The sequence below is a fragment of the Halomonas sp. V046 genome (assembly GCF_052645355.1).
In genome coordinates this window covers 230,687-327,282 of sequence record NZ_JBQXYF010000007.1, presented here as the reverse complement: position 1 = coordinate 327,282, position 96,596 = coordinate 230,687, and the positions used below count along the sequence as shown (strand labels likewise).

Annotated in this window: 86 protein-coding genes, 2 pseudogenes and 1 riboswitch (1 of these 89 cut by a window edge); of the genes and pseudogenes, 41 read left to right on the top strand and 47 right to left on the bottom strand. The window is 65.5% G+C overall.

What is annotated here, in order from left to right:
• From ACUN9Y_RS11980 to ACUN9Y_RS11970, 3 genes and pseudogenes are all read right to left on the bottom strand, one after another.
• Positions 1 to 222, bottom strand: a pseudogene (locus ACUN9Y_RS11980) (TRAP transporter small permease subunit); the annotation flags it as partial.
• Positions 223 to 350: 128 nt separating this feature from the next.
• On the bottom strand, positions 351 to 1,370 hold the full coding sequence (locus tag ACUN9Y_RS11975; RefSeq protein ID WP_445460946.1) for a TRAP transporter substrate-binding protein: 1,020 nt from the start codon (positions 1,368 to 1,370) through the stop codon (positions 351 to 353).
• A gap of 7 nt (positions 1,371 to 1,377) precedes the next feature.
• Complete coding sequence (locus ACUN9Y_RS11970) at positions 1,378 to 2,184, bottom strand: FadR/GntR family transcriptional regulator (RefSeq protein ID WP_445460953.1); 807 nt, start codon at positions 2,182 to 2,184, stop codon at positions 1,378 to 1,380.
• A 384-nt stretch (positions 2,185 to 2,568) separates the two neighbouring features.
• On the opposite strand from ACUN9Y_RS11970, the gene ACUN9Y_RS11965 reads away from it, so the two are divergent.
• Positions 2,569 to 3,573, top strand: a complete 1,005-nt coding sequence (locus ACUN9Y_RS11965; RefSeq protein ID WP_445460945.1) for an NADP-dependent oxidoreductase — start codon at positions 2,569 to 2,571, stop codon at positions 3,571 to 3,573.
• Positions 3,574 to 3,749: 176 nt separating this feature from the next.
• On the opposite strand, the gene ACUN9Y_RS11960 is transcribed toward ACUN9Y_RS11965, so the two are convergent.
• Positions 3,750 to 4,718: a DMT family transporter gene (locus tag ACUN9Y_RS11960; protein WP_445460944.1), complete on the bottom strand. Its 969-nt coding sequence runs from the start codon at positions 4,716 to 4,718 to the stop codon at positions 3,750 to 3,752.
• A gap of 193 nt (positions 4,719 to 4,911) precedes the next feature.
• Here ACUN9Y_RS11960 and ACUN9Y_RS11955 point away from each other — a divergent pair, with 193 nt between their 5' ends.
• The 3 genes from ACUN9Y_RS11955 to ACUN9Y_RS11945 all read left to right on the top strand — a co-directional run bounded on the left by ACUN9Y_RS11955 (position 4,912) and on the right by ACUN9Y_RS11945 (position 7,177).
• A complete protein-coding gene (locus ACUN9Y_RS11955) occupies positions 4,912 to 5,397 on the top strand; it encodes an Lrp/AsnC family transcriptional regulator (RefSeq protein ID WP_445460943.1) in 486 nt (161 codons plus the stop codon).
• 127 nt (positions 5,398 to 5,524) lie between these two features.
• A complete protein-coding gene (locus ACUN9Y_RS11950; RefSeq protein ID WP_445460942.1) occupies positions 5,525 to 6,265 on the top strand; it encodes a DsbA family oxidoreductase in 741 nt (246 codons plus the stop codon).
• A gap of 6 nt (positions 6,266 to 6,271) precedes the next feature.
• Entirely contained in the window at positions 6,272 to 7,177 is a 906-nt protein-coding gene (locus tag ACUN9Y_RS11945; protein WP_445460941.1) for a complex I NDUFA9 subunit family protein, read from the top strand.
• A 31-nt stretch (positions 7,178 to 7,208) separates the two neighbouring features.
• Here ACUN9Y_RS11945 and gloA read toward each other — a convergent pair whose 3' ends face one another.
• The 3 genes from gloA to ACUN9Y_RS11930 all read right to left on the bottom strand — a co-directional run bounded on the left by gloA (position 7,209) and on the right by ACUN9Y_RS11930 (position 10,162).
• Positions 7,209 to 7,751 carry a lactoylglutathione lyase gene (gene gloA / locus ACUN9Y_RS11940; RefSeq protein ID WP_445460940.1) on the bottom strand — a complete coding sequence of 181 codons (543 nt, stop codon included), beginning with the start codon at positions 7,749 to 7,751 and terminating at the stop codon, positions 7,209 to 7,211.
• 88 nt (positions 7,752 to 7,839) lie between these two features.
• Positions 7,840 to 9,423, bottom strand: coding sequence for a GMC family oxidoreductase (locus ACUN9Y_RS11935; protein ID WP_445460939.1), 1,584 nt, complete (start codon positions 9,421 to 9,423; stop codon positions 7,840 to 7,842).
• Between the two features lie 172 nt (positions 9,424 to 9,595).
• Positions 9,596 to 10,162, bottom strand: a complete 567-nt coding sequence (locus ACUN9Y_RS11930) for a twin-arginine translocation signal domain-containing protein (protein WP_445460938.1) — start codon at positions 10,160 to 10,162, stop codon at positions 9,596 to 9,598.
• A gap of 313 nt (positions 10,163 to 10,475) precedes the next feature.
• Here ACUN9Y_RS11930 and ACUN9Y_RS11925 point away from each other — a divergent pair, with 313 nt between their 5' ends.
• Both ACUN9Y_RS11925 and ACUN9Y_RS11920 read left to right on the top strand, forming a co-directional pair.
• Complete coding sequence (locus ACUN9Y_RS11925; RefSeq protein WP_445460937.1) at positions 10,476 to 10,775, top strand: ribbon-helix-helix domain-containing protein; 300 nt, start codon at positions 10,476 to 10,478, stop codon at positions 10,773 to 10,775.
• A gap of 340 nt (positions 10,776 to 11,115) precedes the next feature.
• Entirely contained in the window at positions 11,116 to 12,627 is a 1,512-nt protein-coding gene (locus ACUN9Y_RS11920; RefSeq protein ID WP_445460936.1) for an alanine/glycine:cation symporter family protein, read from the top strand.
• 134 nt (positions 12,628 to 12,761) lie between these two features.
• Here the strand turns inward: ACUN9Y_RS11920 and ACUN9Y_RS11915 are convergent, their stop codons facing one another.
• The gene (locus ACUN9Y_RS11915; RefSeq protein WP_445460935.1) at positions 12,762 to 13,709 is read right to left on the bottom strand and encodes a LysR substrate-binding domain-containing protein; all 948 of its coding nucleotides are present in this window, start codon (positions 13,707 to 13,709) and stop codon (positions 12,762 to 12,764) included.
• Between the two features lie 225 nt (positions 13,710 to 13,934).
• On the opposite strand from ACUN9Y_RS11915, the gene ACUN9Y_RS11910 reads away from it, so the two are divergent.
• The 3 genes from ACUN9Y_RS11910 to ACUN9Y_RS11900 all read left to right on the top strand — a co-directional run bounded on the left by ACUN9Y_RS11910 (position 13,935) and on the right by ACUN9Y_RS11900 (position 16,639).
• Positions 13,935 to 14,810, top strand: coding sequence for a pirin family protein (locus ACUN9Y_RS11910; RefSeq protein WP_445460934.1), 876 nt, complete (start codon positions 13,935 to 13,937; stop codon positions 14,808 to 14,810).
• A 90-nt stretch (positions 14,811 to 14,900) separates the two neighbouring features.
• Positions 14,901 to 15,842: a pirin family protein gene (locus ACUN9Y_RS11905; RefSeq protein ID WP_445460933.1), complete on the top strand. Its 942-nt coding sequence runs from the start codon at positions 14,901 to 14,903 to the stop codon at positions 15,840 to 15,842.
• Positions 15,843 to 16,039: 197 nt separating this feature from the next.
• Positions 16,040 to 16,639, top strand: a complete 600-nt coding sequence (locus tag ACUN9Y_RS11900) for an NADPH-dependent FMN reductase (RefSeq protein WP_445460932.1) — start codon at positions 16,040 to 16,042, stop codon at positions 16,637 to 16,639.
• A 120-nt stretch (positions 16,640 to 16,759) separates the two neighbouring features.
• Here the strand turns inward: ACUN9Y_RS11900 and ACUN9Y_RS11895 are convergent, their stop codons facing one another.
• Positions 16,760 to 17,149 carry an MAPEG family protein gene (locus ACUN9Y_RS11895; protein WP_445460931.1) on the bottom strand — a complete coding sequence of 130 codons (390 nt, stop codon included), beginning with the start codon at positions 17,147 to 17,149 and terminating at the stop codon, positions 16,760 to 16,762.
• Between the two features lie 243 nt (positions 17,150 to 17,392).
• On the opposite strand from ACUN9Y_RS11895, the gene ACUN9Y_RS11890 reads away from it, so the two are divergent.
• Positions 17,393 to 17,995, top strand: a complete 603-nt coding sequence (locus tag ACUN9Y_RS11890; protein WP_445460930.1) for a cytochrome b/b6 domain-containing protein — start codon at positions 17,393 to 17,395, stop codon at positions 17,993 to 17,995.
• Between the two features lie 452 nt (positions 17,996 to 18,447).
• Here the strand turns inward: ACUN9Y_RS11890 and ACUN9Y_RS11885 are convergent, their stop codons facing one another.
• From ACUN9Y_RS11885 to ACUN9Y_RS11870, 4 genes are all read right to left on the bottom strand, one after another.
• Positions 18,448 to 19,938, bottom strand: coding sequence for a sodium:solute symporter family protein (locus ACUN9Y_RS11885; protein WP_445460929.1), 1,491 nt, complete (start codon positions 19,936 to 19,938; stop codon positions 18,448 to 18,450).
• 223 nt (positions 19,939 to 20,161) lie between these two features.
• The gene (locus tag ACUN9Y_RS11880) at positions 20,162 to 20,554 is read right to left on the bottom strand and encodes a RidA family protein (RefSeq protein WP_445460928.1); all 393 of its coding nucleotides are present in this window, start codon (positions 20,552 to 20,554) and stop codon (positions 20,162 to 20,164) included.
• Entirely contained in the window at positions 20,551 to 22,047 is a 1,497-nt protein-coding gene (locus ACUN9Y_RS11875) for an N-acyl-D-amino-acid deacylase family protein (protein ID WP_445460927.1), read from the bottom strand. Before ACUN9Y_RS11875 ends, ACUN9Y_RS11880 begins: the two co-directional genes overlap by 4 nt.
• A gap of 1 nt (position 22,048) precedes the next feature.
• Positions 22,049 to 22,912, bottom strand: a complete 864-nt coding sequence (locus ACUN9Y_RS11870; protein ID WP_445460926.1) for a MurR/RpiR family transcriptional regulator — start codon at positions 22,910 to 22,912, stop codon at positions 22,049 to 22,051.
• 324 nt (positions 22,913 to 23,236) lie between these two features.
• On the opposite strand from ACUN9Y_RS11870, the gene ACUN9Y_RS11865 reads away from it, so the two are divergent.
• Positions 23,237 to 24,466 (top strand): amino acid deaminase, encoded by a 1,230-nt coding sequence (locus ACUN9Y_RS11865; RefSeq protein WP_445460925.1) that lies wholly within the window; start codon positions 23,237 to 23,239, stop codon positions 24,464 to 24,466.
• Between the two features lie 155 nt (positions 24,467 to 24,621).
• Here the strand turns inward: ACUN9Y_RS11865 and ACUN9Y_RS11860 are convergent, their stop codons facing one another.
• Positions 24,622 to 25,686: an aromatic ring-hydroxylating dioxygenase subunit alpha gene (locus ACUN9Y_RS11860; protein WP_445460924.1), complete on the bottom strand. Its 1,065-nt coding sequence runs from the start codon at positions 25,684 to 25,686 to the stop codon at positions 24,622 to 24,624.
• Between the two features lie 67 nt (positions 25,687 to 25,753).
• Positions 25,754 to 26,722, bottom strand: coding sequence for a PDR/VanB family oxidoreductase (locus ACUN9Y_RS11855; protein ID WP_445460923.1), 969 nt, complete (start codon positions 26,720 to 26,722; stop codon positions 25,754 to 25,756).
• A 169-nt stretch (positions 26,723 to 26,891) separates the two neighbouring features.
• Here ACUN9Y_RS11855 and ACUN9Y_RS11850 point away from each other — a divergent pair, with 169 nt between their 5' ends.
• Together ACUN9Y_RS11850 and ACUN9Y_RS11845 are read left to right on the top strand one after the other, a co-directional pair.
• A complete protein-coding gene (locus ACUN9Y_RS11850) occupies positions 26,892 to 27,803 on the top strand; it encodes a LysR family transcriptional regulator (protein WP_445460922.1) in 912 nt (303 codons plus the stop codon).
• A gap of 317 nt (positions 27,804 to 28,120) precedes the next feature.
• Positions 28,121 to 29,152, top strand: coding sequence for a DUF2235 domain-containing protein (locus ACUN9Y_RS11845; RefSeq protein ID WP_445460921.1), 1,032 nt, complete (start codon positions 28,121 to 28,123; stop codon positions 29,150 to 29,152).
• A gap of 81 nt (positions 29,153 to 29,233) precedes the next feature.
• Here ACUN9Y_RS11845 and ACUN9Y_RS11840 read toward each other — a convergent pair whose 3' ends face one another.
• From ACUN9Y_RS11840 to ACUN9Y_RS11830, 3 genes are all read right to left on the bottom strand, one after another.
• Positions 29,234 to 30,724 carry a CoA-acylating methylmalonate-semialdehyde dehydrogenase gene (locus ACUN9Y_RS11840; protein WP_445460920.1) on the bottom strand — a complete coding sequence of 497 codons (1,491 nt, stop codon included), beginning with the start codon at positions 30,722 to 30,724 and terminating at the stop codon, positions 29,234 to 29,236.
• A 79-nt stretch (positions 30,725 to 30,803) separates the two neighbouring features.
• Positions 30,804 to 32,078: a M24 family metallopeptidase gene (locus ACUN9Y_RS11835; RefSeq protein WP_445460919.1), complete on the bottom strand. Its 1,275-nt coding sequence runs from the start codon at positions 32,076 to 32,078 to the stop codon at positions 30,804 to 30,806.
• Between the two features lie 127 nt (positions 32,079 to 32,205).
• Positions 32,206 to 33,084 carry a HalD/BesD family halogenase gene (locus ACUN9Y_RS11830; RefSeq protein WP_445460918.1) on the bottom strand — a complete coding sequence of 293 codons (879 nt, stop codon included), beginning with the start codon at positions 33,082 to 33,084 and terminating at the stop codon, positions 32,206 to 32,208.
• Positions 33,085 to 33,190: 106 nt separating this feature from the next.
• On the opposite strand from ACUN9Y_RS11830, the gene ACUN9Y_RS11825 reads away from it, so the two are divergent.
• On the top strand, positions 33,191 to 34,060 hold the full coding sequence (locus tag ACUN9Y_RS11825; protein ID WP_445460917.1) for a LysR family transcriptional regulator: 870 nt from the start codon (positions 33,191 to 33,193) through the stop codon (positions 34,058 to 34,060).
• Positions 34,061 to 34,349: 289 nt separating this feature from the next.
• On the top strand, positions 34,350 to 34,589 hold the full coding sequence (locus tag ACUN9Y_RS11820) for a hypothetical protein (protein WP_445460916.1): 240 nt from the start codon (positions 34,350 to 34,352) through the stop codon (positions 34,587 to 34,589).
• A gap of 7 nt (positions 34,590 to 34,596) precedes the next feature.
• Here the strand turns inward: ACUN9Y_RS11820 and ACUN9Y_RS11815 are convergent, their stop codons facing one another.
• Entirely contained in the window at positions 34,597 to 35,490 is an 894-nt protein-coding gene (locus tag ACUN9Y_RS11815) for a LysR family transcriptional regulator (RefSeq protein WP_445460915.1), read from the bottom strand.
• Between the two features lie 158 nt (positions 35,491 to 35,648).
• Here ACUN9Y_RS11815 and ampC point away from each other — a divergent pair, with 158 nt between their 5' ends.
• The 3 genes from ampC (at position 35,649) to mntP (ending at position 38,962) form a co-directional block, all read left to right on the top strand.
• Positions 35,649 to 36,893: a class C beta-lactamase gene (gene ampC, locus ACUN9Y_RS11810; RefSeq protein WP_445460914.1), complete on the top strand. Its 1,245-nt coding sequence runs from the start codon at positions 35,649 to 35,651 to the stop codon at positions 36,891 to 36,893.
• Positions 36,894 to 37,047: 154 nt separating this feature from the next.
• A complete protein-coding gene (locus ACUN9Y_RS11805) occupies positions 37,048 to 37,746 on the top strand; it encodes a glutathione S-transferase N-terminal domain-containing protein (protein ID WP_445460913.1) in 699 nt (232 codons plus the stop codon).
• A gap of 517 nt (positions 37,747 to 38,263) precedes the next feature.
• Positions 38,264 to 38,962, top strand: a complete 699-nt coding sequence (gene mntP / locus ACUN9Y_RS11800; protein WP_445460912.1) for a manganese efflux pump MntP — start codon at positions 38,264 to 38,266, stop codon at positions 38,960 to 38,962.
• Positions 38,963 to 39,183: 221 nt separating this feature from the next.
• On the opposite strand, the gene ACUN9Y_RS11795 is transcribed toward mntP, so the two are convergent.
• The 4 genes from ACUN9Y_RS11795 to ACUN9Y_RS11780 all read right to left on the bottom strand — a co-directional run bounded on the left by ACUN9Y_RS11795 (position 39,184) and on the right by ACUN9Y_RS11780 (position 42,016).
• Positions 39,184 to 39,942, bottom strand: coding sequence for an alpha/beta hydrolase family protein (locus ACUN9Y_RS11795; RefSeq protein WP_445460911.1), 759 nt, complete (start codon positions 39,940 to 39,942; stop codon positions 39,184 to 39,186).
• A 119-nt stretch (positions 39,943 to 40,061) separates the two neighbouring features.
• The gene (locus ACUN9Y_RS11790) at positions 40,062 to 40,697 is read right to left on the bottom strand and encodes a hypothetical protein (RefSeq protein ID WP_445460910.1); all 636 of its coding nucleotides are present in this window, start codon (positions 40,695 to 40,697) and stop codon (positions 40,062 to 40,064) included.
• A gap of 517 nt (positions 40,698 to 41,214) precedes the next feature.
• Complete coding sequence (locus ACUN9Y_RS11785) at positions 41,215 to 41,433, bottom strand: hypothetical protein (protein ID WP_445460909.1); 219 nt, start codon at positions 41,431 to 41,433, stop codon at positions 41,215 to 41,217.
• Between the two features lie 142 nt (positions 41,434 to 41,575).
• Positions 41,576 to 42,016, bottom strand: a complete 441-nt coding sequence (locus tag ACUN9Y_RS11780) for a hypothetical protein (RefSeq protein WP_445460908.1) — start codon at positions 42,014 to 42,016, stop codon at positions 41,576 to 41,578.
• 137 nt (positions 42,017 to 42,153) lie between these two features.
• Between ACUN9Y_RS11780 and dusA the strand changes: the two genes are divergently transcribed.
• The gene (gene dusA, locus ACUN9Y_RS11775) at positions 42,154 to 43,182 is read left to right on the top strand and encodes a tRNA dihydrouridine(20/20a) synthase DusA (protein ID WP_445460907.1); all 1,029 of its coding nucleotides are present in this window, start codon (positions 42,154 to 42,156) and stop codon (positions 43,180 to 43,182) included.
• Positions 43,183 to 43,367: 185 nt separating this feature from the next.
• Here dusA and ACUN9Y_RS11770 read toward each other — a convergent pair whose 3' ends face one another.
• Positions 43,368 to 44,402, bottom strand: a complete 1,035-nt coding sequence (locus ACUN9Y_RS11770) for a succinylglutamate desuccinylase/aspartoacylase family protein (RefSeq protein ID WP_445460906.1) — start codon at positions 44,400 to 44,402, stop codon at positions 43,368 to 43,370.
• A 181-nt stretch (positions 44,403 to 44,583) separates the two neighbouring features.
• Here ACUN9Y_RS11770 and ACUN9Y_RS11765 point away from each other — a divergent pair, with 181 nt between their 5' ends.
• Positions 44,584 to 45,198: a TetR family transcriptional regulator gene (locus ACUN9Y_RS11765; RefSeq protein ID WP_445460905.1), complete on the top strand. Its 615-nt coding sequence runs from the start codon at positions 44,584 to 44,586 to the stop codon at positions 45,196 to 45,198.
• A 199-nt stretch (positions 45,199 to 45,397) separates the two neighbouring features.
• Here the strand turns inward: ACUN9Y_RS11765 and ACUN9Y_RS11760 are convergent, their stop codons facing one another.
• The 4 genes from ACUN9Y_RS11760 to ACUN9Y_RS11745 form a co-directional block, all read right to left on the bottom strand.
• Positions 45,398 to 46,135: a hypothetical protein gene (locus ACUN9Y_RS11760; RefSeq protein WP_445460904.1), complete on the bottom strand. Its 738-nt coding sequence runs from the start codon at positions 46,133 to 46,135 to the stop codon at positions 45,398 to 45,400.
• Positions 46,136 to 46,352: 217 nt separating this feature from the next.
• Positions 46,353 to 49,565, bottom strand: a complete 3,213-nt coding sequence (locus ACUN9Y_RS11755; RefSeq protein ID WP_445460903.1) for an efflux RND transporter permease subunit — start codon at positions 49,563 to 49,565, stop codon at positions 46,353 to 46,355.
• Positions 49,562 to 50,977 carry an efflux RND transporter periplasmic adaptor subunit gene (locus ACUN9Y_RS11750; protein WP_445460902.1) on the bottom strand — a complete coding sequence of 472 codons (1,416 nt, stop codon included), beginning with the start codon at positions 50,975 to 50,977 and terminating at the stop codon, positions 49,562 to 49,564. The genes ACUN9Y_RS11755 and ACUN9Y_RS11750 overlap by 4 nt, the downstream gene beginning before the upstream one ends.
• Positions 50,978 to 51,073: 96 nt before the next feature.
• Positions 51,074 to 52,528, bottom strand: coding sequence for a TolC family outer membrane protein (locus ACUN9Y_RS11745; protein ID WP_445460901.1), 1,455 nt, complete (start codon positions 52,526 to 52,528; stop codon positions 51,074 to 51,076).
• Between the two features lie 209 nt (positions 52,529 to 52,737).
• Between ACUN9Y_RS11745 and ACUN9Y_RS11740 the strand changes: the two genes are divergently transcribed.
• Positions 52,738 to 53,649 carry an alpha/beta fold hydrolase gene (locus ACUN9Y_RS11740; RefSeq protein ID WP_445460952.1) on the top strand — a complete coding sequence of 304 codons (912 nt, stop codon included), beginning with the start codon at positions 52,738 to 52,740 and terminating at the stop codon, positions 53,647 to 53,649.
• A 302-nt stretch (positions 53,650 to 53,951) separates the two neighbouring features.
• On the opposite strand, the gene ACUN9Y_RS11735 is transcribed toward ACUN9Y_RS11740, so the two are convergent.
• Entirely contained in the window at positions 53,952 to 54,779 is an 828-nt protein-coding gene (locus tag ACUN9Y_RS11735; RefSeq protein WP_445460900.1) for a fructosamine kinase family protein, read from the bottom strand.
• Between the two features lie 101 nt (positions 54,780 to 54,880).
• Here ACUN9Y_RS11735 and ACUN9Y_RS11730 point away from each other — a divergent pair, with 101 nt between their 5' ends.
• Complete coding sequence (locus tag ACUN9Y_RS11730; RefSeq protein ID WP_445460899.1) at positions 54,881 to 55,192, top strand: NGG1p interacting factor NIF3; 312 nt, start codon at positions 54,881 to 54,883, stop codon at positions 55,190 to 55,192.
• Between the two features lie 96 nt (positions 55,193 to 55,288).
• On the opposite strand, the gene ACUN9Y_RS11725 is transcribed toward ACUN9Y_RS11730, so the two are convergent.
• The gene (locus ACUN9Y_RS11725; RefSeq protein ID WP_445460898.1) at positions 55,289 to 55,846 is read right to left on the bottom strand and encodes an NUDIX hydrolase; all 558 of its coding nucleotides are present in this window, start codon (positions 55,844 to 55,846) and stop codon (positions 55,289 to 55,291) included.
• An 85-nt stretch (positions 55,847 to 55,931) separates the two neighbouring features.
• On the opposite strand from ACUN9Y_RS11725, the gene ACUN9Y_RS11720 reads away from it, so the two are divergent.
• Genes ACUN9Y_RS11720 through ACUN9Y_RS11705 form a run of 4 tightly spaced genes read left to right on the top strand, consistent with a single transcriptional unit; the run spans position 55,932 to position 59,839 of the window.
• Entirely contained in the window at positions 55,932 to 56,567 is a 636-nt protein-coding gene (locus tag ACUN9Y_RS11720; RefSeq protein ID WP_445460897.1) for a CoA pyrophosphatase, read from the top strand.
• On the top strand, positions 56,564 to 57,223 hold the full coding sequence (locus tag ACUN9Y_RS11715; protein ID WP_445460896.1) for a 2OG-Fe(II) oxygenase: 660 nt from the start codon (positions 56,564 to 56,566) through the stop codon (positions 57,221 to 57,223). Before ACUN9Y_RS11720 ends, ACUN9Y_RS11715 begins: the two co-directional genes overlap by 4 nt.
• Positions 57,224 to 57,246: 23 nt before the next feature.
• Entirely contained in the window at positions 57,247 to 59,034 is a 1,788-nt protein-coding gene (locus tag ACUN9Y_RS11710; protein WP_445460895.1) for a PAS domain-containing sensor histidine kinase, read from the top strand.
• The gene (locus ACUN9Y_RS11705; protein ID WP_445460894.1) at positions 59,027 to 59,839 is read left to right on the top strand and encodes a response regulator transcription factor; all 813 of its coding nucleotides are present in this window, start codon (positions 59,027 to 59,029) and stop codon (positions 59,837 to 59,839) included. The genes ACUN9Y_RS11710 and ACUN9Y_RS11705 overlap by 8 nt, the downstream gene beginning before the upstream one ends.
• Here the strand turns inward: ACUN9Y_RS11705 and ACUN9Y_RS11700 are convergent.
• Positions 59,819 to 60,358 (bottom strand): DUF6624 domain-containing protein, encoded by a 540-nt coding sequence (locus ACUN9Y_RS11700; RefSeq protein WP_445460951.1) that lies wholly within the window; start codon positions 60,356 to 60,358, stop codon positions 59,819 to 59,821. The two genes, ACUN9Y_RS11705 and ACUN9Y_RS11700, sit on opposite strands and share 21 nt — an antisense overlap.
• A gap of 287 nt (positions 60,359 to 60,645) precedes the next feature.
• Here ACUN9Y_RS11700 and ACUN9Y_RS11695 point away from each other — a divergent pair, with 287 nt between their 5' ends.
• Positions 60,646 to 61,122: a nucleoside deaminase gene (locus ACUN9Y_RS11695; protein WP_445460893.1), complete on the top strand. Its 477-nt coding sequence runs from the start codon at positions 60,646 to 60,648 to the stop codon at positions 61,120 to 61,122.
• Positions 61,123 to 61,164: 42 nt separating this feature from the next.
• Here the strand turns inward: ACUN9Y_RS11695 and ACUN9Y_RS11690 are convergent, their stop codons facing one another.
• On the bottom strand, positions 61,165 to 62,031 hold the full coding sequence (locus ACUN9Y_RS11690) for an MOSC domain-containing protein (RefSeq protein WP_445460892.1): 867 nt from the start codon (positions 62,029 to 62,031) through the stop codon (positions 61,165 to 61,167).
• 243 nt (positions 62,032 to 62,274) lie between these two features.
• On the bottom strand, positions 62,275 to 62,964 hold the full coding sequence (locus tag ACUN9Y_RS11685; protein WP_445460891.1) for an aspartate/glutamate racemase family protein: 690 nt from the start codon (positions 62,962 to 62,964) through the stop codon (positions 62,275 to 62,277).
• Between the two features lie 174 nt (positions 62,965 to 63,138).
• Between ACUN9Y_RS11685 and ACUN9Y_RS11680 the strand changes: the two genes are divergently transcribed.
• Positions 63,139 to 64,053 (top strand): DMT family transporter, encoded by a 915-nt coding sequence (locus ACUN9Y_RS11680; RefSeq protein ID WP_445460890.1) that lies wholly within the window; start codon positions 63,139 to 63,141, stop codon positions 64,051 to 64,053.
• Positions 64,054 to 64,089: 36 nt separating this feature from the next.
• Here the strand turns inward: ACUN9Y_RS11680 and ACUN9Y_RS11675 are convergent, their stop codons facing one another.
• The 7 genes from ACUN9Y_RS11675 to ACUN9Y_RS11645 all read right to left on the bottom strand — a co-directional run bounded on the left by ACUN9Y_RS11675 (position 64,090) and on the right by ACUN9Y_RS11645 (position 72,942).
• A complete protein-coding gene (locus ACUN9Y_RS11675) occupies positions 64,090 to 64,527 on the bottom strand; it encodes a GNAT family N-acetyltransferase (protein ID WP_445460889.1) in 438 nt (145 codons plus the stop codon).
• 85 nt (positions 64,528 to 64,612) lie between these two features.
• Positions 64,613 to 65,386, bottom strand: a complete 774-nt coding sequence (locus ACUN9Y_RS11670; RefSeq protein ID WP_445460888.1) for an enoyl-CoA hydratase-related protein — start codon at positions 65,384 to 65,386, stop codon at positions 64,613 to 64,615.
• Positions 65,387 to 65,685: 299 nt separating this feature from the next.
• Positions 65,686 to 66,534: a 3-hydroxybutyryl-CoA dehydrogenase gene (locus tag ACUN9Y_RS11665; protein ID WP_445460887.1), complete on the bottom strand. Its 849-nt coding sequence runs from the start codon at positions 66,532 to 66,534 to the stop codon at positions 65,686 to 65,688.
• Positions 66,535 to 66,589: 55 nt separating this feature from the next.
• Entirely contained in the window at positions 66,590 to 68,224 is a 1,635-nt protein-coding gene (locus ACUN9Y_RS11660) for an acyl-CoA synthetase (protein ID WP_445460886.1), read from the bottom strand.
• Positions 68,225 to 68,432: 208 nt separating this feature from the next.
• Positions 68,433 to 70,238, bottom strand: a complete 1,806-nt coding sequence (locus ACUN9Y_RS11655) for an acyl-CoA dehydrogenase (protein ID WP_445460885.1) — start codon at positions 70,236 to 70,238, stop codon at positions 68,433 to 68,435.
• Positions 70,239 to 70,450: 212 nt separating this feature from the next.
• The gene (locus ACUN9Y_RS11650; protein ID WP_445460884.1) at positions 70,451 to 71,986 is read right to left on the bottom strand and encodes an MFS transporter; all 1,536 of its coding nucleotides are present in this window, start codon (positions 71,984 to 71,986) and stop codon (positions 70,451 to 70,453) included.
• Between the two features lie 314 nt (positions 71,987 to 72,300).
• The gene (locus ACUN9Y_RS11645; protein ID WP_445460883.1) at positions 72,301 to 72,942 is read right to left on the bottom strand and encodes a class I SAM-dependent methyltransferase; all 642 of its coding nucleotides are present in this window, start codon (positions 72,940 to 72,942) and stop codon (positions 72,301 to 72,303) included.
• A 43-nt stretch (positions 72,943 to 72,985) separates the two neighbouring features.
• Between ACUN9Y_RS11645 and ACUN9Y_RS11640 the strand changes: the two genes are divergently transcribed.
• The 6 genes from ACUN9Y_RS11640 to mdoH all read left to right on the top strand — a co-directional run bounded on the left by ACUN9Y_RS11640 (position 72,986) and on the right by mdoH (position 79,263).
• On the top strand, positions 72,986 to 73,372 hold the full coding sequence (locus ACUN9Y_RS11640; RefSeq protein ID WP_445460882.1) for a VOC family protein: 387 nt from the start codon (positions 72,986 to 72,988) through the stop codon (positions 73,370 to 73,372).
• 186 nt (positions 73,373 to 73,558) lie between these two features.
• On the top strand, positions 73,559 to 73,951 hold the full coding sequence (locus tag ACUN9Y_RS11635; protein WP_445460881.1) for a DUF4870 family protein: 393 nt from the start codon (positions 73,559 to 73,561) through the stop codon (positions 73,949 to 73,951).
• A gap of 2 nt (positions 73,952 to 73,953) precedes the next feature.
• Positions 73,954 to 74,895: a lysophospholipid acyltransferase family protein gene (locus ACUN9Y_RS11630; RefSeq protein ID WP_445460880.1), complete on the top strand. Its 942-nt coding sequence runs from the start codon at positions 73,954 to 73,956 to the stop codon at positions 74,893 to 74,895.
• Positions 74,892 to 75,245 carry a DUF4870 family protein gene (locus ACUN9Y_RS11625; RefSeq protein WP_445460879.1) on the top strand — a complete coding sequence of 118 codons (354 nt, stop codon included), beginning with the start codon at positions 74,892 to 74,894 and terminating at the stop codon, positions 75,243 to 75,245. Before ACUN9Y_RS11630 ends, ACUN9Y_RS11625 begins: the two co-directional genes overlap by 4 nt.
• 573 nt (positions 75,246 to 75,818) lie before the next feature.
• A complete protein-coding gene (locus tag ACUN9Y_RS11620; protein ID WP_445460878.1) occupies positions 75,819 to 77,354 on the top strand; it encodes a glucan biosynthesis protein in 1,536 nt (511 codons plus the stop codon).
• Positions 77,344 to 79,263, top strand: coding sequence for a glucans biosynthesis glucosyltransferase MdoH (gene mdoH, locus ACUN9Y_RS11615; protein WP_445460877.1), 1,920 nt, complete (start codon positions 77,344 to 77,346; stop codon positions 79,261 to 79,263). The genes ACUN9Y_RS11620 and mdoH overlap by 11 nt, the downstream gene beginning before the upstream one ends.
• A 106-nt stretch (positions 79,264 to 79,369) precedes the next feature.
• Here mdoH and ACUN9Y_RS11610 read toward each other — a convergent pair whose 3' ends face one another.
• Together ACUN9Y_RS11610 and ACUN9Y_RS11605 are read right to left on the bottom strand one after the other, a co-directional pair.
• Positions 79,370 to 80,806: a mannose-1-phosphate guanylyltransferase/mannose-6-phosphate isomerase gene (locus ACUN9Y_RS11610; protein WP_445460876.1), complete on the bottom strand. Its 1,437-nt coding sequence runs from the start codon at positions 80,804 to 80,806 to the stop codon at positions 79,370 to 79,372.
• 36 nt (positions 80,807 to 80,842) lie between these two features.
• The gene (locus ACUN9Y_RS11605) at positions 80,843 to 82,621 is read right to left on the bottom strand and encodes an alkaline phosphatase (RefSeq protein ID WP_445460875.1); all 1,779 of its coding nucleotides are present in this window, start codon (positions 82,619 to 82,621) and stop codon (positions 80,843 to 80,845) included.
• A gap of 194 nt (positions 82,622 to 82,815) precedes the next feature.
• On the opposite strand from ACUN9Y_RS11605, the gene ACUN9Y_RS11600 reads away from it, so the two are divergent.
• On the top strand, positions 82,816 to 83,616 hold the full coding sequence (locus ACUN9Y_RS11600) for a creatininase family protein (RefSeq protein WP_445460874.1): 801 nt from the start codon (positions 82,816 to 82,818) through the stop codon (positions 83,614 to 83,616).
• Here ACUN9Y_RS11600 and ACUN9Y_RS11595 read toward each other — a convergent pair.
• Complete coding sequence (locus ACUN9Y_RS11595) at positions 83,598 to 84,716, bottom strand: GTP cyclohydrolase II (RefSeq protein WP_445460873.1); 1,119 nt, start codon at positions 84,714 to 84,716, stop codon at positions 83,598 to 83,600. The two genes, ACUN9Y_RS11600 and ACUN9Y_RS11595, sit on opposite strands and share 19 nt — an antisense overlap.
• On the opposite strand from ACUN9Y_RS11595, the gene ACUN9Y_RS11590 reads away from it, so the two are divergent.
• The gene (locus ACUN9Y_RS11590; protein WP_445460950.1) at positions 84,715 to 85,653 is read left to right on the top strand and encodes a RibD family protein; all 939 of its coding nucleotides are present in this window, start codon (positions 84,715 to 84,717) and stop codon (positions 85,651 to 85,653) included. The genes ACUN9Y_RS11595 and ACUN9Y_RS11590 overlap by 2 nt on opposite strands.
• A 105-nt stretch (positions 85,654 to 85,758) precedes the next feature.
• Here the strand turns inward: ACUN9Y_RS11590 and ACUN9Y_RS11585 are convergent.
• The 4 genes and pseudogenes from ACUN9Y_RS11585 to ACUN9Y_RS11570 form a co-directional block, all read right to left on the bottom strand.
• Positions 85,759 to 86,721, bottom strand: a pseudogene (locus ACUN9Y_RS11585) (lysylphosphatidylglycerol synthase transmembrane domain-containing protein); the annotation flags it as partial.
• Entirely contained in the window at positions 86,721 to 89,015 is a 2,295-nt protein-coding gene (locus ACUN9Y_RS11580; RefSeq protein WP_445460872.1) for a glycosyltransferase, read from the bottom strand. The pseudogene ACUN9Y_RS11585 and the gene ACUN9Y_RS11580, both read right to left, overlap by 1 nt.
• On the bottom strand, positions 89,015 to 89,428 hold the full coding sequence (locus ACUN9Y_RS11575; protein WP_445460871.1) for a 6-pyruvoyl trahydropterin synthase family protein: 414 nt from the start codon (positions 89,426 to 89,428) through the stop codon (positions 89,015 to 89,017). The genes ACUN9Y_RS11580 and ACUN9Y_RS11575 overlap by 1 nt, the downstream gene beginning before the upstream one ends.
• Positions 89,429 to 89,482: 54 nt before the next feature.
• Complete coding sequence (locus ACUN9Y_RS11570; RefSeq protein WP_445460870.1) at positions 89,483 to 90,523, bottom strand: zinc-dependent alcohol dehydrogenase; 1,041 nt, start codon at positions 90,521 to 90,523, stop codon at positions 89,483 to 89,485.
• Positions 90,524 to 90,938: 415 nt separating this feature from the next.
• On the opposite strand from ACUN9Y_RS11570, the gene ACUN9Y_RS11565 reads away from it, so the two are divergent.
• The 5 genes from ACUN9Y_RS11565 to ACUN9Y_RS11545 all read left to right on the top strand — a co-directional run.
• Entirely contained in the window at positions 90,939 to 91,697 is a 759-nt protein-coding gene (locus ACUN9Y_RS11565) for a CDP-alcohol phosphatidyltransferase family protein (RefSeq protein WP_445460869.1), read from the top strand.
• Between the two features lie 291 nt (positions 91,698 to 91,988).
• Entirely contained in the window at positions 91,989 to 92,729 is a 741-nt protein-coding gene (locus ACUN9Y_RS11560; RefSeq protein ID WP_445460868.1) for a YceI family protein, read from the top strand.
• A 381-nt stretch (positions 92,730 to 93,110) separates the two neighbouring features.
• Entirely contained in the window at positions 93,111 to 93,779 is a 669-nt protein-coding gene (tenA, locus tag ACUN9Y_RS11555; RefSeq protein WP_445460867.1) for a thiaminase II, read from the top strand.
• Positions 93,780 to 93,911: 132 nt separating this feature from the next.
• Positions 93,912 to 94,046, top strand: a riboswitch (TPP riboswitch).
• A 117-nt stretch (positions 94,047 to 94,163) separates the two neighbouring features.
• Positions 94,164 to 96,083 (top strand): phosphomethylpyrimidine synthase ThiC, encoded by a 1,920-nt coding sequence (thiC, locus tag ACUN9Y_RS11550; RefSeq protein WP_445460866.1) that lies wholly within the window; start codon positions 94,164 to 94,166, stop codon positions 96,081 to 96,083.
• Between the two features lie 257 nt (positions 96,084 to 96,340).
• Positions 96,341 to 96,596, top strand: the 5' portion of a protein-coding gene (locus ACUN9Y_RS11545; RefSeq protein WP_445460865.1) for an acetate/propionate family kinase. The gene runs 965 nt beyond the window's last position; 256 of the gene's 1,221 nt are visible here — the first part of the coding sequence; its start codon is at positions 96,341 to 96,343; the stop codon falls past the right edge of the window.

Below are 96,596 nucleotides of genomic sequence, written 5' to 3'. Positions count from 1 at the left end.
GGAGGTCGGCGAGTCGAAGCCGTAGCGCATGATGACCTCGAACACGCTGATCGCCATGGCGATGAACACCAGCCAGGCCGCGCCGCGTGCCGCGGCGACGACGATCCGGTCGAAGCCGCTGCGAATCACATCCGGGGCCTTCTCGGGCTGCTTATCGCCGCTTGGCCGGTTATCTGCGCTAGACGGGGGTCCCGCTTGCGGCTCACGAGTCTCTTCACCCATGAGACATCCTCGATGTTGGCAGCGTCGGGGGGTGGCCATTGCCACCACCACGACGGAGAAATTGATGGGGCGGTGCCAAGGCACCGCCCGATAGGACTCGAGATCGTCGTTGCGTGTGTCGAGCCGATTTACAGCAGGTTGTGGTTCTCGAGATAGGCCACCACGGAGTCGTAATACTCCTGGGTGATCTCGTTACGCCCGGCCCAGTCTTCCCACTCGCCCTTGGCGATGTTGCGGAAGGCGACGCGCTCCTCTGCCGGCAGGTCGATGATCTCGATGTCCGGGTTCTGGCGCGCCTCGCGCACGGCTTCCAGGTCACGAGTCTTGAGCTCGGCGACCATCTCGTAGGCCAGGGCATCGACCGATGTCTCGAGCATCGCCTTCAGGTCATCGGGCAGGCTGTCCCAGATTTCCTTGTTCAACGATACCGACACCATCGGCAACGAGTGGAAGCCCGGGTACAGGGGATACGGGGCGAACTCGTGCAGGCCCTGGGCCTGGTTGGTGGCGAACACGGTGTAATCGGCGGCGTCGATCACGCCCTTCTCGAGGCCCGTGTAGACCTCGGAACCGGGCAGGTTCACCGGCGTGGCGCCGGCCGCCTCGAAGATGTTGTAGACCATGCCTTCCGGCGCACGCAGCTTAAGGCCCTTCATATCATCGATGGAGCGAATCGGCTTGGTCGACGGCAGTGACTCGAGGCCAGTGGCCGCGGCACCGATCAGGTGTACGCCATAGGGCTCGACCAACTTGTTGTAGAGATCCTCGCCACCGGCATTGTTCATGTAATCGAGGAAGTCATAGGGGTCACTCCAGGCACCGACCAGGTTGCCCATCATGCCGAAGGCCGGGTTCTGCCCGGTGAAATAGCTCGGGTCGGTCAGGTGCCCCTGGAGGATACCGGACTGCACGGCCTGCAGGGTCTGGTTGGCCTGAACCACGGCGTTGACCGGCAGGATCTCGATGGAGATGCGACCTTCGGACATCGTCTCGACATTGTCGGCCCAGGCCTTCTTCATCTCGAACTGGGGCTCACCCGAGGTTTCCGACGTCTGGAAGGTCCACTCGTAATCGGCCGCCTGGACGGAGGTGGCCATGGCCGCGAGAACCGCCGCCGATAGTGTCTTGAGCTTGGTGCTTGCCATCATGGGAGATTCATCCTTCTCGTGCGTTGTTGGGGATGTCTTTCGGGGAATCGCAGGTCTTGTCGATCGTCGGCAGACGATGCAGCAGGCCCTCGAGGCCCAGGTCGTGTCCGGTACGATCCAGCACCGCCAGCGCCGCCTCGGCGGCTTCTGCCGGTTGACGCAGACGGATCGCTTCCATCACCCGACGGTGGCGATCCATGCTGTCGTTCAGCCTGTCAGCACTGTGGTTCGAGCGTTCGACCAGCAGCGCGATAGCCGGCTTCAGCACGTGGCTGATCTGTGCCCAGACCAGATTGTGCGAGGCATTGAAGATGGCCTCGTGGAAGGCCACGTCGTACTCATCGTGGCTAATGCCCTCGAAGCGTAGATCATCGTGCTCGAGCGCCCGAATCATGCCCTCATAGGCCGTCTCGATCGCGAACAGGTCGGCGGCGGTGGCGTTCTCGGCCGCCAAGCGTGCAACGAAAGGCTCGACCGCCACACGAAAGGCGAATATCTCGCGTTGGATCACCGGGTTGGGCTGCGCGAAGCGCGCCAGCCAGCCACTCACTCGCGGGTCCAGCAGGTGCCACTGCTCCAGCGGCCGCACCTTCGACCCCTGCCCCGAGATCCGCGTGATCATTCCCGTGGCGACCAGCGTCTGCAGCGCACTGCGCACCGTGGATCGGCTCACCCCGAAGCGCTCGCACAGGTCCACTTCCCGCGGCAGAAACTCCCCCGGAGCGTGATCGCCGGCGAAGATCGCCTCGGCCAGCACATCGGCGATGTCCTGGCGCGGGCGGCGAACGGGAGAAGAGGTGGCGGCGTGAGTCATGAAGCCTCGGGTCGAGAAAAAAGCATCGGCGAAGAGAAAGCGTCGACGAACGACGTGTCCGATCATCACCAGGCTATGTCCGACATAGGATCGGGTAAAAACAGACCTAGCGCCTTTAGACTTTAGTTAGAAAAGGCACAGTCTGATGCCACAGCCTGGTTTAAGGGTTTACTAGTAGACTGGTCGGATTTAGACTGTCGCCATCGCCTGCCGTGATGTTTCTGCACCGCTAGGCGAACGAAACCCAGGCGTGCCTTTCCAAGCAGGCACTGTCCGTCATTCTTCGTACCCGCATAGAACAGCACCGAACTTCACACCTGTTCAGCCCCGTACGGCACCCGTCTCGGCATGAACGCAACGCCAGCGTAGGCAATGGAGAGCAAGATGCAGTCGAACTACTTCACCATCAACGACTATCCCCAGGGCACCCCGACCAAGGACGTCTTCGAGCTTCGTAGCGAGTCGCTTGCCGAGCTCGGCGACGGTGAAGTCCGGGTGCGTAACACCTGGCTGTCCGTCGACCCCTACATGCGCGGGCGAATGAGTGGTGTCACGACCTACATCGACCCGTTCACCCTGGGTGCGCCTCTGGAAGGTGCTGCCGTTGGCGAGATCATCGCGTCCAACGACAAGCGCTTCGCCATCGGCGACCGGGTCAGTCACATGGGGGGATGGCGCGACGTAGCGCAGCTGCCTGGTGATGGCGTGACCGCCCTGCCCGCGCTCGACGTGCCGGAACAGGCCTATCTTGGCGTGCTGGGCATGCCTGGCATGACGGCCTGGACGGGACTCAACGCTATTGCCGAAATACGTGAAGGCGACAACGTGCTGGTCAGCGCCGCCAGCGGCGCGGTGGGTTCCCTCGCCGTCCAGTTGGCCAAGGCCAAGGGCGGCATCGTGGTCGGCCTGGCCGGCACCCAGGAGAAGCGCGACTGGCTCGAGGCCCGTGGCGTCAAGGCCGTGGACTACCGCAACAAGGACGCCGAGCAGCTCACCAGAGACCTAGCCGAGGCCTGCCCCGACGGCTTCGATGTCTACTACGAGAACGTCGGTGGCGTGTGCCTGGAAGCCGCGCTGAACAGCCTGCGCGTCGGTGCTCGCATCGCCGTGTGTGGCATGATCTCGCGCTACAACGATGAAGGCCCGACGGCCGGCCCGCCGAATCTCGCCATGATCCTGATTCGCCGTGCCCGCATGCAGGGCTTTATCGTCTTCGAGCACTGGGACAACTACCCGACCTTTCTTAACGAGGTCGGCCCCTTGGTCGCCGGGGGCAAGATCGATTACGAAGAAACCGTAAGAGACGGTCTCGAAGCCGCTCCCGCGGCCTTTCTGGCCCTGTTTGAAGGCGCCAACCAGGGCAAGATGCTGGTCAGGCTCAAGGACTGAGCCGCCAAGGGCGTCGCCACCGTGCCGACCCTTGGCGGCATCTAGCGTCAGGCGCCCTAGGCCATGAGGTCCCGCGGCTATCTACGCCTGTCTGCGCCTGTCCGCGCCATGGTGACCTGCCACCCCTGAGGCTGCCCCTGGTCGGCCCCGGGGGCTTCGTCACTCACCGGATGCTGTCACGGCGCCGCTTGCGCCGGCGCGCCCGGGACCGATCGCCGCCACTTCACCAGGCCACTGGCCGCCACCACGCCCCCCATCACCAGGGCGATGCCCAGGGCGGTCGCGGCACTGATCGTCTCATCGAGCGCCCACCAAGCCAGCAGCGTAGCCGCGACCGGCGTCAGCGACCCTAGCGCCGAGGTCGCTTCGGCGCCGAGACGCGCAATGGCTGCCCCCATCATCAGCCCAGAGCCGATTCCTACCAGCACTCCCTGTACCAGCAACTGGGTCACCCATTCTTCGAACGCCACCCGGTCGAGGCTCAGCCCACCAGTGCCGGTCGCCTCCAGCACGATCACCACGGCGGCGATGGCTACCCCGTTGGGCACGGTCACTGCGGCGGTGGCCTCGATCGGCGACAGTCCACTCTGGCGCACGCTGATGGTGAACACCGCCCACATCACGCTCGACAGCACGAACATCCCCTGGCCAACCAGCAGCGACGATGAGTCATACCAGCCCCCGGCCAGCAGACACACGACCCCGACGCCGATAGCCACCAACCCCAGCGCACGCCAGCCAGGCAAGGGCTGGGCAAAGACCACCACGGCCAAGGCGGTCACCCACAGCGGTGCACTTCCCGGGATCAGCGTACTGCCGTGCGCCACCGGCGCGAGCCCCATGCCCACGGCCCCCAGCAGAAAGAACGGGATACCCGCGCCGAGCGCCATGCCGGCCAGCCACACCGGACTCACCGCGAGCAAGCGCTGGCGACGCCTGATCGCCAGTGGCAACAGCATCAGCCCCGGCAGCGCATAGCGAAACAGGGTCAGGTCCAGCGTCCCCAGCGGAGACAGCGCGCCTAGACGCAGCGACAGAAAATAGCAGGACCAGATCGCCACCGCGGTGAGCGCCGCCGCGATACCGGCGAGCGAGCGGGCTGACGTTTGTGCCAGGGGCGCGACCCGTGTCAGGGAGGACGACATGACATACCTCTTATGGCGGAGAACGGAAGGTTCATGGCCGCGACCGGCCGGGACCTCGACATCGCCGCCGAGGGATGCCAACAGTGTGCGTGCCGGCGGCTGGCTAGCGCAGGCAAACTCCCGCGAAAAATGGCCTAGCCTTGGCTTGATATGCCAAAATTTGCTCTCTCTACGCCGAAACGAGGCACCACCGTTGGCCACCCTGGATCGCATCGACCGACAATTGCTTGACGCCCTGCAGCAAGATGCACGACTGACCAGCCACGAACTCGCCGAGCGCGTCGGACTCTCGGCGTCCCCTTGCGCCAGGCGCATTCGTCGCCTCGAAGCGAGCGGCCTGATTCGCCGCTATCGTGCCGAGCTCGACCGTGAACGCCTCGGGCTCGGGTTGACCATCTTCGTGCACGTCAAGCTGAGCCGGCACCAGGATGCGCTGGTCGAGGAGTTCGAGCGCGCCGTGGCGGCGATGCCCGAGGTCATCGAGTGCCATACCGTCTCTGGCGCCTTCGACTACCTGCTGCAGATTGCCAGTCCCGACCTGCAAGGTTACGAGCGCTGGGTACGACGACTGCAGACGCTGCCCATGGTCAATACCGTGGACTCGAGCTTCGCCCTGCGCGCCGTCAAGCGCGCCGGCCCGCTGGACCTGCGCCAGGCGCGCATCGACACCGGGCCATGACGTCATCCACGCGTTTGCGGTAACGTCCACACACGGCAGTTGATGGCACCCAGCCGCGATGCACCGTCACGAGCAAGACCAGCGCAACCGTGGCGTCAGACACGCCCCATGACAACCGGGAGATCCCATGAGCGATAGCAGCACGACGGCGAGTCGCCTTGCCACGCAGGCGACCGGCCAACCACCACGGCTCACCCTCGAGATCTTCAGCGACCTGCGCTGCCCGTTCTGCTATCTCGAGGTGCCCGAAATCGAGGCTCTGAAGGAGCATTTCGCCGATGACGTGGCGATCCACTGGCGGGCATTCGAACTGCGTCCTGAGCCCGAGCCTGCCCTCGACCCGGCGGGTGACTATCTCAACCGACTATGGCAGGAGGCCGTTCTGCCGATGGCCACCGAGCGCGGCCTGACCATGCGTCAGCCGACCCGCCAGCCTCGCTCGCGTCGAGCCCTGGAGGCCGTGGCCTGGGCCCAGCGCCATCACGGCCAGGCGGCGGCCGATACGCTGCGCCTGGCATTGTTCAAGGGGTTCTTCGAAGACAGCCTGGACCTTGGCGATGCCGAGTCCCTCGGCACGGTCGCCGACGAGCAGGGACTCGATGGCCACGCCTTGCGCATGGCACTGGCAGACGATGCGGACCGTGAGTCGGCCGCCGCGGACAGGCGCCTGGGACAGACGCTGGGCATCGGCGGAGTGCCGGCGCTGCGTTTCCTGGTCGATGGCGAACACGCCGGCATCCTTTCCGGGGCCCAACCTCGCCGCCAACTGCTGCTCGCCGTGGAGCGCCTGCGCGATGCACTGACCCAGCGTGATCGTCAGTCTCAGGCCCCAGCCGCCGAGGCCTCGACAGCTCAACCAAAGGACTAGCGCAGCATGGCGATGGATTTCCGGCCGGTCGTCGTCGTCGGCGGAACCGGCTTCGTCGGCCAGGAGGTCGTGAAGGAGCTGTTCTATAGCGGGCAGCGGGTACGCGTCGTCTCGCGCCACCCTCGCCTTCCCGGGGAGGTAGAGGACGGAGATCCGGTCGAAGCGGTCGAGGCGGATCTGACCGATGCCGAATCCTTGAAACCGGCGCTGGATGGTGCGCGCGCGGTGGTCAATGCCGTGAGCCTCTATCACGAGACACGCGGGCTCGACTTTCGGCGCATTCATGTGGACGGCGCCGCACGGTTGGCGAAGCTCGCCAAGGAGGCAGGTATCGAACAATACGTGCTGATGTCGGGCATCGGCGCCGACGCCGCGTCGCCGTCGCCCTACGTACGAGCCAGGGCACAGGGTGAACAAGCCGTGCTAGAGGAAATGGCCCGCGCCGTGATTCTGCGCCCCAGCGCGCTCTATGGGCCGCAAGGCGGCCTGCTTGCCACCCTCGCCCGGTTGGCACGACTGCCGGTGATTCCGTTGTTTGGCCAGGGCAACAGCCGCCTGCAACCGCTGCACGTCGGCGACCTGGCCGCGGCCATCGCTCGGCTCACCGCTCGCCCGGCGACGCCAAGGGCACTGTTCGAATTCGGCGGGCCCGATGCCCTGAGCTACCGGGCGCTGGTCAGCCTGGTGGCGAGACACCTGGGGCGCGACCCTCGCCTGGTGTCGGTGCCCATGGCGGTTTGGCATACCTTGGCCATGGGCTTGTCGCCGCTGCCCTCGCCGCCGCTAACCCGGGACATGCTATGGCTGGTCGGCCGCGACAATCTGGTCGGCGATGGCGTCGGGACCTTCGCCGATATCGGCATCACGCCACGTTCGGTGCGCGAGAGCCTGCCGCACTGCCTGCCACGCTGAGGGTCGCTATGCCGTCACACGCCAGAGCGCTTCAGGCATCTCCGACGCCGACCATCAGGCTCGCCTGCACCACCTCGATCCAGTAACCGTCCGGGTCCTTGACGAATACCACGTCCTTCATCTTGCCCTGCTCGGGGCGCTTGATGAACTCGACGTCGTTATCGTCGAACCAGGCGACCGCCGCGTGCAGGTCCGGCACCGAGAAACAGATATGCCCAAAGCCCTGGGGCTCGGCATTGCCATCGTGATAGATCCGTCCTTCCTGCTCTTCGCTGCCCCAGTTGTGGGTAAACTCCAGGAGCCCTTTCTGGGCGAAGGTCCAGGCGCTGCGTGCCGCAGCTTCCGCTGGCACCTCGTCGCCCTCTTCCAGGCAGGCAAGAAAGTACAGCGAGAAACCGAGTTCACCGAAATCGAGCCGCCGCAGCACGCTCATGCCGAACACCTTGGCATAAAAGCCCAATGAGACCTCGGGGTCCTTGATACGCAGCATGCAGTGATTCAACCGAAAGCCCGTGGTCTGGGGCGGCGGCGCGACCACACCTGGGTGCGTTTCGCCTTGAATTCCATGACGCATTGTCTATCTCCTTAAGTTGACGGCACCGATACCGTCGTGGTCGAGAGGCCTGGAGAGAAACGCTCAGCGGCGCTCCCTCGGTCCTAGCTTAGAGCGAACCCTCTCTCAGGCGCCCGCCAATATGCTCGGCCTGGCGCAGTGCCAGCGCAACAATGGTCAGGGTCGGGTTTTCAGACGCCGATGTGGTGAACTGGCTGCCATCGGAGATGAACAGGTTGGCCACCTCATGGGCCTGCCCAAAGCCGTTGCACACGCCATCTTCCGGGTGCTCGCTCATCCGGCAGGTCCCCAGGTTGTGGGTCGACGGGTAGGGCGGCACCTCGTAGACATCCTTGGCCCCCACCGACTCGTAAAGAGCCGTTCCTTGGCGATAGCCATGCCGGCGCATGGCCAGGTCATTGGGGTGGTCATCATAATGCACATTGGCCACCGGCAAGCCGAAGCGATCGCTGACGTCACGATTGAGCGTAACGCGATTGCTGGCCTGGGGCATGTCTTCTCCCACCAGCCACATGCCCGCCATGTGGTCATACTGATCGAGGGCCCCGGTGAACCGAGGCCCCCAGGCGCCGGGATCGAGAAAGGCCGCCATGAACGGCAGCCCGAGTGACAGGGTCTCCATCTCGTAGCCACCGACGAAGCCCCGCGACGCATCATGGCGTGCTTCATCGGCAATGATACCGGCCATGGTCGTACCCCGATACATGTGCACCGGCTCGTCGAAGGTGGCGTACACCGAGCCGGTCATATGACGCATGTAGTGCCGACCCACCTTGTCCGAGCCGTTGGCCAGACCCTCGGGGAAACGCTCGCTGGCGGAGTTCAGCAGTAGCCGCGGTGTCTCGATGGCATTGCCGGCCACCGCCACGACGCGAGCCTTCTGGCGTTGCTCATTGCCATCGACATCGAAGTACACCACCCCATTCACATGCCCTTGAGCATCGTGCTCGATCCGTGCCACATGAGCCTCGGGGCGTAGCTCAAGGTGTCCTGTGGCGATGCCCTGGGGCAGTTCGGTGTACAGCGTGGACCACTTCGCCTGAGTCTTGCAGCCCTGAAAACAGAACCCGCGCTGCTGACAAGGCGCGCGGCCGTCGCGGATCTCGCTGTTGATGGCCATGTGGCCGGTGTTGCACGCATAGCCCAGGTTCTGGGCCCCGGCGTACATCACCTTGAAATTGTTGTTGCCCGGCAACCCCTTGTTATCGTTGGTGCGGGTCACCCCCATGCGCGCCTCGGCCTGGTCGTAATAGGGCGCCAGGGTCGAAAGATCGATGGGCCAGTCGAGCAAGGCCGCTCCCTCGACGTCGCCATAGTGGCTCAGCGCCCGGAACTCGTGGGGCTGAAAACGCAGGCTGGCGCCGGCCCAGTGAACGGTGGTGCCTCCCACGGCCTTGACGATCCAGGCCGGCAGGTTGGGAAAGTCCTTGGCCAGGCGCCAACTGCCCGAGGTAGTGCGCGGATCGAGCCAGGACAGCTGGCTGAACGCGCCCCATTCGTCGGCGAGAAAATCGGCGGTGGTATGCAACTTGCCGGCTTCCAGCACCACCACATCGATGCCCTGCTGGGCCAGCGCATTGGCCAGGGTGCCACCGCCGGCCCCGGACCCGATGACCACTACCACGCTATCGTCATCCAAAGAAAAGGTCTTCTGATCGTCGGTCATGGCCATGACGACGTCTCCTCATACGGTCGTTGTTATCGTTATGTGCCTGGGCCCCATGCATCCGAGCCCCGCGTCCGAGCGCCTTGTCTGAGCGCCTTGTCCGAGCGCCTTGTCTGAGCGCCTTGTCTGAGCGCCTTGTCTGAGTGCTGCCCCAAGTCACATCAGCATCGCTGCCCGGTCACGCCGTGGCTTCACCCGGGAGGTACCCGCCCTCGGGCTTGGGTGGATCCGGCAACCAGGTCAGGTCATCGAAGCCCTTGGTCAGATAGCCTGCGTTGCCCGCCTCCCCCTCGTAGCCGAAGTGGGCGTAGGCCAGAGGATTATCGTAGAGCGATACCACGGCGTCGCCGCGCACCAGTTCGAAGAACGACGTACCCGCTCGATCAGACAGGATGTCGAGCTGGCGTGTCTCGCCGAGAGACAGCCAGTCGCCCCCCGCGGCAGCATCGAGGCCATCGATGCCCTCGGCCATCACTGCGGCGACCTCAGGGTCACTGGCCTTGGCATCCAGGCTCTTGACCACCAGGGCATAGACCGCATCTTCGAGATCGGAATGAGGAAAGAGTCGACGCACGACGACAAGCACGACGTCGCCCTGGCGTGAGGTGAGGGTATCGAGTCCGAGCGCCCAGCTACGCGAGGGCGCCATCAGCGCGATGGGGCCGGTGGTGAAGGCCAGAGTGCCGGCCAGCACCCCGCCGCTGGCCTTGAGAAAGGTGCGGCGAGTGAGGGTAGTTGTCGACATGGAGACTCCTTGCCGGGGCCAGGGGAAGATAGAGCGCAACGGAGCCACACGCCCAGTCGCTCTACCCTTAGCCTAGGCCCGCCGAAGGCGGCCGGGGTAACACTGGGTTACTACGTCGACCATGGTCTAATGCTAATGGTCGCCCAGGCGAGGCAGTGTCAGAAGAGGCACCCGAGATGCTGGTCGATCCGAGCGCAAATGGCGGGCCATGACCCGCGGGCCTGCGAGACCTCGCGACGCCCACGGGCATCGATCATCACAGCGAGAATCACGACGAGAATCACGACGAGAATCACAACGAGAGAGCCACGCCATGTGCCATATGTATGCCTCCACCGACCCCGCCAAATACGAATGCACCACGCGTTCGGTGCGCCTTCGAGGCTGTGTAACGAGCGTAAGGCTAGAGAACGAGTTCTGGGACATCCTCGACGACATCGCCTCGGGCCAGCAGCTGTCCACGGCTCAGTTCATCACTGAACTGCACCGAGAGGTGACCGAGATCCGAGGAGACGTCGCCAATCTCGCCTCCTTACTGCGGGTCGCCTGCGCCGTCCATCAACAGAACAGCATCCGCCAGGCGCCGTCGGAAACGCGAGCCTCGGTCGGGTAGCTTGGTTCTGTCTGGGCGCTGGCCGGGCGCTGACATCTCCCTCCCTGGCGCCGATCGCGGTGTTGGCCGGCCCAGACCCGGCAAGTGACGAATCGGCGGGGCTCCGGCCAGGCCACAATGAAGGGTGCCGAGGCCTCACGCCACAAGGCGTCACGTCGATTTTTACGGCACCTCACCCACCTCTTATGACTATTCTCTCTCCCTCCTTGTCATTTCAGACGATTCGTGAAGAATAGCCCCCGCGTTTGTGTCGCCGGGACTCTCGCAAGACGACGCTCGGTACTCGGCTCGACCTCGAACAGGACACTATCCTCGCCACTATCCTCGACAGGAAATCGACATGGACTTTTCCGTTTCCACGCTATTCAGTGACGTCGTTGCCGCCGGCAACGGGCTGATCTGGGGCAAGCTTCTCGTCTATCTATTGATCGGCGCTGGGCTCTATTTCACCATCATGACCCGGGGCATCCAGTTTCGCTTCTTCACTCATATGTTCGCCCTGCTCAAGGGCTCCCGGGACGGCGGTGAAGGGATCTCGTCTTTCCAGGCGCTCTCCACCAGCCTCGCCGCTCGGGTAGGCACCGGGAATCTGGCGGGTGTCGCCGTGGCCATCTATCTGGGCGGCCCCGGCGCCATCTTCTGGATGTGGATGACGGCGCTTGTCGGCATGGCCACGAGCTTCATCGAGTCGACCCTGGCCCAAGCCTACAAGGTGGATCACGGCGACAAGACCTTCCGCGGCGGCCCGGCACGCTACATCGAGCAGGGCCTCGGCCAGCGCTGGATGGCCATCGCCTTTTCCATCTGCCTGATCATCGCTTTCGGGCTGGCCTTCAACAGCGTGCAGTCCAACTCCATCGCCCAGGCCATGGAGCAAGCGTTCAACCTTCCGACCTGGACCGTGGGCATCGCCCTCGTGGTTGCCGTGACCCCGATCATCTTCGGCGGCCTGCGCTCCATCGCCAAGGTGGCCGAGCTGATCGTGCCGATCATGGCGGTGTTCTACCTGATCATCGCCCTGATCGTGGTGGCGCTGAATATCGGCGAACTGCCGAGCGCTCTGGCGCTGGTCTTCAATAGTGCCTTCGGCCTGCAGGAAGCCGCCGGCGGCGCCGTCGGCTACGCCGTGGCCCAGGCCATGATGCAGGGCATCAAACGCGGCCTGTTCTCCAACGAGGCCGGCATGGGCTCGGCCCCCAACGTCGCGGCCACCGCCAATACCAAGCCCAATCATCCGGCGGCCCAGGGCTTTATCCAGATGCTCGGCGTCTTCTTCGACACCCTGGTCATCTGCACCGCCACCGCGGCCGTGATCATCCTGTCCGAGCCTGCCCTGCAGGGGAGCGATTCGCCCAACGGCATCCAGCTCACCCAGACGGCCCTCTCCCAGCACGTCGGTGACTGGGGCGGCATGTTCGTGGCCATCGCCATCCTGCTGTTCGCCTTCACCTCGCTGATCGCCAACTATTCCTACGGCGAATCCAACATCGAGTACCTGGCCGGCAAGCGTCGCTCCGCCGCCGCCGTGTTCATCTACCGCCTGGCGGTGCTGGCCATGATCATGATCGGGGCAGTCGCCGAACTGAAGACCATCTGGAGCTTCGCCGACCTGTCCATGGGCATGATGGCGCTGATCAACCTGGTCGCCATCCTGCTGCTATCCCCCCTGGCCTTCGCCCTGTTCCGGGACTATGAGCGCCAGCTCAAGGCCGGTGTGGAACCGACCTTCGATCCGCGCCGCTTTCCCAAGTTGGCCGACAAGGTCGACCCCAGCGCCTGGCCGAGCCCGCCCGACGGAGATGACAAGGGCTGCGACGAGGACGCTGGCAAAGCCCGCGAGACCAACGCCTAAGGCACCCGGATCCTCCCGGCAAAGCGCAAGACGCCACGGCAGCGGCCGTGGCGTCTTGCGTTGTGCCAACCGTCGAGGCGGTGCCCGGGGCGCGTCTGACGCCTTTGCCCTTCCCGCCTCGGGCCTTCAGACAGTCATTCTTGCGTCTCCGCCACTCCTCCCGCGCCTTCGGCCGGCAGCGCAAAGTCCACGTCATCGAGTGCGTCGTCGAGAAAATCGAGCAGCGCCCGTACCGAAGGCAACTGACCGCGACGGCTCGGAAAGACCGCATGAATAAGCCCGGTTCGAGGACGCCATTGCGGCACCACATCCACCAGTCGACCGGCGCACAGTTCGGCGCCAGCACTGACCAGCGGCAACCTTGCCACGCCAAGCCCATCGAGTGCTGCACGCTGCAGCAGACCAATATTATCGGTCACCAGCCTCGGGACATGGACGATATCTCGCGTCTGCCCGTCGGGACCATCGAGGCACCAGCGGTGGCGATGGTCGGGTTCATCGAAATCCAGGCTCGGCCAGCTCGCCAGCGCTTCCGGGGTTGCCGGCAAGCCCTGGGTCGCGATCAGTTCCGGGGCCGCCAGCAACCGCTGGGGGCTCGTCGACAGCACCCGCATCACCAGATCACTGTCCTCCAACGGCGGGTAGCGAACGCGAATCGCCACATCGATACCCTCGCGCAATGGGTCAACGCGCCGGCTGGTGGCGATGACCTCCAGGGAGATCAACGGGCACCGACGCATGAAACGCGAGAGCAGTGGCGAAAACACCACCTCCAGCAGGCTTGGCGGGCAGCTCAACCGGATGCGCCCGCGCGGCTCGGCCCGATGGCGTTCGACCACCTCTTCGGCGGCCTCCGCCTCCCACAGCATGGCACGACAATGGCGATAGAACGCCTGGCCGAGATCGGTGACCACGAACTGGCGTGTCGAGCGCTGAATCAAGCGCGTCTCGAGGCGGGACTCGAGGGCCGCGATGCGTCGGCTGAGACGCGACTTGGGCAGGCCCAGGGCGCGCCCGGCAGGCGCGAAGCCGCCATGGTCCACGACCTGGACGAAGTAGTAGAAATCGTTGAGATCCTGCATAGCCCGCCTTCCTGTCAATGTCCTGCCCTGGCTTCTATCCTCACGCTATTCGAGTGCCCACGACCACCGACCGCATTTCCCGATCGCCAACCGGCCACCCAGCGCCATTCGTTCCAATAATAGAACGATGTGTCCAGTTTTACCCAACTACCGCCGCCATCGTTCCGCCATTACCATGATTGTATTCAGGCCCGAGCGGCCTGTTCCTTCAACAGGAGATTGGCGATGACTGCCATGAAGCGCCTTGTCGAGATTCATGCTGCCCCTCGAGGCCACTGGGTCGGCGATGGGTTTCCGGTACGCTCTGTGCTCAGCTACGACCGGTTCGGTGCCGAGCGCATCAGTCCGTTCTTGCTGCTCGACCACGCCGGGCCCCACGAGTTCACCCCGAGCGCGCGCCCCCGTGGCGTTGGTGTGCATCCGCACCGTGGCTTCGAGACGGTCACCTTCGTCCACCGCGGCGAAGTCGCGCACCGCGACTCCTCCGGCGGCGGCGGCACCATCGGCCCCGGCGACGTACAGTGGATGACCGCCGGCGCCGGCATCCTCCACGAGGAGTTTCACTCCGAGGACTTCAGCCGCAGCGGCGGCGCCATGGAGATGGTCCAGCTATGGGTGAACCTGCCGGCCCGCGACAAGGGCACGCCAGCGGCCTACCAGACGCTGACACGGGAGGCTATTCCAGTGGTAGCTCTCGAACACGCCGGACAGCTCAGGGTCGTGGCAGGCGCCTATGGCGAGACCGCGGGACCCGCCCACACCTTTACCCCGGTAAACGCCTGGGAGGTGACCTTGAACGCCGACGCGGAGACGACGCTAGCCCTGCCCACCGGCCACACTAGCCTGGTGGTCGTGCTCGAAGGCACCGTCCTCATTCAGGGCGAAGGAGTGGCTCGCGCTTCCGATCTGGTGGAGTTGTCACGCGATGGTGAGAATCTCACCCTTGCAGCCAACAGCGAGGCCCGCCTGCTGGTGCTGACCGGAGAGCCCATCGACGAGCCGGTGGTCGGCTACGGGCCCTTCGTGATGAATAGCGAGGCCGAGATTCACGAGTCCATCGATGCCTTTCAGCAAGGACGCTTCGGGCGAATGGGACCCTAGCGGCTCAGCGCCCCCCTGACGACACGGCGGCCTGCCATCGGGCCGCCACACCCGCCACACCCGCCACACCCGCCACACCGGAGGTTTGTCATGAGTACCCATGAAACACCCCACAAGGTGTCATCCTCTCGCGATTGTCCCGTGATCGACGGTCGCCAGGCCATTTCGCGTATCGCCTCACGGGAAGCCGATGTCGGCGGTTTGCCTATCCACCGGGCGCTGCCGACTCGCCACCGGCGCACTATCGGCGCCTGGTGCTTTCTCGACCACGCCGGCCCGAGCATCCTGCGTCACGGCCAGGGCATGCGCGTCGGGCCTCACCCCCACACCTGCCTGCAAACCTTCACCTGGATGCTTCAGGGCGACGTCCATCACCGCGACAGCCTCGGTAGCGACCAGGTGATTCGTCCCGGTGAGGTCAACCTGATGACCGCGGGCCATGGCATCAGTCACACCGAAGAGAGTCTCGACAGCGCAGGCGGACTGCACGCCGCCCAACTTTGGATCGCCCTGCCCTGGGCACAACGCGACATCGAGCCGCGCTTCGATCACTACCCTGAGCTGCCGAAGTGGCAGCGCGATGGGGCCAGTTTTACCCTGCTGGTCGGCGCTGCCGAGGGCCAGCGTGCACCGACGCTGACCTTCAGCGAGATCGTCGCCCTCGACATCCAGCCGGCGGGGAATCAGGCCATCGCACCACTGTCACTCACGCTCGAGGCAGACTTCGAATACGGGCTGATGGTACTGGAGGGCGAAGCGGCCCTCGACGGGGAACGCTTCGTGGTCGACGAACTGGCCTATCTTGGCCGCGGGCGCGATAGCCTGACCCTCGATCTACCCGCCGACAGCCGGGTGCTGCTGATCGGCGGAGTCCCCCTCACCGACGAGATCCTGATGTGGTGGAACTTCGTTGGCCACAGCCGAGAGGCGATCATTCAGGCCCAGCGCGACTGGGAGTCGGCGGCAGCACGTTTCGGCACGATCCCCGAATGGCAGGGAGAGCGCCTGCGCGCGCCGCCCTTGCCGTGGTAGCCAGGACCGCGGAGCAGCGAGTCGCCGTCGGCCGTCGGCGCCCGATGGGGGCAACCTCGCCGACGGTCCTGGGCAATCCCGTCACGACCACCGGGCATCGCGCGAAGGTGCGTGCCGCTTCGGCGTGACTTCAACGCCGGTCATCTTCGACGATAGTGCGTCCGAGCCCTTTCCGTCACCTTCAAGGAGCCTTCCCCATGACCATCACTTCCCGCAACACACCTCCCCGCATTCTCGTCTTCGCCGGCAGCGCCCGAGAGGATTCCTTCAACAAGCGCCTCGCGCGCCTGATGGCGGATCGCATCGACACCCTGGGCGGCCATGCGACCTTCATCGATCTGCGTGACTATCCAATGCCGATCTATGACGGCGACCTGGAGGCCGATGCCGGTCTGCCCGAGCATGCCCGTCGCCTCAAGCGGCTGGTCATGGAACACCAGGGCCTGGCCATCGCCTGCCCCGAGTACAACGGGTTCATCACGCCGCTGCTGAAGAACACCATCGACTGGGTCTCTCGCCCCGATGGCGACCTCGGCGGCCTGGCCCCCTACGCCAACAAGGTCGCCGCCATCGCCGCCGCCTCTCCCGGCGGTCTCGGCGGTCTGCGTGCCCTCCCCCTGCTTCGCCAACTGTTGAGCAACATCGGCGTCACCGTCCTCCCCGACCAGCTAGCCATCGGCGGCGCCGGCCAGGCTTTCGATGAAGACGGCAGCCTCGCCGACGAAGGCCAACTGGGCAAACTCGACGGCATCTGCCAGCGACTCGTCACGACCCTCGACACCCTGCACCGAACGTGACGACCGACGAGCAACGATCGCGCCGCATCGCTCGGCGATGTGCTCGTCACTCGGGCCGCGTCGGGGGCATCGCGATTGCTTGAAGGGGGCGCCTAGCCGGGGGCGCCTAGCCGGGGGCGCCTAGCCCATCGCCATGGCGATGATGGCCAGGCAGGCCCCCATGCCAACGGCGAACACCAGCGACCGCAGCCAGTGCAGGTTCAGGGCGTAGCAGACAGGGTGTAGCAACCGAGCCCCCACGAACGTCAGCGCCGGCGCGGTCAGCGTCGCCATATCGGTCCCGGCGGCGAAGGCGATAAAACAGGTCGAGACATACACCGCCAGCGCCTCCCAGGCATTGATCTGGGCGGCATGAATGCGGGCGCCGGCTCCCTCGAGCCGGGCCTGCTGTTCGCGGGGGTGGCGATTATCCAGATGCGCAAACTGCCTTACGCGGTAGACCGCGCCCACCCAGGCCAGCAGGACCGGCAACACGGAAACGGCGAACAGGGTATAGAGAATAATCGGCATGCGAGTCGGCTCGTTCAGAGAAATGGCGGGGGGGACATCATGCTGTTCAGGCTCACCCGTCAGAATAGCGAAGATCAGCCTCCGACGAGAGCCATCCGCTGCCGCCTGTGGCACACAACCGTGGAGACGACGACCGGAATACGGGTGTTAACTGGGGGCTTCCCCGCGAGCCGCGTCGGTCACCGCCACGACGCGACGGATCACCAGGCCCGTTGCACAGCCTCCCCCATTTCAGAGGCCATCATGGTCCCACCCAGCCCACTCGCCACTCGCCCCGAGCGCTACCACGCCATGACTCGCGGCCTTCACGCCGCAACGGCGGCCGTCCTGGCGCTGCTCTATCTCAGCGCCTACTGGCGCAAGTGGGGCACCACCCAGATGGAGTCGGCCAACTGGTACCTGTTGCTCACCCACGTCAACCTCGGACTCCTGTGCCTTGGCCTGACCATCGCGCTGCTGCTCACCCACCAGCGCCTCCCGCACCCCGCCCCGGTGGCCAACCGCCCGGCCCTGCGCCGCGCCGGCACCCTGGTGCACCGGCTGATGCTGGCCTTACTGCTGGCCCTGCCGATAGCCGCCTACATCGGCAATGGCTTCGACATCGTGGTGCTGGGCCGGTGGGTGATCCCCTCCTTCCAGCGCTTCGAGTTTGCCCCCTGGCTTGCCCATACCCTCGATATGCCACTGATCACGCTGATGGAGCCCTTCGGTCGCTTTCACCGCGACTGGGGCGCCGACCTGCTGCTGCCGTTGCTGATAGCCAGCCACATCACCGCCGCCCTGTGCCATCATGCCGTTCTCGGCGACCCGGTACTGTATCGGATGTGGTCATGGCGACGTCGTTGAGGCGCGCCTGGCCGGTCGTTGCGATCGACACGGCGGTCCGCGGCGGGGTGCCAAGAGGTGTCGAGAGGCGCCGAGAGGCGCCGAGAGGTGTCGAGAGGTGTCGAGAGGTGTCGAGAGGTGCCAAGAGGTGCCTGATCTCCCGGCCCCGCTTCGGCAACGGGCTCTATGTGACGGGCTCTAGGCGAAGAGCTCTAGGCGAAGAGCTCTAGGCGAAGAGCTCTAGGCGAAGAGCTCTAGGCGAAGAGCTCTAGGCGAAGAGCTCTAGGCGAAGGGCTCTATGCGAAGAGCTCTATGCGAAGGGCTAGGCGACGGGCTATACGAAGGGCTCTATGTGACGGGCTATGTGACGGGCTATGCGACGGGCCAGGCGAAGAGCAAGCGCCCGCTCCGGTCATCCCGGGGCGGGCGCTTGCGTCAGTCAGATCACGGGATGACCGCTATCGGGCCAGGGCTCAGACGCCGGCCGCCTTGTTGCCAAGCGGTACGTCCGGCACGGCCTCCATGCGTTCCCGCTCTGCGCTGATTCGCGCCAGGGCCTGCTCCTCGGTCAGTCGCGAGGCCGGCGTTGCCAGACTCACCACCACACCGGCGATCATTGCCAGCACCACCGAGGGAATACTCGGGTTCCCCCAGTAGGCACTCCAGTCGGCGTTGGCGATGATCGTAAGCGATGTTGCCGAGGCCACCACCAGCGAGGCGATGGCACCCTGCCAGTTGTAGCGCGACCAGAAGCGCCCGAGGATGCCGCACACGAACATCCCGGAGAGCACCGTGGACACCATGCGCGTGATGTACGAGATGACATTGTCCGATGTCAGGGCAAAGGCCAGCGCCAGACCGATGGTGCCGACCAGCGCGACGCGCGAGTACAGCACCACGTTGGCCGCCGAGGGCGCGCGGCCACGAAACAGCACGTAGACATCCCGAATCAGGGTAGTGACGCCGGCGATGGCATCACTGCTGGCGCTGGACATCGTCGCCGACAGGCCGGCGACCAATAACAGCAGGCCAAGCCACAGCGGCAGCACCTCCGTGGCCAGGTAGGGGAAGGCGAAGTTGGTGTTCTCGAGATCCGGATTGAGCGCGTAGGTGGCCATGCCGATGATCGCCGGCACGATGGAGAAGGCCATGTACAGCACGCCGGTGATCAGAAATGAGCGACGCACGGAACGCACCGAGCGACCCGAGTAGATGCGCTGGCGAAACGATGGCGTGGCCAGTACCCCCACTGCGATGACGGCGGACAGCGAGATGGCCGGCAGCAACCCGATCTTGTCGATCGCCAGAAAGCTCGTCGTCGCGGAATCCATGGCCGAGGTCATGGCATCGAAGCCACCGACCTGAACCACCGCGACACCCGCCATCAAGAAAAAGCCAATGAACAGCACAATCGCCTGAACGGTATCGGTCCAGACCACCGCCATGTAGCCGCCGATCACGCAGTAGATGCCGAAGCCCAGCGCCACGATCAGCTTGGCCTGCCAGGCAGGAATATCCGCCATCCAGGCCAGGTACAGCCCACCGCCGAGAATGTGCGCCCCCAACCAACCGATGCAGGCGACATAGATCAGCAGGGCCACGACATTGCGCACGATGCGATTGGCGCCGACATAGAACGACAACTCCTCGCTCATGGTCATGAAGCGCATGCGCCGCACCCCCGAGAAGCACAATGCCAGCAGCAAGACGCCGATGGAGCCGCCAATACCGTACAGCGCCCCGCCCCACCCGTTGGCGTAACCGAACCCGACGGCACCCATGCTCGAGCCGGTGCCGACCATGGTGGCGACCGTGGTGCCCACGGTAAGAAATAGCGGCACGCTGCGTCCGCCGAGCAGAAAATCGTCGCCGCTGCCGCGATCATTGCGCGATACCCACCAGCCGAAGCCGATCATCGCGACGATGTAAACGAAGAAGGTCCCGAGGAAAAGGTGACTGTTCATACAGACCTCTTATACTTGTGGCCTCGATCGTTGCCGCGATCGAGGCAGTGGACGTTTGCCGTTTGCTGTGACCGGCGTCGGGTCCTTGCCGGGACCCGACGCCACCTTCCTTCCTGCCTGACACGATTTCTGCCGCGAGGCGTGATGCAGCCATCGCGCCATGGGCGGCTCGCTACTGCGCGTCGGTGCGCACAGACTCGCTCTGGTTTAGACGCGATCGGGGTCAGGCGCGATCGGCGCGGTAGCAGGTCACATCGACCTCGACCTTGCAGTCGACTACCAGATCCTGAACGCTGCAGATACGCGCCGGTGGATGCTCCGAGAAAATCTCGGCGAACACCTTGTTGAACGACGAGAAGTAGCGCGCATCGGTCAAGACCGCGGTGACATGCACCACGTCTTCCACCGCATAGCCGGCTTCCCTGACGATGGTCAGGCAGTTGTCGAAGGCCAGCCGGGTCTGCTCGATGATGCCGCCTTCGACGACCTCGCCGTCGGTCATCGGGGTCTGGCCCGAGACCTTCAGCCAGCCGCCAGCCTCGACGGCGCGTGAGAACGGCAGTTTCTGGCCGCCAGTGCCGACGCCGCCTTCGGCGCCATAGCGTTTGATGCTCATGGGGACGTTTCCTCATGGTGGGGGGATAAGAGTTCGGGTGAACAGGACAGCCGCACGCTTCGGCGCAGCATGCGCCCCGCACGCTGATCACGGGCCACGCCGTCGACATAGGACGTCACCCCATTGACCACGACCCGGGCGATGCCTCGAGTGGGAGCAATGGGCGTGTCGTAGTCGGCCGCGTCTTCGAGCCGTTCGAGGTCGAACAGCACCAGGTCGGCATAGGCCCCGGGGCGGATCTCGCCGCGATCGACCAGACCGAAGGTAGCCGCCGAAAGGCGGGTCATCTTGCGCACCGCCTCGGGCAGCGGCATCAGTGCCAGGTCCCGACTGTAGTGGGCCAGCACCCTGGGAAAGGCGCCCCACAGACGCGGATGCGGGTGCGGATCGTTGGGCAGGCCATCGGAGCCAACCATGGTCAGCGGATGCGCCAGCACCTGGCGCATGTCGTCTTCGCTCATGTTGTGATAGACCGCCCCGGCCGGCTGCAGCCGGCGCGCCGTCTCGACCAGCGACAGTCCCCAGTCGCTGGCGATATCCTCAAGCGGACGCCGAGCCTGTTCGGGGTGGGGCCGGGACCAGGTGATGGTGATCGCGATCTCGTCGGTCACCTGGCCCAGGTCCAGGGTCGAGGAACCGGCGGTATAGGGGTAGCAATCGCAGTTGACCCGCTGCCCCCGTGCGGCCTGCTCGAGCTGCCCGAGCGCCCGAGGCGCCTGGCCCCAATTACCGGCGCCGGCGCACTTCAAATGGGAAATCACCAGTGCCGCCCGGCCACGTTCAGCCGTCGCGAAGGCTTCGTCCATGGCCGCTGCCTGACCGGCGAACTCATCCCGCAGGTGGGTGGTATAGATCCCGCCGGCGCTGCCCACCGCCGCAACCAGCGGCGCCATTTCACTGGCAGGCGCCTGGAAGGCATTGCGATAGGCAAGCCCCGAGCTGAGACCGATGGCGCCTTGCGCCAACGCCTTCTCGAGGGCGTCCCGCATCAACGCCACCTCTCCGTCGCTGGCGGCGCGGGAAAAATCGTCCATGACCTGACTACGCAGGCTGGTGTGGCCGACCAGCGCCGCCACATTCACCGCGGGACGAGCCTCATCGACCGCTTGGGCATAGGCCGCGAAGGTCGGATAGACGAAGTCTTCGACATCGCCGAGCAGGTTCATCGGGTCCGGCACCTCGGCGTCCAGGCACACCGGTGCGGCGCTGATACCGCAGTTGCCGACCACCACCGTGGTCACCCCCTGGCTCAGCTTGGGCAGCATCGTGGGGGTGCGAATGACGTTGGTGTCATCGTGGGTATGGACGTCGATGAAGCCGGGTGTCAGCGTCAGGCCTTCGGCCTCGACGACCTCCCCGGCGGTGGCCACCTCGCTGTCCAGGTCACCGATGGCAACGATGCGCTCACCGTCGATGGCGACATCGGCGACAAAGGGCGCGCCACCGGAGCCGTCGATGATCGTGGCGCGGCGTATCAGCAGGTCGTGAGCCATGTCAGTCTCCCAGCGGCTGGCGATTGTCGCCGCCACGGTGGTCGTCGAGGGTAATCTTGAGGCGCCGGAGCTTGTCCCGGGAGCGCTCCCGGTGACGCATGGCGAGCTCAAGGGCGAGCACGTCGATGGCCGCCATCAGGGCGTAGCGCGACGCCGACGGGTGCAGAATGAAGTCGGTTTCCCGGGCGGCGATCGGCAATACCACATCGGCATTGGCGGCCAGCGGCGAGCCCACCGCGGTGATCGCGATCACCGCGGCGCCGTACTGCCGGGCGATCTGCGCCGACTCGACCATTTCCGGGGTATAGCCGGACACCGATAGCACCACCACCACATCGGTCGGCTCCAGTGTCGAGGCGACCATTCGCGGCAGCAGACCATGGGGATAGGCACTCACCGCATAGCCCAGTCGCACCAGGCGAAACTGCAACTCCTGGCACATCACGCTCGACCCGCCACCGCTGCCGAAGGCGAGGACCTGTCGCGCCCCGTCGAGTCGCTCCACCGCGCCCTCGATGTCGGCCTCCAACAGCAGATCGCGATTGAGCGCCAGGGTCTGGGCCGCGATGTCGTACACCACGCCTGGCCCCGCGGCCGGATCGGCGTCCTGAATAAACCGACGCCCGGCGGCGAGCGCCCGGGTCAGGCGCAGCTTGAGATCGCGCACATTGGCGCACCCCACCGAGCGTGCAAAGCGGGTCACGGTGGCCTCGCTGACGCCGGCCCGGCGGGCGATCTCGGAAATACTGGACTCGGTGACGAAGTCGATGTCCTCGAAGATCAGCTCGGCCACCTTGCGCTCGGACTCGCTGAGCGAGCCGACGGTGGCGGTAATGCTCGAAAGGATGTCGATATGCTGACTCAAGGAGGCCTCCTGGACGTCGAGCCTGGACGTCAGACCGAGTGTCGGCGCTGACCGTCAGAGAAAAGAACGCATGAACGTCGCTGGCGTGGATCTTGGAAGTCACGTTATGTTAGTTTCTAACACCAGACAAACAAATCTTGGTATTTTTCGACAAAAGTCGGATGCCGAGTCGCCCAGACGGCTTGCCTGAAAACGCCGCGCGGCTATCATCGAGGTCCGGTTGTGCGTTGATGATCGCGGTCTCACTGCCCTCGGCCCCGGCCAACGCCCGATTCGTGCCGAGCGTGATCGACGCTCAGGCCCATTTGCTCCAGGAGTTCACCGATGGTCCACCCCGCTACCGCTGCTACTCTCGAACACTCGGGGGGCCACAAGGGCACTCTCGAAACCGGCCCCGGTCTGCTGCGTGACCTGAGCCTCCCCGCCGCCGTCATTCACCAGGCCCCGCTTGAGCACAACCTGAGCTGGATGCAAGCCTTCGCCGTTGACCATGGCGCTCACCTGGCGCCCCACGGCAAGACCACGATGACCCCGGCGCTGTTTCGCCGCCAACTGGCTGCCGGTGCCTGGGGAATCACGCTGGCGACCCTGCCCCAGTGCCGAGCCGCCTTCGCCGAGGGGGTGACGCGGCTCCTGGTGGCCAATCAACTGGTTGGCCGCGCCAACATGACCATCGCCGCGGCACTGATCCGCGCCGGTGCCGAGCTCTACGTGACGGTGGACAGTGGCGCCAATGTCGATCAGCTGGACGAGTTCTTCGGCGCCGCCGGTCAATGCCTCAATGTGCTGATCGAGGTAGGCGTCGACGGCGGCCGCTGTGGCTGTCGGGATGACGACGAGATCGCGGCACTGGCCCATCGGATCCACGCAAGCTCGGGCCTGCGACTGGCGGGGCTCGAAGGCTACGAGGGCGTCGTCCATGGGGATGACCCGGTGGCCGGCATTCGTGCCTACGCCCGGCGCCTGATCGCCAACGCCCGATACCTCGACAGCGAGAACCTGCTCGAGACCGAGGCACCCATCATCACCGCCTCGGGGTCGGCCTGGTACGACGTGATCGCCGAGGAATTTCGTGATGCCGGCCTGGACCAGCGCTTCAGCCCGGTACTGCGCCCCGGCTGCTACGTGGTCCACGATCACGGCATTTACCGCGAAGCCCAGCGTGGCGTGCTCTCGCGTCGCCCAGACCTGCACGAAGGCCTGCGCCCCGCGCTCGAGGTCTATGCCCAGGTGCAGTCGCTGCCGGAACCGGGTCTCGCCATCGTCGCTCTGGGCAAGCGGGATATCGGCTTCGATCTGCCCCCCGAGGCGCTACGCCGCTATCGCGAAGGGGCCAGCGTCGACGCCGAACTGTCGGTCGATGGCTGGCGGGTGATCAAGCAAATGGACCAACACACGTTCCTTTCCCTGCCCGACGGCGCCGACGATGTGCAGATAGGCGACATCATCGCCTTCGGCGCCTCGCACCCCTGCATGACCTTCGACAAATGGCGGCACGTTCACCTCGTCGATGCCGAGTTGCGCGTGATCGACACCTGGGAAACCCGGTTCTAGGCAGGCCACGGGGCCTGCCTCGCCACTCCCCCGCTTCCAAACGCCACCGGCAGCCCAGACGCTACCGGTCACCCAACCGACACCGGCAGCCCAAGGGCTGCCGGTGTCGGTTGGTGCATGGCCTTCACGGAGGTGACAGGATCATCATCACACCCTCACGCGACCCCCTGGGCGTCGTCACGCGGCCCCTCTGTCTGCCCTTGCTCCGCCGCGACCAGGCGCTCCACCATGCGCCGGATACGGGCCGGGGCATTGTCGATGCCAAGCCGTGTGCGTTCCCGAATGCCAGTGCGTTCCTGCTCCTTCTGCACCAACTCGAGGATATCCAGATCTTCGGTGAAGGTTAGCGTCATCAGCTCCACGACTTCTGCGTCGACCTTGGCGTCATCGGCGTGATAGTTACGCACGTGTAGCCAGAAATAATGCGTGGTCGACTCGGTTTCAGGCGTCAGGAAGTTGAAGCTGTAGGACCGGAGCCCCCGATCCTTGTTCTCCTCGACAGGCTCCAGCTCGGCGTCGATGCCACCGAAATCCACGCAGGACACCGATGGCATGAAGAGATAGTAGTACTGCCAGCGATTCACCGGCCCACTGAAGTTGCCCATCTTCTTGAACAGCGGCACCGGCTCGTCATCCTTGATCCAGCGGTACGCCAGCACCTGCCGATCGCCCTGCTCGACCTTGACCCCCACGTCTTCGCCACCGGCCCCACCGATGGTCTTCTTGTGTACGTAGGTGGTGTGGGCGGGGTCGACCAGGTTATCGGTAATGTTCAGGTAGTGCGTCGGAAAATGCAGATACTGCCCATCCACCACGCCCCAGCCGGACTCGCCGTAGCGCGGCACGTCAACGATGGCATCGGGATCGGCCAAGGCGGCATCCCCCATCCAGATCCAAACCGCGTTGTAGCGCTCGACCAGCGGATAACTCCGGACCTTGGCACTCGGCGGCACCTTCGTCTGTCCGGGCACCCGGGTACAGGCACCGCTGCAGTTGAACGTCATGCCGTGATAGCCGCACTGGACCTCATCGCCCACCAGTTCTCCCACCGACAGCGGGGCCAGCTTGTGTGGGCAGCTATCCTCCAGCGCCACCGGGGCACCGTCCTCGCGACGGTAGAAGACGATGGGCTCGCCGAGGATGCGGCGGGAAACCAGCTGGCGACCGATGTCCTTGGTCCAGGCGGCCACGTACCAGGCGTTGCGAATGTAGTCACTCATGGGATTCTCCTCATTGTCTTGGCGCCGCTCGACACCTTCCGAGGCGCCGATGGCGCGGCTTGTCGCCTCAGGCGCGGAGTTTGAGCCTTCCAGCCCGAGCCCGAGAGACGCATACGCACAGCGATTCCTGCTGTTGCTCCTCATCCAGGCAGTAGTCTTCATGCTCGACATCGCCCTCGATCAGTTCGACGGCGCACACCCCGCACTCCCCGCGCCGGCAGTCGTACATCGGGTCGAGCCCGGCCTCCTCCATCACCTCGAGAATGCTCTTGTCGGCAGGCACCGCCAGGGTCATGCCGGAATCGACGAACTCCACCTCGAAGCCGCTGGCAGACGCCGCATCGACCGGGTTGGCGAAGAGTTCGAAGTGGACCCGGTCAGACGGCCAGTTTCGTCCCTTGGCCGTCGCGATCACCGCGTCGATCAAGCCCTTGGGCCCACAGACATAAAGATGGCGCCCTTCACTGGGCTCGCCGATCACTTCCTCGATCAGCATGCCCTTGCTCGGGTCGCCGCCGTCGAAATAGAGGCTGGCCGCGTCACCACACAAAGACGCCAGACGCTCGCGATAGGCCATCAGTTCCGGGCTTCGGGCGCCGTAGTGAAACTCGAACGAGGCACGATGGGCCACCAGGGTTTCGACCATGGACAGGATCGGGGTGATACCGATGCCGCCGGCGATAAGCACGCGATGGCGCGCCTCTCGCTCCAGCGGAAAATCGTTCTTCGGTGGCCACACCGTCAGCCGGGCACCCTCCTCCAGCGCATGCATGAAGGCCGAACCGCCGCGGCTATTGGCATCCAGTGCCACGGCTATCTCATAGCAGGCACCCTGGCGTGTACTGTTGATCAGGGAGTAGGCGCGCTCGTCCGGGCGACCATCGGGCAACGTGACCTGGACGCGCAGGTGCGCGCCGGCGGCGAAGGATGGCAAGGGCACGCCCAGCTCGGGCAGCAGGCGAAAGGACTTGATGGTGGGGGTCAGCCTCTCGACGGCTTGCACCTCGAGAGATAGCGGGCTCGATGGGTCGGTCACTGGGCGTCCTCCTCGTTTCGGTCATGTACCGACTGTAGTGAGGAAGGCACGCAACACCCAGCGTCGAAACGAGAATAACTGTTGCACTAACGGGATAATAACTCGAGCATATAGCCCTAAACGCGCAACGATAGTGGCCACACTATTGCCAGAAAGGGATAATCAGTCGATGACACCCCACGCCGACAGCATGCTCTGGTTCGCCACCATCGTGGAGCTCGAGAGTTTTCGTCGAGCCGCCGAACGCCTCGGCGTGCCCGCCAGCACCTTGAGCCGCCGCCTCACCGCGCTGGAGGAAAGCCTCGGCATTCGCCTGCTCGAGCGCACCACCCGGCGCATGTATCTCACCGAGGCCGGACGCGTGTTCTTCCGCCACTGCCTGGCCGTGCGCGAGGAAATTGCTCAGGCCCACCAGGCGGTCGAGCGCTTGCAATCGGCGCCCCGCGGCGTGCTTAGGGTGGCATCGTTCTACACCCTCGGCTCGCAGTACCTGGCGCCACTGCTGGCCGACTTCCTGCGCCAGTACCCGGACATTCGACTCGAGCTCGAGCTCGGCGAAAATGCCGTCCACCAACTGGAGAAAGGCGCCGATATCGCCTTGCACGTAGGCGACCTCGACACACCCGGCTACCGCTTTCGCCAACTCGGCGAGGCGGTGATGCGCCTCTATGCGAGCCCCGAGTACCTGACGCGACACGGCGCACCCCAGCATCCCGCCGATCTCGAGCACCATGTCACCCTGGCCCACGCCGCCTGTTCCGGTGCCCGCCACGTCGAGTGGGAACTGTGGCAGGAGTCGGCGCCGGGCCACCGCCTGAGCGTAAAGCTCGAACCGACACTGATGTCCAACGAACCCACCACCGCGCTCAACACCGCCCTCGGCGGCCACGGCATCTATTTCGGCACCACGTTGATGGCGCGCCCGCACCTGTTCAGTGAACGCCTGGTCCCGGTACTCCCGCACTGGCGCGGGCCAACCATTGCCTTCCATGCGGTGTTCGCCAGTCGCGAGGGCGTCGCGCCGAAACTCAGGGTCTTCCTCGATTTCATCGCCGAGCGAATCGCCGACCACCTACGCTGAAGTGGCCAGTCCACCCCCTTTTCCTCCGCCCCCGCCCCTGCGACGCGACGCAACGTCACGCGACGCTTGGCCGACCACGCTTTCCCTCTGTGGCACGTCGCCAGTCCGGTCTCACCGATTGTCATCGCCGGCGCACTGGTGAAGACCTGAGCGCCGAGCGCCGCAGCAGGGGAAGGCCATACGAATGTGCCACCCCGCGCAAACATCGCCTCGACGACGCCTTCCCCGGCACCGCATCAACCAGACGCTTCCCGGGCCGACGTAGACTGAACGCAACCATACCCCGCTCTACCCAGCGCAGGAGGCACCCAGGGCCCATGGCCAAGACCATCGTGATGTCCTTTGACGGCACCTGGAACGTGCCGGACATGAACCTCGAAGACGGCGATACCAATACCAACGTGTATCGGTTGCACGACGCGGTGGTGGCCAGCGAGACGCCCTGGGGCACCATCAAACGCTACTATTCCGGGGTCGGTACCGACGGTGGGCATTGGTATCTCGTGGCGGGGGCAACCGGCCTTGGACTGTCCGACATCCTGCTCAGGGCCTACCGTGATCTGATCGATCTGTGGGAGGCCGGGGATCGACTGTTCCTGTTTGGCTTCAGCCGCGGCGCCTACACCGCCAGGAGCCTCAGTGGCCTGCTCGAGACGTCGGGACTCTTGAGGCGCGAGCATCGCCAGCGTCTCGACCACGCCTACCGGCTGTACCGAGATCGCCGTCAGGGACCGCGCTCGGCGGCCGCCGAGCGCTTCGCCAAACGCTACTCGGTTGTCGTGCCGATCCACCTGCTGGGCGTCTGGGATACGGTCGGCAGCCTCGGCATTCCGCTGAACAGCTTCGGCGCGTTCAATCGTCGCCACTTCGAGTTTCACGACACCCGCCTGAGCCACCGGGTGAGGCACGCCTGCCAGGCACTCGCGGTGGACGAACACCGCAAAGCCTTCGCCCCGACGCTATGGTCACCGGCATCGCCGGCGGCAGGCAGCCTGGAGCAGGCCTGGTTTCCCGGGGCTCATTCCAATGTCGGTGGAGGTTACCCGTCCCGGATCCTGTCCGATGTCAGCCTGGCCTGGATGATGGAGCGAGCCGAGCGTCACGGGCTGGTCCTGGCCGCGGATAAACGACCCGTGCTGCTCGCCACCCACCGCAGTGCGGACATCGTCGATTCCTACCGCGAGTTTCTCAGTCATTTCTATCGTCTGGTGTCGCCTCGGCGCTATCTGCGGCCGATCGGCTTCACGCCCTTCGGCAACGAAACGCTGCACCCGAGCGTTCGCCAACGGCGCTTGATCCTGCGCGACTATCGTCCGATCAACCCGACCCATCCTTCGCTCGATGCCTGAGCCACCCACCAGAAAAGCCCACCTTCGACAGTGGGCTTGAATTCACGACATCGAGGACCCGCCGGCCCTCGGCATCCGCGCCTAGCTCGACGGAAAACTGAACTCGGCGCTTTCCTTGGTGGCCTGACGCGGCCAGCGCTGGGAGATCGCCTTGCGCCGCGTGTAGAAACGCACCGCATCGGGACCATAGGCATGCAGATCGCCAAACAGCGAACTCTTCCAGCCGCCGAAGCTGTGGAAGGCCACCGGCACCGGTAGCGGTACGTTGATGCCCACCATGCCCACCTCGATGGCATCGGCGAAGCGCCGCCCCGCTTCCCCATCACGGGTGAAGACGCAGGTGCCGTTGCCATACGGGTGGGCGTTGATCAGGGCGATGGCGTCATCGAGGGTCTCGACGCGCACCACACAGAGTACCGGGCCAAAAATCTCATCCTGATACACGCTCATCTCCGGCGTCACCCGGTCCAGCAGGCTGGCACCGAGAAAATAGCCGTGGGAGGTCGTGACCAGCGGATGGGTCCGCCCATCGACCACCAACTCGGCGCCGGCGCGCTGCCCCTGGCCGATGTAGTCGACCACCCGCTGACGATGCCCGGCGTTGACCAGTGCGCCCATATCGAGGCCCCGCTCGGTTCCCGGCCCGATCTTCAGGTCGCGGGCCTGGGCGGCGATGCGCTCGACCAGGCCATCGGCGGTGCTTTCCCCCACACAGACGGCGACCGAGATCGCCATGCAACGCTCGCCGGCGCTGCCGTAAGCCGCACCGATCAGGGTATTGGCGGCGTTATCGAGATCGGCATCGGGGAGCACCACGGCGTGATTCTTGGCGCCGCCCAGTGCTTGAACGCGTTTGCCCTGCTGGGCACCACGCTCATACACCGCACGGGCCACGGGGGTCGAGCCGACGAAGGACACGGCCTTGACGTCAGGGGCATCGATCAGCGCCTCGACCGTCTCGCGATCACCATGGACGACACTGAACAGGCCTTTGGGCAGACCGGCTTCATCCAGTAGCTCCGCCATCTTGATGGCCGCCGAAGGCACTTGCTCGGAAGGCTTCAGGATAAAGGCATTGCCACAGGCAATGGCCATCGGATACATCCACAGCGGCACCATGGCCGGGAAGTTGAACGGCGTGATGCCGGCCACGATGCCAAGCGGCTGATGATTGGACCAGGTATCGATCGCCGGACCCGCGTTGTGGGAATACTCGCCTTTCAGAAGCTCCGGCACCGCGCAGGCGTACTCGACGTTCTCGATGCCGCGCTTGAGCTCGCCCATGGCATCTTCGAGCACCTTGCCGTGTTCTTCGCTGACCAGCGCGCAGATCTCATCGGCATCGCGCTCCAGCAGCGTCTTGAAGCGGTACATCACCTGCGCCCGCTTGGCCGGTGGCGTATCTCGCCAGGCCGGCTGTGCCAGGCGGGCCGCCTCGATGGCACGCTGAACGGTTTCGCCAGTGCCCAGGACCACGCGGCGTACCGGCTCACCGGTCGCGGGGTTGAACACATCCAGGCTGCGCTCGCCGGGCACGTTGGTGCCGGCGATCCAATGGTGTACGTCGGTCATGCAGGCTCTCTTGATCGGTGATTCAAAACGTTAGGAGCCGGGCGTCGCTGACGCCCGGATAGGCGCGCTCGAGCCACGACTAGCGGCCGAGCAGTGCCTCATCGAAGGGGTAGCGCGACAGCTTCTCGACGCCGGTCTCGGTGATCAGCACCTCTTCCTCGAGCTTGACGCCGTCGGCGGCCCCGACTTCACCGATATAGCTTTCCACCGACACCACCATGCCGGGCTCGAGAACGCCGTCCTTGGAGAAGCGATCGAAGTCCATGTGGTGGGCGACCAGCGGCGTTTCACCGTGCATGCCCACGCCGTGAATGATCGACGGGTAGCGACGGTCGAGGAAGCGTTCGGGAATCTTCCAGGCGCGCTCGGCGATCTCACGATAGCCGACGCCAGGGGCCAGGATATTCATGTTGTGATGCACCTGGTCATAGGCCATGCGGTACAGGCTCTGCTGATAGGCGCTGGGGCGACCACCGACACAGAACGTCCGTGAAAAGTCCGAGTAATAGCCATGACAGCCGATGGTATCGGTATCCAGGGCCACCAGCTCGCCGGGCCGAATCACCCGGTCGCTGGCTTCATTGAACCAGGGGTTGGTGCGCGGCCCGGACGACAGCAGGCGCGTCTCGATAAACTCGCCGCCCTGCTGGATGACATTGCCGTACATGATGGCGAACAGGTCGTTCTCGGTGACCCCCGGCTTGATGGCGGCCTCGACTTCGGCCACCGCCGCTTCACTGGCGGCCATCGATTGCGCCAGGCACGCGACCTCCTCAGGCGTCTTGATGCGACGACAATGCAGCGTGTCCTGCATGCAGTCGTAGACATCCAGCCCCTGCGCTTCGAGCGAGCGCGCCAGGTTCAGGGTGCAGCGGTCGAGACCGACCTTCCTGTTGCCGCGACCGTGTTCCTCGATCAGCTCGGCGATTTCGATGCCGAAGGGATCAGACGACATGTTGTCGCGCTGGTTGACGGCGGACCACACCACCTTGGAGGTACGTGCCTCATCGATGGTCTCGAGCCAGGTGGAAACATGAGCGCTGCCGGGATATTCGAACAGGATGATCGGCCCCTCGAGGGGCACGTAGATGTAACGCGTCGAATTGCGCAAGAAGTAGCCGAACATGTTGCGCGAACCGGTGGCATAGCGCTGATTGTTGGGGTCGAACAGCACCACCGCCGCGTAGCCTTGCTCCGCCATCATGCCACGCAGACGCTCCAGGCGACCGCCGCGAAGACGCTTGGGGTCGAAGGACGTCGGAATGCTGTCGCCATTGGCCATGGGCGCGGAGGGCACAACCGGAATGGCGTCGGGCTCGTTGTCGGTCAGATTGTCGAAATCGACGATGCTCATGTCAGGGTCCTTGACGGGAATACGTTATATGTCCGCCGCTGTGCGGGGCGGTAGCGGCCCCGCGTCGGCGTCTGGCGCCAGCGGGGCCGTGGTTCAGCGGGGCTTGTGGCAAGACCGAGCCTGCGACTCAATCGGCCAGGGAATCACTGCGGCTCATGCCTTCCTTGAGCAGGCGCTCATGGATCGGCGCCATGCGTCCGAAGATGCGCTGGGCGCGCTCGGGACGGCCGATGAACCCGGGCTCCTTGGCGTAAGCGAAGATCACCGTGTGACGTTCCTTGTCGCCGACGACGGGCGTCACCCGGTGCAGCGAATAACGGCCGAAGAAGACCTGCAGGTCGCCGGGCTCCAGGGTCAGGGACTTGAGACTGGAGCGGTCCCCGTCGAGCACCTTTTCCACGTCCTCGAAGTTCTCGCCCTCAGGGCTGCGGATACCCGGGGAGTATTCGAACAGGCCGCCGCCATGGGACTGGCGAGTCATCATGGTGACGATGAACTCGTTGGTGTCGTAGTGCCACGGATGCTGACAGCCTTCGCGCAGCACATTGACCACCAGGTCGGCCAGCGGATCGGCGTACTGGTGAATCTGCTCCATGCCGACCACGGTGGCGATAAACCGCTGGAAGTCCGGGTCCTGGTAGACCTGGCGAATGATGGTGTCGGCACCGATACGATCGCCGGCGACGAAGCCGTTGGTGCGATCGTCGAAGCGATTGCGCGGATGCGACGCCGCGAGGTCGGCATCGCCATCGCTGTTGTAAGGATTGGTCTCGGTCTGGTTGTAGTGGGCATGCGGTGACAGTCGCTCGGTCTCGCGCTCGAGCCGGGTCAGCGCCTCCTGCGGCACAAAGTTCTTCAGCACCACGCAACCATCATCCGCGAGTTGCCGACGGCAACGCTCGATCAGCTCATGTCCCTGCGCGTCATCCAGCGCATGAATCGGATAGCGGTCGAGGTCGATAAGACCGTCGAGAGAGGAAGTCGTCGAAGCGTCGGTGGCCCGCATGGAAATCTCCTGCCGTGCTTTAGGGAATGCTGGACAGAATAGTCAGGCCACTTCCATAATAGAAATGAATGGTTTAGATACCAATCATTTCAAGGTCTCATTAATTATGGATACCGATCTGCTCCGCGCCTTCGTCACCGTCGCCGAGTGCCAAGGCTTCAGCGCCGCCGGCCGCGTCCTGCATCGCACACAATCCGCCGTCAGCTTGCAGATCAAGCGCCTCGAGGACCAAATGGGCAAGAGCCTGTTCGAGCGCACCAGTCGCAGCGTCCTGGTGACCGCCGACGGCGAGCGTCTGCTGCCCTACGCCCGGCATATGCTCAAGCTCGAAGACGAGGCCCGCGAAGCCATGGGGGACCGCCCCCGGGGCGAACGGATTCGCTTCGGCACCTCCGAGGAGCAGGCCGGAGCCTATCTGCCCGAACTGTTGCCACGCTATGCGGAGTCTTTTCCCCACACCCGCATCGAGGTCATCTGCGATATCAGCGAGACCCTGGTGCAGTCCTTTCAGGAGGGGCTGCTCGATGTGGCTCTGTCGATCCGGCACGGACCGACCCAGTCCGGTCACCTGCTCGGCTGGGAGCCGATGGTCTGGGTCGCCGCCGAGGACGCCGATCCGACCCGCGGCCAGGCACTGCCCCTGGCCCTCAACCCCGAGGGCTGCATCTTTCGTGCCCATGCGCTCACGGCGCTGGGCAAGCAGGCGCGGGCCTGGGAGCTGCGCTATTCGAGCCAATCCCCCACCGGCATCAACCTGCCGGTGCAGGCGGGGCTTGCGATTACCGTCAAGACTCCCCGCAGCGTACCGGCTGGCTGCCGGATCCTCGGCGCGGAGCATGGCTTGCCAAAGCTTGGCCAGGTCGAAATCGAGATGCATCGGCGTCCGGGCCACGCCAGCCCGGCGCTGGAGGTGTTCTGCCAGCAGCTCGAAGAGATCGTCACCCATAGCGCCGACGTCGCCGCCCCGGAACTGTGAACGAGATGCTGGACCTTGTGCGGAGCCCTCCATCGACGGGGCCCCGAAAGAGCGACGCCATCCCCTATCTCGGGCATCGTCGACTACCTCCTCCCGGTGCTCGGCACATCGCTTCGCCGGCCGCCGATGACCAATCCGCAACGCCGCGCCTACCACGTTTCATGGATTCTCCACGTCGGGACAAGCTGCGACCATCATGAAGACTCGCTACGTCACCCAGGCACGAGGTCCAGGGAGCCGGACCAGCCAGCGAGCGACCTTTCGGCAAGCCACACGGGAGGAATTCGCGATGATGGCGACCGTTTCTTCACCCCCGAACAACCAGGATGCCGTCCGTCAGGATCCCTCCATCGAGGGCGACACCCGAGAACTCCACCAACGCCTCGAGCGCCTCGAGGCCGAGTTTCAGGCGCTGCGGTGTGCCGTGCTCCAGACTCGGCTCTACGCCGGTGACCGTCTCCCGGCCAAGGTCGGTTTGGTCATCGTCAAGATGCTGGAGGATGCCCTGGTGATGCACCGACCGCGCTAGAGCCCGCTCAACCTGCCTCGCCGGACTCGACACTGAGCGACTCGATCAGCCAGCGCTTGAAGGCCGACATCGCCGGCGTCTCGCCATGATGTTGCAAGCGAGTCAGCCAGTAACTCCCCAGCGCGACTTGGGTCCTGAACGGCCGGACGATACGCCCTTCGGCCAACTGACGCCTGAACATGACAGCCGGTGCCAACGCCACGCCGCCGCCCTGGATCACGACCTCCATCATGGCGACGGACGAATCGAAGATCACGGTACGCGGAAACGACAGATGGGTATCAACACCGGCCGCCGACAGCCAGGCGTTCCATTCATCCGTGCGATAGGAACGCAGCAGGGTCTGGTGCAGCACATCGCTCGGCTGCGTGAGCCTCTCGCCAAGCGCCGGCGCGCACAGCACGGTGAGCGGCGCCTCCATCAGCGGTGTTGCCTCGGTGCCATGCCAAGCACCGGTCCCGAACCGTATGGCGTAATCCAATCCTTCCAAGGTCAGTTCGATCTTGTTGTTGTGGGTGGAAACACGCACGTCGACAAAGGGAAAGCGACGCTGAAATTGCTCAAGCCTCGGCAATAGCCACGCCACCGCAAACGTTCCGACCACGCCGACGTTGAGCACCTCTCGGTCGGCGCCATCGGCCAGCACGTCAATGGCCTGGGACATCCGCTCCAGCGCCTCATGAACGATCGGGTAAAGCACCTCGCCTTCCCCGGTGAATCCTAGGCCCCTTGGCAAGCGACGAAACAACTCGACCCCCAGCTGGGCCTCCAGGCCCCGTACCTGGTGGCTGACCGCCGCCTGGGTGACACACAACTCCTGGGCGGCACGGGTAAAGCTTGCGTGACGGGCCGCGGCCTCGAAGGCACGCAGGGCATTCAACGGAAGTTGGCTACGATCCATGACGAGGGACAAATCCAATTTGTGGCAGAGACGAGAAATGATCGATTGTGGCGGGCCTGGGCGGCCCCTAGCATGCACCGATGTCAGCAGCGATAGCGTACAGCGCTACCCACCCGTTCGCCTGGCTCAATCGCCTTCTCACCCTGAGATCATCTCTTATGTCTCGATACGCTGCCACACCTCGCTACGCCAGCCTTGCACTGGCCATTGCGGCCGGTGCCGCCCTGCCTGCCCCCGCGGTCTTGGCCCAATCCACCCAGCCCCCATCGCCCTCCTCCGCCCAGGCACCAGCGGTGTCCGAGAGCGGCGATACCACGACCTGCCCGGTCGCATCGATCGACCGCATCGCGAAGACGCTGATGAGCGACTACGAGATTCCCGGCATGTCGGTGGGTGTCAGTCACGAGGGACAACGCTGTGTACGCCATTATGGTGTTGCCGCGCTCGGCGAGGATGGCGCCGTGGACGATACCACCTTGTTTGAAATCGGCTCGGTGTCCAAGACTCTGACGGCCGCCCTTGCCGCCTACGCTCAGGAGACAGGGCATCTGCAATGGCAGGACCGGGTCGCCGACCACCAGGCGGAACTCGCCGACACCCCGATCGGCAACGCCACGCTGCTCGAACTCGGCACCTACAGCGCTGGCGGCCTGCCGCTGCAATTTCCAAGCGACGTCAACGACGCCACCCTACTGGACTACTACCGCCGGTGGCAGCCAGATTTCGCCGCGGGCACGCAGCGCCTGTACAGCAACCCAAGCATTGGACTGCTCGGCGATCTGGCCGCCCGCAGCCTCGACCGCAGCTCAGATAGGCCCTTCACCAAGGTCATGAGCGATACCCTGTTGCCCAGGTGGCAGATGTCGCACACCTATCTCGAGGTGCCAGCGTCGGAGACCGAGCACTACGCCTTCGGCGTGTCGCCCGACAACCCGCGCACCCGGGTCACGCCGGGCCCCATGGACGCCCAAGCCTATGGCATCAAGACCACCGCCCAGGACATGTTGACCTTCATCGAGGCCAACATCGCCAGCTACCAAGGCGATACGGTGATGGACCGTGCACTGCTCTCGACGCACCTGGGCTATGCCGCGGTCGGCCCGATGCATCAGGGATTAGGGTGGGAAAGCTATGCCTACCCGGCGACTCTCGAGACTCTGCTCGCAGGCAACAGCAGCGACATGGCCCTTAAGCCACAGTCGCTCGTGTGGCTCACCCCCGAGGCCTCCCCATCCCCCGACCGCTGGATCAACAAGACCGGGTCGACCTTTGGATTCGGCGCCTACGTCGCCTTCGTCCCCGCCGAACGTCTGGGCATCGTGATCCTGGCCAACAAGCGCTACCCCAACGCCGAACGTGTCGAGGCGGCATACCGCATCAGCGAGGCCATGTCCGCGCCCTGACGCCTGCCCGGCGTCGACGCAATGGGACCCGAGACGCCGGCGCCGATGGCGCTAGCGATCGAGCCGACGCGTCTTTCGGCGCAGTCTCGAGCCTCGGCGTCGGCGCCGAGTGCTAGGATGCGAGGCATCTCGATATTCGTACAAGGAATCCTTCATGACGGACCTGTCCCGCTACCCGATCACTCGCAAATGGCCGGCACAACATCCCGAGTGCCTGCAGCTCTACTCCCTGCCGACGCCCAACGGCGTCAAGGTCTCGATCATGCTCGAGGAAACCGGGCTCGACTACGAGGCTCACCGGGTCAGCTTCGACACCCAGGATCAACGCTCGCCGGAATTCCTGTCGCTCAACCCCAACAACAAGATTCCCGCCATCCTCGACCCCAACGGCCCCGGAGGCGAACCCATCGCACTGTTCGAATCCGGAGCCATTCTGATCTATCTCGCCGACAAGACCGGTGAGCTGCTCCCCCAGGACCCTCAAGGGCGCTATCACGGCCTGCAGTGGCTGATGTTCCAAGTCGGGGGACTCGGTCCGATGTTTGGCCAGATCGGCTACTTCAACAAGTTTGCCGGCAAGGACATCGAGGACAAGCGTCCGCTGGAGCGCTACGTGGAGGAGGCCAAGCGCCTGCTCGGCGTGCTCGACAAGCGCCTGGCCGGACGCGAATGGCTGCTGGGCGACCACTACTCGGTGGTCGATATCGCGACCTTCCCCTGGATTCGCAACCTCGTCGGCTTCTATGACGCCGGGGAGCTGGTGGAGTTCGCCAATTTCCCCCACGTCGACCGCGCCCTGCGGGCGTTTCTCGCCCGCCCGGCGGTTCAACGCGGCCTGACGATTCCCGAGTAACGAACCAGGCCAGGCCAATCATCAGGCCGTCACGGTCTTTTGGTGCAGCACCCCGCACCGCCTGCCCGCCCGGTATCACAGGCGACACCGGGCAGGCTAGCGCGTGACGTCAGCAGCAGATGCCGCGACGAAAATGCCACTATCCAAAGGCTCTGCGAGGCCGCATGGTGCCCCTTGCCAAAGCGTCCCATGGGAGAGTTCGCCGATTCCTTGCGACCCAAATGGGGCGAAAAACGTGGCGCTTTGGAGGTATTCATGGGCCAAAAAACCCTCGAATTGCCTCGCCTCTCTCCCGGGTAATTGATACCCAACCCCTCACCCGACTCTGCGATGTATCGGCCGGACGCCTCTGCCTGAGTTCGCACACTGCATACTCCATAGCAACGGCTATAAAAGTTTGTTTTCACTCAATATCTCAACCCTGGCAATCAGTTGACCCGACCCGTATCTCCGGTAATATCCGTTGCGTCTCGGGGCGATTTCGCCGCGTCCGGCTTGCACGAACCGGGTGCTGGCGTTGCCACTTCGCTCTCCGCGTCGTCATCGGTCGGCACTTGCCTGCTACCGAGTGTTCGCCCTTCCTTCGCGCCGCACGCCGGGCCCGCGTTGGAACCTGTTTCATCGCCTGGCCGATCACGTGACCATGAACTTGCTGTCCACCACACTGCTGGCCTTCTCGATGTCCACCGACGCCTTCGCCGCTTCGCTCAGCAAGGGGGCCTGTGTGCGCAAGCTGCGGTTTGTGGTCGCCCTTCAGACGGGGCTGCTGTTCGGAGTGATCGAAGCCACCACACCGGTAATCGGCTGGCTGATGGGGCTCGGGGCGTCACAGATGGTAAGGGACTGGGACCACTGGGTGATCTTCACCCTGCTGCTGATCCTGGGGGGGCGCATGATTCGTGCCGGGCTCACGCCGCCGACCGAGGAGGAAGACTGCCACGCTGGCGGCTCACATACCCGCTGGTGGCTGCTGGCCGCCACGGCCCTGACCACCAGCCTGGATGCCATGGCCGTTGGCATTGGTCTAGCATTCATGGATGTCAACATCTGGCTCACGGCTCTGGCCATCGGCACGGCCACGACCGTAATGGCCACCACCGGCATGTTGATTGGCAGAAAGGTCGGCACCTTGATTGGCCGCCGCGCCGAAATCCTCGGTGGCCTGGTATTGATCGCCATCGGCTCGCTGACACTATTCGAACATCTCCACCCTTAGCGCCAACTGGCCACGCCTTTCGCATCGGACGATCTCGGTTCGCTGCGCCTATCGTTCGGCGGACGGCTCGACCACACCGCCGTCAGCCGCCGGTCACGCCCACGACCAAGGGATGACTAGCAACCGGAGCGCGAACCGGCCGGATCGACAAACGCCTCAAGCGTCACCGGCAAGACGTACTCGATGCGGGAGCCATGCTCACCGCCGGCGCCTGGCGGCTTTCACAGGTGTTCGGCGAGAAAGTCGAGCAGGTAGCCATGATGGCGATTTTCCGCTTCACTCCCCAGTACATGATCCTCGCCCTCGTAATAGTGCACCCGGGGAGTGCGCCCATGGCCACGCAGGCGGGCTTCCAGTCGGCGAGTCATTGCCACCGACCACATCTGGTCCCGGGTCCCGTGACTGAGCATCAGCGGCCCCTCATAGGCTTCGATATCGATCGGCGTCGTCGGCAGCAGATGGTCACTTCTCCCCCGCCAGGTCCAGGCCCTCATCGCGCCATCCCACGCCCGCCAGCCCGGATCCCCCGCGTCACGGAAGTGTCGCGAATCGAAGCCGCCGCAGATCACGTCGGGTGGGCTGTGCACCGCCACGGCCTCAGGCTGGCCCGGCAACCCCTCCCGGGCCATCAGGCTAGTCATCAGCAGTGCGTACTCGGCGCCTCGCGAGACGCCATAGAGGCCGACCGGCCCACCGGCGCTCGCCGGAAAGCCGCGCAGGGCTGCCAGCACATCGACGCCTCGGTCGAGAGGCGTATCGATGATGCTGCCAGCGTTCCAGGCATTGCCGCCCTGCGAGTACGCGAAAGGAAAGGCGAGAAAGCCGTGTGCAGCGAGCAACATCGCATTACGGTGGCTCCAGCCGGACCAGGCCCCCTCCGAGCCATGCAGGAGCATGATCGCGGGAAAGGGGCCCGCGCCAGGCGGGCCATAGCTCGTGCCCCATTCGGGAATCCGTCGGCGAACGATACGTAGTTCCATCTCAACCTCAAGCGGCGGCCGATCCTAGCGGCCCTACCATAGCGCCCGGGGCCACCGGACGCACCCTGGCCGCCGCACCGCCCCAAGCATCCAGCACCGACCACCATCGCGCGACTCCGCTAACGGGTCATCGCGGCGGGTGGAAACCTGGCATTGAGTTTGCCGATCTCATAGATATCGTGCATATACAGGTCGAACTTGGCGATCAGCCAGGTCAACACAATCAAGGCGTAGATCAGCCCCAGCAGGATGGCTTCATTGTTCATCCAGGCAAGCGACGTCGCAGCCACTTCATAGCCGATCGTATAGACGCTTAGCCCCCCCAGGAACACCACGACGATGCTGCACAAGACAATCAGCATCAACAGCCCCGCGCGGATATCCCAGGCCGGCGGTCGGGTCTTCCACAGCGCCAGGTGGCGGATCTTGATCATGCCGTTGCAGACGAGGCGATGCTTGCGCCGCAGCAGCGGCTCGGCATGTCGCTCCCCACCGTCTCCGGAGAAGGCGACAAAGGCGATACGTGGATCGAAGTCGCCACCGAAGACCGTCTTCACCGTTTGCAAAAACCCCGGTGACGCACCGGTACTGGCGTACTCCTTCGCCTGACGGGAGAGTTCCTCGAGCTGCTCGGTCCCCTCGGCGTCGTGCTTCTCCTGATCGCCGAAGTTCTGATGGTAATAGATCGCGTAGAGCTGATAGAGCGAGATGCACACCCCGGCGTAAATCATCACAAAGATCGGAATATTCAACATGTCAGAGTTCCTTGGCCCTGTCGGCAAATCCTCTACCAAGGGCATCAGTCATGGCGTGCAACCACCGAGCATCCGCCTCGTTCAGCGTCGCCCGTGTCGCTTGTTGTCGTTTCGGCGCCCCGGAGGTGTCAACGCCATTCCCCCACGACCGGCGAGGCCCCTTTCTCCTGCCGGGCCTTCGCCAGACCACCACCGGGGAGCTGCCGGCAATCAGGCGGGGCCGGATAGCCAGCGCACATGAGTGGCGCTCGACGACGCCAGTCGATTCTGTTGCCGGTTCTAACCCAGATCAACAAGGTGCCCATCAAGTGCGCTTTTTTACCGCACCCTTTGCCTGCTGTCATGCGTTGCCATCGCCTGCGCCACCGAAGACGAGAACGCTGACTGCCGGTGGCCACAGCACCTCCGCCCCCACGTTCAGAACCAAAAAAAGGGTGCCCACGCCTGGGGCACCCTTCAAAGATCGAACACAAAAATATGTCGAATCTGTCGATTACTCACTCACGAGCGACGCCCCTTAAGCCCCGGTGTCCTCTTCCATCATCATATGGATGAGTTCCTTCAAATCCTCGACCTGTTGCTCGAGAGCCTCAACACGGTCCTCCTCGCTCATCTGCTGGGTGCGCTCCTCGATCTCGGCCATCTTCTCGTCGAGCATTTCCGAGTCCATCGCAAAGGCCGAGCCTGCCATCATCAGAGACGCCAACACCGATGCACCTACAAGCTTCAGTTTCATGTTCTCTCCTCAACAGAGCAAGGCCCTGAGTAGGTCAGCAATTAGTCCAGATCGTCGCGGAAGTGAACCCTAGTCCGCGTATTTTCAATGTAGAAGAGGAACCTGAAATAGCAATTGTGCATTTTCATGGATGACCGACGAATCACCCCCGACGCTTCTGGCATCGGCGCTGACCAGCCCCTGACACCTTGAGTTCCTGCGACCTGACACACAGGTGACGGTGCTCGCTGCGGTCTGTCTGGCGGATCACCCGCTCGCTGGTGAGTTCGGTGATCGCTACCCTGGAGATAGGAAAGCGGCGAAGCTGCTCGATGGTGGCGCGCTTGGAACGGCCCGCACCCTGGGCGAACTCATGCAGGTAGCGCTCGATGGCATCGTCCAGAGTCACGCCCTTCCAGCGGGCTTGGGCGACACCTGCCGGGCTCGCCAATTCCAGTTCACGTCGCTTCGCCCATTCCTCCGCCATGGCCTTGCGCGGGAACGAGCGCGACTCGGAGTGATCCAGACCGTGGAGTGCGATGCGTATCTGGACGATGTATGAGAAACTGCCGTCCTTTTTTCGGCGCTTTCGAATCGTCGCCACCGCTCCCTCCTTGGTACCAAATCGACGCGACTCCGGCACCACGAGTACCAAATCAGTACCAAGTAGTCGCGAAAAACGGATACCAACTACTGTAAATATGTACAGATATGATTGAGAACGCAACCCCCACAACCCGCATGAAGCCTGACATCCCGCGCCCTGCGCTGGATAGAACCTTCTCCGTGGCCCCGATGATGGATTGGACGACCCGCGACTACCGAGTCTTCGCTCGCACCCTGACGCGTCGCGCGCTTCTGTATACCGAGATGGTCACCACCGGGGCGATTCTTTACGGCCGACCGCGGGAGCGTTTTCTCGGTTTTGACGCCGCGGAGCATCCTCTGGCGCTGCAGTTGGGCGGCAGCGATGCCGGCGAGCTGGCCGAATGCGCGGCTATTGCCGAGGAGTGGGGCTACGACGAGGTCAATCTCAACGTCGGCTGCCCAAGCGACCGGGTGCAGAACAATCTGATCGGCGCTTGCCTGATGGGGCACCCGGACAAGGTGGCTGACGCGGTCCGCGCCATGGCCGATGCGGTGACGATTCCGGTGACCGTGAAATGCCGTATCGGCATCGACGATCAGGACGAAGACCAGGATCTTTCGACCTTCATCGACAAGGTGGCCGATGCTGGCTGTGAGATATTCACCGTGCACGCCCGCAAGGCCTGGCTGCAAGGGCTCTCGCCCAAGGAAAACCGCGACGTGCCGCCGCTCAACTACCCGCGAGTGCATCGCCTGAAGGCCAGCCGACCGGAGCTGCATATCGGCATCAACGGCGGCATCAAGACGCTCGACGAGTGTCGCGCCCAACTTGAGCGTGTCGATAGCGTGATGGTGGGCCGCGAGGCCTACCAGAACCCGTGGATGCTGGCGGCTGTCGATGAAGCGCTCTACGGCGAAGCCGGGCCCGCAGCCTCGCGCCACGCGGCGGCTCGGGCACTGCGCCCGTATATCGTGCGTCGCCTCGAGGAAGGCGCCAAGCTCAATCACCTGACTCGTCACCTGCTCGGTCTCTTTCAGGGCTGCCCGGGGGGACGCAAGTTCCGTCGCCACCTGTCCGAGAACGCTCATCGTGACGGCGCGGGGCTGTCGGTGCTCGACGATGCCCTCGGTCTGGTCGCCGAGCACTCCCTGACGCCCGATGACGAGGCTCTGGTAAGCTGAGCGAAGCGACGGCTGTGATAGCGTCTATTGATAGCCGATAGCCGATAGCCGAGAGCCGAGAGCCGAGAGCCGAGAGCCGAGAGCGCCTATTGAACGACACCAAGCGGCCGCCCCCAAGGGCGGCCGCTTCGTGTTACCGCAACGTTACGGGAGCGAGTCGCAGGGACGGCGTCAACAAGCCTCGCTCAGTAGAGCCCGTCGGGCGGCGGCTCCAGGCTCGAGTGAAACGTCTCGATGGCGCTTTCGGCCTCTTCGATCGCGTCGAAGCGAGCGATGTGAAACAGCGCCTCGCCTTCATTGGCCAGCGGCAGCCGGCCCATGCCGATCACGATGCCATCGGCCATGGACCTCACCTCCCCTTCGGCGTTGCCGAAGGGGTCTGCCACCAGCCCCAGCAATTCACCCTTGGCGACCCGGGCACCGAGACGCACCCGCGGGCGCAGGATGCCATCGATAGGCGCTCGGGCCCAGCTCGATCCATTGGCCACCTCCGCGGCAGCCGGCGTCCGACGGCGCTGTTCTCCGGTCAACATGCCGAGCCGACGCATGACCCGCAAGACGCCGCGCACGCCCGAGCTGATCGCCCACTCATCGAAGCGCAGCGCCTCACCGGCTTCGTAGGTCAGCACCGGGATCCCACGGCCCTGGGCATAGTGTCTGAGACTGCCCTCACGCAACTCGGCGTTGAGGATCACCGGTGCGCCGAAGGCATCGGCCATGCTGCGCGTCTCGTCGTCGGCACCATTCAACTGGGCGCGTATCTGCGGCAGGTTGGTGCGGTGTATCGCACCGGTATGCAGGTCGATGATGTGGCTGGCCTGATCGACGATCTGCTGGCGAAACAGCGCGGCCACTCGGCCCCCGAGCGAGCCGGATTCACTGCCGGGAAAGCAGCGATTGAGGTCACGGCGATCGGGCAGGTAGCGGGTATGTTGGACGAAGCCGAAGACGTTGACGATGGGCACCGCGATCAAGGTGCCCCTGAGCCGATTGATCTGGCGCGAACGCAACAAGCGACGGACGATCTCGACGCCATTGATCTCGTCGCCATGAATGGCGCTGCACACCAGCAGAGTCGGCCCCGACTGCCGGCCATGGACCACCTCCACCGGAATATCGAGGGGCGCATGGGTATATAGCTTGGCGACGGGAACGTCGATTTGGGTGCGGGTACCCGGCGCAACCTGTACGCCGGCCAATTCAAAAGGAGCTCGAGCCATGAAGGTTCCTTGTTGCCAATGCAGTCCCGTCCCGACAGCGCCGGGACCTGCGCTTCTTATACCTTTCCGCCGTCGTCAAGACGAGTCCAATTTACCTTGGTTCGATCGCGGTATCGCCTGCGAGGCGAAGCCGACTTCGGTAGAATGACACCCTCTACGCCCCTCCGGAGACGCCATCACCATGGCACGACGCACCAAGGCGGAAGCCGCTGCCACTCGCGAAGCGCTGCTCGACGCCGCTGAGGAAGTCTTTCTCGAGCGCGGTGTCGCGCGTGCGTCGCTGGATCAGATCTCGCGACGCGCCGGCCTGACCCGAGGAGCGCTTTACTGGCATTTCCGCAACAAGGGCGACCTGTTTCGCGCCATGCTCAATCGCGTGCGCATGCCATTCGAGGAACTGGTGGCGGAGCTCGACGATCCTTCCCTGGGAGACCGCCCCCTCGACGCCGTTCGCCTCGGCTGCCGTGCCGGCATGATCCACCTGGACACACCGCGTCATCGCCGCGTGCACTCGATTCTGCTGCATCGGTGTGAACTGTCCCAGGATTTCGACCCGCTCAAGGTCAAGGACGAGTTCGTCCAGGAGACCCTGAAGGCCTTTCTTCGCCACTTCTGCCTGGCCCACGAAAAGGGTCAACTACGAGACGGCCTGTCCCCTGAGCGCGCCACGGAGCTGTTCCATTTCTCGCTCAATGGCTTGTTCTGGGAGTGGCTACGCGACGCCGAAGACTTCTCGATCAGCGAGCGCGGGGCGATCCTGGTCGACACCCTGATCGACCTGATGCGCAAGGCATAGCGGAGCCGACGATGGTTCGGGCAAGACCAGAGGGTGGCACCGCGTCTCGCCAACGGGGGCTACACCGGCCCCTGCAACAGCCTGTGCCCATGGACTCTGCGACACCCTGTCACCACGGCCCCACCAATAACCTGTGCCCAGAAACAACCAGTGCCCAGGACTATTGCGGGGCGTTTAGGCGGGGCATTGACGCTACCCGTTAGTGCGAATGGCCGTGATGAGGCCGATGATGATGGCCGTGGCTCGCCCGATCATCCGCCTGCCCCGGATCCGGCTCATGGCGTTCGACCAACTTGAGCCGCACCAGGCGTGTGCGGGCCTCGAGATAGTCTTTCTCGGCCACCGACCGATACCCATCCTGATCGGCCAGGTACTTCACCAGCACCCTCACCTGCCCTTCTCTGGGCATCGCCTCGGGCTTGCCATGCAAGCACACCTCCCGGGTCCCGTCCGAACACAACACCGCCCGGCAACAGCCGCCTTCATCGATAAACCCGACCACTTGTACCCGCTCGCCGAGCAGGCAGCGACGGTTCATCGACGGACGATGACGATGGCGGCGCAGCATCGCCCGACAGGCCCTGGCGGCCAGCGGGGACGCCAGCGCGAAGGAGCCCCATAACACCAGGATTCCCAGCGGCACAATCACCAGCGCCAGATCGAACCAGTGCAGCACCAGCAGTTCCGCGATCAGGGTGAAGACGGCCGCGAAGACAAACAGCACGCTCAAGGCGATGCTGACCGGCACCCCAGCAAACCCCAGTGACACCATGGTACTGGCGAGGTGGTCGTCGCGCAGGCTGTCACGCTCGAACAACTGCAATGGCGCGATGCGCAGCGCCACCAACAACCAGTAAAGCGCCACCAGCGGTAGCAGGAAGGTAAACAGCACCAGAGGAAAACTCAGGGCGATATCCTTTACCATTGCCATGTCCATGCGAACTCTCCCTCGGCCCAGGACCGATACATAGCGACTCGTGACACTTGTCAGCATAGCGTCGATGGCCTTTTCCCACGACCCTTGCGCATGAATTCTCCTTCCACAACAGCATGTTGCACTGCACCAAAACGACAGACACCGCCTCGAGGGCGGTGTCTGTCGATGCATCGAAAAGCCAGGCCCGGGGCCGAATGGCCTCGGGGGATTGCCGCGCTTACGCCTTCGGCGACTCGGCGTCGGCATCGCCATCGCCATCGGCATCGGCATCGGCACTGGTGTCGTCGTCGTGCTCGGTCTTGTACCCGAACAGCTTATCGGAGACCGTAGCAATCATGGCGTAGAACGACGGCACGAAGCAGCTACCGAGCGCCGCCACGGCCGCCATGCCGACCGCCACCGTGGTGCCGATATGGTGGCTGCTGGTATCACTGGCACCGGTCGCGATCGCCAGCGGCAAGGTACCGAAGATGAATGCCATGGACGTCATCACGATGGGCCGGAAACGCAACTCCGCCGCGGTGATCGCCGCCTCGCGAATGGACTTGCCCATTTCGCGACGCTGCAACTCGGCGAACTCGACGATCAGTATCGCGTTCTTCGCCGCCAGACCGATGACTACCAACACGCCGATCTGTACGTAGACGCTGGTATCGAGACCGCGCATGGCGATGCCACCGATGCCGCCCAGGAAGGCGAAGGGGGTCGCCGTCAGCACCGCCAGGGGCAGTGACCAGCTCTCGTACTGAGCCGCCAGGATCAGGAACACCATCACCATGCCGAAGACGATGGCCAGGGTCCCGGCGTTGCCCGCCGAACTCTCCTGATAGGCGGTCCCGGTCCAGCCCATGCCCCAGTCGCTGCCAAGGGTATCCTGAACGATACGCTCCATGGCCTGGATCGCCTGCACCGAGGAGTACCCCGGCCCCGGGCCACCCTGGAACTGGGCGCCGGCGTAGACACCGAAACGCGTCACCACCGCAGGCGCCGCCTTGCGCTCCAGGGTGACGAATTCCGACAGCGGGATGCGCTCTCCGTTGCCACCGCGAACGTAGATATTGTTGATGTCCTCGGGGGTATCACGGAACTCCGCCTCGTTCTGCAGGTAGACCTGGAAGTTGCGGTTCTGGTAGCTGAAGAAGTTGACGAAGCCGTTACCGAAGGTATTCGACAATGTCGCATTCAAGTCGGTCAGCGACACGCCATAGCTCAACGCCTTCTGCTGGTCGATCTCGGCGCGGAACGACGGCACGTTGACGCTGAAGGTGGTGAACACCTGGCTCAACGCCGGATCCTGATTGGCCGCCTGCATGACCTTCAGCGAGGCCTGATAAAGCTCCTCCGGGGAGGCGCCCTCGAAGGACTGCAGATAGCCGGTGAACCCGCCGGTCGTCGACAGGCCCATGATCGGGGGCATGTTGAACGCCATGACGCTACCGCCGTCGATCTCGCCGCCCATCTGCATGATGCGCCCGATCAGATCCGTGGCCGTGGTGTCGCGCTCGTCCCAGGCGTCCATGTTGACGAAGATGACGCCGCGGGCGGTATTGACCGAGCTGGTCAGCAGATCATAGCCGGCGATGGCCGAGGAATACTGAACGCCGGGGACGGCTTCGATCCGCTCGCTGAGCTTGCCCATGTATTCCCGGGTCCGCGCCAGGGACGCCGAATCCGGCAAGGTGACCGCCGCCAGCACGATGCCCTGATCGGTTTCCGGTACCAGGGTCGAGGGCGTGTTCGAATACAGCCACCAGGACCCGACGCCGACCAGCGCCACCAGCGCCAGGGTCAACACCCAGGCCTTGACCAGCACCTTCACGGCGACCATGAACACCGCGGTGACGCCGGCAAAGAAGCGGTCGAACAAGCGCAGGGGCGTACGCACCGCGCGAATGAAAGCCGACTCCTTCTTGTGCATGTCATGCTTGATGAAGATCGCCGACAGCGCCGGAGTGAAGGTCAACGCCATCAGCGCCGAGAACGCCACCGAGATGGCAATCGTCAAGGCGAACTGCTGGTAGATCTGCCCGGTGAACCCGCCAAGGAAGGCAACCGGGATGAACACCGCCGCCATGATCAGCGAGGTCGCGATGACCGGTCCACCGACCTCCTTCATGGCCTGGATGGTGGCCTGGCGGACGCTGATATCCTCGTCCTCCGACAGCACCCGTTCGACGTTCTCCACCACCAGGATGGCATCGTCCACCACGATGCCTATCGACAGTACCAAGGCGAACAGCGTCAGCAGGTTGATGGAGAAACCGAACATGTAGAAGCCGGCGAAGGTGGCCAGCACCGAGACCGGCACCACCGACATGGCAATGACGGTGAAGCGCCAGTTCTGCAGGAAGATGAACAGGATCACACCGACGATCAGGAAGGCTTCGATGAAGGTGTGGAACACGGTTTCCACCGAGGCGTCGATGAACAGCGTGGTGTCATACGGCACCACGTATTCCATGCCCGGGGGGAAACGTCCCTGCAGCTCGTCCATCTTGGCCTGGACCATCTCGGCCGTCGCCAGCGCGTTGGCGCCCGGCTGCTGGTTGATGATGATCGGCGTCATGGTGGCGCTGTTGAGCCGCGCCTCAACGCCATAGAAGGAGGCCCCGAGCTCGATGCGCGCGACGTCTCTCAGGCGCAGCGCCGACCCATCGGGGTTGGTGCGCAACAGGATGTCGCGGAAATCATCGGCGCTCGACAGGCGGCCACCGGCAGTAATCGTGTAGGTGAACGCGCGCGGATCGGGCTGAGGCGTCGATGCCAGGCTACCCGCCGGTACCTCGGTGTTCTGCGCGCGAATCGCCGACGCCACCTCGGTGGGTGTCAGGTCGTACTCCGACAGCTTGTTCGGATCCATCCAGATGCGCATGGCGAACTCGCCCCCCCCGAGCACCTCGGCCTCACCGACGCCGGGAATCTGGCGCAGCTCATCGAGAATGTTAAGGGTGGCGTAGTTCTGCATGTAGATGTTGTCGTAGTCCTCCTGGGGCGAGATCAGCGCGACCAGCATCAAGATCGAGCTCGAGCGCAGCTCGACCTGAACGCCCTGGGACTGCACGGCCTCGGGCAACTGCGACAAGGCCCCCTGGACCCGGTTGTTCACGTTGATGGTGTTGATGTCACCGTCGGTCCCGATATTAAAAGCGATGCTCAGGCTCATGGAGCCGTTATCGGAGCTGGTCGAGGTCATGTAGAGCATGTCCTCGACGCCGTTGATCGCCTCCGCCAGTGGCGCGGCGACGGTCTGGGCGACCGTCTCCGCATCGGCGCCGGGGAAAGAGGCGCTGACCGATACCGTCGGCGGGACCACGCTGGGATACTGCTCGATCGGCAGCACCCGCATGCTCATGGCCCCGATGATCGTCAGGATGATCGCCAGGACCGAGGCGAAGATCGGCCTCTTGATGAAGAAGTTGGCGAAATTCATTCGTTACCCTCTCCTTCAGCCTCCTTGGCCTCCTGATCGGCGCCCGGCGACGTCATCGGTGCCTGCTGGGCAGACTGGGTCGCGGAAGCCGCGTCCTGAGGCGCCTCGGCCTCGCTTGCTCCCTCTGCCGCGGCGGCGCCTGCCGCGCCCTCACCTGCGGCGCTCTCACCTGCGGCGCCCTCACCTGCAGCGCTATCGTCCTGGGCCGGAGCACCGCCCGGTGCCTGTTCGGCCTGCTGTTCGTCGAACTGGTCCATCAGCGCTTCGGCATCGCCATCGAACGGCTTGGGATCGATCGGCGTGCCTGGCTTGAGGCTTGCCGGGTCACCCACCACCACGCGCTCGCCCGCTTCGACGCCGTCCAGCAGCACCTGCCAGGGCCCTGCCAGCTCGCCAAGGTTGACCGGACGAGCACGAGCGATATTGTCGTCGTCGAGGACAAACACCTGCGGCCCCATCAACCCCTGGGTCAATGCCAGCTCTGGAACGGCCAACACGTCATAGCGTGTCAGGCCTTCGATCTTCACCCGCACGAACTGCCCGGGCAACACGGCACCGTCAGGATTGGGGAAGGTGGCCTGGGCCTGAACGGTACTGGTGCCGGCGTCTACCCGGGAGCCGAGAAAGTCCAGGTTACCCGACAGTTGGCCGTTGTCCTGGCCCATCAACGCCGGTACCTCGAGGGTCGCCTGGATATCGGTGATGTGCTGATCCTGCAGCTGGCGACGCAGCTCGAAAGCGTCGCGCTGGGGCAACTGAAAGCGCACCTCGAGGGGGTCCAGCGGCGTGATGGTGGCAAGCTCGGTCCCCGGACTCACCAGATTGCCGACGTTAATCTGACTGAGGCTGATCATGCCGGATACCGGCGCTGTCACGTCGGCGTAGTTCAGGTCGATCTGTGCGCTATTGAGTGCTGCCTGGGCCTGAGCGACGCTGGCCCGCGCGACTCGCGCATCGGCCAGCGCCTGGTCGACCTGCTGGCGACTCACGGAATTCTGTGCCGCCAACTGCTGGAAGCGATTGGCATCGCGTTCCGCCCGGGACAGTTCCGCCTGAGCGCTGTTCAAGTCCGCCTCGCGCTGTTCGACGGTGGACTGGTACAGGTCCGGCTCGATGGCATAGAGGCTGTCGCCCTGCTCGACCAGATCGCCCGGCTCAAACTTGCGTTCCTCGAGAAACCCGGTCACCCGCGCGACCAGGGTCACTTCTTCCTCACTCATGAGCTTGGACGGATAGGCCTTGTCCAGGCCAATGTCCTGGCGGGCAAGCTCGGCCACCTCGACGCTCTTGGCCGGCGGCTGGCTATCGCCCCCGGCCCCCTGTTGCGGCGCCTCGTCCTGACCGCAGGCAGCAAGCAATAGAGCAGCCGCAGCCGCCACCAGGGGGCGACTTCGCGAAAAAAAGATGTTCATCCCGTGTCTTCCTTGGGGTCGTCAGTTCAGTCGCAGAGAGCGAGCCGCCGTTCTGCCAGCCCGCTCTCCAGTGTCATCTTGTTAGGTGGCCGGCTATTACAGGTCCGGCTGCGGGCGCTCACCGATATCGAGCGCCGCGTCATAGTCGCTGCTCTGTTCGGGCAGCGTGAAGTTCACTTGTCCTTGTTCGACCAGGAACTGGTTGAGCTCGGCGATGGCCGCCTCATCCAGCACGCCGGCCTGCCGACGCAGCGACAGCAGGTCGACGACGTAGGCATAGCGCGCATCGGCGTAGTCGGCGATGGCGTTATACAGATTCTGCTCGGCGTTGAGCACGTCGACGATGTTACGGGTGCCGACCTCATACCCCGCGCGGGTCGCGTCCAGGGCACTCTGGTTGGAGACGATGGTCTGCTTGCGCGCAGCCACGGTGGAAACGTCGTTGCTCACCTGGGTATACAGCGAACGCACCTGCAGCACCGTCTCGCGACGCTGGGACTCGAAGTCGTACTGACTGGCCTCGAGCTGATAGGTGGTCTGACGAATGGAGGCGCTGGTGCGCCCCCCGGTATACAGCGGCATGCTGGCGCTGACACCGATTTGACTGTTGGAGTCGTAATCGGTCACGTCGTCGCTGTCGCTATCGGAATAGCCGTAGTTGGCGAAGGCCTCGAATACCGGCAGATCCGCCGCCCGGGCGACATCGATCTGCTCACGTGAGACCTCGACGCCGGCCTGCTGGGCCAGCAACTCCGGGTTCAGCTCGATGGCCATGTCGATCCAGGCGTCCCGGCTCGACGGCTCGGGCAGCGCGATGGGCAAGTCATCCTGGAGCATCTCGATGCTGTCGTAACGCTGGCCGGTCAGGCGCTCCAGCGCCTCGAAGGACACCTGCAGATCACTCTCCGCGGCGATACGATCGGCACGCGACTGGTCGAAACTGGCGCGCGCTTCCTCGACCTCGGTAATCGCGATCAAGCCGACATCGAACTGCTCCTGGGCCTGTTCAAGCTGGCGACCGATGGCGCGTTCCTGGGCGCGGCGGGCCTCGAGAATCTCGTAGGCACGCAGAATGTCGAAGTACGCCGACGAGGTATCGATCAACACCTGCTGTTCGGTGGCCGCCAGCAGGTACGTCTGCTGATCGACCTGGCGCTCGGCAACATCGACTTCGCGACTGCTCAGGGCATCGTACAGCTTCTGCGTCGCCTGCAGGTTGAGGCCATAGCTGGCGTAGTTGTCATCGCCACCAGAGGCGCTGAAGCCAGACTGGGACTGACGCTCGAAGATGTGGTTATAGGCCGCTTCACCTGAAATGTTGACCTGGGGATTCAGATCCGCCTGCTCGACATTGACGCCTTCCTCGACGCTCTGGGTGGTCGCTCGTGACGATTCCAACTCGGAGTTGTTGTTCAGCGCATCGCGTGTGATGGTCAACAGATCGGCGGCCTGAGCCTGACTCGCAAAGGCAGCGGCGATCAGCGCACCGAGCAAAGCGGGGCGAAAGTGTCGTGGCAGCCGATTCCAAGAGTCGGGACGAGAAGGCGTCATGAAGGGTTCCTCGATTCAGTTCCGTAGCGGAATTCTATATACATACATTGTCGCATGTTTAGTCGGCAATTCTAACGCCGTTCATGCAAGGATGGTGAAAATTTCGTGTTTTCACACGCGAAAACGCCACCTCGACTATGCTGCGGGGCAGCATCAAGGAAAAGCTGGTCAACAACATAGCCCAAATGACGGGAGTCCACATGGCAGAAATGCACAGCCTCGACTGGGTCACGGTACGCGAACTGGAGATTGCCGTGCGCATCTGGAACCCGGGCGCGTCCAGGACCCTGGTGGCCTGGCACGGCCTGGCCCGTCACGGCGGCGATTTCACCGACCTCGCTCGCGAGCTCGGTCCAGAATGGCGCATTCTGGCCCCGGACACCCCGGGACGAGGGTTGTCGAGCTGGTCGCTCTACCCTGCCCACGACTACCTGTACGCGCATTACATGACCGTGGCGGTAGCCATTCTTGATCATTTCAAGCTCGACAGCGTCGCCTGGGTCGGCACCTCGATGGGGGGGCTGTTGGGCATGTTGCTGGCCGCAGAACCTGCGACCGCCGGGCGCATCGACAGACTGGTCATGAATGACGTGGGTCCGGAGCTCGCCGCGGAAGGCCTGGCCGAGCTTGGTCGCTACTTTGCGGTGCCGCACCGATTCACCCGGCTGAGCCAGTTGCAAGCCGAGCTGAAGCGCCATTACGCCGCTTTCGGCATCGACGACGAAGCCGCCTGGCGGCGGCTGACGGTCAATAGCGCCCGACGCTTGCCCGACGGCAGTTGGACCTATCACTACGATCCTCGCATCGGAGAGCAATTCATCCATGATACCCCTCGTGACACCTGGGCCGACTGGGCGGCCATCCGCTGCCCGTTGATGGTGGTTCGCGGCGCCGACTCTGCGCTGCTGACGGCCGAGAGCGTGGCGCGCATGGTCGAGCGCCAACCGACCCTCGTGACCCTCGAAGTGCCGGGCTGCGGCCATGCACCGATGCTCGACCGCCCCGGCCAGGTCGACCCGATTCGCCAGTTCCTCGAGGCTGCCCCGACCCGGCCAGCGCCGCCAGTTACCGACCAGCGGCGTCCCTGGTGGAAAAAACTGCTGGGGCTCGGCGATGCATGACCACAGCCCGACCTAGGTCGAGGCTCGCCCCAGCCCGACCGGGCTCGGCGTCCACGAAGGCCTTGCGCCGATCGCTCCTTCCGCCACCGATTCTAACTGGCTAACGCTCTCTCGATGGATCTACTCATGGACCCACTCGACGGGCTCACTCGACGCTCGACGGCTTACTCGACGCTCGACGCTCGACGGCTCACTCGATGGATCTACTCATGGACCCACTCGACGGGCTCACTCGACGGGCTTACTCGACGGCTTACTCGATGGCTCACTCGACAAGGCCCGGCGGACTCGGTGAGTCGGTCTCATCCGGACGCCACTCGATCCGCCGTCGTCATCACCGCACGATGAAAGCCTAGCCCAAAGAGTAGCAGGTGATTGAGCACAGGATAGAGCTGAAACAACGCCTCTCGTCGCGGCCAGTCCGGCGCCGGCCCTGCGGGCCAATACGCCTCGAAGAACGCAGGCCCTGGGTCACCGAACAGCGTCAGCATGGCAACGTCGACCTCGGGATAATGACGATACACCGCAGGATCGATAAGCGCCGGACCATGCGCACTATACAGCACGTTGCCCGACCACAGATCGCCATGCACCAGGCAGGCGGGAGCGTCGGGGAGCCAGGTTTCCAGGTCGTGGGCCAGCCCGCGCAAGCGTTCGGCCTGTGCGCGGCTCAGCAGGGAGTTCGTCATGCAAGCATCGATCAGCGGCAGCAATCTGCGCTCGCGCTGAAATGCCCGACCGTCGGAAAGAGGCGCATTGGGCTGAGGCGTCCGACCGCAGGCGTTATCCCGCCACCAGCCGTGGTCCTTCGCGGTCGACGCCTGCAAGCGCCGCAACCCTTCGCCGAGCAGAGCCGGATCACGGCGGCCCGCCTCCAGCGCCTCCATGATCAACCAACCGCCCTCACAGCCGACGACCTCGGGCACCTTAAGGCCGCTACCGGCAGCACGCAGCGCCGCCAGCCCTTCGGCCTCGGCGTCGAGCCGCTCGGCATCATCGCCTTTGGCGACGACGGCGCCCTGGGTCGTCTGAACACGCCAGACCTTCGCCATATCGCCGCCGGACAGGGCCTCCGGCGGCGCCGTTGCCACCAGTGCCATGGACTCCAGCGCCTGGTCGAGTCGCATCATGCTCTCCTCGCTGCATGAGGGGGCGCCGCGGTTGCGCTCCGTGGCGTCGCTGATTCAGGCTTGTGGCCATGGCATTGTCCCTTCAATCACCGGGAGTTCCCATGTACAAGCTCGCCTTCTTCGTGCCCATCGCAGACGCCGAAACGGTCAAGGAAGCGGTGTTCGCCACCGGTGCCGGCCGCATCGGCGACTACGAAGCCTGCTGCTTTCAGACCCCGGGCCGCGGCCAATTTCGCCCCCTGGACGGCGCCGATCCGCACATTGGCCGCGTCGGCGATCTCGAGACCGTCGACGAACTCAAGGTGGAACTGGTGTGCAGCGACGAGTTGATCCAGGCCGCCGTGTCGGCGCTCAAGCTGTCCCACCCTTACGAGGAAGTGGCCTACGACGTCTGGCGCCTGGAACCCGTGTAAACCGTTTCGCGTGCGGCCATCGCCGCGCCCACAGCGATTACCGTCGCCCCGCCAGGCGCTGGCGAACCGAGTATGCCACCACAACGGCCCCACTCGCTAAGCGCTGCCGAAGTAGCGCTCGCGGTCTTCCGGGGTAATATCGCTGACGTGCAGCGGAAAGGCGTTGCGCTGCCGATCGCTGAAGAAGTGGCGCAGCGTCCGCTCGATGGTCGGAAAGGCCAGCTCATCCCAGGGAATCTCGTCTTCGCGGAACAAGGCGACCTCGAGACTCTCGGGACCCGCGGCGAACTCGCCCAGGAGCGTGCCGCGAAAGATCATGAAGACCTGATTGATATGCGGCAAATTGATCAGGGTGTAGAGCCCTTGAAGATCGACCTCGGCGCAGGCTTCCTCGCGAGTCTCCCGGGCTGCCGCCGCGGGCGTGCTTTCGCCGTTTTCCATGAAACCGGCCGGCAGGGTCCAGTAACCCAGGCGAGGGGCAATGGCGCGCTTGCACAGCAGCACCTGGTCGCCACTGACCGGCAAGGTACCGGCGACGATCCGCGGGTTCTGGTAATGGATGGTGCCGCAGGCCTGGCACAGGTAACGAGGACGGTCATCGCCTGGAGGGATAACAAAGCTGACCGGTTGGCCACAATGGCTGCAATAGTTCATGTCGCTCCCTGAGGCGGCGATGGCAGGCGGACTTGACGCCGGTAACAGGCGCTGGGTACAAGGAGTCAAACCCGACGGAATCCCCATGTTAGAGAAACTTCGCGAACGGCTGCAAGCACACAGCCCCCGGCGCCTGACACTCAGGCTGCCGGAAGCGGCCGTGCTGATTCCCATCGTCAACCACGCCTCTCCCACCGTGCTGTTCACACGGCGGGCGAGTCACCTCAATACCCACAGCGGCCAGGTCGCCTTCCCCGGTGGCAAACGCGAGAACGAAGACGCCAGCCTGCTCGCGACCGCGCTGCGCGAATCTGAAGAGGAAATCGCCCTCCCGGCACACCGAGTGGAGGTGCTGGGCCAACTCTCCGATGTCCTGTCCCTGCACGGCCTCAAGGTCACCCCTTACGTCGGCCTGATCCCGCCGGGGCTACCACTGGTGGCCGACGCTAACGAGCTGGACGCCATCTTCGAGGTGCCGCTCCGACATTTTCTCGACGATCAGCGTACCCACACCGACGTGATCCCGGTGGACGGTAGCGAGCTGTTCGTGCCGAGCTACGAGATCCCGGCGACAAGCGGCGAGCCTTACATCATCTGGGGGCTGTCGGCGATGATGCTGGTCGAACTGCTCGCCGAGGGCTTCGGTCAACCGATGAGCCTTTCTCGCCGCCCAGAGGGTAAACTGCGCCACCTGCCGCCACGCCGAGCCCCGCAACCATGACCTTTCCCGCCGCTTGCCCGCTTCCCGCACAGCGTCTCGACGAGATGATCGACGCCCTCGTCGAGCAGGGCTTTTATGCAGGCAAGGCGCTGATCGACCCTGGGCTGTGTCAGGCGCTGTACCGGGAGGTCGAAGATCGCGCACAGCAAGACGTCCTGACCCGGGCGGGCATCGGCCGCGGCCGTGACTTCGAGCAGCGCCTCGACGTTCGCGGCGACGCCATTCATTGGCTGGATCGCGAGAGCCTGGCCCAACGCCGCTACCTCGATGCCATGGCCGAGCTCCAGCAGGCGTTGAATGCGGCCTTGTTTCTGGGCCTGTTCGAGTACGAGGCGCATTTCGCCCGCTATCCCGAGGGCGCCTTCTATCGACGCCACCTCGACAGCTTTCGCGGCCGCGCCAACCGCGTGGTCTCGACCGTCGGCTACCTGACCCCGGACTGGTCGCCGCGTGCCGGCGGCGAGATGGTCATCTTCGACGAGCAGGCCCCCGATCGCGAGGTGGCGCGCGTCGCGCCCGAGGCCGGCACCCTGGTGTGCTTCATGTCCGAGCAGATCCCCCATGAGGTGCTGCCGACCCATCGTCCTCGCGCCAGTATCGCCGGCTGGTTTCGGCGCAACGCCTCGCTCGGCGGCATCGTCGATCCGCCACGCTGACCCGACCGACTACGCTGACGCCCATGACTGACACTCCACCGCCCTCCGCCGACCAGCCCCATGAGCCGACCAGGCCACGAGGCAGGCGCGACGCCGCCGAGACGCGAATTGCCGAGCTCGAGGCCCGCATCGCTCGTCTGGACGAACAAAAGCGTCACTATCAGTGGCTCGCGGAGAGCACCACCGACATGATCTCCCGCCACGACCAGCACGGCAATTTCCTGTACGCCTCCCAGGCGGCCCAGGAACTGCTGGGCTACGCGCCCCAGGAGTTGGTCGGGATGTCGGCGTATGACCAATTCCACCCCGACGACCTGGCCGCATTGCTGACCAAGTCCCCGAGTATCTACTATCACGAAGGGTTCTATCAGCAGACGTACCGGTTTCGTGCCAAGGACGGTCACTACGTGTGGTTCGAGACCACCAGCCGCACCCGGCGCTGCCCCGGGAGCGGCGAGCTGATCGATATTCTGTGCGTGTCTCGCGACGTCAGTCGGCGCGTCGAGACGGAGGCCCGCCGCGAGCGCCTGGCGCGAGTCGTGGAGTCGACGACCGACTACGTGCTGTTCTGCGATGCCAACGAGCGGGTCCTGTACTCCAATGAAGCCGCCCGCCGGCTGTTTCCCCAGGGCCCTGCCGATGGTGCCTCGACCCTGGCGGAACTCTACACCGAACCATCGCTGGCGGACCTGCGCAACATCGTCGCCCCGGCGGTCGCGCGCTATGGCTCCTGGAGTGGCGAATTGACGCTCAAGGGCAAGTTCGGTGATGTCCCGGTGCTGAGTGTCGTGCTCAAGCATCGCTCCCCCGGAGACGATGACGGACTGTCGCTGCTCAATCGTGACATCCGACCACGCCTTGAAGCCGAGGCACAGGCGCGACGCCACCAGGACCAGATCGCCCATGCCAACCGCCTGGCGACCCTTGGCGAGCTTGCCACCAACATTGCCCACGAATGCAACCAACCACTGGCCACCATGAGCAACTACGCCAGCGGCGCCCTGATGCAACTGCAGCGCCAGCCCGACATGGCGGCGGCGGACCTGGCCCTGCCCCTCGCCCGCATTCACGATCAGGTCGAGCGCCTGGCACAGCGCCTTCGCCATATTCGGCGCTTCGTCCGCCGGGGCGATCTGCACGCCTCTGCGCTCTCCTTGGCCGAGGTCATCGACACTGCCTGTGAGCTGTGTCGCTGGCAGTGCGACCAGTCCGGCATAGCCCTGGTGCGGGAAGCCGAACCAGGGCTCACGGAGGTCAACGCCGACCCCGTCGCCCTCGAACAGGTCCTGGTCAATCTCATCCTCAACGCGCTGGAGGCCAGCCGACCCTGCGCGAACGCCCGGCGCATCCTGGTGCAAACCAAGACCGCCGGCCGAGCCGAAGTGACCATCGATGTCATCGATCAGGGCCCGGGCATCCCGGCCGCACGCCACGCGGAGATCTTCGCTCCATTCGTCTCCAGCCGTGGCGATGGACTCGGCATGGGGCTCGCGATCAGCCATTCCCTGTGTGAGGCGATGGGCGGTAGCCTGCGCCTGGTGACGCAACACGGGGAGCCTGGTGCCGCCCCTGCCCAGCCACCCGCCGGGCCTGTCTCCGACGATAGCGTGCCCCATGCCGGGGCCGACCGGGACGAGGTCGCGCGCACCGCCAGCGGCGCCGACCGGAACGCCGAGAACGCCGCCGTCGGCGCGGTATTTCGGATCACATTGCCCAGGGCGGCCGCACGACGCGGGCGCCAATCGCCGCCATCCCCACGCCATCAGGATCCCCGCCATGGCGGAGTATCAACAGGAGGCCAGCATGACTGACCCGTCCCACGCTGTTTCGTTGGCCGACGACGCCACCGAGCCCCGCGGCGATCCCCCCCGGAACGACGATGCCAGGCCCGAGCCGCTCGAGGACGGCTCTGCGCCCCCGATGGATGCTCGAGTCGACAGTGGCTACGCGCCTTGCGTTGCCGTGGTCGACGACGATGACGACCTGCGCCACTCGCTCACCTGGTTACTCCAGTCGGTCGGACTGGCGACGCGCGGCTACGGAAGTGGCGAGGCCTTTCTGGCGGCGGACCCCGAGGCTCACGATACCCTGCTGCTGGATGTGCGCATGCCAGGGCTCAGCGGACTGCAGGTACAGCAACGCTTGCTCGAGCGGGGCTGCTGCCCCCCCTTGATCATGATGACCGGCCACGGCGATGTGCCCATGGCGGTGGCCGCGCTCAAGGCCGGGGCCCTGGACTTCATCGAGAAGCCGTTCAATCAACAGCAGATGCTCGACGTGATCCAGCAAGCACTGACAAGCCATCAGCGTGAGCAGCGTGCAGCACAGCGCCTGAGCGCCCTGCGTCAGCGCTATGCCGACCTTCGCCCCCGGGAGCAGGATGTTCTGGTGGGAGTCGCCCGTGGCCTGACCAGCCGCGAGATCGCAGCGCAGCTGGGGCTAAGCGCCAAGACGGTAGAAGTCTACCGTCAGCGCATCATGAAGGCCTTGGACGCGGGTAGCCTGGCGCAGCTCGTGCGGCAGGCGGTGGCCCTGGAATTGGTCGATGCCATGGAACACGGCGACCTTGGTGACGATGAACACACCGACACCGCTTCAAGCCGAACGACGCAATGATCCTCGGCCCGTGGCGGCAATGCCGGCACTGAGACGTGACATGCGTTCGGACAGCGGCTCGAGCCCGAGGGCGGCGCGTCGGTGGTCGACGCGCTCCGGGTCTTCGATCGGACTCGGCGTCGGCCAGCCATCTTCGGCGATCTCGAACTGAGTCCCGTAGCGCTGAGACTGACCCGACAATACCCGAATGCGATCTTCCAGGTAGGCCAGCTGCCAGCCACGTGCCTGACCATGAGCCACCGCCTGAAGCAGCTCCTGGCAGCAGCGTTCCATGAAGGCCAGGTCGAACACCGCATTCATGGCGATACGCCAGGCGGCCTGACAGGCTTCCTCACCGACATTGGTCAGGCCCGGCCATCCATGGACATCAAGCACCATGCCCAGGCGCTGAGCGTTCGCGCGGTGCAAGGCGCGTACACGGGGATGATAATCAGGAGAGGGGATCTCCCCGGATGCATAGAGGTCCTCGATCAGGGCACGGTCTTCTTGCTCCAGCGAGACCATCTGTTGGGCCAACATGATATTCACTGGGCTCGCCTCCTCGGATATCACGATCAGTGTCTTCCTAGAGTCGTCACCGTGGCCGTCAGCAACAATGGCCAATCGGCGAGCAGGCTGTAAGACAATGCCGATAAAATGCCAATCGGAGGCGCAAATTGTTAAAAGTGCACATTGCCGCGCAACGCCGCCGTCCGGCCTCTCTCCACACGGCGGGATCTCGGGACCGCGCCGCGGCGAGCCCGGCTTGAACGTGAGCGACACAAGGGCTAAACAAGGGCTAAACGAAAAGCCAGGGAGGACCACACATGAATGCCACCGACCATCTTCACCTTCGCCGCTGCGTGGATCTGGCGCGTGAGTCACTCGACGCCGGCGACGAACCTTTCGGTTCCTGCCTGGTCGATCGCGACGGCATTCGCCGCTTCGAAGACCGCAACCGTGTCGCCGGCGGTGATGCCACCCAGCATCCTGAATTCGCCATTGCCCGCTGGGCGGCCGCACACATGACGCCGGAGCAACGGGCCTCAGCCACCGTCTACACCTCAGGCGAGCACTGTCCCATGTGCGCCGCCGCCCACGGCTGGGTCGGGCTCGGCCGGATCGTCTACGCCGGCTCCTCCGAGCAGCTCGGCCAATGGCTTATGGAGATCGGCGCGAGCGCCGCCCCCGTCGCCCCCTTGCCGATTCAAGCCATCGTGCCGGGGGCTATCGTGGACGGCCCGGCGCCGGAGTTTGCCGACGAACTACGCAGCCTGCATCACCGCCTGCACGGCAAGGGCTAGCGGGCGGCCGCGGTCACCCCACCATCCGGTCTCTGCCGCGTCTCAAGACGCCGCGTCCACCGCGGTCGCCACCAGCTCGTCACCGACGCGCACGACCCGGCCAACGCCGGCCTCGACGATGGCATTCTGGCCGAAGTACGCCCCCTTCCAACCAGGCTGGGTGTCCATCTGCACCAACGTCTTGAGCGGTTCCTTGACCGACGGCGCCTCGCCACTGATCTGATCCAGGGTGATGATCTTGCAGCGCTTGCAAGGCTTGCGAATGCCTAGACGATAGCCGGGCCCCTGCAGGCTGCGCCAATCACGCTCAACGAAGGCCTCGCCCCCGTCCACCACCAGGCTCGGCCGAAAGCGACTCATCGGCACCGGCGCCTCGTCCTTGGCGGTAAGACGCTCGTTGAGCAAACCCAGCGACGCATCGCTGGCGACCAGCAACGGATAGCCATCGGCAAATTCGGTGTGGGTGAGGCCCTGCTCCTCGACGGCGAGAAAATCCGCCTCGACGTCACGCCGGTGGTCAGGGGCAAAGCGTACCAGGCGCACCCCACCGCTCCCCTCGCGGGGATTTCCCAGCGCAGCGTTGAGCCAGTTCGCTGCCTCATCGCCCTCATCGAGCGCCTCACACTGCGATGTCCAGACGCGGACGCCGCGGGTGGGTCCCTGAGGGAGCGCCAGGTCGATGATCAGGTCGGTCATTGCGGTGCGGCGTAACCGCAGTCCCCCTTCGTCAAGGGCCACGCCGATTCTCGCCATCGCCGGCAGCTCGCGTTGGGTGAGAAAGACGCCGTCGGCGTCCACCAGCATCCAGTGGCGATCGAAGGCCAGTCCTCGCTCGGTGAGCGTGGCACTGTCGAGTTCGATGCCGCGCAGCGACTTGACGGGATAGATGGCAAGACGTGTTATGCGCATGAAACATCCTTGTGATCGGCCGATCGGCGCCTCGTCGTCGACGGGCAGGAGCATAGGAGTCTACCCCGCCCTCGCCCTCCGCCGCAGCCCACGCAGCACATTTCCCTGCGTGCGCCCGAAGGCCCTGCCACGAGCCAACGCAAGGCGCTTGTCTCGAAGGCTGTTCCAAGGGCGCTCAAGCCAAGGGCGCTCAAGCCACGGGCGCTCAAGCCAAGCGCGCTGGGACCAAGGCGACCCTCAGGATTATCCGAGCGCTATCTCGACCGCGCGTTCGGCGTGGATCCGCGTCGTATCGTAAAGCGGCACCTGGGTATCGTCCTGGGCCACCAGCAACGCGATCTCGGTGCACCCCAGAATCACTGCCTCGGCGCCTTGAGCCTTGAGGGCGTCGATGGCATCGAGCAGGACCCGGCGAGACTCTGGTTCGAGTCGTCCCAGGCACAGCTCATCGTAGATGATCCGATGGACACGCTCGCGGCCTTCCTGGTCCGGCACCAGCACCTCGATGGCGTAGGCTTCCAGGCGCTCACGGTAAAAGGCCTGCTCCATGGTGAAGCAGGTACCCAGCAGGCCCACGCGCTTGACGCCATCCGCAATCAGGGCGTCCGCGGTGGCGTCGGCGATATGCAGCAGCGGAATATCGATCGCCTTCTCGATCTGGCGCGCCACCTTGTGCATGGTATTGGTGCAGATCACCAGCATGTCGGCACCGGCATCCTGCACGCGACCGGCGGCCTCGGCCAACATCGCGGCGGCATCTTCCCAGCGTCCCTGATGCTGGAAGGCCTCGATCTCGGCAAAATCAACGCTGATCAAGGCCACCTTGGCCGAATGATGGCCGCCGAGGGCCGTGGCGACCTGCCGATTGATCACTTGGTAGTAGCTCACCGTGGATTCCCAGCTCATTCCACCCAACAGTCCGATCGTCTTCATCTCGTTCTCCTGGTGAGACTCGGGGCTAGACCCATCCGGGGGATCGGCTCTCCTCAGCATACAAGACGCACCGTTGAACCACAGCGCCAATGCCGATTTCGGCTTTCCCATCCCCGCCATCCCGCATAGCATTAGGCGACTATCGACTCGTCCAGCATGCCTTGAGGAGGCTCCATGACGGCCAGCGACACCCTGAAACTCATTGTGCTCTCGACGCTTTGGGGAATGTCGTTCATTTTCATGCGCGTGGCCTCGCCGGAATTCGGCGCGGTGCCGGTGGTGATGATACGCATGGGGGTCGGCGCGCTACTGCTGCTGCCCCTGCTGATGACCGTCCACTACCTGCGCCTGGTCCGCGACAACCTCGGTCGCCTGGCCCTGCTCGGGATCATCAACCACGTCATCCCCTTCTCGTTGCTGGCCCTTGCCACCACCCAGCTCGAGGCCGGGTTTACGTCGCTGATCAACGCCACCACGCCGATCTTCACCGCGCTGATCGGCGCGGCCTGGTTCCACACACCGATCCAACGCCGCCAGTACGCGGGCCTGGCCCTGGCATTCTTCGGCGTCTACGTGCTGTCTGGTGACCGCCTGGACTTCCGGGTCGGCGGCGATGGCTGGTTCATCCTCGCCATCCTCGGCGCCACCTTCTGCTATGGCATCGCCGGCAACTACTCGAAGACCCACCTCTCGCACCTGCCGGTCAGGGTATTGGCGGCGGGTAGCTGCAGCATGTCGGGTCTTGCGCTACTGATTCCGGGCATGCTGCTGTGGCCCGATACCCCGATCAGCGCCGAGGCCTGGGGCAGCGCCCTGGCCATGGCAGCACTCTCGACCACCGTCGCCTTCCTGCTGTTCTTCAGCCTGCTGGCCAGCGCCGGTGCCACCGCCGCCTCCACCGTGACCTTCCTGGTCCCGGTCAGCGCGCTGCTGTGGGGCTACCTGCTGCTCGATGAGGAGCTTGGTCTACGCATCTGGATCGGCATGGCGGTCACCCTGGCCGGTACCGCCATCGCCACGGGGCTGTTGCCCCACGGGCGACGCAAAGTGGCCGAACCGACCACGACCAGCGAGGCCTGCCAGAAATAACGCGCCGGCCACGCGGCAAGTCCTGGCACGGGCGCCCTACAGGCGCTTCTCGAGGCCGAAAATACTCCCCCGCGGCGTGGGATCTTCGCGTAGCTTTCGATAGCCCTGCCGGCGGTACAATGCCTCTGCGCGGCTGCCGGACAGCACCCGCAGCCGAACCGCCACACAATCATCACGCCGTGCTTGCGCTTCCACCAAGGCCAGCGCCTGGGCCCCAACCCCCTTGCCACGCTCGCCTTCGCAGACCTGCAACTCATGCAGGTACAAGATGCCGTGGCGCAACTGCCAGCCCATTAGCCCGCAGCGCCGGTCGTGGCGCACCAGCCAGCACCAGGTTAGCCGCGGCCATTCACGGCGAAAGGCGTCATCGTCCCAGTCCAGACCGTGACGACGATAGTCCACCGCCATGTTGCGGCGAATAAGCGCCTCGGCACGGCGAGGATCACCACAGGCGACAAGCTCAACGGTGTCCATCCACACCTCCTCGCGTCGGGTGATACGACAACGGCCATGGCGAACGCCATGGCCGTTGTCGTGCAGAACGCTATCGGCGCAAGGCCTAGAAGTTAGGCTTACGCTTCTCGACGAAGGCGCTCATGCCCTCGCTTTGCTCGTCGCTGGCGAAACACAGGGCGAACAGGCTGGTCTCCAGCGCCAGGGCACTGTCCAGATCCTGGTCCATGCCGTCGTGAATCACCTGCTTGGCGCTACGCACCGCGCCGGGGCCGTTACCGGTCAGCTGTTTGGTCAGGGTCTCGGCGTAATTCTCGAGCTCCGCCTGAGACATGACCTGATTGACCAGGCCGATACGCAACGCTTCCGCGGCATCGATCTTGCGGCCGGTGGTGCACAGATCCAACGCCATGGCCGGGCCGACACGGCGCGGCAGGCGCTGGGAGCCACCGAAACCGGGAATCACCCCGAGCAACACCTCGGGCTGACCGAACACGGCATTGTCGCTCGCCACCGCCCAATCGCAGGCCAGCGCCAGCTCGCAGCCGCCGCCCAGGCAGAATCCGTTGACCAGCGCCACCACCGGCACCGGGAGCGTTTCCAGACGCTTGATGGTGCGCAGGGCAGCGCCGGCGAACTCGCGAGCTTCCAGCGGCGTCTTGGCGCGCATCTCGGTGATGTCGGCGCCGGCAACGAAGGACTTCTCGCCGGCGCCGGTGATCAGCACCGCGCGCAGATCACGGCGCCCTTCGAGCTCGATCAGTACCGTTTCCAGCGCCGCAATGACGTCACTGTTCAGGGCATTCAGGGCCTTCGGCCGGTTGACGGTCAGGCGCACGACGCCGCCAGTGTCAGACATTTCGATCAACTGCTCGCTCATACAACAACCTCCGGGTCGAGTCGGGATGGGGATGGGTTTGTCACTGGGGACGCAAGGCACTCGCGACCCACAGCGAGACCCGATGTCCCTTGTTTCGTTGGCAAGCCGGCCTGCCGGGGTATGTCGGCCAACGTCCTCTACCAGCGTGGTCAGGCACCGTTCGCTGCAGGCAAGCCCCGAGGCGTCGTCCAACGACAGCGCGTCTGCCGTGGGAATGCTCGGCCCACCCTAGCGAACGCTTGGTAGGCCGGCAAGCCGTTCTTTCGGCGAACCCGGCCCGCCCTCTGGCTTCGCCAGCGTCACCCGTAGGCGTGGAAGCCGCGCCCCGACTTGCGTCCCAGATGGCCTGCGGCCACCATGCGCTTGAGCAGCGGACAAGGCCGGTACTTGGGATCGCCGAAACCATCGGCGAGTACCTCCATGATCGCCAGGCAAACGTCGAGGCCGATCAGGTCGGCAAGCGCCAGCGGGCCCATCGGGTGGGCGGCGCCCAGCTTCATCGAAGTGTCGATGTCCTCCACCGACGCCGCCCCTTCCTGCACCAGGAAGGCCGCCTCGTTGATCATCGGCACCAGCAGGCGGTTGACCGCGAAGCCGGGCGAATCGGCGATCGCGACCGCGGTCTTGCCCATTGCCTCGGCGAGCGCTTCGATGCGCGCCACCGTGGCCTCCGAGGTCTGCTCTGCGCGGATCACCTCGACCAGCTTGAGCACCGGCACCGGGTTGAAGAAGTGCATGCCCACGACCCTTTCGGGTCGCTCACACACCGCCGCCAGCTGCGTCAGCGACAGCGACGAGGTGTTGGACGCCAGAATGATGGTCGGCGACAGCCGGCTCAGGTCATGAAACAGCTTTTCCTTCAGCGCCGGCTGCTCGGGGGCCGCTTCGAGCACGATCTCGCAGTCCTTGAGCGACTCCAGCGACGTCGTGGTGTCGAGCCGCGACAATGCCGACGCTCGCGCCTCGGCCGCGAGCCGGCCCTTGTCCACGAGCCTGCTCAGGCCCTTGTCGATGGCGGCCTGGGCCCGAGTCAACTGGTCTGACGAGACGTCATACAGGGCCACGTCGAAGCCGCTCTGCGCGAGTACCTGGGCGATGCCCTGGCCCATGGTTCCCGCTCCCACTACACCGATCAGGCTGGCACTCATCGTTTGCGTTCCCTCTGCTGTTGGTGGCGTCGTGTCTCTTCTCTAAGTGAACGGGCTACTCGCCCGCGCGTGCCTGCTCGCGCAGCACGAACTTCTGGATCTTGCCGGTAGAGGTCTTGGGTAGATCGGTAAAAACGATGCGCTTGGGCACCTTGAACCGCGCCAGCTTCTCGCGACAGTGGGCGAGGATATCGGCTTCGCTGACCTCGCCGCTGGTGGCCTTCAGCTTGACGAAGGCGCACGGTGTCTCGCCCCACTTCTCGTCGGGTTGGGCCACCACCGCGGCTTCTTCCACTGCCGGGTGCGCGTAGAGCGCATCTTCCACCTCGATGGTCGAGATGTTCTCGCCGCCGGAAATGATGATGTCCTTGGAGCGATCCTTGATCTCGATATAGCCATCGGCATGCCACACGGCCAGGTCTCCGGTGTGGTACCACCCACCCGCCAGCGCTTCGCGGGTGGCCGCCTCGTTCTTCAGATAGCCCTTCATCATGTTGTTGCCGCGCATCAGGATCTCGCCGATGGACTCGCCATCCTTGGGCACCGGCGCAAGCGTCACCGGGTCGGCAACGCACAGCGCCTCGAGCATGTGCCCCCGGACCCCCTGGCGAGCCTTGATCCGGGCCCGCTCCTCGAGCGGCAGCTCGTCCCAGGACTCGCGCCAGGCACACACCGTGACCGGCCCGTAGACCTCGGTCAGCCCATAGACATGGGTCACCTCGATGCCGAGCGTCTCGACCCCGGCGATCACCGCCGCCGGCGGCGCCGCGCCGGCCGTGGTGGCCTTGACCGGATGATCGATGGCGCGGCGCTGACTCGCGTCGAGATTGACCAGGCCGTTGAGCACAATCGGGGCGCCGCTGAAATGCGTGACCTTCTCATCGGCGATCAGGTCCATGATCGCCTTGGGATCGACCTTGCGCAGGCACACGTTAACGCCGGCGTTGGCGGCGATGGTCCAGGGGAAGCACCAGCCGTTGCAGTGAAACATCGGCAGCGTCCAGAGGTAGACCGGATGGTGCGGCATCGCCCACTCGAGAATATTGCTGACCGCATTCAGGTAGGCACCGCGGTGGTGATAGACCACGCCCTTGGGCTTGCCGGTGGTGCCGGAGGTGTAGTTCAGCGATATCGCCGACCATTCATCGTCGGGCAGACGGTAGGCATACTCGGGATCACCCTCGGCGAGCAGCGCCTCATACTCGATCTCGCCGATGGCCTGTGCCTCACCGCGAAACTCGGCATCCGCCACGTCGATGATCAGCGGTGGCTTGGCGAGTCCCGACACGGCGTCGCGAACGACGTCGGCGAACTCCGGGTCGACCAGTATCGCCTGGGCCTCGGCGTGCTCCAGCATGTAAGCGATGGCGGCGGCATCGAGGCGAATGTTCAGGGTATTGAGCACGCAACCGGCCAGGGGAATACCGAAATGGGCTTCGAACATGGCCGGCACGTTAGGCAGCATCACCGCAACGGTGTCACCGTGCCCCAGGCCACGCCGCTCCAGCGCCGAGGCCAGGCGTCGGCAACGCTCCCAGGTGGTGGCCCAGTCGCGCCGAATCGCGCCGTGAACTACCGCCGGCAAGTCCGGATACACCGAGGCGGCGCGCTCGATGAAGGTCAGCGGCGACAGCGCCACGTGGTTGGCCGCGGTGCGGGGCATGCCCTGCTCGAAGACCGAAGTATCCATAAGATTCTCCTGTTGTAGTGGCGCGCACCAAGACGGCGGCGTTGCGTCTGGACACGCAAGACGTGGGCGCTGCCGGGTGCGTTATACGCGGATGCATGAGCGCGGCCTTTGACCACTGTGATCGTAGGCTTGTGCTTACAAGGTAGCCGGTGATGGCGCTCGGCAGGAGTCTTTGCAGGCTCCTGCCAAGCGCCGCCCCGGCGCAGGGTCACAGACGCGTGGCGTCGATATCCAAAAGCCCCTGAAAACCCGCCTCGAGAATGCGACGCTGGGCTCGGCCCTCGGGAAGCCACTGACGGATGGCGAAGTCGGCGGCAACCAGCTTGCGGCGATAGAAGTCATCGCTGCTCCCCGCCTCGATGGCGGCCTGGGCCTTGAGCGCCGCCAGCCCCATCTGCCAGGCACAGAGCACATGACCGGTGAGCGACAGCAGCGGCGTTGCATAGGCTTGAACCGCGTCGAGACCGCGCTCGCTATCGCGGCCTTCCTCGAGTACCTGGGCCACACAGGCACGCAGGTCCTGTGCCCCGGCGGCAAGCTCCGGCGCCAGACCCGACAGCTCGGCATGGGCGCCAAGTGCCGCAGCGGTGGCCTCGACATCGTCGATCAGGGCCGCAAGAGCAGCACCATCGTCACGTTGCAGCTTGCGCCCAGCCAGGTCCAGCGCCTGGATGCCGTTGGTTCCTTCGTAGATGGGCGCGATACGCGCGTCCCGCAGCATCTGGGCGGCCCCGGTCTCTTCGATGAATCCCATGCCGCCGTGAACCTGAACCCCGAGGGAGGCAATGTCCACGGCCTGGTCGGTGGAAAATGCCTTGACCACCGGAATCAGCACCTCGGCGCGCACCTGGGCCGCCTGCCGCATGGCGGCGTCTTCATGGTGGCGGGCGACGTCGAGTTCGGCGGCACAGTAGAGCGCCAGGGCCCGCAAGGCGTCGGTGCGCGAGCGCATGGAGACCAGCATGCGACGCACGTCGAGGTGCTCGCTGATGGTGCAGGGCTCGCCGCCACGATAGGCAGGAGTACGCCCCTGGGAGCGATCCGCGGCATAGGCCACCGCATGCTGACAGGCACGCTCGGCGACCCCGATGCCCTGGATCCCGACCTTGTGGCGAGCCTCGTTCATCATGGTGAACATGTGATTCAGGCCGCGCCCGGCATCGCCCACCAGGAAGCCGATGGCGCCGTCCTGTTCACCGAAGCTCAGGGTACAAGTGGGCGACCCGTGAATGCCCAGCTTGTGCTCGATGGAGGCACAGACCACGTCGTTGCGCTCACCGAGCGAACCATCGTCATTGACCAGGAACTTGGGCACCAGAAACAGCGAAATCCCCTTGTTGCCCTCCGGCGCATCCGGGGTGCGGGCCAGCACCAGGTGAAGAATGTTCTCGACCGCGTCATGCTCGCCCCAGGTGATGAAGATCTTCTGCCCGCTGAGGCGATAGAAATCGCCCTCATCCGGTGCGCAAGGCACCGCCCGGGTACGCACCCGGGACAGGTCAGAGCCCGCCTGGGGCTCGGTAAGATTCATGGTGCCCGTCCAACTGCCCTCGACGAGCTTGTCCAGATAGCGCGCCTTCAACTCGTCGCTGCCATGGTGCGCCAGGGCCTCGATGGCCCCTGCGGTAAGCATGGGACAGAGCCCGAGGGCCATGTTCGCGCCGTGTAGCATTTCCTGAACGGCGCTGGCCATCACCTCGGGCAAGCCCTGCCCGCCGAGCGCCTCAGACACGCCGATACCGTTCCAGCCCCCCTCGACATAGGCCTGATAAGCGCTGGCGAAGCCGTCGGGCAGAGTCACACCGCCATCGTGACGGCGCTCGCAGCCTTGGCGATCACCGGAGGCATTGAGCGGCCCCCAGACATCGCCGGCGAGCTTGGCCGCTTCGTCCAGCACGGCATCGACGAGCTCGGGGCTCGCCTCGGCGAAGGCAGGAAGTGACAACGACCGATGGTCGAGCAGGTCGGCCAGGACAAACTGGAGATCACGCACGGGGGCTGCATAGGGAAACATGGGGTCACCTCGTAAAAACAATACCGGCGATAGTAGTTTCCCTAGCCGAAGCGCTCCATTAGCCCAAGGTCGCACCCGACGAGAGAAGCCTGCCCCGGATTAGCCTGGCTTGCCTGTCGCGCTTGCCCGGGGCCGAAGCGCCCCGCAACGCAAGGCGCCTCCGAAGCATAGCTCGGAGGCGCCAGGACGGCCGAAGGCATGCCTCGGCGGGGCTAGCGCTGGCCCGGCGCCTCGTCGAGGGGCGGCGTCTGACTCGGCGCCGTTCGATCCGTGCCTTCACCGTGGGTCAGCGTGGCCGGTTCGGCGTCGCCGTCACTGTGGCCACCGTTGCGCGCCACCTCGTCATCTGTGGTGTCGGGGGCGTCATGCAGCGCATCGCTATAGCCATCGTGGAAACCTTCCTCGTCGTAATAGGCCACGTAATGATTCTCCTCCACCGGCGGCCCAACGATCGGTTCGGCGACATCCACATCCGGCACCGCATCGGACAGGTCCTCCATGTACTCATGGCTCCTGGCGCCCTGTACCCACTGCTCGGTGACGGCGAGCTCGGCACCCACCGACGATAGCGGCGTGGACGGCGAGAACGGCACCACCGGCACCGGTGCCGGGCGCACCATGCGGCGCCAGCCGAAGAACAGCACGAGGACGGCGCCAAAGGTGCCGAAGGCACCGAACAAGGCACCATCCCCAAGGGCCGCCATGATCGGACTGACGGCCGGCGGGCTGATGGTCGACCCCAAGGCGTTGATCAACAACAGCCCCTGGCTCATCGGCACCAAGGCCCCGGCCGGCGCACGGTCGGCGGCATGGCTGACCGCCACCGGGTACACCGAGAAGACCCCGCCGCCGAGCAGGAACAGCAGGCCCGCCAGGCCCCAGGGCGGCAACGGCACCATCAGCACCACCACCGACACCAGGGCACAGAAGATTCCGATCAGGATCAGCACCAGCTGGCGATCGTGGCGGTCGGACCAGCGCCCGACCGGATACTGCAGCAACATGGCGCCGAGAATCATGATCGCCATCAACTGGCCGACCGCCGCCACACCGAACCCGCTGCGCTGCAGGTACAGCGGCATCAAGGTGTACACCGCAGCCACCAGCAAGCCGGAGCCGAAGCTGCCCATGACACCGGTCGGCGTCAGGGTGATCAAGCGCAACGGCGAGAGCGGCTCGGCCTTGTCCAGCAGCGGCGTGACACGAGGGATCATCGCCATCGGCAGCACCGACAGCGAGGCCATGATGCCCACCACCATGAAGGGAGCGGTGTCGCCCATGGCCTGGGTAACGCTGAGCAACAGCTGCCCGATCACCCCGGAGGCATAGATGGCGATCATGTAGAGCGCCAGCAGGCGGCCACGGACGTGCGAATCCCCGGAGGTCAGCAGCCAGCTCTCGATGACCAGGAAGACCCCCACCGTGGCCCAGCCGCCGATCAAGCGCAGGACAAACCAGGCCGTGGGATCGAAAAACAGGCCCTGCAGCAGTACCGTGACGGCGACCAGCGAGGCGAAAGTGCCGTAGGCCCGGATATGGCCAATGGCCAGCAGCAGGCGGTCGTTGAACATCGAGCCGAGCGCCAGGCCGATAAAATAGGCCGAGGACACCACACCGACCACCACCTGGGATTCGCCGGCGGCGTCCAGGCTCAACGAGATCAACGTGGCCATGTAGCCGTTGCCGATACCGAGGATGAACAACCCCAGCAGGGGAGCGATGGCCATGGCCAGGAGTTGCGGGGACATCGAGGGCCTCACAGGAGTACGGGAACGACGCGATACGACGAACGACAATGAGAGACAGCGCCCGATAACTAAACGCTATCGGGCGACGCGAGAGGCGGATTTGGCGGCGAATATACGCCCGCCAGTGTGGCTGTCAATCGCTTTCTTCCCCCCTTGGCGCAGGGGGACATGTCGGTCTTCCAGCGGGACGCTGGAAGACCGGCGCCAACGCCTGACGACCCGAACCCGAATCCCCAAGCTCGGCCCCACCGTCAGGTGCCAGCCAGCCCCTGATCCCGTCGCCCGGCGACTCGACGCAAGGCCCACGGCGACGGTTATCGACGCTTGGTGGGACGCCCCAAGATCACCACATCGGGGCCGGGGAAGTCGAGGGACAGGCCGTGCATCTCGGCGATCCAGCTAAAGCTGGCGTCACTGAAGAACACCACGTGGGTCGGATCGCGGATATAGTGCCAGCGCGGGAAGTCCGGTGGCGTGCGCTTGGTCATCAGGCCGAGCCAGCCGCCGGGCTTGAGACAACCAAGCCACTGCGCGAGGGTCTCTCCCGGGGTGAACAGGTGCTCGGCCACCTCGGTGGCAGTAACGAAGTCATATTGACGCCGCAATGCCGCCGGATTGGGGTGGAAGAACGGATCGTGGATAGCGGTGGGAAACCCCGCTTCGGCGAACATCAGCGACAAGGTGGGCCCCGGCCCGGCACCGATATCAAGCCCTTGGGATCCTGGCGCCAGGCGTGCGCACAAGGGCATGAAAAGCCGCCCCAGGAAGGCCCGGTACCCGGGGTCCCCCGGGCGATTGTCGTGCTGGTCGTAGACGGCTTTCTCGGCGTCGGGGGCGAGCCGTTGGTGAGGCGGCACGGCGATCAGATCGCAGCGCCGACAACGGTAATAATCGCGGCGCCCATCATGGTAAAAGTGGGCGCTATCCTCGGCGGCGCATAGCGGACAGGTCGGCATCGTCGTATTCTCTGGGGGAGATAACCCATAGCAGGAGAGTTGCATGCTGTCAGGTCTGGATCATCTGGTCATCACCGTGACCGACATTTCCCGCGCCGTGGACTTCTATTCCCGGGTCCTGGGCCTCGACGTTCGTTATCGCGACGGCGAGCGGGTCGACCTGATGCTCGGCGACACCGCCCTGCGCCTTCACTGGACGGCCACCGACATTCAACCCCGTGCCGCGACCCCGACCCCGGGCAGCCTCGATATCTGCCTGCGCAGCCAACTGCCGCTTGATGAGGTGCAGCGTCACCTCACGGCCCTCTCGGTGGACATCGAACTCGGCCCGGTGCCTCGCCAGGGCGCCAGCGGCCAGATCGAGTCGCTGTATCTGCGTGACCCCGACGGCAACCTGATCGAGATCAGCCGGCCGCTGAAGCCGGCCTGAAGCCGGCGAACCCGCGCACCACCCTGGCGCTGTGACCCTGGCTCTTGGGCCATCGCAAGGCGCATCGGGCATAACATGCCGGCGCTCGCTGCGCCTGGAAATGGAGGGCTGGCAAGGTATGATGGGCGCAATTTGTGCCGTGCCTTCCATGCGCGGCCAGCCCTTCACGAGCCACAGGGAAGTCCCATGAGCGCTACTGATCCTATCCACGTCGAGCCACGGGTCGAACGCGAGCCCTCTCCCGACCCCCGCGGGCCCGATACCACCATGGCTCTGGTCGCCTATGCGCTTCTGCTGGCCAACCTGGTTACCGGCTTCACCGCCGTCGTCGGTGTCGTCATCGCCTATGTCCAACGGGGCAAGGGCCCTGGCTGGCTCGACGACCACTTCCGCTACCAGATCCGGACCTTCTGGATCGGCCTGCTCTACGCCGTTGTCGCGTCTGTATTGAGCCTGATCGTGATCGGACTGCCGCTGTTGCTGGCCCTGGCCGTATGGCTGATCATTCGCGCCGTGAAGGGGTTCAAGGCCCTGCAGGAACGACGCTCACCCGACAACCTCGACGGCTGGCTGATCTAGGCATGACGACGTCCCTCGTGCAACGCACCCAGGCCGGCGCCGTGGCGCTGCTGTGGCGAACACTCGCCGGCGCATCCCCCAAGACCCTGTGGCGGCTGACCCGCCTGGTGAGCGCCGCCACCCACCCCTTTCTCAAGCGCGAGCGCGCCGTGACTCGCCTCAATCTCGAGGTCGTCTACCCCGAACTCGATGACGCCGAGCGCCAACGCCTCGGGCGCGATAGCCTCAGACACTCCACCGCCACCATGCTTGAGCTCGGCTTCGCCTGGCAGGGCCCGGCTGACCGGGTCGAGGCCAGCATCGTCGACGTTCAGGGCCGTGACCTGCTGGACGATGCCAGAGCCGACGGCCGCGGCGTCATCGTCCTGGCTCCCCACTTCGGCAACTGGGAGGTGCTCAACTTCTGGCTATCGAGCCACTTTCCCTTCACCGCCATGTACGAGCCCCCCAAGCTCGCGCCGCTCGACCCCATCATTCGCGGTGGCCGCGAGCGCTGCGGTGCGAGCCTGGTGCCGACCAATCCGCGGGGCGTCGCCGCCCTGCTCAAGGCCCTCAAGCGTGGCCAGGCCGTCGGCATCCTGCCCGACCAGGAGCCGAGCTGGGGCAGCGGCGTGTTCGCCCCCTTCTTCGACCGCCCGGCCTACACCGCGACCCTGCTGCCCAAGCTGGTCGCCCGCACCGAGGCACGCGTCGTGACCGGGGTGGCTCGACGCCTGCCGGGGCGCGGCTATACGCTGCATTTTCTCGCCGCCGACGAGCGCGTCTATTGCCCCGATGAGGCCACCTCCGCGGCCGGCGTCAATGCCTGCGTCGAGGCGGCCATCGAACTCGAGCCTGCCCAGTACCAGTGGGAGTACAAGCGCTACACCAAGACCCCCGAGGAAGAGCGCGGTGATCCGGCCTTTCGCAACATGAAACTCTACCGTTCGAGTAACATGAAGTGAGCCAGCCCCGCTCGCCTGCGCCCGATAGCCGCGTGCCCCAGGTGCTCTACGCACTCTATCTGCTGGGCCTGGTCACGGGGTTTCTCAGCGTGCTGATCGCGGTGATCGTGGCCTATGTCTATCGCGGCGATGCAGCCCCCTGGCTGGCCGCCCACTACCGTTATCTGATTCGCACCTTCTGGATAGGTCTGCTCTACGCGATGGCTGCCGCTGCGCTGACGGTGGTGGTCATTGGTCTGGCGCTGCCGCCGCTGCTGCTCTCGGCCTGGGTGGTGATACGCTGCGTGGTCGGCTGGCGGGCGCTGCGCCTTGGGCTGGCGCCTGCTCGACCACAAAGCTGGCTGTGGTAACCCTCGCCCTGGCGACGAACCGATCGCCGCCCCCGGTTCGCTGAATCCCGCGTCGCTAAACGATAGATCGCCGCCCCCCAGAACGCGCCGACGCCTGCCCCGTGCCGCCCTCGCCCAGCGCCGCCGCGCGGGGGGGCCTTCCACCCTAGCGGGAAACCGGCAACCGCGCGTCATCGCGGTCCTTTCCCTGCCCGCGATCGGTGCATCAATCTCGTGTCCCCTCCGGCGACTCGGGACACGCGGGCCTCGCCATCGTGAAGCTGTCCTGACGCGGCGTTCTGTCGCCCGACCACCGCCCTGAACGTCTCCATATGGCGACACGGAACTCTCGACGCCCCGCGGCCTCGAAGCCACCATCACCACAGCACGATGCTCGTTATTGCATATTTCAATACAGCGAATAGGCTAATACGAGTCGAGACAACGGCGGTACGTCCCTTGTGTGACAGCGCCGATGTTTCCACGGGCGATATCGCCGAGCCCCGTGAGCCGGCAGCCCTCGACCCGACAATCCCACTCAGGCCGTTCGATCCCGCGCAAGGATTCGCGCCGGACGGCAAGCAAGGAGAGCCCATGACATCGCTACGCCCCTTGGCGTTTGCCATCGCCTGTGGCCTCAGCGCCCCGGCGCTGGCCATTACCCCTGATGCCCTGTTCGATCAGGTGGCGGACGAGGCCCGGTCGCTGGCAGGCGAAGCCTACACTGCCGATGAGGCCGATATGCCGGAGCAGCTAGCCCAGATGGACTATGACCGCTACCGTCAGATCCGTTACCTCGACGACCAGGCGCTGTGGCGCGATAGCGGTCCGTTCCAGGTCGAGCTCTTTCACCCCGGCTTTCTCTACCAGCAACCGGTGGCCATCAATCTGGTCGAGAACGGCGACGTCAGCCACCTGCCCTTCGAACCGCAGCGGTTTCGCTACGACGACGATGCGGCCCCCCTCGCAGAGCTGGACCTCGGTGACCTGGGGTATGCCGGGTTTCGCCTGCACTATCCGATCAATCGCGGCGACTACCGCGATGAATTCGCGGTCTTTCTCGGCGCCTCCTACTTCCGGTTGGTCGGGCGCAACCAGGGCTATGGCCTCTCGGCCCGGGGCCTGGCCATCGATACCGCGGCGCCCCAGGGCGAGGAATTCCCCGCCTTTCGGGAATTCTGGCTGATCCGCCCCGAGGAACATGCCGACACCGTCACCGTGCTGGCGCTGCTCGATAGCCCGTCGCTGGCCGGCGCCTATCGCTTCGAGATCACCCCGGGCCAGCGCACCGAAGTCGTTACCGAGGCTCGCCTGTTCGCCCGCAGCGATGTCGAGAAGCTCGGTATCGCCCCGTTGACCAGCATGTTCCTGCACGGGGAGATGGAGTCCCGCCAGGAGGATGACTATCGTCCGCGCGTCCATGACTCCAGCGGCCTGTTGATGGCCACCAACGCAGGCGAGTGGACCTGGCGTCCGCTGTCGAACCCGACACGCCTGCACCTGTCGAGCCTGCAGGACACCTCGCCGCAAGGCTTCGGCCTGGTCCAGCGCCCGCAGGACTTCGAGGGCTATCTGGACATGGAGGCACGCTACGAACGCCGCCCGAGCCAATGGGTCGAACCGCTCGAAGAGTGGGGCGAAGGCCGTGTCGAGCTGGTCGAGATCCCCACCGACAGCGAGGCCAACGACAATATCACCGCCTATTGGGTGCCCGAGTCGCCACTCATGGCCGGTGAGTCACGCACGTTTCGCTATCGTACCTACACCTTCGGCGCCAGTCCGGTCCAGGAGCCCCTGGCGCGCGTCGTGCGCTCTCGCCAGGGCTGGGGGGGCGTGCCCGGCCAGGCCGATGCGCCGGACGAGCACCTACGCCATTTTATCGTCGATTTTCGCGGTGGTGACCTCGAGGGACTCGATCCCAGCCAGCCGGTGGACATGACCCTGACCACCACCAGCGGTGAATTGAGCCAACCCCAGGTCAAGGCACTGCCGGATGGCGAGACCTGGCGCGCCAGCTTCCGCCTGATGCCCGAAGGCAACACGCCGGCCGACATGCGCCTGACGCTGTCGTTGCGCGACCGCACCCTGACCGAAACCTGGAACGCCATCTGGACTGCCGATGAAAGCTGATAGCCACACCCGAGCCAATCGTCACGCCCAGGACGTGCCCTGCCCGCGCCTGCGCCGCATGGCGGTGGGCCTCGCCATCGCCGCCACCAGCGCCCTCGGCGTGTGGACCATGTTCCGTATCCTCCACGTGGAAGGCATCACGCCGCTGGAACTGGCGATACTCGTGCTGTTCGCGATCACCTTCAGCTGGATCGTGATGGCCTTCTGGAGCGCCGTGATCGGCTTCGTGCTGAACCTGACCGGTCGTGACCCGCTGAGCCTCAAACGCCGACCGAAGGGACCCCAGCGAGCCCCGGACGCGACTTCCCGCACCGCCCTGGTGATGCCGATCCACAACGAAGATGTGGCTCGGGTCGCCGCGGGGCTCGAGATCACCTGCCGCGACCTGCCCGCCGAGACCCCGGGCATGACCATCGAAGCCTTCGTGCTCAGCGACAGCACCGACGACGCCATCGTCGCCGAGGAGCGGGCGGCCATCGCCGTGGTCCAACAGCGGCTGTCCGGCCATTGCCGGATCCACTATCGCCATCGCGACAGCAATGTCGGGCGCAAGGCCGGCAATCTGGGCGACTTCTGCACCCGCTGGGGCCGCCACTACGATTACATGCTGGTGCTCGATGCCGACAGCCTGATGAGTGGCGACACCGTGATCGCGCTGATCGACGAGATGATGGCGAACCCGCGCCTCGGCCTGCTGCAGACCGTACCGATCCCGGTGCGCCAGGACAGCCTGTTCGGACGCGCCAACCAGTTCGCCGCCGCGCTCTACTCGCCGATGCTCGCCACCGGCCTGAGTTTCTGGCACGCCACCGCGGCCAACTATTTCGGCCACAACGCGATCATTCGCGTCGCCGCTTTCACCCAGCACTGTGGGCTACCGGAGCTCCCCGGCAAGCCCCCGCTGGGGGGCGATATCCTGAGCCATGACTTCGTCGAGGCGGCATTGATCCGGCGCGGCGGCTGGCAGGTGCGCCTGCGCACCGATCTCGGCGGCAGTTTCGAGGAGATGCCGAGCCATATTCTCGACTATGCCAAGCGTGACCGGCGTTGGGTCCAGGGCAACCTGCAGCATCTGCGCCTGCTGCATGGCCATCGTCTGCACTTCTTGAGCCGCCTGCACTTCTTCTGCGGTGCCCTGGCTTATCTGTCGTCGCTGGTGTGGCTCGGCATTCTGGCAATCAGCACCCTCGACGCCCTGGTCCGGGCGCTGAGTCCGCCCAACTTCTACACCTCGAGCTCCCAGCTGTTCCCGAACTGGCCGATCGCCCCGCCGAACCTGATCATGCCGCTGCTCGGTGGAACCCTGGCGATGCTGCTGATGCCCAAGGTGCTGGGGCTGATCCTCGGCCTGATTCGCCAGCCGCAAGCCTTTGGCGGGCGTGCCAAGTTGATCATGAGCATGTTGCTCGAGACGCTCTTTGCGATGCTGATAGCACCACTGATGATGGTCTTTCACAGCCGCTTCGTGCTCGAGGTGCTGAGCGGACGCACGGTATCCTGGGATACTCAGGCGCGCGAGGGGCGCGCCCTGCCCTGGCGCGATACCTGGCGCTTCACCTGGGTCTGGGCGTTGCTGGGCGCCGCCTGGGCCATCGCCACCTGGACCTGGACACCGATGTTCTTCCTGTGGCTGACCCCGGTCTGGCTCGGCCTGGTGCTCGCCGCCCCCCTGGTGCGCTGGAGCAGCAGCCTGACCATCGGCCGCGGCCTGCGTCGCTCGGGCCTGTTGCTGGTACCGAGCGAGACGCAGACGCCCGCCGTGGTCGGCGACCTCAGGATCGACCCCGTCCCCGCTTCCGGCGAGGCCCCGCAGCCCCCCCCCGAGGAGATTCCCTGCGACATGCCGGTACAGTCCTTTCGCAGCCGTGGCCCGCACATGGCCAACCATCCAACTCAGCCACTGAGCTGAGCGGTCGCCCCGGCGCTGGGAGCGAGCCATGACGCCTGGCCCGAGGGGGCCAGGCGTCGTCGTGCCGGCCCTCGCCCCGGCGTCAACGCCCCAGGTATCAAGGGGCTCATTCCCTACCGTACTGATCCTCATAACGCTCGATATCATCCTCGCCCAGATAATCCCCGGTCTGCACCTCGATCAGCTCGAGCGGGTCGCTGCCGGGGTTCTCCAGCCGATGCCAGGCGCCGAGGGGCACATAGAGCGATTGGTTCGCCGTCAGCTCGTTGACGGCCCCCTCCAAGGTCACCCTGGCCCGTCCTCGCACCACGACCCAATGCTCGGCCCGGTGACGATGACGCTGCAGCGACAGCCGCCCCCCCGGCGCCACGCTCAGGTGCTTGACCCGAAACCCCGGCCCCGCATCCACCGTCAGATAGTGTCCCCAGGGACGTCCGACGCGGGGATGGTCATCGACTTCCCTACGCCCCGCCGCCTCGAGTCGGGCCACCAACTGACCCAGCCGCTGGCCCTGGTCCTGGCGCGCCACCAGCACCGCGTCACGGGTCTCGACCACGACCAGGTCGGTAACCCCCGTCACCGCCACCAGGCGGTGGCTGGCGTGCACCAGGGTACGGTCGCTTGCCTCGATGATCGCATCGCCGACCACGGCGTTACCGCAGGCATCTCGGGGCAGCGATTGCCACAGCGCCGGAAAGCTGCCGAGGTCGTTCCAGCCAGCCGCCAGGGGCAGCGTGGCCACGCGCTCACTGCGCTCCATCACGGCCCGATCGATGGAGGCCGACGCGCAACGCCGATAGGCATCGACGTCCAAACGGAGAAAATCCAGGTCCTGCCGGGCCCCGGCCAACGCGTCACGGCACGCCTCCAGGGTGTCCGCGGCGTGGCACTGCATGGCCGCGAGCCAGTCGTCGGGACGCAGCACAAACATGCCGCTGTTCCACAGGTGGCGGCCACCGGCGACGAAGGCTTCGGCCCGCTGCAGCGGTGGCTTTTCGGTGAATCGCCGGACCCGGTGCCCGCCATGCCCCAGCGCCTCGGCGAGTTCGACGTAGCCGTAGCCGGTCTCGGCGTAGCGGGGCTCGACCCCGAAGGTGGTCAGCCACCCCTCACCGGCCAGGGCCTCCCCGGCGATGACCGCCCGCCGAAAGCCGGCGGGGTCGTCGATGACATGGTCAGACGGCAGCACCAGCAGGGTGATGTCCCGTGGCGACGCTCCGTCGACGCCCCCCTGGCTCGCCAACAGGGCGGCAATCGTCGCCGCCGGGGCGGTATTGCGACCGTCGGGCTCGAGGATCAGGGTCGCGTTGTCACAGCCACTGCGACGCAACTGCTCGGCGGCAACGAAGCGGTGCGCATCGCTGACGATGACCAATGGCGCGCCTAGCGCCAGGCTAGGCGAGTGCCCCGCCAGTCGCGCCAGGGTGTCCTCGAACAGGCTCGCCTTCCCGGCCAGTGGCAGGAACTGCTTGGGCAAGGCACGGCGGGACAGCGGCCAAAGGCGCGTACCACTTCCCCCTGCCAGTATCACCGGAATCAGCATGGCGTCTCCTTGGTGGGTCAAACTCGCTGGCACACGTCATGGCCCGGGCCGTGGCCATGATTCCGACCCCGTCCCCGGCCCTGACGTTGCCCCCGTCACAGACTCGCCGAAATAGCGGTGCAAGCTGCCACGCCAGCTCGACAAGCCGCGCATGGCCGGCTCCTCACCGGGGACCAGTCCTGGCGTCATCCCGCCGCCGAGAAAGGGCGCGACGAGGTCAGGGTCGGCGCTGATGACGTGCACCGGTACATCGGGGCTGGCCCCCGCGCCCGTGACCACCGGAGCGGCCGGATGATCGCCCATGATCATGACGAGCGCATCGGGTCCGAGGCTGCGCGCCGCCCACTCCAGGGTCACGGTCAGCGAATAGGCCACAGCCTCGGCGTAGTGCTCACGCACTCGCCCCATGTCCGACCATAGCTGGCGTGGTGTCGGGCCGGCGTCCTGCCACTCGCGAAACACGCGACCATCGCCCAGCGTGTTCCAGTCCAGCACCGGCACGACCGGGGTCCAGGGGGCGTGACTGCTGATCAGGGCGAGCTGCGCGAACATCGCAGCACCGTCGGCATCGCGCCAGCGGCGCTGGAAGTGATCCAGGGTGTACTGATCCGGCATGGTGACCCAATTGAGCGCCGGTCCCGCGTAGCCCAACTGGCGAGAGTCGAGCAGGTGATCGAAGCGATAGGCTTGCCCCTCGGGCCAGACCCGCGTGATGGCGGGCATCAGCGCGAGCGTCCTGTGCCCGCTGGCGGCGAAATCCTGCACCAGCGTGCCCCGACGACTAGCGAGCATCAGGCGATACCACAGTGGATTGTCGATGGTGATCCCGCTGAGCACGCTGGCATGGGCCAGCCATGACTGACCGCCACGAATGGGCGAGCGCAGCCGACCACTGGCCACCGACAAGCCGGCATCGGCAAGGACCCTTTGCCCGCGCCGCAGCGCCTCACCGACCGGCTCGCGAGCTTGCCCGCGCCGCAGCGCCTCGCCGACCGGCTCGCGAGCTTGCCCGCGCCGCAGCGCCTCGCCGTCCTCCTCGCGAAAGGGCTCGGGTTGCACCAGCGACATGCCATACGACTCGATGAAGATCAGGATCACATCGCGCCCCGCCAGGCCCGGCAAGGGGGCTACGGGCCGGCCCTGACGAGCCAGGACGTCGTCAAACCCATGCCGAGCGCCAAGGGTCTGCAGCAAACGCCGGCCCTGCTCGACAAGGGTCGTGCCCAGAGGCACGTCCTGGCGTGTGAAGTGCGCGCCGTAGGCCAGGGTCAGGCTGACCATCAGGGCTCCGAGACCACCGAACAGCGCCAGTCGACCGCCTAGCGACCAGGCCATCGCCGCGCGCGAGGCGCGAGCCAGCAGCGCGGATAGCGCGGCCACCCCCGCCACCAGCGCCAGCCCCATCAAGGCGACAACGACAAGCGCGGTGACGCTCCCCAGGTTGGTCGCCAGCAGCCCGTAAAGCGGCCCCAGCAGCGCCGCGTCGAGCCACAGGTTCATCTCGCGGCCCAACACCGCCCACGTCACCGCCTCGACCAGTCGCAGCACCGCCGCCAGCACCACCACGGCCGCCACCAGCCAACACCAGCGGCCGGACACCGGCACCAGGGTCACCCAGGCGGCGATCACCAACATGCCCCAGGGCGGTTGCCACAGCGCCTCGAATCCTGGCGCCAGCGGCCCGGCCCCCAGCGACAGGGTGGCACAGGACACCAACTCCGTGGAACGCGCCACGCCCCACAGAACGCCCAGCAGCACCAGCAGCCAAGCGACAGGCCTGACCCTCAGGCGTGGCCCCCGGGAACTCATCGCCACGGCGCCGCCCGGCCGCTGACGCCGCGAGGAGCGCCGTGCTCGGTCGCCACCCACGGCCAGCGAGGCGTCGGACGACGCGCCAGGCACTGCGCCCCCGCACACGAGCGCCCCGGCTCATTTCGGCTCGTCAAGGCCCCCCGGGGCTGTGTAGAGTCGAGTCTCCCCCGTCGTGTCACCGAGGAGCCCGCGAGCCTATGGCCATCCATTACTGGCAGCATCTCAGCGGCCCGGATCTTGCCCGGGCGGTGCGCGAAGACAGCGTCGCCGTGATGGTGCTCGGCGCCATCGAACAGCACGGCGAACACTTGCCGCTGTCAACCGATCTGGACATCGGCGAGGGCCTGCTCACGGCGGCCCTCGGCCGCCTCGCCGACCACCAGTCGGTGCTGGTGCTGCCGGCGATGAGCATCGGGGCCAGCGACGAGCATCGCGACTTCGCCGGTACCCTGAGCCTGCCGGCCACCACCGCCCAGGCCCTGATCGAGGCCGTCGGCGACAGCCTCGCGCGCAGTGGCGTGCGGCGTCTGATGCTGATCAATAGCCATGGCGGCAACCAGGCCATCCTGCACCTGGCGGCGCTTGCGCTGCGCCGACGACACGGCATGCTGGTGGTCAAGGCGCCGTACATGCGCCTGGCGCTGCCCGACGACGCGCTGCCCCGGGAGGAGTGTCGCCACGGCTTGCATGGCGGCGCCCTGGAGACCGCCATGATGCTGCACCTCGCGCCGCAGCGGGTAAACACCCAAGCCCTCGCCCATCCGCGTTCCAGGGGCGAGAGCATGGCTGAGGTCGGCATGCGCCTCGGTCCCGAAGGAGAGGCATCGTTTGCCTGGCTGGCCCAGGACCTTCACCCAGCCGGCGTGGTCGGCAATGCCCGCCTCGCCTCGGCGGCCATGGGCAAGCGCCTGGTCGACCACTTCGGCGAGCGCCTGGCCGAGATCCTGGAGGATAGCGCCCGACTCGCGATCGACGACTTTCATCCCGAACCGTCCTGATCCAGCGTCTGAGACAGCCAGTGCCCCGCGCGGCTCGCCTTGGCGGCCAGGTAACGCCGATTGTGCTCCGTCACCCGTCCGTAGAGGGCGTGGCGCTCGGTCACCTCGATGCCCCCGGCGCTCAAGGCGGCGATCTTGTGCGGATTGTTGGTCAACATCTGCACCCGCTCGATCGCGAGGGCCCGCAGCATGTCTACCGCCACCCGGTAGTCCCGCTCGTCGGAACCGAAGCCCAGCCGCTGATCGGCTTCCACGGTATCGAGTCCGGTGTCCTGCAGCCCATAGGCACGCAGCTTGTTGGCCAGGCCGATGCCGCGTCCTTCCTGGGCCAGGTACAACAGCACGCCACCGCCGAGAGCGAGGATGTCGGCCACCGCATGGCGCAGCTGCTCTCCACAGTCGCAGCGTAGACTGGCGAACAGGTCCCCCGTCAGGCACGCCGAGTGCAGCCGTAGCGGCACCGCACTCGACCAGCTGTCGCGCCGTCCGATGACGATGGCGACGTGCTCGCGCAGCCCATCGCTCTCGCGAAACAGGATAAACCGCGTGGCTTCGGCGTCGGCCAGTGGCACCTCGGCCTCACTGACCCGCACCAGTCCCCCCTGGGCCTCGGCGAGGACCTCCCGGGCCTCGTCGCAGGCGATGGCCAGCAGGGTCCCCTCGGCCACCAGGGCCTCTACCTCCTCGCGGTGTTCGTCGGCCACGGGGGCGACCAGGGCCGCGGGTAGCAGCAGTGCCCGACGCATCAGATCCAGGGCAATGCACTCCGTGGCGCTGGCGAGTTGCGGCTCGCGATCGAGCAGCGCCTCGCCATGGCTCAGCGCCGCAAGACGCGCCGGGACCAGATCGTTGGCCTCCAGCACCAGAATCGCGGCACTGGCTTCGATCTTGCAGCCTTGGGCGGCGAGGCGATGGCGGCTGACCACCAGCCTCGGCGCGCCTTCGCAGCGCTTGACGAGACTCCCGAGACGACCGTCATCACGACCTTCCACCGGCTGCACCAGCCGATCGCCATGCCCCTGTTGCGCGCCGCTGGCGCCGCGCAGCAAGACCGGCACGCCGCGACGCAGATCGAAGATTGCGCGTTCCACCTGGTACATGTCCGCCTCCTTATCCGCTAGATTTGTCCTTCGGGGACGGCCCCCTCATCATGGGCCTGTGCCCCTCGCTGGAGTCATCATGGACGCGTCCCCCAACGCCGCCGACAGCGCCGATATCGCCTGGCGGGCCCTGACCGTCGCCCGAGACCACGACTGGTCCCTCGGGCCGGTGGTGGTGTCCGAAGCCAGCCAGCGGCTGACACTCGAAGTCGACGGCCGCTGGCATGCGACAGCCCCCTTGGGCGACGACCAGGCGACGTGTCTCGATGCCCTGCTGCCGCTGGTCGGCCCGGCCCCGAGCCTGGTGGTGGCCCAGCTCGGCCAGAGCCTCGACGGCCGCATCGCCACCGAGACGGGACACTCGCACTACATCAACGGCCTGGCATCGCGGGTGCATCTGCACCGGCTGCGCGCCCTGGTCGACGCGGTGGTGGTCGGCGCCGGCACCGTTGCTGCCGACGATCCCGCCCTGACGGTGCGTCACGTCAGTGGCCGCTCTCCCTTGCGTGTGGTGATCGATCCTCGGGGACGCCTCGACGCCGGCTGCCGAATACTGCGAGATGCCTGTGCTCCGACCCTGCAGTTGATCGGCGATCAGGCCAGTATCGCCACCCCCGCCAGGGGCCATCTGCGTCGCGAGCGACTGCCCCTCGAGGCGGGCGGCATGGCCCCCCGGGCGATCCTCGAGCGCCTGGCCCAACTCGGCTGTCGACGCGTGCTGATCGAAGGCGGGAGCGACACCGTTTCGCGCTTTCTCGACGCCGGCGCCCTCCACCGCCTGCACCTGCTGGTGGCGCCACTGCTGATCGGCTCCGGCCGTCCCGGGCTCTGCCTGGCCCCGATTGCTCGCCTCGATGAGGCCCGGCGCCCGCGGTCTCGCCGCTACACCCTCGGCGACGAGACGCTGTTCGATCTCGATCTGCGCCCGCCGACCTGACACCGCGGCGCCGCCATCCGGAGCCCGCTCAGACGAGCGACGACGGCCCGCCTCGAGGCGCGAATGAAACGCCAGCACCAAGGCCCCCGGCAGGCTCGCCCCTAGCGTCAGCACCCCATAGGTGATGGCGACGGCGACGCCTTCGTTGGGGTCGAGGCCCGCCAGCGACCAGGTCAGCGCCGCGGCGCCCTCGCGCCACCCCCACCCGGCCAGCGACAGCGGGATCACCATGGCCAGCAGCAAAGGCGGCGTCAGCGCCACCAGGGTCGCCAGCGGCAGGCTCACATCGATGGCTCGGGCGCCACACACCAGCACGGCGGCGTAGCTCGCCAATACCGCCAAGGACGTCAGCCCCTGGACGATCAGCGCCCTCGGCGCCAACAGCGCTCGATGGGTATCGGCCCAGAGACCGCGCAGCGCCGTCGCCTGCCCGTCGCCCTTGTCCTCGCCATCGTCCTCGCTCTCGCGCTGCCGTTGGCATTGCCGCCGCACCAGGGTGATCGCCAGCAGTCCCAGTACGCCCGCGACTAGACACCCACCAAGCACATTGCCGTCGCGCCAATCGATGCTCCGCGCAGCCGCCAGGGCGCTATCCCGAATCGGCGCCCAGACCGGTGCCATCAGCAGGATCCCGAGGGCCGCAAGCGCTAGCGCGAGCTGGCCCGTCCCACGCTCGATGACGACGGCCCGCAAGGCCTTCTGGCGGCGGGCATCGCGCCAGTCCTCGCCGGCTTGCCGGGCGTGGCGCCAGGCGCGCACAAGGTCACCACCGACACCGCCCGGCAGGCACTGATTGAGAAAGGTCGCCAGATAGTACTCGGCCCAGGCCCGCCGGAAGGCCATGGCCAGGCCCAGCCGCTGCAAGGTAAAGCGCCAGCGCCACGCCGATAGCGCGACCTGGGGAATACCGATCGCCAGTCCCAGCAGCATCCAGCCGGGCGACAGCGCCTGGCCGTGACGCAGCAGCGACTGTGGGTCCAGCCAGGCTAGCAGCCCGACCAGCAGAGCGAGACTGACGCCCCAGCGCAGCCCGACGCCGAGGTAACCGCGAGCGCGAGCGACGGCCATCAGCGCTCACTCGCCGCGCCACCAGGCGGCGGCTCGGCCGTGGGCAGTGAGGGCGCGGGCAGTGAGGGCGCGAGAAAAGGGCCCGCGTCAGCATCCGACCTCGATCGCCGCGACTCGCGTCCTGGCGCCATCCCCTGCGCCGGCCACGCCTCGGGCAACGCCAGCACGTCATCGTGACCGACAAAAATGCTCACCTCACCGCGGCGCCACTGATCCCGCCGACTGCGCCACCAGCGAGCGATCCCGTCGGTCTGGCGACCCTCGCGCTGCCCCTCCTGGGTGCCACGACGGCCACGCTGCGCCACCCCCAACTGGTCCAGCGCGGCGTCCCGCCACCCGTCGATCAAGCGCTCGCCCAGCCGAGCGTCGTGGCTGGGGTCAAGGAGCCACGGACTCGGCATCCTCCAGACCCGGTAGCCCCTGGCCAGCAGGCAGTCCTCGAGCACGCCGCCAGCCGCGCCGCCGAGCGCGGGCCCCATGCCCTTGTCTCGCCGCTGGTGCTCGGCGAACAGCGCCCGCACAAGGTTTTCCGTCCGCTCCAGCGCCGCGGGCAACGGCGCGCGTTGCGCCGTCGGCGAGTCGACAAAGCCCCAGTCCCCATCGACGTTCAGCGTCATCAGTAGCGCCGATCGCGTCTTGCTGCAGGCCGCCGCCAGCGTCTCGAGCCAGGCCGTCGACACCAGATCGATGAGAGCCGCACCGCTGACCAGATCGGCGCCGGCGAGCGCCGCTTCCGCCAACGTCGGCTGCTGGCACCACTGCGCCAGGTCTTCGCGCCGACACTCGACAGCGCCGCAGGTCCCGCTCAGTTCGGACTGCGCCATCGCCAGCAAGGCGGCATCGTGATCGATCAGGGTCCAGCGCTGAGGGCGTGGCAGGCGCGCCGCCAGATAGCGCGTATTGCTGCCGGCACCGGCGCCCAGGTCGACCAGCGAGAGCTCCGCACCGACTGCCTTGCGCGTCAGGGCGTGTTGCAGGGCTCGCGTCAGCAGCTCGCTCAGCGACGCCGCACGGGAGCGTGCATCGACGCCTTCTCGCAGGGCCAGCCAGTGCGGGTCGAAATGGCAGCTGGTGGCGATAACGCCGGCGCCGACATCGCTCGAGCCGGCCTCGGCCCCGTGGTGGTGTGTGGAGGGGTGCTTGGCGTGGTGTGTGGAAGGGGGCTTGGCGTGATGCGTATCCGTGACCGTCTCCTGGCTGGATTGCCCTTGATCGGGCGTGGCCGGCAGCACGCCCAGCGCCTGCCCGAAGGCCGTGGCCGCACGCTCCCAGTCGCCGAGACTCGCTCGAGCGCAGACCGCCCCCTCGCGACGACGCTCGCGCTCTGCCGGCTCACGCCACCAGGCCTCCAGCGCCTCACGCAGGGCGTCGACGTCCCCCGGCGCCACCTGCCAGGCCGCGCTAACCGGCACGGTATCGGCCAGGGCCCCACCACGGGTGGCGACGAGCGGCAAGCCACGCGCCAGCGACTCGGTCACGACCATCCCATAGCCTTCGTACAACGATGGCACCACGGCGAGGTCCGCCGCCCGATAGGCGGCGTCGAGGGCAGTTTCCGCGACCTCGCCATGCAGCGCCACGCGATCCCGGAGCCCGAGGTCGGCCACCAGTCGCTCGAGGGCCAGCGCCTCCTCGCGATCACGATCGCCCGCCCCGATACAGTCCAGTCGCCAGCGACGATGGCCCAGGCCGCTCAAGGCTTGGATCAGCACCCGGTGGCCCTTGCGCGGTGTCAGGCTGGCCACACACAGCAGGCGCAGCGGGTCCCCCGGCGCCGCTGGCCAGGCATGCCGGGCCAGCGGCGCCGGGTCGACCCCAGGCTCCACCACCGCAAGCGCCGCACCGGTCAGGCCGAGCTCGGCGAGCCGACGGGCCGTGAAGGCGCTGGTCACGATGATCCTGGCCACCCGCCGCAAGGCCGCGATCTCGCGGCGGTGATAGCGAGCCCGGCACCGGCCGGTGAGGCCGGTCTCGTCGCCGAGGGGATGATGCACCAGTGCCGTCAGGTCGAGCCGGTCGGCGTGGCGCTCGACCACCTCGGGCAAGTTGCCCATGACCAGGCCATCGACGACCACGGCAGCGCCATCGCGACAGTCGCTCAGCGCGGCATCGAACGCCAAGGCGGCACGCTGGTCGGCGCCAGGGAAGACCCCATCGAGGCCACGGACGTGCACCTCGACGCCCGCCCGTCGCAGACCATCGACGATGCGCCCATCGTAGCGATAACCGCCGGTGGGCTGATCGAGATCCCCCGCCACGACGAGGGTCAGGGGGCGGTGCGCGGCTGCCGGCATCAGCCATTGGCCGCGGGGAGGCGGCCCTCGTAGCTGGCCCAGGCGATATGCGACTCATACAGCGTCACCGCCATCTCGGTCAGGCCCTTGGCACCCTCCCCGAGTCGCCCCGCGACAATGGCATCGGCCATGCGGTCGAACACCACTCTGGCCATGAACTCGGTGGTGGTATTGCGCCCCCGAAATGCCGCCACGTCATCGAGATTCGACAGCGTGAAATCACCGGTAATCGCCTTCAGGGCGTCGCTGGCCAGGCCGATATCGACCACCAGGTCATCGTCATCCAACACCGGCCGCGCAAATGCCACATCGACCACGTAGGTCGCCCCGTGCAGACGCTGGGCGGGGCCGAAGACCTCGCCATGAAAGCTGTGGGCGATCATCATGTGGTCGCGAACGCTCAATCGATACATGCTCTCTCCATGACTCAACGTTAGGGATACGACGGCCCCAGGGCTGGCATCGGCTCAGGCGACACCTGGCGCCGAGGCGTAACGTACCGTCTGACATAGCGCCTTGAGGCGCCCATCCGCCAGCGCCGCCATGCGCTCGGGCATGTCTTGCAGCGACCAGGACGGCTCGAGCAGGGCATCGAGGCGCTCATCCGCCAACAGGCTCAGCGCCAGAGCCAGGCGCCGCGGGTAATCCCAGCGCACCCGACGCTCGGCCAGGATATGGCCCACCTGGCTCGCCTTGAGGGTCAACCGCCGGGAATGGAACGCCTGGCCCAGCGCCAGCGTCACGTCATGGGTGCCGTACCAGCTCATCTCGATGACCGTCGCTTCATTGCCGGCGAGTTCCAGCGCCTGGACGAGCCCCGCTGGCTGGCCGCTGGTATGGAACACCAGGTCGCACTCACCCACCGCCTGCTCAGGCAAGCAGAACCTCGCCCCGAGGTCTTCCACCACCCGGCGCCGCGTCGGGTCGACATCGACGAGGCAGACCTCGGTACCCGGCAGGCGAGCACAGAGATACGCCACCAACAGCCCGATCACGCCGCCACCGATGACCTGGATGCGGTCTCCCACGGCGGGACGCGCATCCCACAGCGCATTGACCGCTGTTTCCATGTTGGCCGCCAGCACCGCTCGTCGTGGCGGCACCCCCTCGGGCACAGCCACCACCGCGGTGGCGGGGACGACATAACGATCCTGATGGGGATACAGGCAAAACACCGTGCGCCCGACCAGCGCGGACTCGCCGCCGATGACCCGCCCGACGCTTGCATAGCCGTACTTCACCGCTGCGCCGAACTCGCCCGCCTGAAAAGGGGCGCGCATCCGTTCGCGCTCACTGGGCGGCACCTGGCCGCGAAAAACCAGCGACTCGGTGCCACGGCTGATGCCGCTGAACCAGGCCTCGACGCGGACGTCCCCGGCGCCGGCGGCGGCGAGAGGCTGAGATCGCACTTCCCCTTTCGCCCCGGGCAGCGTCCAGAAGGCCGTTGCCAGCGCCTCTTCCCCGGACGGGTCCCGAGCGCCGAGTGTGGTATGTCGTGAACTGGCCATCTCGTCTCCCTGATGCCGAGTTGCGCGTCTTGCGTCACTACCGCCGGCGGCGCACCGGGCGATTAGTGCCCCCGCCAGGCGCGACGCCAAGGCGCCACGCGCCCCAACGAGGGCTCTGGCACCAGCCTGGCACCAAGTTATACAAGTGTTCTACTATTATTAGACCAATGATGCATGTCGCGTTCCACAACACTGCTTCAAGCCTCGGTAGACTTTGCCGTCCACACCAAGAGCGCGCCTTGGGTGGCGTCCCTTGACCGCCGCGAGGATGGCACACAGGCTACCCATGGAGGGCCGTCAGTCAGATCACATTGTGCTGATGCAAACATGGTCTAAGCGTAGACCGAGAGCCCACCTTCCTCGACGTATCGCTGCCAGAAACGATTCAGCGCGAGGAACCTGCGAGGAGATGCCCATGGCCCACCCGCCCCCGTCCCGTGTCGGAGTTCACCATCTGGCGCCCACCGTCTGGGCCGAATTGGGCGTCGGTCTGATCCTCACGGTGATCTGGGCAACGCTTCTAGCGGGGTGGCTCGACAGCCATCCCCTGGCGGGACTGGCATTGCTCGGCTACGCCGTGATCGGGATCGGATTCGTGATCCGCTGGCCGCGCCGGCGCCACCGACTCGGTTGGGCCAATCGCATCACCCTGCTCAGGGGCACGCTGATTGCCAACCTCCTGGCGTTGTGCGCCACGCTGTCGCTGGATGACTCGCCCACCGCCGCAGTGCTATGGGGCATGCCGGCTATCGCCGCGATCGCCCTGGTCCTCGATGGACTCGACGGCTGGATCGCGCGTCACACCCACAGCGCCAGCCGCTTCGGGGCGCGTTTCGATATGGAGCTGGACGCGCTACTGATTCTGGTTCTCTGCCTGGCGCTGACGGCCATGGACAAGATCGGCCCCTGGGTCCTGGCCATCGGCCTGATGCGCTACGCCTTCGTACTGGCCGGGCTGCGCTGGGGCTGGCTCCAAGCCACCTTGCCGGTCAGCCAGCGACGCAAAGCCATTTGTGTCGTTCAGGTCGCGGCCTTGCTCACTGGCCTGATGCCCATCGTCGAACCGGCGCTCGCCGCCGCGGCCGCGCTGGTGGCGCTACTTCTGCTCGCCTTGTCCTTCGCACTCGACGTGCAGTGGCTGGCGAGGCACCGAGATACGCCACGGACACCGTGACTCGCCGTCGGCCGGCCCTTGCACGGCACTCACGCCGCGGTTTTTCCCTTGCCCGCCACGACTTCGCACTATGCTTCGAAGACGTTTCTTCGAGCGCCAGCGGCAACGTCTTCGTGGTTGCCAAAGCCCTTCACATCAGCCCTTCACACAAGCCCTTCACACAAGCCCTTCACACAAGCCCTTCACACAAGCCCTTCACACAAGCCCTTCACATTAGCCCTTCACACGAGCCCTCCACACAAGCCCGGCGCTCGTTGACACGAGTCGCCCTCACGCCCCTGGAGATCCGCCATGATCGCCCTCACCAACCTTGCATCCGCCAGCACCTCGCCCCAGGCCTTGCCCCTCGCCCTGGCCGCCGGGCCACGTTTCGCGTCCGCCGTCGCTCAGCTGCAACGATTGATGACGCCGTCCTCGACGCTACGACTATCCCCTCCCCGACGCGCCGCCCCTCGGATTTCGATCGCCGTCCTGGGCACGGCATTGCTGGCCTGCAGCAGCGCCCAAGCCGAGACGCGCAGCTACCGCATCGATCCCGACCATTTCTCGGTCAGTTTCTCCGTCGCTCACGTCGGCTACGCGGATGTGATCGGCCTGTTTCTCGATGCCAAGGGCAGCTTCGAGTATGACGAGGCGACCCAGGCCCTCGCCTCCGGTCGAGTCGAGATCGCCGCCGACAGCGTTTTCACCAACCATGAAGAGCGTGACGACCACGTGCGGGGCGCGGATTTCCTCGACGCCGGCGACCATCCGACACTGACCTTCGTGGCCGACGAGCTGTCCCCCGACGGCCCCGCCCAGGGCACCCTGACTGGCCAACTCAGCCTGCGCGGCGAAACGCATCCGGTGACGCTGGCCGTGACGCTGAACAAGGCCGACCGCTATCCCTTCGGCCACGAGCAACACACCCTTGGCGTCTCGGCGACCACCGAGCTGAAACGTAGCGACTGGGGCATGGACTACGCCGTGGACAACGGCCTGGTCGGCGACAGCGTCGCCGTTCGTCTCGAGTTTGAAGCCATCGCACAATGACGTGCACAACTGCGCCAGTGCCGCGTCAGTTTCGCGTACCGCACACTCGGCCATGGCGCCCAGGGGGTTCCCCTCGGCCCCGTTAGTGCTTAGACTGCCGGAAGATCGCTTGACGGGGTGCCGGTGAATCCGGCTGAGATGGCGCAGGCGCAGGAAGGCTATGGTTGCAGATGGTGGCAAGCAGCCCACACGACATGCCTTCCTGCAGACCAAGCGCTGGTCCCGTGGAACCTGATCCGGGTGAAGGCTGGGCAGATGCCCGCCAGTGAACCGGCGTAGGGATTCAGGCGGTGGCGGAGCGCCTGATGCCTTCCCGGTTCTCTCCCCACTCTCCTTTCCCCCTCCCCGCCCTCACTCCGGATCCATTCGACCGGAGGACACATGGGCTATCGTTTCGCCGACCTGATCGACGCCTGCCGCTCGGACTGGACGGCCTACATCGAGCACGACTTCGTGCGCCAGCTAGGCACCGCCACCCTGTCCGAGGACGCGTTTCGTCACTACCTCAAGCAGGACTATCTGTTCCTGGTCCAGTTTGCCCGGGCCTACGCCCTGGCGGCCTACAAGAGCCAGTCCCTCGAAGAAATGCGCAGCGCCTTCGCCGGCATGCAGACGATCCTCGATGTGGAACTCGGCCTGCACATCGGGTTCTGTCGCGACTGGGGCATCCGTGAAGCCGACCTGGCCACCCTGCCCGAAGCCCGCGCGACCCTGGCCTACACCCGCTACGTGCTCGATGCCGGTGCCCGCGGCGACCTTCTCGACCTGCACGTGGCGCTGTCGCCCTGCATGGTCGGCTACGCCGAGATCGCCGACTGGCTCAAGGCTCAGCCATCGACGCTGCGTGGCGCCGACAACGATTACGACGCCTGGATCGCCATGTACGAAAGCGCCGAGTTCCAGGACGCGGCCGAGGCCGAACGGCTCTGGCTCGATGAGCGTCTGGCCGAGGTCTCGCCGCGGCGCTTCGATGAGTTGGTGAGGTTGTTTCGCGATGCCACCCGGCTCGAGATCGACTTCTGGCAGATGGGCCTGGACCTGGCCGACTAGGCTGGCGTGTCGCCACCGCTCGGCACGGCCACCCAGCGCTCGTGATCGCCACACGGTCATGCCGCCGGTGGCGGCACACCCTGGCCACGCACGACGACACGACCGAACGACAGCAGGACCGAACGACAGCAAGACCGCTTGACGGGGGGCCGTGGACCACGGCTGAGATCATGCAGCGCATGGAACCCGTTGAACCTGATCTGGGGATACCCCCGGTGCCACGGCATCGCGGCGAGGACCAGCGTAGGGATCAAGCGACGGGACAAGACCGCCCCGCTTGACTCTCCGTCCGACCAGTCTCGCCTCAGCCCGATGCACGGATCATTCAGCAGTCAACAACCATAACCGGCAGCCGATCCCTGCCCGCCTGAAGGAGAGACCGAGATGGATAGCCGCACGTCGAGCAAGACCACCCACTTCCTGGCCGAGAGCGCCCGCGTCGATGAGGCCGCGATCCAGCCGCTGCCAGGCTCGCGCAAGATCTACATCGAGGGCTCGCGCCCAGATATCCGCGTGCCCTTTCGCGAGATTTCACTGTCACCCACCCGCACCAGCGGCGCGGACGAGGCCAACCCCCCGATTCTGGTCTACGACACCTCGGGGCCCTACACCGACCCCGAGGTGTCGGCGGACCTGCGCCGCGGCCTGAAGGAGCTACGCCGGACCTGGATCGAGGAACGCGATGACACCGAATTTCTCGACGGCCCGACCTCCGAGTATGGTCGCCGGCGCGCCCAGGATCCGATGCTCGCCCCGCTGCGCTTCGACCTGACCCGCACCCCGCGTCGGGCCCGGCAAGGCCATAACGTCACCCAACTGCACTACGCCCGTCAGGGGATTATCACGCCGGAAATGGAGTTCATCGCCATCCGCGAGAACCAGCGCCGCCAGGCGCTCAGCGCCGACTACGCGGGGACTCCCGAGGTCGAGCGCATTCTCGGCCATCAGCACCCCGGCCAGGGCTTCGGGGCACGCCTACCCGAGGAGATCACGCCGGCGTTCGTGCGCGATGAAGTCGCCGCGGGCCGAGCGATCATTCCCTGCAACATCAACCATCCGGAAACCGAGCCGATGATCATCGGCCGCAACTTCCTGGTGAAGATCAACGGCAACCTCGGCAACTCCGCGGTGACGTCCTCCATCGAGGAAGAGGTCGACAAGATGACCTGGGGCATCCGCTGGGGCTCCGACACCATCATGGACCTGTCCACCGGTCAGAACATCCATGAGACCCGGGAATGGATCATCCGCAACTCCCCGGTGCCGATCGGCACCGTGCCGATCTACCAGGCCCTGGAGAAGGTCAAGGGCGTGGCCGAAGACCTGACCTGGGAGGTGTTCCGCGACACCCTGATCGAGCAGGCCGAACAAGGCGTCGACTATTTCACCATCCATGCCGGCGTGCTGCTGCGTTACGTGCCACTGACCGCCAACCGGGTGACCGGCATCGTCTCGCGGGGCGGCTCGATCATGGCCAAGTGGTGCCTGTTCCACCACCAGGAGAGCTTTCTCTACACCCACTTCGAGGACATCTGCGAGATCTGCAAGCGCTATGACGTGGCCTTCTCACTCGGTGACGGTCTGCGTCCGGGGTCGGTGGCGGATGCCAACGACGAGGCCCAGATGGCCGAGCTCAAGACCCTCGGCGAGCTGACCCGTATCGCCTGGAAGCATGATGTTCAGGTGATGATCGAGGGCCCCGGCCACGTGCCCATGCACCTGGTCAAGGAGAACATGGACAAGCAGCTCGAATACTGCGACGAGGCGCCGTTCTATACCCTCGGCCCGCTGGTCACCGATATCGCCCCAGGCTACGACCACATCACCTCAGGCATCGGGGCGGCGATGATCGGCTGGTTCGGCTGCGCCATGCTGTGCTACGTGACGCCCAAGGAACACCTCGGCCTGCCCAACAAGGACGACGTCAAGACCGGGATCATCACCTACAAGATCGCCGCCCACGCCGCGGACCTGGCCAAGGGCCACCCGGCGGCCCAGCGTCGCGACAATGCCCTGTCCAAGGCTCGCTTCGAGTTTCGCTGGGAGGACCAGTTCAATCTCGGCCTCGATCCCGACACCGCCCGGGAATACCACGACGAGACCCTGCCCAAGGACTCGGCCAAGGTCGCTCACTTCTGCTCCATGTGCGGCCCCAAGTTCTGCTCCATGAAGATCAGCCAGGAGGTGCGTGACTACGCCAAGGACAACGGGCTGACCGGCGACAAGGAAGCGGTGATGACGGGCATGGAAGAAAAGGCGCGGGCCTTCCGCGACCAGGGGGCCGAGCTGTACAAGGAGGTGTAACACACGGGGCGACATCGCGGCGTCTCCGCGCCTCAGGCCGGCCCCTCGGGGGCCGGCCTTTTTTACGACTAAAGTCTAGCATTGAAATTCATGCGCTTGACCTGCCTCAAGTCTCTCTTAGTCTCTCTCCTGTGGGCCGACGACTACCTCGCCTGGTCAGTACAGAGGTCTTGGGCCCGGTGCTAGATTGCCGGCACCCCCCTTCCAACGCGCCCGTGCGATGTGTTCGTGCCACGGCGCACTCCCTCGGAGATGGCATGAACGACCCCATACTGGTCATCAATTGCGGCTCGTCCTCGATCAAGTACGCGTTGGTGCCTGTCGGCGCCGATGAACCTCGCCTATCGGGCATCGTCGAGCGGCTCGGCGGCCACGACGCCCGCCTCACCGCCCGCGATCAGCGCGGCAAAGAACTCACCCTCGAGCTGCCCCGCGCTAATCACGCCAGCGCCCTCAAGACCATCTTCGAGACCCTCGGCGGGCAACGTCCCATCGCCATCGGCCACCGTGTGG

What these genes read in the sequence shown, in the direction of transcription:
- ACUN9Y_RS11590 (WP_445460950.1), top strand. Translation starts at nt 84,715, where the DNA reads ATGTCCGCCTCCTTATCCGCTAGATTTGTCCTTCGGGGACGGCCCCCT.
- ACUN9Y_RS11815 (WP_445460915.1), bottom strand. Translation starts at nt 35,490, where the DNA reads ATGGATCGTAGCCAACTTCCGTTGAATGCCCTGCGTGCCTTCGAGGCC.
- ACUN9Y_RS11740 (WP_445460952.1), top strand. Translation starts at nt 52,738, where the DNA reads ATGCACAGCCTCGACTGGGTCACGGTACGCGAACTGGAGATTGCCGTG.
- ACUN9Y_RS11795 (WP_445460911.1), bottom strand. Translation starts at nt 39,942, where the DNA reads ATGGAACTACGTATCGTTCGCCGACGGATTCCCGAATGGGGCACGAGC.
- ACUN9Y_RS11965 (WP_445460945.1), top strand. Translation starts at nt 2,569, where the DNA reads ATGCAGTCGAACTACTTCACCATCAACGACTATCCCCAGGGCACCCCG.
- ACUN9Y_RS11970 (WP_445460953.1), bottom strand. Translation starts at nt 2,184, where the DNA reads ATGACTCACGCCGCCACCTCTTCTCCCGTTCGCCGCCCGCGCCAGGAC.
- ACUN9Y_RS11730 (WP_445460899.1), top strand. Translation starts at nt 54,881, where the DNA reads ATGTACAAGCTCGCCTTCTTCGTGCCCATCGCAGACGCCGAAACGGTC.
- ACUN9Y_RS11620 (WP_445460878.1), top strand. Translation starts at nt 75,819, where the DNA reads ATGACATCGCTACGCCCCTTGGCGTTTGCCATCGCCTGTGGCCTCAGC.
- ACUN9Y_RS11635 (WP_445460881.1), top strand. Translation starts at nt 73,559, where the DNA reads ATGAGCGCTACTGATCCTATCCACGTCGAGCCACGGGTCGAACGCGAG.
- ACUN9Y_RS11890 (WP_445460930.1), top strand. Translation starts at nt 17,393, where the DNA reads ATGGTCCCACCCAGCCCACTCGCCACTCGCCCCGAGCGCTACCACGCC.
- ACUN9Y_RS11895 (WP_445460931.1), bottom strand. Translation starts at nt 17,149, where the DNA reads ATGCCGATTATTCTCTATACCCTGTTCGCCGTTTCCGTGTTGCCGGTC.
- ACUN9Y_RS11685 (WP_445460891.1), bottom strand. Translation starts at nt 62,964, where the DNA reads ATGAAGACGATCGGACTGTTGGGTGGAATGAGCTGGGAATCCACGGTG.
- ACUN9Y_RS11675 (WP_445460889.1), bottom strand. Translation starts at nt 64,527, where the DNA reads ATGGACACCGTTGAGCTTGTCGCCTGTGGTGATCCTCGCCGTGCCGAG.
- ACUN9Y_RS11645 (WP_445460883.1), bottom strand. Translation starts at nt 72,942, where the DNA reads ATGCCGACCTGTCCGCTATGCGCCGCCGAGGATAGCGCCCACTTTTAC.
- ACUN9Y_RS11650 (WP_445460884.1), bottom strand. Translation starts at nt 71,986, where the DNA reads ATGTCCCCGCAACTCCTGGCCATGGCCATCGCTCCCCTGCTGGGGTTG.
- dusA (WP_445460907.1), top strand. Translation starts at nt 42,154, where the DNA reads ATGAAGCCTGACATCCCGCGCCCTGCGCTGGATAGAACCTTCTCCGTG.
- ACUN9Y_RS11865 (WP_445460925.1), top strand. Translation starts at nt 23,237, where the DNA reads ATGGTCCACCCCGCTACCGCTGCTACTCTCGAACACTCGGGGGGCCAC.
- ACUN9Y_RS11735 (WP_445460900.1), bottom strand. Translation starts at nt 54,779, where the DNA reads ATGATGCGACTCGACCAGGCGCTGGAGTCCATGGCACTGGTGGCAACG.
- ACUN9Y_RS11755 (WP_445460903.1), bottom strand. Translation starts at nt 49,565, where the DNA reads ATGAATTTCGCCAACTTCTTCATCAAGAGGCCGATCTTCGCCTCGGTC.
- ACUN9Y_RS11610 (WP_445460876.1), bottom strand. Translation starts at nt 80,806, where the DNA reads ATGCTGATTCCGGTGATACTGGCAGGGGGAAGTGGTACGCGCCTTTGG.
- ACUN9Y_RS11560 (WP_445460868.1), top strand. Translation starts at nt 91,989, where the DNA reads ATGATCGCCCTCACCAACCTTGCATCCGCCAGCACCTCGCCCCAGGCC.
- ACUN9Y_RS11595 (WP_445460873.1), bottom strand. Translation starts at nt 84,716, where the DNA reads ATGTACCAGGTGGAACGCGCAATCTTCGATCTGCGTCGCGGCGTGCCG.
- ACUN9Y_RS11630 (WP_445460880.1), top strand. Translation starts at nt 73,954, where the DNA reads ATGACGACGTCCCTCGTGCAACGCACCCAGGCCGGCGCCGTGGCGCTG.
- ACUN9Y_RS11915 (WP_445460935.1), bottom strand. Translation starts at nt 13,709, where the DNA reads ATGCAGGATCTCAACGATTTCTACTACTTCGTCCAGGTCGTGGACCAT.
- ACUN9Y_RS11825 (WP_445460917.1), top strand. Translation starts at nt 33,191, where the DNA reads ATGGATACCGATCTGCTCCGCGCCTTCGTCACCGTCGCCGAGTGCCAA.
- gloA (WP_445460940.1), bottom strand. Translation starts at nt 7,751, where the DNA reads ATGCGTCATGGAATTCAAGGCGAAACGCACCCAGGTGTGGTCGCGCCG.
- ACUN9Y_RS11765 (WP_445460905.1), top strand. Translation starts at nt 44,584, where the DNA reads ATGGCACGACGCACCAAGGCGGAAGCCGCTGCCACTCGCGAAGCGCTG.
- ACUN9Y_RS11885 (WP_445460929.1), bottom strand. Translation starts at nt 19,938, where the DNA reads ATGAACAGTCACCTTTTCCTCGGGACCTTCTTCGTTTACATCGTCGCG.
- ACUN9Y_RS11835 (WP_445460919.1), bottom strand. Translation starts at nt 32,078, where the DNA reads ATGAGCATCGTCGATTTCGACAATCTGACCGACAACGAGCCCGACGCC.
- ACUN9Y_RS11935 (WP_445460939.1), bottom strand. Translation starts at nt 9,423, where the DNA reads ATGGCCATGACCGACGATCAGAAGACCTTTTCTTTGGATGACGATAGC.
- ACUN9Y_RS11720 (WP_445460897.1), top strand. Translation starts at nt 55,932, where the DNA reads ATGTTAGAGAAACTTCGCGAACGGCTGCAAGCACACAGCCCCCGGCGC.
- ACUN9Y_RS11760 (WP_445460904.1), bottom strand. Translation starts at nt 46,135, where the DNA reads ATGGACATGGCAATGGTAAAGGATATCGCCCTGAGTTTTCCTCTGGTG.
- ACUN9Y_RS11710 (WP_445460895.1), top strand. Translation starts at nt 57,247, where the DNA reads ATGACTGACACTCCACCGCCCTCCGCCGACCAGCCCCATGAGCCGACC.
- ACUN9Y_RS11785 (WP_445460909.1), bottom strand. Translation starts at nt 41,433, where the DNA reads ATGAAACTGAAGCTTGTAGGTGCATCGGTGTTGGCGTCTCTGATGATG.
- ACUN9Y_RS11565 (WP_445460869.1), top strand. Translation starts at nt 90,939, where the DNA reads ATGGCCCACCCGCCCCCGTCCCGTGTCGGAGTTCACCATCTGGCGCCC.
- ACUN9Y_RS11700 (WP_445460951.1), bottom strand. Translation starts at nt 60,358, where the DNA reads ATGTTGGCCCAACAGATGGTCTCGCTGGAGCAAGAAGACCGTGCCCTG.
- ACUN9Y_RS11960 (WP_445460944.1), bottom strand. Translation starts at nt 4,718, where the DNA reads ATGTCGTCCTCCCTGACACGGGTCGCGCCCCTGGCACAAACGTCAGCC.
- ACUN9Y_RS11580 (WP_445460872.1), bottom strand. Translation starts at nt 89,015, where the DNA reads ATGCCGGCAGCCGCGCACCGCCCCCTGACCCTCGTCGTGGCGGGGGAT.
- ACUN9Y_RS11975 (WP_445460946.1), bottom strand. Translation starts at nt 1,370, where the DNA reads ATGATGGCAAGCACCAAGCTCAAGACACTATCGGCGGCGGTTCTCGCG.
- ACUN9Y_RS11840 (WP_445460920.1), bottom strand. Translation starts at nt 30,724, where the DNA reads ATGACCGACGTACACCATTGGATCGCCGGCACCAACGTGCCCGGCGAG.
- ACUN9Y_RS11880 (WP_445460928.1), bottom strand. Translation starts at nt 20,554, where the DNA reads ATGAGCATCAAACGCTATGGCGCCGAAGGCGGCGTCGGCACTGGCGGC.
- ACUN9Y_RS11715 (WP_445460896.1), top strand. Translation starts at nt 56,564, where the DNA reads ATGACCTTTCCCGCCGCTTGCCCGCTTCCCGCACAGCGTCTCGACGAG.
- ACUN9Y_RS11820 (WP_445460916.1), top strand. Translation starts at nt 34,350, where the DNA reads ATGATGGCGACCGTTTCTTCACCCCCGAACAACCAGGATGCCGTCCGT.
- ACUN9Y_RS11905 (WP_445460933.1), top strand. Translation starts at nt 14,901, where the DNA reads ATGAGTACCCATGAAACACCCCACAAGGTGTCATCCTCTCGCGATTGT.
- ACUN9Y_RS11805 (WP_445460913.1), top strand. Translation starts at nt 37,048, where the DNA reads ATGACGGACCTGTCCCGCTACCCGATCACTCGCAAATGGCCGGCACAA.
- ACUN9Y_RS11690 (WP_445460892.1), bottom strand. Translation starts at nt 62,031, where the DNA reads ATGCGCATAACACGTCTTGCCATCTATCCCGTCAAGTCGCTGCGCGGC.
- ACUN9Y_RS11945 (WP_445460941.1), top strand. Translation starts at nt 6,272, where the DNA reads ATGGCGATGGATTTCCGGCCGGTCGTCGTCGTCGGCGGAACCGGCTTC.
- ACUN9Y_RS11860 (WP_445460924.1), bottom strand. Translation starts at nt 25,686, where the DNA reads ATGAGTGACTACATTCGCAACGCCTGGTACGTGGCCGCCTGGACCAAG.
- ampC (WP_445460914.1), top strand. Translation starts at nt 35,649, where the DNA reads ATGTCTCGATACGCTGCCACACCTCGCTACGCCAGCCTTGCACTGGCC.
- ACUN9Y_RS11900 (WP_445460932.1), top strand. Translation starts at nt 16,040, where the DNA reads ATGACCATCACTTCCCGCAACACACCTCCCCGCATTCTCGTCTTCGCC.
- ACUN9Y_RS11670 (WP_445460888.1), bottom strand. Translation starts at nt 65,386, where the DNA reads ATGAGCGAGCAGTTGATCGAAATGTCTGACACTGGCGGCGTCGTGCGC.
- ACUN9Y_RS11660 (WP_445460886.1), bottom strand. Translation starts at nt 68,224, where the DNA reads ATGGATACTTCGGTCTTCGAGCAGGGCATGCCCCGCACCGCGGCCAAC.
- ACUN9Y_RS11570 (WP_445460870.1), bottom strand. Translation starts at nt 90,523, where the DNA reads ATGGCCAGTTCACGACATACCACACTCGGCGCTCGGGACCCGTCCGGG.
- ACUN9Y_RS11655 (WP_445460885.1), bottom strand. Translation starts at nt 70,238, where the DNA reads ATGTTTCCCTATGCAGCCCCCGTGCGTGATCTCCAGTTTGTCCTGGCC.
- ACUN9Y_RS11575 (WP_445460871.1), bottom strand. Translation starts at nt 89,428, where the DNA reads ATGTATCGATTGAGCGTTCGCGACCACATGATGATCGCCCACAGCTTT.
- mdoH (WP_445460877.1), top strand. Translation starts at nt 77,344, where the DNA reads ATGAAAGCTGATAGCCACACCCGAGCCAATCGTCACGCCCAGGACGTG.
- ACUN9Y_RS11640 (WP_445460882.1), top strand. Translation starts at nt 72,986, where the DNA reads ATGCTGTCAGGTCTGGATCATCTGGTCATCACCGTGACCGACATTTCC.
- ACUN9Y_RS11875 (WP_445460927.1), bottom strand. Translation starts at nt 22,047, where the DNA reads ATGGCTCACGACCTGCTGATACGCCGCGCCACGATCATCGACGGCTCC.
- ACUN9Y_RS11830 (WP_445460918.1), bottom strand. Translation starts at nt 33,084, where the DNA reads ATGCGGGCCACCGACGCTTCGACGACTTCCTCTCTCGACGGTCTTATC.
- ACUN9Y_RS11950 (WP_445460942.1), top strand. Translation starts at nt 5,525, where the DNA reads ATGAGCGATAGCAGCACGACGGCGAGTCGCCTTGCCACGCAGGCGACC.
- ACUN9Y_RS11770 (WP_445460906.1), bottom strand. Translation starts at nt 44,402, where the DNA reads ATGGCTCGAGCTCCTTTTGAATTGGCCGGCGTACAGGTTGCGCCGGGT.
- ACUN9Y_RS11930 (WP_445460938.1), bottom strand. Translation starts at nt 10,162, where the DNA reads ATGTCGACAACTACCCTCACTCGCCGCACCTTTCTCAAGGCCAGCGGC.
- ACUN9Y_RS11790 (WP_445460910.1), bottom strand. Translation starts at nt 40,697, where the DNA reads ATGTTGAATATTCCGATCTTTGTGATGATTTACGCCGGGGTGTGCATC.
- ACUN9Y_RS11695 (WP_445460893.1), top strand. Translation starts at nt 60,646, where the DNA reads ATGAATGCCACCGACCATCTTCACCTTCGCCGCTGCGTGGATCTGGCG.
- ACUN9Y_RS11845 (WP_445460921.1), top strand. Translation starts at nt 28,121, where the DNA reads ATGGCCAAGACCATCGTGATGTCCTTTGACGGCACCTGGAACGTGCCG.
- tenA (WP_445460867.1), top strand. Translation starts at nt 93,111, where the DNA reads ATGGGCTATCGTTTCGCCGACCTGATCGACGCCTGCCGCTCGGACTGG.
- ACUN9Y_RS11750 (WP_445460902.1), bottom strand. Translation starts at nt 50,977, where the DNA reads ATGAACATCTTTTTTTCGCGAAGTCGCCCCCTGGTGGCGGCTGCGGCT.
- ACUN9Y_RS11680 (WP_445460890.1), top strand. Translation starts at nt 63,139, where the DNA reads ATGACGGCCAGCGACACCCTGAAACTCATTGTGCTCTCGACGCTTTGG.
- thiC (WP_445460866.1), top strand. Translation starts at nt 94,164, where the DNA reads ATGGATAGCCGCACGTCGAGCAAGACCACCCACTTCCTGGCCGAGAGC.
- ACUN9Y_RS11920 (WP_445460936.1), top strand. Translation starts at nt 11,116, where the DNA reads ATGGACTTTTCCGTTTCCACGCTATTCAGTGACGTCGTTGCCGCCGGC.
- ACUN9Y_RS11745 (WP_445460901.1), bottom strand. Translation starts at nt 52,528, where the DNA reads ATGACGCCTTCTCGTCCCGACTCTTGGAATCGGCTGCCACGACACTTT.
- ACUN9Y_RS11705 (WP_445460894.1), top strand. Translation starts at nt 59,027, where the DNA reads ATGACTGACCCGTCCCACGCTGTTTCGTTGGCCGACGACGCCACCGAG.
- ACUN9Y_RS11850 (WP_445460922.1), top strand. Translation starts at nt 26,892, where the DNA reads ATGACACCCCACGCCGACAGCATGCTCTGGTTCGCCACCATCGTGGAG.
- ACUN9Y_RS11725 (WP_445460898.1), bottom strand. Translation starts at nt 55,846, where the DNA reads ATGAACTATTGCAGCCATTGTGGCCAACCGGTCAGCTTTGTTATCCCT.
- ACUN9Y_RS11665 (WP_445460887.1), bottom strand. Translation starts at nt 66,534, where the DNA reads ATGAGTGCCAGCCTGATCGGTGTAGTGGGAGCGGGAACCATGGGCCAG.
- ACUN9Y_RS11910 (WP_445460934.1), top strand. Translation starts at nt 13,935, where the DNA reads ATGACTGCCATGAAGCGCCTTGTCGAGATTCATGCTGCCCCTCGAGGC.
- ACUN9Y_RS11925 (WP_445460937.1), top strand. Translation starts at nt 10,476, where the DNA reads ATGTGCCATATGTATGCCTCCACCGACCCCGCCAAATACGAATGCACC.
- ACUN9Y_RS11600 (WP_445460874.1), top strand. Translation starts at nt 82,816, where the DNA reads ATGGCCATCCATTACTGGCAGCATCTCAGCGGCCCGGATCTTGCCCGG.